This window comes from Sphingomonas sp. Leaf5 (genome assembly GCF_001421155.1).
GTDB lineage: Bacteria > Pseudomonadota > Alphaproteobacteria > Sphingomonadales > Sphingomonadaceae > Sphingomonas.
In genome coordinates this window covers 113,394-226,594 of the sequence record NZ_LMJZ01000012.1, presented here as the reverse complement: position 1 = coordinate 226,594, position 113,201 = coordinate 113,394, and the positions used below count along the sequence as shown (strand labels likewise).

The 113,201-nt window shown below is 66.3% G+C and carries 102 protein-coding genes, 3 tRNA genes and 1 riboswitch (1 of these 106 only partly in view); of the genes, 51 read left to right on the top strand and 54 right to left on the bottom strand.

Going from position 1 to position 113,201, the window contains the following annotated elements; genetic code table 11:
• On the top strand, positions 1–226 hold the 3' end of the coding sequence (locus ASE50_RS10115; protein ID WP_056399583.1) for a TraB/GumN family protein. The gene continues 725 nt to the left of window position 1, outside the view; the window shows 226 of its 951 coding nt (coding positions 726–951); its start codon lies beyond the left edge, outside the window; the stop codon is at positions 224–226.
• A gap of 136 nt (positions 227–362) precedes the next feature.
• Here the strand turns inward: ASE50_RS10115 and ASE50_RS10110 are convergent, their stop codons facing one another.
• The 4 genes from ASE50_RS10110 to ASE50_RS10095 form a co-directional block, all read right to left on the bottom strand.
• Positions 363–746 (bottom strand): hypothetical protein, encoded by a 384-nt coding sequence (locus ASE50_RS10110; RefSeq protein WP_056399448.1) that lies wholly within the window; start codon positions 744–746, stop codon positions 363–365.
• Between the two features lie 89 nt (positions 747–835).
• A complete protein-coding gene (locus ASE50_RS10105; RefSeq protein WP_056399443.1) occupies positions 836–1,888 on the bottom strand; it encodes an aldose epimerase family protein in 1,053 nt (350 codons plus the stop codon).
• A 136-nt stretch (positions 1,889–2,024) separates the two neighbouring features.
• A complete protein-coding gene (locus tag ASE50_RS10100; RefSeq protein ID WP_056399439.1) occupies positions 2,025–4,883 on the bottom strand; it encodes a TIM-barrel domain-containing protein in 2,859 nt (952 codons plus the stop codon).
• A complete protein-coding gene (locus ASE50_RS10095) occupies positions 4,883–6,508 on the bottom strand; it encodes a DUF5597 domain-containing protein (protein WP_056399435.1) in 1,626 nt (541 codons plus the stop codon). Before ASE50_RS10095 ends, ASE50_RS10100 begins: the two co-directional genes overlap by 1 nt.
• A gap of 216 nt (positions 6,509–6,724) precedes the next feature.
• Between ASE50_RS10095 and ASE50_RS10090 the strand changes: the two genes are divergently transcribed.
• Positions 6,725–11,338 carry an NAD-glutamate dehydrogenase domain-containing protein gene (locus ASE50_RS10090; RefSeq protein ID WP_056399432.1) on the top strand — a complete coding sequence of 1,538 codons (4,614 nt, stop codon included), beginning with the start codon at positions 6,725–6,727 and terminating at the stop codon, positions 11,336–11,338.
• Between the two features lie 115 nt (positions 11,339–11,453).
• Here the strand turns inward: ASE50_RS10090 and ASE50_RS10085 are convergent, their stop codons facing one another.
• Complete coding sequence (locus tag ASE50_RS10085) at positions 11,454–12,482, bottom strand: hypothetical protein (protein ID WP_156347389.1); 1,029 nt, start codon at positions 12,480–12,482, stop codon at positions 11,454–11,456.
• 252 nt (positions 12,483–12,734) lie between these two features.
• On the opposite strand from ASE50_RS10085, the gene ASE50_RS10080 reads away from it, so the two are divergent.
• Both ASE50_RS10080 and ASE50_RS10075 read left to right on the top strand, forming a co-directional pair.
• Positions 12,735–12,810 (top strand) — tRNA-Thr (locus ASE50_RS10080).
• A 178-nt stretch (positions 12,811–12,988) separates the two neighbouring features.
• A complete protein-coding gene (locus ASE50_RS10075) occupies positions 12,989–13,981 on the top strand; it encodes a DUF4238 domain-containing protein (RefSeq protein WP_056501217.1) in 993 nt (330 codons plus the stop codon).
• Here ASE50_RS10075 and ASE50_RS10070 read toward each other — a convergent pair.
• The 8 genes from ASE50_RS10070 to ASE50_RS10035 form a co-directional block, all read right to left on the bottom strand.
• Entirely contained in the window at positions 13,978–14,850 is an 873-nt protein-coding gene (locus ASE50_RS10070; protein ID WP_056399427.1) for a bacteriophage abortive infection AbiH family protein, read from the bottom strand. The two genes, ASE50_RS10075 and ASE50_RS10070, sit on opposite strands and share 4 nt — an antisense overlap.
• A 16-nt stretch (positions 14,851–14,866) precedes the next feature.
• Positions 14,867–16,768 (bottom strand): DUF4209 domain-containing protein, encoded by a 1,902-nt coding sequence (locus ASE50_RS10065; protein ID WP_056399424.1) that lies wholly within the window; start codon positions 16,766–16,768, stop codon positions 14,867–14,869.
• Between the two features lie 181 nt (positions 16,769–16,949).
• Positions 16,950–18,800, bottom strand: a complete 1,851-nt coding sequence (locus ASE50_RS10060; RefSeq protein WP_056399416.1) for a TniQ family protein — start codon at positions 18,798–18,800, stop codon at positions 16,950–16,952.
• A 4-nt stretch (positions 18,801–18,804) separates the two neighbouring features.
• Positions 18,805–20,013 carry an ATP-binding protein gene (locus ASE50_RS18280; protein WP_162235914.1) on the bottom strand — a complete coding sequence of 403 codons (1,209 nt, stop codon included), beginning with the start codon at positions 20,011–20,013 and terminating at the stop codon, positions 18,805–18,807.
• Between the two features lie 26 nt (positions 20,014–20,039).
• The gene (locus ASE50_RS19045) at positions 20,040–22,346 is read right to left on the bottom strand and encodes a hypothetical protein (RefSeq protein ID WP_056399402.1); all 2,307 of its coding nucleotides are present in this window, start codon (positions 22,344–22,346) and stop codon (positions 20,040–20,042) included.
• A 26-nt stretch (positions 22,347–22,372) separates the two neighbouring features.
• The gene (locus tag ASE50_RS10045; protein WP_056399398.1) at positions 22,373–23,185 is read right to left on the bottom strand and encodes a hypothetical protein; all 813 of its coding nucleotides are present in this window, start codon (positions 23,183–23,185) and stop codon (positions 22,373–22,375) included.
• Between the two features lie 151 nt (positions 23,186–23,336).
• Positions 23,337–23,609, bottom strand: coding sequence for a hypothetical protein (locus tag ASE50_RS10040; protein WP_056399395.1), 273 nt, complete (start codon positions 23,607–23,609; stop codon positions 23,337–23,339).
• Between the two features lie 113 nt (positions 23,610–23,722).
• Entirely contained in the window at positions 23,723–24,514 is a 792-nt protein-coding gene (locus ASE50_RS10035) for a hypothetical protein (protein WP_156347387.1), read from the bottom strand.
• A gap of 147 nt (positions 24,515–24,661) precedes the next feature.
• Between ASE50_RS10035 and ASE50_RS10030 the strand changes: the two genes are divergently transcribed.
• The gene (locus ASE50_RS10030; RefSeq protein WP_056399389.1) at positions 24,662–25,807 is read left to right on the top strand and encodes a hypothetical protein; all 1,146 of its coding nucleotides are present in this window, start codon (positions 24,662–24,664) and stop codon (positions 25,805–25,807) included.
• Between the two features lie 342 nt (positions 25,808–26,149).
• Here ASE50_RS10030 and copD read toward each other — a convergent pair whose 3' ends face one another.
• Together copD and copC are read right to left on the bottom strand one after the other, a co-directional pair.
• On the bottom strand, positions 26,150–27,055 hold the full coding sequence (gene copD / locus ASE50_RS10025; protein ID WP_056399581.1) for a copper homeostasis membrane protein CopD: 906 nt from the start codon (positions 27,053–27,055) through the stop codon (positions 26,150–26,152).
• Between the two features lie 19 nt (positions 27,056–27,074).
• Entirely contained in the window at positions 27,075–27,446 is a 372-nt protein-coding gene (copC, locus tag ASE50_RS10020) for a copper homeostasis periplasmic binding protein CopC (protein ID WP_056399385.1), read from the bottom strand.
• A gap of 126 nt (positions 27,447–27,572) precedes the next feature.
• Here copC and ASE50_RS10015 point away from each other — a divergent pair, with 126 nt between their 5' ends.
• The 8 genes from ASE50_RS10015 to ASE50_RS09980 all read left to right on the top strand — a co-directional run bounded on the left by ASE50_RS10015 (position 27,573) and on the right by ASE50_RS09980 (position 33,716).
• The gene (locus ASE50_RS10015) at positions 27,573–27,839 is read left to right on the top strand and encodes a hypothetical protein (RefSeq protein WP_056399576.1); all 267 of its coding nucleotides are present in this window, start codon (positions 27,573–27,575) and stop codon (positions 27,837–27,839) included.
• Positions 27,836–28,276: a periplasmic heavy metal sensor gene (locus ASE50_RS10010; RefSeq protein ID WP_056399383.1), complete on the top strand. Its 441-nt coding sequence runs from the start codon at positions 27,836–27,838 to the stop codon at positions 28,274–28,276. Before ASE50_RS10015 ends, ASE50_RS10010 begins: the two co-directional genes overlap by 4 nt.
• A gap of 10 nt (positions 28,277–28,286) precedes the next feature.
• Positions 28,287–28,856 carry an RNA polymerase sigma factor gene (locus ASE50_RS10005; protein WP_056399380.1) on the top strand — a complete coding sequence of 190 codons (570 nt, stop codon included), beginning with the start codon at positions 28,287–28,289 and terminating at the stop codon, positions 28,854–28,856.
• Positions 28,857–28,922: 66 nt separating this feature from the next.
• Positions 28,923–30,872, top strand: coding sequence for a copper resistance system multicopper oxidase (locus tag ASE50_RS10000; RefSeq protein ID WP_056399377.1), 1,950 nt, complete (start codon positions 28,923–28,925; stop codon positions 30,870–30,872).
• Positions 30,869–32,023: a copper resistance protein B gene (locus ASE50_RS09995; RefSeq protein WP_056399372.1), complete on the top strand. Its 1,155-nt coding sequence runs from the start codon at positions 30,869–30,871 to the stop codon at positions 32,021–32,023. The genes ASE50_RS10000 and ASE50_RS09995 overlap by 4 nt, the downstream gene beginning before the upstream one ends.
• Positions 32,014–32,748: a PepSY domain-containing protein gene (locus ASE50_RS09990; protein ID WP_055818797.1), complete on the top strand. Its 735-nt coding sequence runs from the start codon at positions 32,014–32,016 to the stop codon at positions 32,746–32,748. The genes ASE50_RS09995 and ASE50_RS09990 overlap by 10 nt, the downstream gene beginning before the upstream one ends.
• A 93-nt stretch (positions 32,749–32,841) precedes the next feature.
• Positions 32,842–33,225, top strand: coding sequence for a DUF305 domain-containing protein (locus tag ASE50_RS09985; RefSeq protein ID WP_055818800.1), 384 nt, complete (start codon positions 32,842–32,844; stop codon positions 33,223–33,225).
• Positions 33,226–33,284: 59 nt separating this feature from the next.
• The gene (locus ASE50_RS09980) at positions 33,285–33,716 is read left to right on the top strand and encodes a DUF411 domain-containing protein (protein ID WP_055819568.1); all 432 of its coding nucleotides are present in this window, start codon (positions 33,285–33,287) and stop codon (positions 33,714–33,716) included.
• A gap of 36 nt (positions 33,717–33,752) precedes the next feature.
• On the opposite strand, the gene ASE50_RS09975 is transcribed toward ASE50_RS09980, so the two are convergent.
• Positions 33,753–33,956, bottom strand: a complete 204-nt coding sequence (locus ASE50_RS09975; RefSeq protein ID WP_055818803.1) for a hypothetical protein — start codon at positions 33,954–33,956, stop codon at positions 33,753–33,755.
• A 425-nt stretch (positions 33,957–34,381) separates the two neighbouring features.
• Entirely contained in the window at positions 34,382–35,149 is a 768-nt protein-coding gene (locus ASE50_RS09970) for a MauE/DoxX family redox-associated membrane protein (protein WP_055818807.1), read from the bottom strand.
• Between the two features lie 63 nt (positions 35,150–35,212).
• Between ASE50_RS09970 and ASE50_RS09965 the strand changes: the two genes are divergently transcribed.
• Positions 35,213–35,620 carry a MerR family transcriptional regulator gene (locus ASE50_RS09965; protein WP_056399364.1) on the top strand — a complete coding sequence of 136 codons (408 nt, stop codon included), beginning with the start codon at positions 35,213–35,215 and terminating at the stop codon, positions 35,618–35,620.
• Positions 35,621–35,834: 214 nt separating this feature from the next.
• Here the strand turns inward: ASE50_RS09965 and ASE50_RS09960 are convergent, their stop codons facing one another.
• Together ASE50_RS09960 and ASE50_RS09955 are read right to left on the bottom strand one after the other, a co-directional pair.
• Positions 35,835–36,446: a cation diffusion facilitator family transporter gene (locus tag ASE50_RS09960; protein WP_056399361.1), complete on the bottom strand. Its 612-nt coding sequence runs from the start codon at positions 36,444–36,446 to the stop codon at positions 35,835–35,837.
• Positions 36,443–36,877 (bottom strand): MerR family transcriptional regulator, encoded by a 435-nt coding sequence (locus ASE50_RS09955; RefSeq protein ID WP_055818817.1) that lies wholly within the window; start codon positions 36,875–36,877, stop codon positions 36,443–36,445. The genes ASE50_RS09960 and ASE50_RS09955 overlap by 4 nt, the downstream gene beginning before the upstream one ends.
• A gap of 120 nt (positions 36,878–36,997) precedes the next feature.
• Between ASE50_RS09955 and ASE50_RS09950 the strand changes: the two genes are divergently transcribed.
• The gene (locus ASE50_RS09950) at positions 36,998–39,004 is read left to right on the top strand and encodes a TonB-dependent receptor plug domain-containing protein (protein ID WP_055818822.1); all 2,007 of its coding nucleotides are present in this window, start codon (positions 36,998–37,000) and stop codon (positions 39,002–39,004) included.
• A 225-nt stretch (positions 39,005–39,229) separates the two neighbouring features.
• Positions 39,230–39,862, top strand: a complete 633-nt coding sequence (locus ASE50_RS09945) for a tyrosine-type recombinase/integrase (protein WP_056399358.1) — start codon at positions 39,230–39,232, stop codon at positions 39,860–39,862.
• A 229-nt stretch (positions 39,863–40,091) separates the two neighbouring features.
• Here the strand turns inward: ASE50_RS09945 and ASE50_RS09940 are convergent, their stop codons facing one another.
• The 4 genes from ASE50_RS09940 to ASE50_RS09925 form a co-directional block, all read right to left on the bottom strand.
• Positions 40,092–40,574: a c-type cytochrome gene (locus ASE50_RS09940; protein WP_055998767.1), complete on the bottom strand. Its 483-nt coding sequence runs from the start codon at positions 40,572–40,574 to the stop codon at positions 40,092–40,094.
• Between the two features lie 14 nt (positions 40,575–40,588).
• Positions 40,589–41,824, bottom strand: coding sequence for a molybdopterin-dependent oxidoreductase (locus ASE50_RS09935; RefSeq protein ID WP_056399355.1), 1,236 nt, complete (start codon positions 41,822–41,824; stop codon positions 40,589–40,591).
• A gap of 89 nt (positions 41,825–41,913) precedes the next feature.
• Complete coding sequence (locus tag ASE50_RS09930; RefSeq protein ID WP_055982116.1) at positions 41,914–43,065, bottom strand: TDT family transporter; 1,152 nt, start codon at positions 43,063–43,065, stop codon at positions 41,914–41,916.
• On the bottom strand, positions 43,062–43,934 hold the full coding sequence (locus ASE50_RS09925) for a LysR family transcriptional regulator (protein WP_055982119.1): 873 nt from the start codon (positions 43,932–43,934) through the stop codon (positions 43,062–43,064). Before ASE50_RS09925 ends, ASE50_RS09930 begins: the two co-directional genes overlap by 4 nt.
• Before the next feature lie 146 nt (positions 43,935–44,080).
• Between ASE50_RS09925 and ASE50_RS09920 the strand changes: the two genes are divergently transcribed.
• Positions 44,081–45,148, top strand: coding sequence for a sulfite oxidase (locus ASE50_RS09920; protein WP_055998759.1), 1,068 nt, complete (start codon positions 44,081–44,083; stop codon positions 45,146–45,148).
• Positions 45,145–45,657, top strand: a complete 513-nt coding sequence (locus ASE50_RS09915; RefSeq protein ID WP_055998757.1) for an MgtC/SapB family protein — start codon at positions 45,145–45,147, stop codon at positions 45,655–45,657. The genes ASE50_RS09920 and ASE50_RS09915 overlap by 4 nt, the downstream gene beginning before the upstream one ends.
• A gap of 51 nt (positions 45,658–45,708) precedes the next feature.
• Here the strand turns inward: ASE50_RS09915 and ASE50_RS09910 are convergent, their stop codons facing one another.
• The 4 genes from ASE50_RS09910 to ASE50_RS09895 are packed head-to-tail and all read right to left on the bottom strand — an operon-like array spanning position 45,709 to position 48,793.
• Positions 45,709–46,479 carry an anti-sigma factor family protein gene (locus ASE50_RS09910; protein WP_055998755.1) on the bottom strand — a complete coding sequence of 257 codons (771 nt, stop codon included), beginning with the start codon at positions 46,477–46,479 and terminating at the stop codon, positions 45,709–45,711.
• Positions 46,476–46,985 (bottom strand): RNA polymerase sigma factor, encoded by a 510-nt coding sequence (locus ASE50_RS09905; RefSeq protein WP_055998753.1) that lies wholly within the window; start codon positions 46,983–46,985, stop codon positions 46,476–46,478. The genes ASE50_RS09910 and ASE50_RS09905 overlap by 4 nt, the downstream gene beginning before the upstream one ends.
• A gap of 1 nt (position 46,986) precedes the next feature.
• Positions 46,987–48,426, bottom strand: coding sequence for a beta-propeller fold lactonase family protein (locus tag ASE50_RS09900; protein WP_056399353.1), 1,440 nt, complete (start codon positions 48,424–48,426; stop codon positions 46,987–46,989).
• 1 nt (position 48,427) lies between these two features.
• Complete coding sequence (locus ASE50_RS09895; protein ID WP_200909505.1) at positions 48,428–48,793, bottom strand: DUF305 domain-containing protein; 366 nt, start codon at positions 48,791–48,793, stop codon at positions 48,428–48,430.
• A gap of 164 nt (positions 48,794–48,957) precedes the next feature.
• Positions 48,958–49,034, top strand: a riboswitch (Fluoride riboswitch).
• Between the two features lie 23 nt (positions 49,035–49,057).
• Here ASE50_RS09895 and ASE50_RS09890 point away from each other — a divergent pair.
• Both ASE50_RS09890 and ASE50_RS09885 read left to right on the top strand, forming a co-directional pair.
• Positions 49,058–50,416 (top strand): voltage-gated chloride channel family protein, encoded by a 1,359-nt coding sequence (locus ASE50_RS09890; RefSeq protein ID WP_056399351.1) that lies wholly within the window; start codon positions 49,058–49,060, stop codon positions 50,414–50,416.
• A 26-nt stretch (positions 50,417–50,442) separates the two neighbouring features.
• The gene (locus tag ASE50_RS09885) at positions 50,443–50,673 is read left to right on the top strand and encodes a DUF190 domain-containing protein (RefSeq protein WP_235512280.1); all 231 of its coding nucleotides are present in this window, start codon (positions 50,443–50,445) and stop codon (positions 50,671–50,673) included.
• A gap of 387 nt (positions 50,674–51,060) precedes the next feature.
• On the opposite strand, the gene ASE50_RS09880 is transcribed toward ASE50_RS09885, so the two are convergent.
• The gene (locus ASE50_RS09880; RefSeq protein WP_056399348.1) at positions 51,061–51,513 is read right to left on the bottom strand and encodes a nuclear transport factor 2 family protein; all 453 of its coding nucleotides are present in this window, start codon (positions 51,511–51,513) and stop codon (positions 51,061–51,063) included.
• A 77-nt stretch (positions 51,514–51,590) separates the two neighbouring features.
• Positions 51,591–52,592 carry a hypothetical protein gene (locus ASE50_RS09875; RefSeq protein ID WP_156347386.1) on the bottom strand — a complete coding sequence of 334 codons (1,002 nt, stop codon included), beginning with the start codon at positions 52,590–52,592 and terminating at the stop codon, positions 51,591–51,593.
• Between the two features lie 511 nt (positions 52,593–53,103).
• On the opposite strand from ASE50_RS09875, the gene ASE50_RS09870 reads away from it, so the two are divergent.
• The 6 genes from ASE50_RS09870 (at position 53,104) to ASE50_RS09850 (ending at position 56,364) form a co-directional block, all read left to right on the top strand.
• Complete coding sequence (locus tag ASE50_RS09870) at positions 53,104–53,766, top strand: hypothetical protein (RefSeq protein WP_056399340.1); 663 nt, start codon at positions 53,104–53,106, stop codon at positions 53,764–53,766.
• Between the two features lie 230 nt (positions 53,767–53,996).
• Complete coding sequence (locus ASE50_RS09865) at positions 53,997–54,356, top strand: hypothetical protein (RefSeq protein WP_156347385.1); 360 nt, start codon at positions 53,997–53,999, stop codon at positions 54,354–54,356.
• Positions 54,353–54,571, top strand: coding sequence for a hypothetical protein (locus ASE50_RS09860; protein WP_056399325.1), 219 nt, complete (start codon positions 54,353–54,355; stop codon positions 54,569–54,571). Before ASE50_RS09865 ends, ASE50_RS09860 begins: the two co-directional genes overlap by 4 nt.
• Positions 54,571–54,978: a hypothetical protein gene (locus tag ASE50_RS09855; RefSeq protein ID WP_056399317.1), complete on the top strand. Its 408-nt coding sequence runs from the start codon at positions 54,571–54,573 to the stop codon at positions 54,976–54,978. Before ASE50_RS09860 ends, ASE50_RS09855 begins: the two co-directional genes overlap by 1 nt.
• A 150-nt stretch (positions 54,979–55,128) precedes the next feature.
• Entirely contained in the window at positions 55,129–55,239 is a 111-nt protein-coding gene (locus ASE50_RS19520; RefSeq protein WP_162235912.1) for an SOS response-associated peptidase, read from the top strand.
• Between the two features lie 267 nt (positions 55,240–55,506).
• Positions 55,507–56,364, top strand: coding sequence for a PDZ domain-containing protein (locus tag ASE50_RS09850; protein WP_235512279.1), 858 nt, complete (start codon positions 55,507–55,509; stop codon positions 56,362–56,364).
• A gap of 128 nt (positions 56,365–56,492) precedes the next feature.
• On the opposite strand, the gene ASE50_RS09845 is transcribed toward ASE50_RS09850, so the two are convergent.
• The 7 genes from ASE50_RS09845 to ASE50_RS09815 all read right to left on the bottom strand — a co-directional run bounded on the left by ASE50_RS09845 (position 56,493) and on the right by ASE50_RS09815 (position 64,742).
• A complete protein-coding gene (locus tag ASE50_RS09845) occupies positions 56,493–56,864 on the bottom strand; it encodes a hypothetical protein (protein WP_156347384.1) in 372 nt (123 codons plus the stop codon).
• Positions 56,861–57,712 carry a hypothetical protein gene (locus ASE50_RS09840; protein WP_056399297.1) on the bottom strand — a complete coding sequence of 284 codons (852 nt, stop codon included), beginning with the start codon at positions 57,710–57,712 and terminating at the stop codon, positions 56,861–56,863. The genes ASE50_RS09845 and ASE50_RS09840 overlap by 4 nt, the downstream gene beginning before the upstream one ends.
• Before the next feature lie 53 nt (positions 57,713–57,765).
• Positions 57,766–58,569, bottom strand: a complete 804-nt coding sequence (locus ASE50_RS09835; RefSeq protein ID WP_162235911.1) for a DNA/RNA non-specific endonuclease — start codon at positions 58,567–58,569, stop codon at positions 57,766–57,768.
• Positions 58,559–59,956: a DUF2235 domain-containing protein gene (locus ASE50_RS09830; protein WP_056399289.1), complete on the bottom strand. Its 1,398-nt coding sequence runs from the start codon at positions 59,954–59,956 to the stop codon at positions 58,559–58,561. Before ASE50_RS09830 ends, ASE50_RS09835 begins: the two co-directional genes overlap by 11 nt.
• Positions 59,957–60,096: 140 nt before the next feature.
• Positions 60,097–60,897, bottom strand: coding sequence for a DUF1883 domain-containing protein (locus tag ASE50_RS09825; RefSeq protein ID WP_056399286.1), 801 nt, complete (start codon positions 60,895–60,897; stop codon positions 60,097–60,099).
• 13 nt (positions 60,898–60,910) lie between these two features.
• A complete protein-coding gene (locus tag ASE50_RS09820) occupies positions 60,911–61,189 on the bottom strand; it encodes a hypothetical protein (protein ID WP_056399283.1) in 279 nt (92 codons plus the stop codon).
• Between the two features lie 217 nt (positions 61,190–61,406).
• Positions 61,407–64,742, bottom strand: coding sequence for a TM0106 family RecB-like putative nuclease (locus tag ASE50_RS09815; protein ID WP_056399274.1), 3,336 nt, complete (start codon positions 64,740–64,742; stop codon positions 61,407–61,409).
• A gap of 64 nt (positions 64,743–64,806) precedes the next feature.
• Between ASE50_RS09815 and ASE50_RS09810 the strand changes: the two genes are divergently transcribed.
• The gene (locus ASE50_RS09810) at positions 64,807–65,799 is read left to right on the top strand and encodes a helix-turn-helix transcriptional regulator (RefSeq protein WP_056399268.1); all 993 of its coding nucleotides are present in this window, start codon (positions 64,807–64,809) and stop codon (positions 65,797–65,799) included.
• Positions 65,800–65,980: 181 nt separating this feature from the next.
• A complete protein-coding gene (locus ASE50_RS09805; protein WP_056399265.1) occupies positions 65,981–67,798 on the top strand; it encodes a hypothetical protein in 1,818 nt (605 codons plus the stop codon).
• Positions 67,799–67,901: 103 nt separating this feature from the next.
• On the opposite strand, the gene ASE50_RS09800 is transcribed toward ASE50_RS09805, so the two are convergent.
• The gene (locus ASE50_RS09800; protein ID WP_056399262.1) at positions 67,902–70,643 is read right to left on the bottom strand and encodes a UvrD-helicase domain-containing protein; all 2,742 of its coding nucleotides are present in this window, start codon (positions 70,641–70,643) and stop codon (positions 67,902–67,904) included.
• A 9-nt stretch (positions 70,644–70,652) separates the two neighbouring features.
• The gene (locus tag ASE50_RS09795; protein WP_156347383.1) at positions 70,653–70,967 is read right to left on the bottom strand and encodes an ArsR/SmtB family transcription factor; all 315 of its coding nucleotides are present in this window, start codon (positions 70,965–70,967) and stop codon (positions 70,653–70,655) included.
• Positions 70,968–71,155: 188 nt separating this feature from the next.
• On the opposite strand from ASE50_RS09795, the gene ASE50_RS09790 reads away from it, so the two are divergent.
• The 5 genes from ASE50_RS09790 to ASE50_RS09770 all read left to right on the top strand — a co-directional run bounded on the left by ASE50_RS09790 (position 71,156) and on the right by ASE50_RS09770 (position 75,317).
• Positions 71,156–71,953, top strand: a complete 798-nt coding sequence (locus ASE50_RS09790; protein WP_056399257.1) for a hypothetical protein — start codon at positions 71,156–71,158, stop codon at positions 71,951–71,953.
• A gap of 112 nt (positions 71,954–72,065) precedes the next feature.
• On the top strand, positions 72,066–72,944 hold the full coding sequence (locus ASE50_RS09785) for a 3'-5' exonuclease (protein ID WP_056399254.1): 879 nt from the start codon (positions 72,066–72,068) through the stop codon (positions 72,942–72,944).
• Positions 72,945–72,988: 44 nt separating this feature from the next.
• Positions 72,989–73,816 (top strand): hypothetical protein, encoded by an 828-nt coding sequence (locus tag ASE50_RS09780; protein WP_056399251.1) that lies wholly within the window; start codon positions 72,989–72,991, stop codon positions 73,814–73,816.
• Positions 73,817–73,818: 2 nt separating this feature from the next.
• Positions 73,819–74,622: a hypothetical protein gene (locus ASE50_RS09775; RefSeq protein ID WP_056399246.1), complete on the top strand. Its 804-nt coding sequence runs from the start codon at positions 73,819–73,821 to the stop codon at positions 74,620–74,622.
• The gene (locus ASE50_RS09770) at positions 74,619–75,317 is read left to right on the top strand and encodes a hypothetical protein (protein WP_056399243.1); all 699 of its coding nucleotides are present in this window, start codon (positions 74,619–74,621) and stop codon (positions 75,315–75,317) included. The genes ASE50_RS09775 and ASE50_RS09770 overlap by 4 nt, the downstream gene beginning before the upstream one ends.
• 130 nt (positions 75,318–75,447) lie before the next feature.
• Here ASE50_RS09770 and ASE50_RS09765 read toward each other — a convergent pair whose 3' ends face one another.
• Positions 75,448–75,807: a hypothetical protein gene (locus ASE50_RS09765; RefSeq protein WP_056399240.1), complete on the bottom strand. Its 360-nt coding sequence runs from the start codon at positions 75,805–75,807 to the stop codon at positions 75,448–75,450.
• A 283-nt stretch (positions 75,808–76,090) separates the two neighbouring features.
• Between ASE50_RS09765 and ASE50_RS09760 the strand changes: the two genes are divergently transcribed.
• From ASE50_RS09760 to ASE50_RS09750, 3 genes are all read left to right on the top strand, one after another.
• The gene (locus tag ASE50_RS09760) at positions 76,091–78,049 is read left to right on the top strand and encodes an ATP-dependent nuclease (protein WP_200909504.1); all 1,959 of its coding nucleotides are present in this window, start codon (positions 76,091–76,093) and stop codon (positions 78,047–78,049) included.
• Between the two features lie 209 nt (positions 78,050–78,258).
• A complete protein-coding gene (locus ASE50_RS09755) occupies positions 78,259–79,179 on the top strand; it encodes a uracil-DNA glycosylase (RefSeq protein WP_082438941.1) in 921 nt (306 codons plus the stop codon).
• Between the two features lie 146 nt (positions 79,180–79,325).
• Entirely contained in the window at positions 79,326–80,345 is a 1,020-nt protein-coding gene (locus ASE50_RS09750) for a hypothetical protein (RefSeq protein ID WP_056399234.1), read from the top strand.
• Positions 80,346–80,884: 539 nt separating this feature from the next.
• On the opposite strand, the gene ASE50_RS09740 is transcribed toward ASE50_RS09750, so the two are convergent.
• The 4 genes from ASE50_RS09740 to ASE50_RS09725 form a co-directional block, all read right to left on the bottom strand.
• Entirely contained in the window at positions 80,885–82,012 is a 1,128-nt protein-coding gene (locus tag ASE50_RS09740) for a DUF3667 domain-containing protein (protein ID WP_056399225.1), read from the bottom strand.
• A 478-nt stretch (positions 82,013–82,490) separates the two neighbouring features.
• Positions 82,491–83,213 carry an acetoacetyl-CoA reductase gene (gene phbB, locus ASE50_RS09735; RefSeq protein ID WP_056399223.1) on the bottom strand — a complete coding sequence of 241 codons (723 nt, stop codon included), beginning with the start codon at positions 83,211–83,213 and terminating at the stop codon, positions 82,491–82,493.
• 30 nt (positions 83,214–83,243) lie between these two features.
• On the bottom strand, positions 83,244–84,251 hold the full coding sequence (gene hemH, locus ASE50_RS09730) for a ferrochelatase (RefSeq protein WP_056399221.1): 1,008 nt from the start codon (positions 84,249–84,251) through the stop codon (positions 83,244–83,246).
• Between the two features lie 231 nt (positions 84,252–84,482).
• Positions 84,483–86,714, bottom strand: coding sequence for a xanthine dehydrogenase family protein molybdopterin-binding subunit (locus ASE50_RS09725; RefSeq protein WP_056399219.1), 2,232 nt, complete (start codon positions 86,712–86,714; stop codon positions 84,483–84,485).
• Between the two features lie 216 nt (positions 86,715–86,930).
• Here ASE50_RS09725 and lgt point away from each other — a divergent pair, with 216 nt between their 5' ends.
• The 11 genes from lgt (at position 86,931) to ASE50_RS09670 (ending at position 99,397) form a co-directional block, all read left to right on the top strand.
• Positions 86,931–87,830, top strand: coding sequence for a prolipoprotein diacylglyceryl transferase (gene lgt / locus ASE50_RS09720; RefSeq protein ID WP_056399214.1), 900 nt, complete (start codon positions 86,931–86,933; stop codon positions 87,828–87,830).
• A 202-nt stretch (positions 87,831–88,032) separates the two neighbouring features.
• The gene (locus ASE50_RS09715; protein ID WP_056399208.1) at positions 88,033–89,079 is read left to right on the top strand and encodes a class I SAM-dependent methyltransferase; all 1,047 of its coding nucleotides are present in this window, start codon (positions 88,033–88,035) and stop codon (positions 89,077–89,079) included.
• A complete protein-coding gene (locus tag ASE50_RS09710) occupies positions 89,076–89,585 on the top strand; it encodes a GNAT family N-acetyltransferase (RefSeq protein WP_056399205.1) in 510 nt (169 codons plus the stop codon). Before ASE50_RS09715 ends, ASE50_RS09710 begins: the two co-directional genes overlap by 4 nt.
• A complete protein-coding gene (pgeF, locus tag ASE50_RS09705) occupies positions 89,582–90,367 on the top strand; it encodes a peptidoglycan editing factor PgeF (protein ID WP_414882041.1) in 786 nt (261 codons plus the stop codon). The genes ASE50_RS09710 and pgeF overlap by 4 nt, the downstream gene beginning before the upstream one ends.
• A 165-nt stretch (positions 90,368–90,532) precedes the next feature.
• Positions 90,533–91,852 carry a cystathionine gamma-synthase family protein gene (locus ASE50_RS09700; protein ID WP_056399203.1) on the top strand — a complete coding sequence of 440 codons (1,320 nt, stop codon included), beginning with the start codon at positions 90,533–90,535 and terminating at the stop codon, positions 91,850–91,852.
• A 370-nt stretch (positions 91,853–92,222) separates the two neighbouring features.
• On the top strand, positions 92,223–93,356 hold the full coding sequence (tgt, locus tag ASE50_RS09695; protein WP_056399201.1) for a tRNA guanosine(34) transglycosylase Tgt: 1,134 nt from the start codon (positions 92,223–92,225) through the stop codon (positions 93,354–93,356).
• 21 nt (positions 93,357–93,377) lie between these two features.
• Complete coding sequence (locus ASE50_RS09690; RefSeq protein ID WP_056399199.1) at positions 93,378–93,578, top strand: hypothetical protein; 201 nt, start codon at positions 93,378–93,380, stop codon at positions 93,576–93,578.
• A gap of 208 nt (positions 93,579–93,786) precedes the next feature.
• Positions 93,787–96,642 (top strand): M16 family metallopeptidase, encoded by a 2,856-nt coding sequence (locus tag ASE50_RS09685; protein ID WP_056399194.1) that lies wholly within the window; start codon positions 93,787–93,789, stop codon positions 96,640–96,642.
• Positions 96,643–96,815: 173 nt separating this feature from the next.
• Entirely contained in the window at positions 96,816–97,745 is a 930-nt protein-coding gene (locus ASE50_RS09680) for a cell wall hydrolase (protein WP_056399191.1), read from the top strand.
• A gap of 56 nt (positions 97,746–97,801) precedes the next feature.
• On the top strand, positions 97,802–98,755 hold the full coding sequence (gene gshB / locus ASE50_RS09675) for a glutathione synthase (RefSeq protein ID WP_056399190.1): 954 nt from the start codon (positions 97,802–97,804) through the stop codon (positions 98,753–98,755).
• A gap of 36 nt (positions 98,756–98,791) precedes the next feature.
• Positions 98,792–99,397: a DedA family protein gene (locus ASE50_RS09670; protein WP_056399188.1), complete on the top strand. Its 606-nt coding sequence runs from the start codon at positions 98,792–98,794 to the stop codon at positions 99,395–99,397.
• Positions 99,398–99,529: 132 nt separating this feature from the next.
• Here the strand turns inward: ASE50_RS09670 and ASE50_RS09665 are convergent, their stop codons facing one another.
• The 4 genes from ASE50_RS09665 to hisS all read right to left on the bottom strand — a co-directional run bounded on the left by ASE50_RS09665 (position 99,530) and on the right by hisS (position 104,187).
• Positions 99,530–100,513: a DUF4167 domain-containing protein gene (locus ASE50_RS09665; protein WP_056399185.1), complete on the bottom strand. Its 984-nt coding sequence runs from the start codon at positions 100,511–100,513 to the stop codon at positions 99,530–99,532.
• 243 nt (positions 100,514–100,756) lie between these two features.
• Positions 100,757–101,575, bottom strand: coding sequence for a peptide chain release factor N(5)-glutamine methyltransferase (prmC, locus tag ASE50_RS09660; RefSeq protein ID WP_056399181.1), 819 nt, complete (start codon positions 101,573–101,575; stop codon positions 100,757–100,759).
• 243 nt (positions 101,576–101,818) lie between these two features.
• Complete coding sequence (gene prfA / locus ASE50_RS09655) at positions 101,819–102,892, bottom strand: peptide chain release factor 1 (protein ID WP_056399178.1); 1,074 nt, start codon at positions 102,890–102,892, stop codon at positions 101,819–101,821.
• Positions 102,889–104,187 carry a histidine--tRNA ligase gene (gene hisS / locus ASE50_RS09650; RefSeq protein WP_082438939.1) on the bottom strand — a complete coding sequence of 433 codons (1,299 nt, stop codon included), beginning with the start codon at positions 104,185–104,187 and terminating at the stop codon, positions 102,889–102,891. Before hisS ends, prfA begins: the two co-directional genes overlap by 4 nt.
• Before the next feature lie 162 nt (positions 104,188–104,349).
• On the opposite strand from hisS, the gene ASE50_RS09645 reads away from it, so the two are divergent.
• Positions 104,350–104,423 (top strand) — tRNA-Gly (locus ASE50_RS09645).
• Positions 104,424–104,428: 5 nt separating this feature from the next.
• On the opposite strand, the gene ASE50_RS18275 is transcribed toward ASE50_RS09645, so the two are convergent.
• Together ASE50_RS18275 and ASE50_RS09640 are read right to left on the bottom strand one after the other, a co-directional pair.
• A complete protein-coding gene (locus tag ASE50_RS18275) occupies positions 104,429–104,737 on the bottom strand; it encodes a YnfA family protein (RefSeq protein WP_268794929.1) in 309 nt (102 codons plus the stop codon).
• Between the two features lie 54 nt (positions 104,738–104,791).
• A tRNA-Tyr gene (locus tag ASE50_RS09640) sits at positions 104,792–104,878 on the bottom strand.
• Positions 104,879–105,015: 137 nt separating this feature from the next.
• Between ASE50_RS09640 and ASE50_RS09635 the strand changes: the two genes are divergently transcribed.
• Together ASE50_RS09635 and rlmB are read left to right on the top strand one after the other, a co-directional pair.
• Positions 105,016–106,611 (top strand): M20/M25/M40 family metallo-hydrolase, encoded by a 1,596-nt coding sequence (locus ASE50_RS09635; RefSeq protein WP_056399173.1) that lies wholly within the window; start codon positions 105,016–105,018, stop codon positions 106,609–106,611.
• A gap of 1 nt (position 106,612) precedes the next feature.
• Positions 106,613–107,365: a 23S rRNA (guanosine(2251)-2'-O)-methyltransferase RlmB gene (gene rlmB / locus ASE50_RS09630; protein WP_056399170.1), complete on the top strand. Its 753-nt coding sequence runs from the start codon at positions 106,613–106,615 to the stop codon at positions 107,363–107,365.
• Positions 107,366–107,721: 356 nt separating this feature from the next.
• On the opposite strand, the gene ASE50_RS09625 is transcribed toward rlmB, so the two are convergent.
• Positions 107,722–108,039: a 2Fe-2S iron-sulfur cluster-binding protein gene (locus tag ASE50_RS09625; RefSeq protein WP_056399167.1), complete on the bottom strand. Its 318-nt coding sequence runs from the start codon at positions 108,037–108,039 to the stop codon at positions 107,722–107,724.
• Positions 108,040–108,098: 59 nt separating this feature from the next.
• Here ASE50_RS09625 and ASE50_RS09620 point away from each other — a divergent pair, with 59 nt between their 5' ends.
• Positions 108,099–108,743, top strand: coding sequence for a DNA-3-methyladenine glycosylase family protein (locus tag ASE50_RS09620; protein ID WP_056399162.1), 645 nt, complete (start codon positions 108,099–108,101; stop codon positions 108,741–108,743).
• 260 nt (positions 108,744–109,003) lie between these two features.
• On the opposite strand, the gene ASE50_RS09615 is transcribed toward ASE50_RS09620, so the two are convergent.
• The 4 genes from ASE50_RS09615 to ASE50_RS09600 form a co-directional block, all read right to left on the bottom strand.
• The gene (locus tag ASE50_RS09615) at positions 109,004–109,495 is read right to left on the bottom strand and encodes a hypothetical protein (RefSeq protein ID WP_056399561.1); all 492 of its coding nucleotides are present in this window, start codon (positions 109,493–109,495) and stop codon (positions 109,004–109,006) included.
• 282 nt (positions 109,496–109,777) lie between these two features.
• Positions 109,778–110,092, bottom strand: coding sequence for a hypothetical protein (locus ASE50_RS09610; protein WP_056399159.1), 315 nt, complete (start codon positions 110,090–110,092; stop codon positions 109,778–109,780).
• A complete protein-coding gene (gene recN / locus ASE50_RS09605) occupies positions 110,089–111,753 on the bottom strand; it encodes a DNA repair protein RecN (protein ID WP_056399152.1) in 1,665 nt (554 codons plus the stop codon). Before recN ends, ASE50_RS09610 begins: the two co-directional genes overlap by 4 nt.
• Before the next feature lie 388 nt (positions 111,754–112,141).
• Positions 112,142–113,140, bottom strand: coding sequence for an outer membrane protein assembly factor BamD (locus tag ASE50_RS09600; protein WP_082438937.1), 999 nt, complete (start codon positions 113,138–113,140; stop codon positions 112,142–112,144).
• Positions 113,141–113,201: the final 61 nt, after the last annotated feature.

The following is a 113,201-nucleotide window of genomic DNA, read 5'->3' as shown; positions in this document are numbered from 1 at the left end:
CGCCGCGCTCGCCGCGACGATGAACGAGGACATGACCGTCTCCCCCGAACTGCGCCGCGTCCTGCTGACCGACCGCAATGCCCGCTGGGCGAAGTGGATCGAGGAACGGATGAAGCGCCCCGGCACGGTCTTCGTCGCGGTCGGCGCGGGCCATCTGGCCGGCACCGGCAGCGTGCAGGACGCCCTCAAGCGCTACAAGCTGCGCGCAACGCGGGTGAAGTATTGAGCGACTGACTACCCTCCCTGACAGGGAGGGGGGGGTTAAAGGCCCCCAACAAGAAAACGGCCGGCGGATCGCTCCGCCGGCCGTCAGGCACGGTTTCCGAGTTGCGGCCCGGAAGGTGGCCGCACCGGCAATCATATCACGCGTTGCAAGCCTGCGCCGCCTTGCCCGGCTGGGTCAGGGTGATCGACTTCGGGGTACCGGTCAGGCTGTAGCCGCCCTCGGCGGTCAGCGGCTTGCCCTTTTCCTCGGCCTTCAGGCGGACGGGCATATCACCCTGCTTGCTGCGGAAATTCGCCTGCGTGTCGCCTTCGAAGAAATCGACATAGACGAGCGTGTTGTCCTTGCAGCGGAACGTCACGCTCGCCTTGACGGGCGGCGGCAGTTCCACGGGTGCGCGGTTGGCGACTTCGGCGGCCAGCGGGTCGGCTGCGCGGGTGTCGAGCTGTTCCGGCTGCGACTGACCGCAGGCCGAAAGGGCGAAGGCCGCGGCAGTGGCGGCGAGGAGAAGGGGGTGCTTCATAGGATTTAAGCCGTTCGCAAACGCAAACGTTTTCGTCAAGCAGGGTTGTGCACCGCGCAACGGCCGCGCGTCGCGGTGTGGCACGTCCGTCAGTCGGCGGCGAAGGCGAACCGCAGGACGCTGCGCCACCGCGCACCCGGGTCCAGCCGTGCCGACGGAAATTCCGGCCGGTTCGGGGTGTCCGGCCATGCCTGCGGCTCCAGACACACCGCATCGCCCTGCCGGTACAGCCGCCCGCCCTTGCCCGGCTCCGCCCCGCCCAGGAAATTGCCCGAATAGAGTTGCAGCCCCGGCGCGGTGATCGACAGCGTCATGACCCGCCCCGATTCCGGATCGGCCAGCACGGCGGCGGCGCGCAACGCGCCTACGTCCCCGCGCACGATGAAATTATGGTCGTAGCCGCGCCCGATCGCAATCTGCTCGTCCTGCCCGTCACGCACCCGATCGCCGATCGCATGGGGGGTGCGGAAATCGAACGGCGTGCCCGCGACGGCGCGCTGCTCGCCGGTCGGGATCGATGTCGCATCGACCGGCAGAAACGCATCCGCCTCGATCGTCAGCAAATGGCGCAGCGCCTCACCCCGCCCGCCCAGGTCGAAGAACGCGTGGTTGGTTAGGTTGACGACCGTCGGCGCATCGGTCGTCGCCTCATAATCGATGGTCAGCGCCTGCGACGTCAGGCGATAGGTCGCGCCCGCCCGCAACGTCCCTGGATAGCCGGCATCGCCATCGGGGCTGGTCAGCGTCAGCCGCACCCACGCCGCATCGGCGTCGCTGTCGATCTCGGCCACGTCCCACAGCCGCTGGTCGAACCCGTCCGACCCGCCGTGCAGATGGTTGGGCGCGTTGTTGGTTTCGAGTTCATAGCGCCGCCCGTCGAGGCTGAACCGCCCGTCCGCGATCCGGTTGGCATAGCGCCCGACCGTCACCCCGAACCATGACGGCCGGTCGCGATAGGATCGCACGTCGTCGAACCCCAGCACGACATCGGCCACCGCCCCGTCACGATCGGGCACGCACAGCGATTGCAGAGTCGCCCCGAACGGCAGGATGCGTGCGGACAGCGGCCCTGCGCGAAGCTCGATCGCCTCGGCGGGGGTGCCGTCCAGCGTGCCGAAGGCCACCCGTTCTGCGTCCGCCATGCTACCTCTCCACCGCTTTAACTCGTCTCGACCGGCCGCCAAACCCGTCATCCCAGCGCAGGCTGGGATCTCCCCGTAAGGGCAGCGCGCGCCTCGCCGCAGGAGACCCCGGCCTGCGCCGGGGTGACGTCCTGTATTACCGGCCTGCCAAGGGCACCTTCTTCTCACGCCCGTCATAGGTAAACCCCGTCGCCGCATTGTCGGCAAAGTCCGGCGCGACCGCCTTGCCCGGCGTGTGGAAGCGCACCGACATCGACCGCTTCGCCGCCATCCCCGCAAAGCTGCCTGTGCGCGCGCCGATCGTCAGCGTCTTCGTCGCCTCGTTCCACGTCAGCGGGATCTGCGACGACTGCCCCTTGCGATAGCCCTCGCTCAGGCCGTCATCCTCGAACAGCGTGTACGCCCCGTCCTTGCCGGTGAACACGTGCAGCACATAGGGCGCGTCGAGCTTTTCGGCGGTCGACTGCACCGCCGCGCCCGTCGGCACGATCGATCCGGCACGGACATAGAGCGGCAGCACCGCGATCGGGGCGGCGGCGGTGATCGTCTGCCCGCCCTTCACATAGGCGCCGGTCGTGAAGTCGTACCAGTCGGCCCCGGCCGGCAGATACACCGACCGGCTGGTCGCGCGGAACTGCGTGACCGGCGCGACGAGGAACGCCGATCCGAACATATATTCGTCGTCGACGCCCCAACTCTTGCGGTCGGCAGTGAAGTCCATCGCCAGCCCGCGCATCATTGTCCCGTCGCGATGCCACGTCTCCGCCGCCAGCGACGTGATATAGGGCAGCAGGCGGTAGCGCAGCCGGTCATAGGTCGCGAGCGCGTCGTACAGCGCCGGATCGCTGGCCCCCAGTTCATAGATTTCGCGATACGGCGTCTCGCCATGGCTGCGGAACAGCGGGCTGAACGCGCCGAACTGGAACCAGCGCAGGTTCAGCTCCTTCCATTCAGCCAGATGCGCCGGGTCCTTCTTGGCATAGCGATCCTCGACCGCGAAGCCGCCGATATCGTGTGTCCAGTTGGGAATGCCCGACATCGACAGGTTCACGCCCGCCGAAATCTGGTCGCGCAGATCGTCCCAGCGCGATGCGACGTCGCCCGACCACAAGGCGGCACTGGCGCGCTGGATGCCGCCATAGCCCGACCGGGTCAGGATGAACGGCCGCACATCGGGCTTGGCGACGCGCAATCCGTCGGCGACCCCCTCGGCATGGACCAGCGGATAGCTGTTGAAGAACTCCTCGCCCGGCCCCTGCGCGGTCGGTCCCATCCGGTCGATGCGCTGTTCGATCGACAGGTTCGAATGGATATCCGGTTCGGTCGCGTCCATCCACCACGCGTCGAAGCCCTTGTCGACCAGCGCCTCCTTCATCTGCCGGAAATAGATCGCGCGCGCTTCGGGCGCATAGGGATCGTAATCGGTGTTCAGATAGCCCTTGCCGACCCAGTCGCGCTCCTTCGCGATCAGGTTACCCTGATACAGATAGCCCTTGGCGGCCAGTTCCTGCGCGTTCTTGGTGTTCGGATAGAATTTCGGCCACACCGAAATCATGATCCGCGCGTTCTGGCTATGGACGGTGTCGACCATCGCCTGCGGCCTGGGGAAACGCTTGGTGTCGAAACAGTGGCAGCCCCACTGGTCCTCGGGCCAGTAGAACCAGTCCTGCACGATATTGTCGAGCGGCAGGCCGCGCTTGCGATATTCGGCGACGACACCCTCGACCTCGGCCTGGGTATTGTAGCGTTGGCGGCTCTGCCAGAAACCATAGGCCCAGCGCGGCATCAGCGCCGCCTTGCCGGTCAGCGCGCGGTATCCGGCGATGACGCCGTCCATGTTCTTGCCCGCGACATAATAATAATCGAGCGCATGGGCGACGTCCGACGACCACCAGAGCGAATGGCGGTCGGCCTGCGGCAACGGATCGTTCTGGAACAGCGCGATATAGCCGGCGTTCGGCTCCCACTCGATCCGCACTTCGGCGGCTTTTCCGGCGGTCATCGGCAAATCGAAATTATGGAACCACGGGTTCCAGTTCTGCCGCCAGCGGTTGAGCACTTCCTTGCCGTCGACGAACACCTTCACATAGCTCGACGAATAGAGCCGGAATTTCTGCATGCCCGTCGCGGTCGGCATCAAGGTGCCGGTCCACACGACCTTTTGCGTCTGCACCGCATTGCCGGCGGTATTCTGTCCAGTGGTCGCCGCGACGGTCTGTGCCTTCGCCTCCGCCGGCCAGTTCGCCTGATCCTTGATGAACTGATAGTTGATGGTCGGCTCGCGGCGCGTCACCGCCAGCCGGTCGCCCAGATAATATTGCGTCTGCCACCCGGCCTGCCCGCCCGACATGACCTTCATCCCTTCGCCGACCAGCTTGTAGGGCTGCGGATTGCCGAAGCGGGTGATGCCGTTATTGTCCCACAGCACCCCATAGTTCTTGGTCGACACGACGAACGGGATGCCGATGTCCATGTTATGCTGGGCGAGTTCGACGTCCTCGCCATTGTAATTCATCTGCCGGTTCTGATGCTGGCCCAGACCGTAGAAGCCTTCGTCGGTGGCGCGGTTGAACTGCTGGCGGATCGAGACGAACTGCTCGCCCCCGGCACTGCGCGGCACGAACGCGGCGCGCGGCGCTTCCTCCAGCGTCAGCTTGCCCGCGGCATCGCGAAAGCGAACCTGCCCGTTATCGGTGTCGATCTCGGCCGATCCACCAGCGGTCTTGACCACGACCATCTTTGGCGTCTCGCGCACCGTGAAGGCACCGGCGGGTTTGGCGGTCACCATCAGGCTGTCGGGCGTGTCGAGGCTGGCATCGGGCACCGCCGTCACCCGGAACCGGTCGGGACCATAGACCAGCACCCGCACCCGCTTGGCCGGGCCGGCATCGGGCGTTACGACCACCCCGCCCGGCACCTTCGCCACATCGGCGGCGAGCGCCGGCATGGATACCGACAGGGCAAGCGACAATAGCGTCCAGCGAAGCGTCTTCATCAGCGATACGTCCCCATCGTCACGCGCAGCAGCATCGGCTGCGCGGTAAAGTTCAATCCATAATCGGTCTGGTCGCCGTTCATCACCCGGCGGGCGACGAAGCGGCCGTCATCGGCCAGCGTCCCCTCCTCGACCTTCATGAACATCGCGGTGTCGCCCTTGCCCTTGTCGGCCAGGTCGACGTTCACGCGCACATCGGTCCCGGTGACGAGGAACTGGTCGGGCGCGACCTGCAATACCGCCATGCCGCCGACCGGCTGCGTGGCGGTGGCGGGCGGTGCGGCCTTCAGCCATGGTGAATCCATCGACCCGAACTGCCACTCGCCATATTTGGCCGATACGCGCCACCGGCCCATGACCGTCGCCTGTTCGGCGTCGGGCGCGCCCTTGGCAGTACCCCAGCCGGGATGCGCCAGCGCCATTGCCGCCCAGCCACGCGCCATCGGTTTCAGGAACCGGTATTTACTCGCGAATGCCTCGATCGTGGCATCGTCCAGCGTCACCGCGCCCAGCGGATAGTTGTAATATCCGGTGCCATCCATGCCGAACGGTGCCCAGCCGATGCCGCCGCGCCCAATGGTCGGCCACAGGAAGCGCGCGAAATCGACGGCATTGCCGGTTTCGGGCACCATCAGCGGGTTGTCCGGCCGCGCATAATGGTCGAGGAACTTCAGATAGTCCCTGGCATCGCGGGTATAGAGGTCGGGTGCGACCGCATCGAGGTTCGGTGCCGCCGCCTTCCACACATCGATCACCTGCCAGTCGGGACCGCCGCTGGCCCCTCCCGACTTGCCCGGCGGCGCGAACGGACCGCCGACCGCCGCGTTGACGTACATCGGCAGATTCCACACCGCCTTCCCCGCCGCGGCGATCCGGTCGATATAGCGCGCGGTGTACCATGCGTTGAACGCTGGTTCGGCATTGTCGCCATAGACCTGCGTCCAGTTGCCGCGCTTGCCGGTCTGCTTTGCCAGTGCGGCGGGCACGTCGCCGGCGAACAGGCGGTTGGCCTCGGGCGAATAGTCGCGTGCCTGCTGGTACACCCCGACTTCGTTCTCGGGTTGCACCATGATGACGCCATGATCGGGGTCGTGGTCCTTCAAATACCGCATCAGCGCGACGAACGCCTTGCGGTCGGCCTCGAACGTCGCTTCGCCATGCGGCGACAAGGCGTAATGCGTCTTGCCGTCCTTGGTCCGCATCCGCGGGAAGCGCGCATTGTCGCGCTTCACCCATGCCGGGACGTAGCCCGGCGAGGTGTTCTTCCACGTGCCGAACCATAGCAGCACCAGCTTGACGCCGTGTTCGCGCGCCTGTGGCAGCAAGGCGTCGAGATAGCTGAAATCGAACTGCCCCTCGACCGGTTCGATCTGTTCCCACGCGACCGGTATTTCCAGCGTATTGGCGTGGAGCCGTTCGATCATCGGCCATACCTGCGGCAGGATGGCGGGATAGTTGCTCGAATTATTCGCCTGCACGCCCAGCATCAGGAACGGCGCACCGTCGACCAGCAACGCATGGCGACCGTCCCGGCGCTCGATCCGCGGCACGTCGCCGGGGGCAGCCGACGCCGCCACCCCTGCGACCAGCGCCCATGAAGCCAGTGCCGCCGCCCATCCGCGCATCGCTGCTCTCCCCTGCTCCCGGCTTGGTGCCGACAACGTTGTCACGCCCTTACCGCGAGACGACATATCAGACAATTACCTTCTTTATTGCCGGGTTACCGTAGGTGCGCCGAAATCGTGACTTCGCGGCAAGTAATATAATTGCCGCATCGCGACATTTTGTTCGCAACTGCCACAAGGGTTGAGCCGGTCGGCAAGGCGTCGCATATCCCGGCCATGACACCAAAAGCCAAGCTCGCCCGCCCCCTGGAAACGCTGCTGGTCGACAGTGCGCTCCCCGGCGAAATCGAAGGTCTGGACGCCGCCGCCCGCGCCGATGCCGCGCAGTTCGTGGCGGCGGCCGCCGCCCACCGGTCGCCGGGCACGGTCAGCGTCGCGTTGGAGACGTTGAGCCGGGGCGAGGCGCGGCGGATGCGGCTGGCGGTCATCAACGACGACATGCCGTTCCTGGTCGATTCGATCGCCAGCACCATCGTCGCGCACGACATCGCCATCGACCGCATCCTGCACCCGGTCGCGCCGGTCACCCGCGACGCGGCGGGCACGCTGACCGATCTGGCGGGCGAGGGTCGCCGCGAATCGATGATCTATATCGAGATGGAGCGCGCCGATGCCCGCGTGCGCCACGCGCTGGTCGCCGAGATCGAACGCAATCTCGACCATGTCCGCGCCGCCGTCGCCGACTGGCGCGCGATGCAGGCGGCGATGCAGGCCGATGCCGCACGGCTGACCGCCCATGCCGACACGGCCGAGGATGCGGCGCTGCTGAACTGGTTCATCGCCGGCAACCTGACGCAGCTGGCGCATGAACGCTGGTCGCGCGACGGCGTGGTCGGCGAACGGCTGGGCCTGTCGCGCGCGCGGCTCGACGTGCCGCTGCTCGCCGACGCATCGCGCCAGCGCGCGATCGAGTGGTTCGACGCCGGCAACCGCCAGCCGCTGCTGCTGAAGTCCAACTGCATCTCGACCGTCCATCGCCGCGCCCCGATCGATCTGGTGCTGGTGCCGGTGGTCGACAGCGACACGGTGACCGGCCTGTCGATCCATGGCGGGCTGTGGACCAGCGCCGCGTTGCAGGCCGATCCGGCCGACGTGCCGGTGCTGCGCCGCAATCTGGCGGCGCTGCGCACCAAATTCGGCTTCGACCCGTCGGGCCATGCCGGCAAGGCGCTGAGCCACGCGCTCTCGACGCTGCCGCACGACCTGACCACCGCGTTCAGCCCCGACGCGCTCGAACAACTGGCGCTGACCGCCATGTCGGTCGCCGACCGGCCCCGTTCGCGCCTCGTGCTGATCCGCTCGGCGCTCGGCCGGCATCTGTTCGCCTTCGTCTGGCTCGGCCGCGACGACGTGACGACGCAACGACGTCTCGCGATCGGCGACATGCTGGCACAGGCGGCCAATGCGTCGATCCTCAACTGGTCGATCGCAATGGAGGATGGCGAGGCGGCGCTGATCCGCTACGTCCTCGACCTGCGACAGGACGGACGCATGCCCGAGGCGGGCGACCTCGACCGCCGGATCGAACGCATGGTGCGCGGCTGGCGGCCGGCGGTCGAAGGGGCGCTGACCGAACTGGCACCCGAAGGGGCGACGCGCATGGCGCTGCGCTTCGCCAACGCCTTTCCCGCCAACTACCGCAATTCGAACCTGCCCGACGAGGCGGCCCGCGACATCGTCCGCGTCGCCGGCCTGACCGACGCGACCTCGCGGTCGGTGCGCATCCTCACTGCCCCCGGCGAACGGATGCGGATCAAGGTCTATCGCCGCGGCGGCGCGCTGCCGCTGTCGGATGCGGTGCCGGTGTTCGAGAATTTCGGCTTCCGCGTGATCGAGGAACTGCCGACCCGGCTGGAGGATGACGAAAAGACCTTCATCCATGATTTCGAGGTCGAGCTGGCATCGGGCGTCGCGCCGAAATTCGATGTACCGGTGGTCGAACGCGCGATCGAGGCGGTGCTGGAAAACCGCGCCGAAAACGACGCGTTCAACCGCCTGACCGTCGAGGCGGGGATCGTCCCGTCCGCCGTCGTGCTGCTGCGCGCATGGTTCCGGTATCTGCGCCAGACGGGCCTCAGCTACAGCCTCGCCACCGCCGTCGACGCGCTGCGCCGCGCGCCGGGCGTCGCCACTGCCCTGATCGAGCGGTTCAACGCCGCGCACGACCCGTCGCGGTCCGACCGCGCGGGCGGCATCGCCGCCGCCGATGCCGCGATCGAAACCGGCCTCGACGCGGTGTCGGCGATCGACGACGACCGCATCCTGCGCAGCTATCGCGGCGTGGTCGCCGCCACGCTGCGCACCAACGCCTTCGCCCCGGCGTCGCAAGAGGCGCTGGCGTTCAAGCTCGACAGCGCGAAGGTGCCCGGCCTGCCCAAGCCGCTGCCGTGGCGCGAGGTGTTCGTGTACAGCCCCCGCGTGGAGGGCATCCACCTGCGCGCCGGACCGGTCGCGCGCGGCGGGCTGCGCTGGTCCGACCGGCGCGACGATTTCCGCACCGAAATCCTGGGTCTGATGAAGGCGCAGCGCGTCAAGAACGCGGTGATCGTGCCGACCGGTGCCAAGGGCGGCTTCTACCCCAAGCAACTGCCCGCACCGTCGAACCGCGATGCGTGGATCGCGGAGGGGACCGAAAGCTACCGCATCTTCATCCGCTCGCTGCTGTCGATCACCGACAATATCGTCGACGGCAAGGTCGTCCATCCGCAGGGCGTGACCATCCATGACGGCGAGGACCCCTATTTCGTCGTCGCGGCGGACAAGGGCACGGCGACGTTCAGCGACGTCGCCAACGCGCTGGCGCTGGAACGCAATTTCTGGCTGGGCGACGCCTTCGCCAGCGGCGGCAGCGTCGGCTACGATCACAAGGCGATGGGCATCACCGCCAAGGGCGCGTGGATTTCGGTGCAGCGCCATTTCCTCGAACTCGGCGTCGACGTGCAGACGCAGTCGATCGACGTGGTCGGCTGCGGCGACATGTCGGGCGACGTGTTCGGCAACGGCATGTTGCTGTCGAAGGCGATCCGGCTGAAGGCGGCGTTCGACCATCGCCACATCTTCCTCGACCCCGAACCCGATGCGGCGGCCAGCTGGACCGAACGCGACCGGCTGTTCGCCTTGCCGCGGTCGAGCTGGGCCGATTACGACCCGTCGCTGATTTCCGCGGGCGGCGGCGTGTTCCCGCGCACGGCCAAGACGATCCCGCTGACCGATGCGGTCCGCGCGATGCTGGGCGTCACCGACCGCGAGATGGAACCGAGCGCGCTGATCTCTGCCATTCTGAAGGCACCGGTCGACCTGATCTGGTTCGGCGGCATCGGCACCTATGTGAAGGATCGCGCCGAAAGCCATCTCGATGTCGGCGATCCCGCCAACGACCGGATTCGCGTCGATGCGCAGACCCTGCGTGCCAAAGCGATCGGCGAAGGCGCGAATCTGGGCGTGACGCAGGCGGCGCGCATCGCGTTCAGCGCCAATGGCGGGCGGATCAATACCGACTTCATCGACAATTCGGCTGGCGTCGATTGTTCGGACAATGAAGTGAACATCAAGATCGCGCTGAACCGCGAGGTGATCGAAGGACGCCTGACGCAGGACGATCGCAACGCGTTGCTGGTGCGGATGACCGACGACGTCGCGCATCTGGTGCTGGAGGACAACCGGCTGCAGACGCTGGCGCTGTCGGTCATGGAGAATGACGGGCCGGTCGCGGTGCCGAGCTATGTCCGCGTGATCGAAATGCTCGAAGCCGCCGGCAAGCTCGACCGGGTGGTCGAAGGGTTGAGCGGCAACGACGAATATGTCCGCCGCGCACAGGACGGCCGCGGGCTGACCCGCCCCGAACTGGCGGTACTGCTGGCCAGCGTGAAGCTGGCGTTGCAGGAAGCGATCGAACACTCGGCCGTCGCGACCGATGCCGATATGGCCGGCGACCTGCTCGCCGCCTTCCCGCGCGAGATGCAGGAACGCCACAAACAGGCGATCCTCGATCACCGGCTGCGCGGGGAAATCGTCGCGACGAAACTCGCCAACCGGATCGTCAACCGGCTGGGCGTGCTGCACGTCTTCGAACTGGCGGAGGAAGAGGGCGAGGCATTGGCCGACATCGCCGCGATGTTCGTCGCCGCCGAACGACTGTTCGATATCGACGCGCTGTACGACCGGATCGAGGCTGCCGACATTTCGGAGCGTGCCCGTATCGCGTTGCTCGACGAGGTCGCGGTGGGCGTCCGCTCGCAGATCGCCGACCTGCTGCGCGCCTTCCCGGCGGGCACCACCCCGGCGCATGCCGTGGCGCACCTGCAAAAGGGCGTGGCAAGCCTTGCCGGGCAGACCAGCTCGCTGCTGCGCGCCGAGGCGGCGCAACAACGCGACCGGATCGCTGGCATCCTGCAGGATGCGGGCGCACCGCAGGAACTGGCCGGACAAGTGGTACGCCTGTTCGAGCTAGACGGCGCGGTCGGCCTCGCCGATCTAGGTCAGCGGTTGAAGCTCGACGAAACGCGGCTGACGCTGGCCTTCACCCATCTCGGCTTCGCGCTCGGGCTGGACTGGGCACAGGCCGTGGCGGCGCGCATCCAGACCGGCGACCCGTGGGAACGGCTGCTGATCGCCGGCCTCGCTCGCGATTTCCAGCAGCTGCGCTTCGAATTCCTCAACCGCAATGCCGGCAAGGACCCGCAGGCGGCGGTCGAGAAATGGCTGGAGGCGAACCGCGACCGCGTCGCCCAGTTCGCCGCGCTGGTCCACCGCGCGCGGCAGGCCCCGGTGGCCAGCGCCGCGATGCTGGCCCAGATCGCCGGTCAGGCCCGGGTCCTGCTGGCCCGGTAGGACGGTCGCCCTCCCCCGTCGCCGCCTTCGGCGTCTTTTCCCTCTCCCGGCGGGAGAGGGAGGGAGCGGCGCAGCCGCCGAAGGGTGAGGGTGACAAAAGAGGGACGGACTCGCCTCAATATCCCAGACCGCGCACGGCGGCGTCGACGAACGCCGCATCAGCCGCGACCCGGCCGATGATCTCGACCGATCCGGCATCGACCGCGCGGGCCAGCAGCAAGACATAGGGTTCGTCGCCGGGGGCGACCGGGACGATCACGTTCGGCGCGGCGGCCGGGCGGGCCCCGGTCCGCTCGATCCATTCGGCGAACTCGCCTTCGCCCACTCCGGCGCGGTGGGCGCGGGCGAGCAGGCGGGCATTGCCTTCGTGCTGCGTGCCGAACAACAGCCGAACCAGCGCCTCGACCGGCGCGCGGGGATCGACCGTCAGCCCGGCCCCGGCGAGCATCGCGGCATAGCCGCCCGCGTCGCGTTCGCTGGCGATCAGGAAGTCATAGGCCCGAGCCAGCGCTTCGGGCGATGCCGGGCCGGCCTCGATCGTGCGCCGCGTCGCGACCAGTTGCTCGGACAGCGTCGGCGCGGTGGGGGCGGCCGGCATCGTCTCGATCGGGGCGCTCGGGCCGTCCGCCCATGCGGCGGCGGTGGCGATGACGGGGGTGCGGCGCGGGGTAGTGGTGCGGCGCGCTTCGCTCAGCTCGGCGGCCAGCTGCGACTGGACGCTCGCATCGACCACTTCCTTCCAGTTGATGACGCCGTACAGATAATCGATCGCCTCCCCGTCCGACGAGAACGGCATCAGGATCCCGCGGTACAGCATCGGAAAGCCGCGATGGCCGACGAACTCGGCCTCGAACCCGATCGGCGCGCGGTTGGCGATGATCTGCAGATAATGGTCGGTCAGCCGCGACAGCAGCGACCGCGACGGCACCTGCGACATGCGGACGATCGACGAATCGGTTCCGCTCTCCTCGCGCAGGGCATGGCCCAGGAACCGGATCTCGGCATCGTCGCGCCCTGCGGTGAAGTCGAGCAGGACGCTGTTCGGCCCGAAATCGGCGATGCCGGCGGGGTCCAGCGACTCGATCAGCGGGCACGGCCGCCCGTGCAGCAGCGACACCCAGTAATTGTACGCGCGGACATGCATGCGGCGTTCGTCGGTCCCGACGGAGACCACTTCGCTACCAACACCCTCCCGGTCCCCATCCCCCCGCTCCGAAGGCCCACCCACAATGTCCATATACAGGTCCCCATGGGCCTTCTGCCCGATCGCTCGCCTTTTGTACCACGCGTGGTAAACGTCAGGTAAAGTGCCGCGCGACACTTTCCCATGCAAATCCGCTTGCCACCCCCGCCCCCCGCTGCTAATCGCCCGCGTCCAGACGGCACACCGTCCCGGGCCGCTTTAGCTCAGTTGGTAGAGCATCGCATTCGTAATGCGGGGGTCACAGGTTCGAGTCCTGTAAGCGGCACCACTCCCAGTGACATTGCTACTTAGCGCCTTCGCTTTTGCTACTTAGGCGAAGTTTGCGGCGTCCAACCGGCGGCAGTTGCCCAGCCCGGTTGCTAGGCAGGTATGTCCCGTTGCCGTCGGGCGTCCTATCATGCTGACGATCCGCCGGCTTGCCGCTCCGGGGTGTGGGACCTGAGCCGATGACGAATGACACTGATGGAGGTGCGCGCAACCACCACTTCGTCCCGCAATTCTACCTGAAGGGCTTCGCCAAGCCGCGGTCCAAGGACGGCAAGCTTGTCGTCTTCGATCTGAAGGATCGGAAGAACTTCGTCACCCGCCCTCGGAACGTGGCCGCCAAGCGCGACTACAACCGGGTCGATATCGAAGGCCAGGACCCGAACGTCGTGGAAAGCCAGCTTGCGAAGTTCGAGGGGGATGCGGATCAGGCTTTCCGGCGCATCATCGCCTCACGCTCTATCGACGATCGCGAGGACTTCTCCTTTGTCCTAGTGCTTATCGCCCGCATCGCGCTTTCGAACCCGTCCTTCCGCGGTCAACGCGGGAGGCTGATCAGTGACATGGGCTCCATGATGATGCGCAACATGGTGGCGACTCCGGAGCGCTGGGAGGCGGTGACCCGTCAGGCGGGTGCCGAACTGATCGGCGATCCGGTCCCGTATGAGGAGATGCGGGCGATCGTGGAGAGCGGGGGCATTGTTGCGACGGCCGCTCGCGAGACGCTCATCGAGCAGGAGATCGCGCTCTGGCCCGAGATCCTGCCGGTGCTGGAGGCTCGGAAGTGGACGTTACTGATCGCGCCACCGGGTTCTGCCGGCTTCGTGACGTCCGATCGCCCGTTCTCGCTGCGCTGGAACGACGAGGCGATGAACCGTGGTCCCTACGGTGTCGGGCTGGGATGCAGCGAGACGACCCTCGTCTTCCCCATCAGCCACGACCTCGCCCTGATCGGCAGTTTCGAGGATGGCGCAGGATCGAGCGTGGTGGACGAGCGGATGGTCGCGGCCGTGAACTCGACCATGTTCTTCTCGGCCATGCGTCAGGTCTATGCCCAGGCCGACTTCTCGATCAACGATGCCGGTCGCGTCGTTCGATCCTTCTCAGGAAGCGAGTTGTGGCGTCGGGTGCGGGACCGTCCGGTTGACGATCGCGTGGACGACGCTGGCGCCTAGTCGAACTGGTCGAGCGGAAGGTATCGCACGAGGTCGGGCCGCAGCCCATACGCTCCGAAGCGGGCCATCCGTTCCTGCATATCGCCGTAGACGCTGATCGTCCAACGGGTGGTGGCTAGATCAACCCGCTCCATGATCGCCTCAATGTAGGCCTCATCGACCTCGGCAAGACCATGACCCATGATTATGATGTCGGTGATCGTCGAGAGGCTATCGAAGAATAGAGCATTCCGCTCGATCAGCTTGGCGGTAGGTTTGAAGGTGTCGGAAAAATAGCCATCCACGTATTCGATTCCATCGCGGACCCGCCAATCTTCGTCGGGGCCGACCGGAGCAAAGTTCAGACTGTCCTCGGGCCTACGTTCCCAACCGTGACCGAGGATCAACGAGTCTGTTGGGTCGCCAGCGTATCCGTGGATGTGGAGAATGTTCGAGCGGGGCACGTCATAGACCCGCTCCAGCGTCGTGGTGTAGTTGAAGCTGAGGAAGATCGCGGACCGATCGATGACGAGTGGTCGGTCGACCTCCAGCAGCGTCGGGATGTGGAGGCCGCGGATCCATTCTGCAAATCTTCCACGCAGGCCGGATGACAGGCCGGTGGCTATCTGCTCCAGTTCGTATTGGAAGTCGCCGTGCCCCTCGTCGTCGAGGAACTGCGAGGCGTAGTCGATGGCGTTGTCGGCATCAAACTCGGCCAATCGAGTCTCAAACTCTGCCCAGAAAGCAGCGTCGACTGAGAAGTGTTCGTCCACCAGTCTATAGACGGTGGGATCCGCGTCACGCAGATATTTGGCGAACTCGCCATAAGCGGATGGAATGCCGTGGTGGAGGTCGAAGCCGTTACCGATGATGTAAAGGCGACATGCCATATGGAGTCGCTCGCTTTCAAATCTGCGATGAAGATGACATCGATCTCAATGCTGGAGCAACATGAGTCTCCCAATGAGGCCTGATCGGTAAGATGACGAGAAGATAGATTAGCCAGCAGGCCATTATCGCCTCATCGCTGAAGAAGCGGTTCCAATGCATCTTGCCGTGGGCAAGCTCGTTTCGAAGCGCCGGTCCCGGCCGGAAGTTCAGGAGGCTGTCCATCTCCCAGACGAGCTTCTCGCCCAGTATTGCTTCCAGCTGGCGCCGGAAGGTCGTGAGCAGCACGCTGAGCGAACGATCTCCCTCGATGCCGTCCTCCTCGATCTTCGAAGAGTCGTGCCCGTGCAACTTGAGAAGATGGCGGAGCGAGTTCTCGACCTGGGGGAAGAGCAGATGTCCCGCCGTGACGTAATCACCCTGCCATAGCCGGGCGAACCCGATCGAGAATATGTGATGATGTCCCGCCGGGATGAGACCGCTCAGCTGGACGATGGGGAGCATGTGCTGCTCGTTGATGGAAAAGCGCTCCACTACGGAACGGCGGGCCGGCTCGATGTTCCCATGCACGCGGAAGCGGCGCACGATCTCGAGATGCCTGATGCCATGCTCCTTATACCAGGCTTCGGTCGGCTCGTCCGCGAAGTCGAGTGACGGGCCCCTGGCTATCTCGCGGCCTTCGCTATCGGCGTAGCTCGATGCGAACAGGTTGGAGAGGGGGAAGTCACGGGCCTGTTGCAGAACCGCGGACTTGAGCGCCCCCACGTCGTCCGGAGCCGAGAAGCCGGCGATGTCGCGGAGCGCATCCGATAGTCCGAGTGCGTTGAACTGCTCGTAGGTGCGATCGCGCACCTCCGCGATCCCGTCGAGCGGCATCTCGATGCCATGGACCTCATCCATGGCCTGGTCCTGCAGCTCGCGAAGACGCCTTCGTAATTTCGTGACGCGGTCCTTGGCGTCACCCAGTCCTCGGAACTCGCGGAGCGCCTCCTTGACCCAGTGCGCCTTCGCGGAGCTCTGCGAGACGGTATCCGCCATCGCGAGCGTCTGCTCGATCGCGTTGATCGATGCGTCGCGGCTGCCATCGACGTCACCGGCCTGTGAGAAGGCCTCGGCTGCCAGCGTCCAGCATTCCTTGACGGCCAGCTGGTAGTCCTCAGGTAGTGCGTTGCCGGCCAGATCGGCAACCGCTCCGGCGACCTCGTCGGCCGGGATCACCTTCGTGTGAAGCACCCGCCTGCCGATCTGCGCGAGGGGGAAGAAGGCACGTTCCTCGATCGCGTACCGGAACGCGAGGCGCAGCGTCTCCTCCATCGGTTCGACGTAGGTGAAGCGCTTGGCGATCCGGGAGTTGATCATGAAGCAGCGCTCGAGCGGTTTGACGCAGTCCATGGCGCGCGTGCCGATGTCGGGGAACTGGTGCTCGGCCGTGCCATCGGCGAGGCGGTGGACGATCTCGCAATAGGCCTCGATCGCCGTGCGGCCGGCGCGGCGGACGCCCGTTTCGTAGGCGATGTCGGCGAAGCGGGCGCGGAGCGTGGGATGCAGGATCCTGGGGGCGTATGTAGCTAGGACCTCGCTCTGGTCTCCACTGAAGTCGTGCGGGAGGGCGGTGCGCCGCGTCGCGCTCTGCCACTGCACGCCGAACGGATCGCCCTCCGCTTCGACCCGAAGGTGAAGCCCGACCAGGTTCGCCGTCAGTCGAAGAACTCGTTCGCGGACCGGATCTGCGTTCTCGAGGGTGGTCATCAACTCGGATCGGAACAGGTCTACCAGGACATGGCGATCGAGGCGCCTGACGTCAGCTGTGATCGCGTTGAGATCAACGGCTTCCAAGTCGTCGATCGACACCGGCTCGATGAGCGCCTGCTCCCGAACATCGGGAGAACCCTCGTTATCAAGCATTGTGTTGTCGTCCATTGGGGGCAGCCTGTTCTGGTTTATCGGACAGCAGTCTGCCCGACCCTCTGGCGCTGTGATAGGCCGCCGCGGCAGAGGCTCACTTCGCTCGGCCGCGGGTTGACGCTGTCAGATGCTGGCGCGTCGAGGCAAGAAGAGCGGCACGTGCGCATCGCGGCGTCGCTCTGTCCCGGAGCCTGAGCTAGATCGCGGCGAGCACCTCATCCCGCCACCACCCGAACCGATCAAGGCGCGGACAACCGTCCTCCTCCAGCCGCTTCTCCAACCTCACGCCATTCACCCCGGTGCGCGCGCACAGTTCGGTCAGGGTGATGCGCGTCGCCGCGAGCGTCAGCACCTTGTCCCAATCCATTTCCCAGCCGTCGTCGGCGTCGGCGAACTCTTTCAGAAGGTGGGCGTGCTTGCCGGGCAGGTTGAGGATCTCAAGGGCGTCGCGCTGCGAGCATGTCGGCGGCAGGATGGTAGGCGGGGCGGACGGCAGCGTGCGCAACGAACAAGCGTCCCTCGCACTTACCGCGATTCTGCCGATGCGATCCCCGGTGGCGGTGAACGGGATCGTGCCGACCAGGAGGCGATCTACGATGACGCCCCAAGGCTTGAAGCCGCCACCGATGGCGCGGGCGGCGCGGTGGAGCGCGATCGGGTCGGCGATTGGGCTGACGAGAGGCGTGCCGCCATCCGGCGCAGCGGCGGAGGCTTCTGGATCCACGACCATCGGGAGCGCCGCCGCCCGCAGTGCGGCCTTGAAGCGGGCGAACTCCGCCCGGTGCAGCTGCGGATCGACGTAGTGGGCGATGACGTAGGGGTGGTCAGCGACCGATATGCGGCGCGCGTCTGCGATCTGGGTGATGGCGTAGGCCGGCAGGTCGAGGCTATCCGAGACCTTCTCCGCACTGATGCGGTTGGCGGCGAAGTCGTGGATGTGGTCCACTTCCGCCCGATCGAGGGTCGGAAAGACGCGGTTGGCGCGGATGCAGATGCGGGTCTGCAGGTGACCGTCGCGCCGCGCGGGCGCGAGGACCTGGAGCGGCCGGCCCATCAGCGCCGCCGCGTCCATCATCCCGATCTGTCCGGCCGGCGTCCCGCCGGATTCCGCCGTGATTGGGGCCAACGCGTCCTCGATGGCGGTGCGGACGGTCGGCGGCAGGATGTCGCTGGCCAGCGCCGGGATGTAGTCCGCGGTGCCGGTATAACGGACATTGGCGCGCGACCTCGAGCGGGTCGCGACCGCCGCCTGGAGAGCCGGGACGAGGGAGTCCGGCCACCTGCGGACGAGGCCCGCCGCCTCTGCCACCGCGGTCGCGTACCGGCTGCGGTCACCGGACGGGATGGCCGCGCCGCGCTTCAGGCGATACCCCGTCGGGGACAGCGGCAGCAGCGCCAGCGCGAGCTCGAAGGCCATGCCGCCGTCCCATTCGGCGAGAGCGGGCGGCAGCATCGCGCGGGCGGCGTCGCGGCGGTCCCGGTCCGGATCGAGCAGGCCGATGAGGAAGCCAAGCCCATCGCGCAGCGGACCGTCCACCACATCGGCCGGCTGCCTGTCCAACCGGGTGTTGCAGCGGTCGCAGCGATGGAGGCTCCACGCCTGCCGCCAACCCTGCACCGTCCCGCAGGTGCATGCATCGACGAGGTATTCCCAGGTCTCCGTGCAGCACGGCACCATCATCAGCGACCAGAGCGCCCGGACGTGCGGGCTGATGCCGATGCTCGCCGGCGAGAAGCGGCGGCGCCGGAACGTCATCTCGTCGACGCGGACGGCGGCGCCGAAGAACTCGATGAAGCCCGGGTCGTTCGCGGACGGGTGATAGCGATCGACCACCTCCTCGAGTGGCACCCTGAGGATGTGCGCGAGCAGGCCCCTGTCCAGCGAAGGGGCGATTGCGGCGGTTGGGTTCTGCGCGTGCGGTGCCCCGACCTGCTCGAGGATGACGTGCGACGAGGGCAGGACGTTGCGGACCGCGGCGCGCGTGGCGAGGCTCATCAGGCTTTCGCCGGCGATCGGCGCGACGCGTAGGAGGACGGGGCCGGGCATCGCGTCAGCCGCCCACGCGCAGGCGGAGCGGGTTGTGGTCGATGGTGCCGTCCTGGATGCACCAGGCGTCGATGGCGGCCATGAGGCGGGCATGGCCGATGAACCGCTCCCCCGCGAGCAGCGTCGCCTCGAGCGCGGCTAGGACGATGTTGTGGAACTCGCCGATCAGGCCGTTGCTCGCCTCGCAGAGGTCCTTCGCCAGCGTGGGCTCACCCAGCCCGGACAGTTCCTTCATGACACCCCGACCGACCAGCTCCAGGTCGATCTGGTGGAGGAACTGCGTCCATACCTCGCGACTGCCCGCGTCGGTGTGGACGAACGGCTGCAGGACGACCTGCGGGAGGCAACGGTTCTTGAGCTCACGGTTGCGGGTGAAGAGCGTCTGCGCGTCCGTCGTGCCCATCAGGACGATCGGCACCCATCCCATGGTCAGGATGTTCTTGATGGTGTTCGCGGCGTCCTCGGCGAGGTGCTTCTGCTTGAAGTGGTTCAGCTCGTCGATGACGAGGAGCTCGACCTCGAGCTCGTTGAGCGCGGTCTTGACGCGCTCGAGCAGCAGTTCCGCCTCGCCGCGGGTGGAGTAGCCGTCACCGACCTCGTTGAGGATCGACGTGGCCAGGCTTTTCGGCGTTCCCGTGGTCGACAGCGTCACGTGGAGAATCGGCTTCTTCCGCGGATCCCTGCCAGGCTGGCCTTCGACGTGCCGCTTGAGCAGCTTGGCGCACGTGCTCTTCCCCGAGCCGGACTGGTTCAGGTAGCGGAACGCACGGCGCTGCTGGCCGGCGGGCTGCGACAGGCCCATGATGCGCAGCGTGTCCATCTGGCGGATGCACTCGACCTGTGCCGGCGTCGGCAGGACGATGTTCTCGAACGCCGCCATGCCCTCTCCTGCGATCTGGGCCAGGGATGATGGAGCGGTTACCGGGACCGCAGGAGTCGCGGGCAAGGCCGGTTGCGCCGGCGCCGCTTCCGTCGACACGGAGGTGAGATCCGACGACATGTTCGGCGTCGGCTCTTCGCCGGTGACGCAATCGTCGACGGCATTCTCGTCCGGCTCTACGCACCGCATGACCCCGGCACTCGACGCGCGACTCCTAGTGCCATGTTTTGATGGCATTGTGTTGGAGCGGGTGCGTCGACGGGGCGGCGGGGGTGCTGCGTCCGGCAGGGCTGCGTCGGATGCGGATTGACTCTTCTTCGAGGCGTCGGTCATCGTCGTCCTTCCCTTCACGTTGTCGTTCACTTGTAGCCCTGCCACTGGTGGCCGGCGTCCGACCCGCCCGGGTCCAGCCTGCGGGCGAGGTAGGCGGCGTCCTCCCGGTCCTGCCTCTCCTGCTGGGCCGGGGTGGTCTCGGGTTGGTCCTGGTTGGGTGCCGGGGTCCCGCGCCGATCGCGCTTTCCGCCAGCGTTGGCGCCACCACGGTTCGACGAGCGCGGCGCGATCCGGGTGGCGTCGCCGCGGGTGTTGGTCCGCAGGTCGTGCATGATCCTGCTCTCCATCCCCGAAACCGATCCGGCGACGCGCAGCACCTCGACGGAATCGCCCAGATAGGCGCGTCCCTCGGTGGAATCGGCGAGCCGGGCGGCCGCGTGGCGATCGGCCACCCCGGCGGCTGGAAGGACGGCATCGACCTCCTTGACGAACCTCTCGCGCACGGAGAGCATGTCGTTCTCCTCGGCGAACGCGAGGCCGCGCGCCTTGGCGAAGGCCTTGATCTTCAGATGCAGCCAGAGCGGCAGTCCATCGGAGTAACGGCGCATCGTGCAGGGGATCGGGACGTAGGTGACCAGATGCTCGTCGAAAAGCCATGCGCGACCGATGTCGTTCGGGTCGACCTTGATCTTGACGTTCTTGTAGGTCGGCTTCTTGGTCTGCGACGACGTACCCCGGGCTAGTGCCAGATGGTGCAGGATCTCGACGTTGGAATACGGGTAGCGCTCGTCGGTGTCGTCGCCGCCGCAGCTCAGGCCCTCGATCACCGCGCCCGCGCCGCGGAAGCTGGGGTAGTAGACGTTGCCGATGGCGCGCTCGAACTGATCGATGTCGTAGACCCAGTCGAGCCCGTGGGCGTTGCGCTGCTCAGTCCAGACGTCGAGCGGCGGGCGCTCGCCATGACCCGAGTGATCGTGGGTGTGGTATTTCGCCACGACCATGGCGAAGATCGACCGGAACTGCTCGATTGTCACGATCGCCTGCTTTGACGGATCGTAATCGAACTCCCGCATCAGCGGAATGTCCCAGGTGCCACCCGGAAGCATCTCGCGCAGGATGTTCTCGAGCGTGCCGATGCAACTTTCGACGTGCGGCTTGTGGGTCGGCTCCTTGCTGCCGGCGGCCCTGACCGCCTGGCCGATGTCGCCGCCCGCATCCTGGGCAGAACGCGCGGTCTGGTGCTTTGCGTGGTCGAGGACGGCGTGACCGACGATCTTGCCGCCTACTTCGGCCAGGTCCGGAAAGGTTTCGAACCCCTCGGGAATCCGCTTCGGGGTGGCGATGCTGAGCAGCGTCCGCATGTACGTCGCGTGGCCGGGCGGATCGAACGAGATGTCCCATCCGACGATCGCCCGCGTGAAGACGTCGAGCGCGATGGTGACGGTCGGAACGCCCACGGGAAAGCGGCGCACCGCATCGATGACGAAGACCATCGGGAACGGGGTGTCGTCGATCTGGACGTATTCCAGGAAGCGCGTCGGCTCCTGGGCCACACCACCGCCGCCGTACCGCTGTCGAGCCGCCGCCTGGTTGTAGGCGATGCCCAGACCCTTGGCGCTCTTCGCCTTCCCGACCTCGTTGGTGAAGATGCGCCGCGTGCACATCTTCTTCTTCTTCGCCGGCTTGGCGAGCGCCTCCTGGAACTGGAACATCTCCAGCGGTTTGCCGAGCACGTAGCGCTCGACGTCGTCCTTGGCCTTGCGGAAGTAGGTGTTGACGAACTGCTTGGGCTTGGAGTGAAAGCTCAGCGCCCAGTGTCTGATGATCGCGAGGACGACGGGGTCGATCTTGCGGCGACGCGGACCAAGCCCGCTCTCCGACGCGAAGTCGGCGGGCCGGTAGTCGTTCGGAAGGCCGCGGGTGCGAACCCAGGTGCGAAAGGTCGTGTCGCTGGGCAGGCGGCCATATTCCGCCTTCAGCGCCGCGACGTCGTAATTGTCCTCGAACCAGGCATCGATGCCGCGTTTGCTGAGAGCGCATCCGTCGCCCGCGTGCCACTTCTTGATGGCGTCCTCGCGAAGCGTGAACCAACGGTCGCGCAGCCTCTTCGAACCGTCCTTCGTCTGTGCCTTGACGAGATCTTCCCGCGTCATCTCCTTGCGCCGGGCACGGTTGCGCACGGCGCTCTGGAGCGGGTCCGAGCGCAGGACGAGGCGCTTGGTCGCCATGGCGTCGATGAACTGGGCCGTCGTCGGCCACATCGGCATGCCGGTGACCGGATCGGGCATCTCGAACATCCAGCCCGCGCCGTCCCCGACCATGTGTCGGCCGTTGATCGCGGAACCGCGATAGACGCACTCGCGCCCATCCGCGACGAACAGCGAGCCGATCATCCTGGTCAGAGTGCTCACAGCGGGCCTCAGAAGCGGATCAGGGAGGTGAAGGCGGGTTCGGGCAGCAGCCGCACGCGCGATTTGCCATGGAGGTGGAGGTCGAGGTCGACGTCTACGCGGCCGCGGCAGATCAGGGCGTGCGCCATCGCCGTCCCTCGACGACGATCCGGGTCGAGCGCCTCGCGCAGCTCGCGGAAGGTCGTGTCCGGGGTGCGCAGGACCAATTCCTCGAAGGCGTCGAGGCGGTCTCCGGGCACTGTCGCGGTCTGATGGGCGTAGATGTGGCCGAAGTTGATCTGCCGCTCGCCGCCGCCCCGGATCTGGCGTTCGTACATGACGCGCGGACGCCAGCCGATCGCGGCGGCGACGCGGAATGCGGCCTCCAGCTTGGCGCGTTCCTCGGGGTCGGCGAGGTAGGAGACGTCGGGCTTGCACTCGATTGCCTCCACATGGTCTCCACCCGGACCGCGCACGTGGCGCAGGTGGTCAATGATCCACTCGGCCCGCCCGCCGCCATATGGGTAGCGGAGGCGCGCCCCTTGCGTCCGGTAGTCCAGGACCGAAGGACGCAGTTCACTGTCGACGATGAGGGCGTGCTCCGTGCCGCCTTCGTAGGGGTTGGAGAGCCCGGTCTTCGCCGAATGCTCTTCCCCGGTGTAGTGGCGGTGGGCGTCGCCCATGATTGTGCGGATCGGGCCGCCGTCGTCCGCCACGTAGATGCGCGCGCCGATCCGTGCCGCCGCCGCCGCGTCGGAGCCGTGCTCGACGAACGTGAGACGACGGCCGCCCTCGTCCTCATCGGGGAACGTCTTCGGGAAGACCTCGGACTGGTGTGGCACTGCGTTCTCCGTCTTGGCGGGGGTGTGCGGCGGTGGGTGTCTGCGGCGGCGGCCGTCCGCAGGGAGGTATGGCGCGGGGAACGCAGGTCCCGAGGGTGCGACATCCTTATCCAGGATGCCGGGCCGCCCCGTCTGGTGCGGCCCGAGCGGATCAGCCGACGTACCAGGCTGTGATCAGGCGGGTGTACGGGTCTACGTCGACCTTCAGGTTGACGGGCAGGTGACGGAGCGTGCCATCGTCCTCGAGCATGAAGGTGCCGATATGCGCTTTCCCCGACCGGTTTGCGCGACGCAGGCGCCGGCCGCTCACGATCTGCATTTCCTGGGGGATCCTCACCCCCCGGCCACGGTTGCCACCGAGGGCGGTGATCGCCTTGCGGGCGTTGCGGTTCTCGGTCGAAGCGGACATGCGGATGGTCTTCATGGTCGTGTTCCTTCGGGTTGGGCTGGGCTGGACCGCGCTTGGCTGGGCTGGGCGATCGATCTCGTGCTCGGCGCGGAAGGTCGATTGCAGGCGGGCGGAGCGGTGGCGTTCGCTCAGGTTTCCGTTGGGGAACCTGCCGTGCGGACCGGGCCACTCACGCCGCGGTTCCACCGGCGTCGCGCCCGCGTGACTTCGCGGAGATAAAGCGCCTCGCGCACTGTCATGAGCCTGCGGGCGGTCGGGCGGCGGCCCAACACCGCGTCATGCCCCGCCGTCCACACGGCGTCGATATATCGATCGTTGTCGCGGAGGGTGTTCGGCACGCGCATTGCCTGCGCCAGGAGGCAAACCATCTCGTACGGCTTGGCGGCGCAGATGTTCAGTTCTTCTAGGCGCGCCTCGCGGACGCGATCGATCACATATGTCTTCATCTCCTCGAAATGGTGCGGAGCCTCCCATCCGCCTGTCCTGCGCCGACGGTGGCCGTCCCCGCGATCCAGGCGGATCGAACCGTTGGCGATGCGTTCCGCGAGATCTCCGACGAGCATCGCGGTCATCGGCCCGGATGGCTTCCCGCCCATTCCGGTGAGGATGTTGAAGATCGCCACGTCGCGCAGCGGGTCGGTGCCGGACGGAATGCGCTCGATGAGCTTCAGGATGACGGGGACGTTCTCCGCGACCGCGGCGGGTACGGTCTCAAGCAACTTCTTCGCGGGCGACTTCTTCGCGGGAAGCCTTCGCGGCATCGGGTCTACCGCTTCAGGGACGGGGCGAACGACATCGTTCCAATCGACCGGACCTGGCTTGTGCGACGGCAGGCGGGTCGCCGACTCTTGAATGCGTCGGCGCCGACGCCACGTTGAGGCTCGGGCGACGTCGGCTTCTTTCTGGAGATGGCGAATCATTTTTGCACAATCCTCGACTGGGTGGAGGCCGCCAACTAGGTGGGCCGTCCAGGAGTGTCAATCGGTACTTGTGCAAAAACGTCTGCCGAAAGTCGAAAAATGTGCAGAAAGGTGGCGCGACCTCTCGTGAGCGGCTAGAACGCGGTCATGAATGACGATCTGCGCGACGATGACGACGGCTCGGCCGGACCGGGGACGGGCTCCGCCGAATCGGGTGACGATGCGGGCCACACGGTGCTCATCCCCTTCCTCGGCGATCCGCCGCCCCCGGCCGAGGTTGCCATGTGGGCGGCGATGTCGATGGAACGCCGGGCCAAAGCGATGCAGCGCCTGAAGACGCTCGCGCGATGGCAGGACGGCGAGGGGGACATCCCGCCCGCCCAGGCCGCGGCCGATGCCGGCGTGTCGCTGAACCGCTTCTTCGAGATGGCCAAAGCCTGGCGTGAAGCCAGGTCGCTCAGTTCGCTCGGAACCTTCGCCAAGTCATCCCGCCGCACCGATCCCCGCGAGGTTGCCCTCCAGCGGATCGTGGCTCGGGTGATCGGCAAGTGGCCGACCGGGAGCGTGAGGCAGATGGCGATGGACCTGGGTCAGGCGTTCGAGGAGGCGGGCGGGGGCAAGGTCGGTACGAGCATGCTGCGTCGCGTGGTCGAGGACGAGCTCCGCCGCCGCGAGGTCGAGGGTCAGCTGGGCAACGAGATCCAGTTCGACTGCGGTGCGTGCTCGCTGCTGCGTCCGGACGATTCGCCCTACACGCTGTTCGCCGTGCTCGACCGTGGCAGCCAGCTGCTGCTGGGGGCGGCGCTCGGCGACGTCTCGGACAGTCGGGCCGGCTATGCGGCCGCGGCGGGGGACGCGCTGCGCCGGATCGACGCCGGCCTCTTCGACGGACTGCCGTGGGTCGAGGCCGTGGCGCGCATGGCGCTGGTCGCGGGGCTGGACGCCGACCACTGGGTGGCGCTTCAGGCCCGGATGGCGTCCGCCGGAGTGAAGGCACCGGTGCAGCCGTCGACCAGCCCGAAGCGGTTCGGGCGTTACCTGAAACCGGCGGTGGGTGATCGCCTCGGCCGTCTGGACATGTGGTACGGGCGGACGGTTCCGGACGACGCGCGTGCGCCGAAGGTCGCCGATCGCAGCCTCCGCCTCGATCCGGCGGACGCGGACGCCTTCCTCGCGGTCCAGCTCGACGAGCACGACGCGGATCGTCGTGCGCTGCTTCCCCCGGCACCCGACGCGACCCTGCCCGACGATCTTCTCGTCGCGCTGAGGACGCTGGCGGGCGGTTCGAATTGACCTGACTCGCTATTCAACCGGAGGTGGCACATCGGCCCTGTCAGGCGGACCCGATCAGGGTCTCGATCATCACGTGTTCCGGGTAAGGTTGCGACGGTCGGATATCTCCCGCTTGCGTGCTCAATGTTGGCTCCAGTCGATATGACTCGCCACTTTATGCGCGAGTGACTCCTCATTGCGGCGTGCCGACCTCGACCAGCATTCTTGAAAACGATCGAATAACGGGACGGCTTCAGCCGTCCCAAATGGCATGAGGTGGGGACTTTCCTGCTAGTCAGCTTTCAGGATTGGAATGGTCGAAAGCCGCCGGCACGTGGTGTCACAACCGTTCGGTTGTGACACTTAGGGGGCGAGCGGTTCAAGGGTCCCAAGCCATGCTACCAGCGCAAGAATAGCAATTATGCATCCCGTCTCGGCACCCAAGCTTCGGCGCAACGCGCCAAGCGCGCCGCGATGATCGCTCGCGGCGATCGACGCCTCGAACCGCGGCATCAGGCGAAAGCGATTTAGCGCGGCAAGACCCAGCATGAGGGCGAACAGCGCCAGCTTGGCGAGTAGGAGCTGACCATAGAGCGTCGTCCCTAGCGCCCGGACGTTGCCGGGGCCAACCAGCAGCCAAGCGTTGATGAGGCCGGTGACGACCAGCGTGGTGACAACGATCGTCCCGACCGTGCCGAACCCGTGGAGAGCACGGTACGAGAGCGCGAGGTGCGTGGCATCGACCCGGCGCGCGGGCCGCGCCACCAGCAAGACCAATCCAAGCAGCGCACCAGTCCAGGCCCCCGCCGCGACCAGGTGGAGAATGTCGGCGGCCAGATGCACCCAGCCCACCGTTCCCTCATTCATCGCGCCATGCCCGGTCCAGGCGAGCGTCGCCAGCGACGCGCCCGAGGCGAGCGCGACCACCACCAGCCAAAGCCCGCGCCGAGCCGTGAATAGCGCCGCCAGCGCCGCCACGGCGAGCGCGGCCACCCGCAGCTTCCACGCCGTTCCGATCCCCGGCTGATCGAGCAGCATCCCGATCGCATCGCGATCGACCGGCCAGGGTGGCGTTCCCATCATCGCAGCAGCGAGCAGCGCGAGCGCGACGGCCGAGAGCAGGAGGCCGAGCACCGCACCCGCCACCAGCCAAGGGCGGAGCGCGAGCGCACTGACACGCTCGCCAGCGCGCAGACCATAGAGGCTGAATGCCGACAAGCCGAACAGGCCGCCCAGCACGCCGTAGAGCGCAAAGCGGACGCCGATCATCGGCCAGTCGGCACCCACCTTACTTCACCGCGAAAGCGTAGTTTCCGGCGATCCGGTGCGTATCGGCCGAGACGACGTGCCAGGCGACGCTATAGTTGCCGGCACCCAGCGGCGACTTCGACGCAATGACCAGCGTGCGGCCATCGGCCGCCACCGTGGCGGCGCTCGCGACCTTCATGGGCGCGTGCTTCATGCCGTTCATTCCTGTCATCATCAGGTCCGCGCCCGAGAACTTCGGCATCAGCTTCTCGCTGAATCGCAGCGTGACGCGAGCGGGCGCGGCAACCGTCGCGTTCGGTGCGGGGGTTGCGGAGACGAGCTTGGGATGCGCGTTCGCGGCACCCGCGACGACGAGAAGGGCAGCAGCGGCAGGAACAAACACACGACGCATGGAACACTCTCCAAAAAGGCGGCTACATCCATCTACGCGCCCAGGCCGCCCACCCCTCACCATGCGCCATGAGGGGTAGCGGGCGATCCCGCGTAACATGGAACAAGGGGAGCGGAGGTGAACGACATGAACGATCTTGACGAGGCGCTGACCAGGCTCGCGCGAGCGCCGGTGCCCGAACTGGACGGACTGGAGGCGCGGGTTCTCGCGCAGATCGCGACGCCTCGCGCCACCCAGGCTGGACTTGGCATAGGCGCGATCATGGTCGCGGCGCTCGCGATCGGCGTGATCGGGGCGGGCTTCCCGGCATCACCCAGCGCCGCGGCCTCGATATCCCCGTTAGGGGCAAACTCCCCGTTCGCGCCCTCGACCTTGCTTGTCGGGGCGCAATGAGCGCGCGCGCGCGGCTGATTTTGTGCGTGATCGCGGCGTTCGTCGCCGCGATCGGCGGCGTGTTCGTCGGGCGCGCGCTTTTGCCCGCCCCGGCTCAGCCAGGCGCGGAGCTGCACGACGTGCTGCATCATCGGCTCGCGCTCGACACGAACCAGGAGGCTCGACTGAAAGAGCTGGAGCAGCGGTTCGCGGTCGAACGCCGTGCGCTGGAGCTGGAATTGCGGGCCGACAATGCGCGGCTCGCCGAGGCGATCGAGGCCGAGCATGGCAACGGCCCCCGTGTCGCCGCAGCGGTCGATCGGAGCCACGCCGCGATGGGCGAGCTGCAAAAGGCGACGCTCGCGCATATTTTCGCGATGCGGCAGCTCTTGCGACCCGACCAGACCGCGCAGTTCGACCGGGCGGTGGTGAAGGCGCTCACCGACGACGCCCGTTGAGATCGAGGCGATGAGCCTCGACTGGACGGCGCTTTCCGATGGAGAGCTGGCGACGCTCAGCCTTGCGGGGCGGCAGGCCGCGTTCGCCGAGATCATGCGCCGCCACGGGCAGGCGATCTTTCGGCTGTCCCGAGGGTGCATCGGCGATGCCGACGAGGCGCTGGACTTGTCCCAGGAGACGTTCGTCGCCGCGTATAGAGCGATCGGCCGCTATGACGGCGCGCGTCCGATGCGGACGTGGTTATCGGCGATCGCGCTCAATAAATGCCGCGACTGGACCCGCAAACGAAAGGTGCGGCGGTTCCTGTCGTTCGCGGTCCCGATCGGGGCGGACGCCGAGGCTGTCGTCGATACCGGCGTGGCGGTCGATGACGCCGCGGGCGACCGGCAGGAGCTGGACCGGGTTCGCCGCGCCATTGCCGAGCTGCCGGCGACGTTGAAGGAACCCTTGGTGCTCCACACCATCGAGGGGCTTAGCCAGGCTGACACTGCGGCCGTCCTGTCCATCAGCGAAAAGGCAGTAGAAACCCGGCTTTACCGCGCCCGCGCGAAGCTGCGGGAAAAGCTGGACGCGAGGTAAGGGGTAGCGACCAGGCCCGCGTATCATCGTTGACCACACCAACGCGTCCAATCGACCAGGAAGCCCATGACCCGGACCATCGACCGCCGCCAGCTTTTGCGCGGCGCAACCCTCGCAGGGGGCGGACTCGCTTTATCGGCCTACATGCCGGCATGGGCGCAGACGACTTCCGGCGGCGTCGTCAAGCCGATGCCGACCGTCTCGGGTGACGACATCACCCTTCGCGTCGCGCACCAGATGATGATGATCGACGGGCGTGAGAGTCACGCGATCGGCATCAACGGCACCGCGCCCGCACCGCTGATCCGGTTGCGCGAAGGGCAGAATGCCCGGCTGACCCTCACCAACGCGCTGCCCGACGAGCAGACCTCGATCCACTGGCATGGACTGATCCTGCCTTTCCAGATGGACGGCGTCCCCGGCATCAGCTTCCCCGGCGTCGATCCGGGCAAGAGCTTCACCTACGAGTTTCCGGTCAAGCAGGCCGGCACCTACTGGTATCATAGCCATTCCGGCTTGCAGGAGCAGATGGGGCATTACGGCCCGCTGGTGATCGACCCGGCGGGCGAAGACCCGATCGCGCCCGACCGCGAGCACGTCATCATGCTGTCCGACCACAGCCAGCTTCACCCGCACGTCATCTTCCGCAAGCTCAAGATGCAGGGCGGCTATTTCAACTATCAGAAGCAGACGATCGCCGGGCTGCTACGCGGCGAGGGCCAGTCGGCGAAGGAGCGCGCCGACTGGGGCAAGATGCGGATGGACCCGACCGACGTCGCCGACGTGACCGGCTCGACCTATACCTATCTCGTCAACGGCCACGGCCCCTTGGACAACTGGACCGGGCTGTTCCGCCCCGGCGAGCGGGTGCGGCTTCGCGTCATCAACGCTTCCGCCATGACCACCTTCAATGTCCGCATCCCCGGCCTGAAAATGACCGTGGTGGCGTGCGACGGCCTGAATGTCCGGCCAGTGACGTTCGACGAGTTCCAGATCGGCGTCGCCGAGACCTACGACGTGATCGTCACCCCGACCGACGATCGCGCCTACACGCTCGTCGGCGAGAGCGTAGATCGCTCCGGCATGGCGCGCGCCACGCTCGCGCCCCGCGAGGGCATGGCCGCGGCGGTCCCGCCGCTTCGCAAGCGCCCGCTCGCCAGCATGAAGGACATGGGCATGGGCGGCATGGACATGAGCGGCGGTTCAATGGCCGGCATGGATCATGCCGCGATGGGCCATGCCATGCCCGCGACGGGTGCGGCGACTGGCGCGATGGCGGGCATGAACCAGGGTGGCGCTCCCCAGGCGGGTGCGGCCGTCGATCACGCCGCTATGGGGCATACGATGCCCGCCGAGGGAGCAGCCGCAAGCGGCATGGCCGGAATGGACCACGGGGCCATGCAGGGCGGCGCTAGCGGGCAGATGGCAGGTATGGATCACGGCGCGGGCGGCATGAATCACTCGATGCGCGACTTCTCGAATGCGCCGGGGGTCAAGAAGACTCCGACCGTGCAGACCATATCCCCGATGCCGATGGATCGTATGGGCGAGCCGGGCCAGGGGCTGGAAAATGTCGGACACAAGGTGCTGGTCTATCGCGACCTGATGGCCGTCGACCGCAACCCCGACGTGCGCGCGCCTGATCGCGCGATGCAAATCCACCTCACCGGCAACATGGAACGCTATATGTGGGCGTTCGACGGCGAGAAGCTGTCGGAGGTCAAAGACCCGATCCCATTCCTTGAGGGCGAGCGGGTGCGGGTGACGCTCGTCAACGACACGATGATGGGTCACCCGATCCATCTTCACGGCCACTTTTTCGAGCTGGTGACGGGGCATGGCGAGTTCGCACCGCGCAAGCACACCGTCATGGTTCAGCCGGGCGGGACCGCGACGTTCGACCTTACCGCCGATGCCGTCGGTGATTGGGCGTTCCACTGCCACATGCTTTACCACATGCACGCCGGCATGATGCAGGTCGTGACCGTCCGGCCACGCGGGGGAGACGCGGCATGAAGGCGCTTTCCCTACTCGTCGCCGCGGCCCCGATCGCGCTTGCGACCCCCGTCACCGCGCAGGATCACTCGATGCACAACATGCCGGGGATGACCATGCCGGCGAAGCCGGCAGCGAAGCCCCAGGCGAAGCCAACCGCCAAGCCGCGCCCCCCCGCTCGCACGAAAGCAAAGCCCGCACCAAAAAAGCCGTCGCCAGCTCCGGCCGCGGCGGCCGACCCGCACGCGGGCCACACCATGCCCGGAATGACGATGCCTGACGCCCCGACCCAGGCAGATCCCCATGCCGGGCACGTCATGCCCGATAGCGCGGCGGTAGCGACGCCGGCCAATCCTCACGCGGGCCATGACATGAGCGGCATGGCGGGCGGGATGAGCCACGATATGGGAACGGGGGGAACCGCCCTTCCCCCCGGCAACGCACCCGCCCCGGCCGCGCCCAAGCCGAATTATGCCGATCGCGTTTATTCGCCGCAGAAGATGGCCGATGCTCGTGCCATTCTTCGCGGCGAGCATGGTGGGAGCACTTTCTGGCAGGTCAATTTCAACTTGGCCGAGGTGCAGATACGCGACGGGAGCGATAGTTTCCGCTGGGATGGCGAAGCGTGGTTCGGGGGCGACATCAACCGGCTGACCGTCAAGACCGAGGGCGAAGGCGAGTTCGGGCGAAGCGTTGACGATGCCGAGGTGCAGGCGCTCTACAGCCGCGCGATCGGCCCCTACTTCAATCTCCAGGCCGGCATCCGCTATGACTTCAAGCCGAACCCCTCGCGCACCTACGCCACGCTCGGATTCGAGGGACTGGCACCCTATTGGTTCGACGTGGAGGGCGCGCTGTTTCTGTCCGACAAGGGCGACGTGCTGGGGCGGCTTGAGGGCTATTACGACCAGCGCATCACCCAGCGACTTGTCCTGCAACCGCGCGCCGAGCTTAATTTCGCGGCGCAGGACGTGCCGGAGAACGGTATCGGTTCGGGCCTGAGCGACATCGAGCTGGGGCTTCGCCTTCGTTACGAGATCAAGCGCGAGTTCGCGCCCTATATCGGCGTCTCCTACGATCGCCGTCTAGGCGACAGCGCCCGCTTCGCGCGCGCCGATGGCGAGGGCGTTGGCGGACCCAGCTTTGTTGTCGGCGTTCGGACGTGGTTCTGAGGGGCCGGCGCGCGAGGCTTCACCAGCTAGCGAGCAAGACGCATAAGTGGCTCGCGATCATTATCGGCATCCAGCTCCTCCTCTGGTTCACCAGTGGGACGGTGATGAGCTTCCTGCCGATCGACAAGGTGCATGGCGATCACCTCGTTGATCGGAAGACCGTCGCCCCTATACCGGCGGGCATGGCCTTGGCGTCGCCAGCGGACCTGACGAGAAGCGTCGGAACGCCCGTCACATCGCTCACCTATCGCATGTTGCTCGGGCGTCCCGTCGCCGAGCTGTCAACGGCCAAGGGCACCCGGCTTGCCGATGCGACCACGGGGGTGCTCCTGCCGGCTGCTAGCGCCGCCCAGGCCGAGGCCGTGGCACGCGCTGCTTGGCGAGGGGAAGGTCGACTGGTTGCTCGCGTGGAGCGGATCGAGCGTGCCGCACCCGAATATCGTGGCGCGCTCCCCGCATGGCGGATCGCGTTTGACGACCCCAACAACACCCGCGTCTTTGTCGCCAGTGACACAGGACGGATCACCGCTGTCAGGACAGGCACCTGGCGGCTTTACGATTTTTTCTGGGGTCTCCACATCATGGACTGGAAGAACCACGAGGACTTTAACACGCCTTGGCTGCTCGCTTTCGCGATCGGGGGGCTGGCGTTGTGGATAGGCGGCGCGGTTCTCCTGTGGATGCGCTGGCCCGTACGGCGACGCCGCAGATCGCCGGGAAGCTGACCCAGCAGCCAATCGCGTCCGACATGAGGGGTAGGTGCTCGCGCCGCGTAATTGACGTGAGAGGCATTTAACACCTCGCACCCCAGGAGATTGATGATGAAACTCGCACCCCTTTTCCTCGTCGCCGCGCTGGCGACCCCGGCTCTTGCACAGCAGGCGAACCACCAGGGCATGAACCACGGCAACATGGCCGGCATGAACCATGCGATGCCAGCGACCGCAGCCAACCCCTACGGTCCGGCCGAGATGAAAATGCACGAGAAGATGATGGCGGCGATGGGGGCCGACGCCGGCGAAACGTGGACGCGCAAGATGATCGAGCATCATCGTGGCGCGGTGGAAATGTCGCAGATCGCGCTTCGTAGCACACAGAATGCCGAGGTTCGCCGCGAGGCGCAGAAGGCCATCGCCAGCCAGAATCGCGAGATCGCCATGTTGAACGCTATGCTTCGCAAGATGGGCAAGCCCGCTCAATAAATGCATGGCCCCGCTCCCAACCGGGCGGGGCCGCCAACCAGGCATCGACCATGACCAATATGCGCTACCTGTTTGCCGCCCTCGCGCTGGGCGTCCCCTCCGTCGCCGTCGCGGCCGATGCGATCCTCGTGCATCGCGACCCCGGATGCGGGTGTTGCGGCGAATGGGCGAAGATCGTGAAGGCGCAGTTCGGCCGCACGGTGCGGATTGTTGACGATGCGAACCGTCCCGCAATGATGAAGGCACGCAGCGTCCCCGCCGACCTTGCATCCTGTCACACCGCGATAATCGACGGGATGACCTTCGAGGGTCATGTCCCGATCGCCGATATGAAGCGCGCGCTCGCGCAGCGTCCAAAGGGTGTCAGCGGTCTAGCGGTCGCCGGAATGCCGCTTGGATCACCCGGAATGGAAGTGCCGGGACGAGCGGCGCAGTCTTTCGAGGTCGTCGCGTTCGGGCCGAACGGGCGCAGGGTTTTCGCGCGCCATTGAGACGAAGGGGAGGCGCGAACGCCTCCCCCCGCCGACTTACTTCTTGGGCGCGCCCGGCATGTCGTGGCCGGCGTGGTCGCCGCCCTTCTTCATGTCCGCGCAGCAGTCCCCTTTGCCGTCCTTGCAGCAGTCCGCCCCCTCCTTGCAGCACGCCATGTCGGCGCAGCAGGAGCCGGCCGCGAACGCCGCGGTTGGGAGGGCGAGCGCCAGTGCGGCACCGATCAGTTTCAGCTTGGTCATCAGAAAATCTCCATCGATCAAATATGTGAGGTTGTTGAAGCGTCACACGGTTCGAGGAGGCGGTGTCGCCGGCGGGATCGGAGAACCGGCCAGCCCGGTCAGTAGAGCAGGCCAAGGCGCGACCGGATGGTTGGCGATCGGCTCGACCCGCACCAGGGCTTCGCCGGGAACGGCCGTGCAAGGCGTGGCGCAGCTCGATAGCGGAGCCTTTTTAACGGGCGCTGGCGTGCCATCGCCATCGCACCCGACCATCGCCGACGCGATCGGTGCGGCTTGCGCCGCCGTTTCGCAAAACGGGCCGAGACGCACTAGCAGCAGCGCCGCGAGCACGACCAGGACGGTCGCGCGAAGCGCTCGGGCTAAGGCTGGTGCTCCCTTCGTCATCCCGGCTATCGGCACTCTCTCCGATCCAATGTCAACGAGCGTCAGTGCGCCCCGGCGATGCCGATCGCGGCGGCGGCCATCCACAGCGCCATCGCCACCATCATCACGTTTTCGGTGAGCGAGATGAAGCCTAGGGGCACGTTGCTGTCCCCGCCCACGCACGCGCACTTCAGCTCACGCTTGTCGATATAGACGGCCTTGAACACCGACACCGCCCCGATCGAGCCGATGAACAGCGCGACCGGCACCGACAGCCAGGTAAGCGCGCCCGCGATCATCAGCACGCCCGCTCCGCCTTCCGCGAACGGGTAGATATAGGAGTAGGGCACCCAGCGCTTGGCGAGCAGATCGTAGTTGAGGAACATGCTCGAAAAGCTCTCGATGTTCTGGAGCTTGAGCAGCGCCAGCACACACATCGAGAAGGCGATGAACCATTCGATCGCGCGAATTGTGAACGGCGTGCCCAGCACCGCGTAGCTGGCGGCGAGCGCCATCAGCGCCGTCATCGTGAACAGCGCGATCACCGGTCGATAGGTAAGCGCCTTGGGGTCGCGGACGGTCTTGCCGAAAAAGCGGCGCAGATCGTCATAGCCGCCTACCCGCTCGCCACCGATGAAGGTTTGCGGCGTGGTCTTGACCCCGTGCTTTGCTTTGAAGGCATCCGTTTCGTCGCGCGTCGTCAGCCAGTGGTCATCGACCGCATAGCCTTGGCGACGCAGAAGGTCTTTCGCCTTCAGTCCATAGGGGCAGGTGTGTTCAGACATCACCATCCGGTAGATCGTCGCCTGTTTGACGGGGGCGGTCGCCATGTCGCTTCTCCAGCTTGCTCGCCCCACCTATATAGGGTCCGTACCATAGTCCGGAGTCAAGACATGGCGAGCATCACGATTGCGGGGCTGGCGCGAGAGGGCGGCGTGGGCGTCGAGACGGTACGTTACTACCAGCGCCGCGGCTTGCTCGACACGCCCGACCGGCCGAACGGGGCCGGGATCGCGGGTGGCGTCCGGCGCTATGGGGTGCAGGACGTGCGCCGGCTCCGCTTCATTCGATCAGCTCAGGCAGCCGGATTCACGCTTGAACAGATCGGCGAGCTGCTAGCGCTGGACGCGACCGACGATCGCGCCCGCGCCCGCGAGCTTGCGACCGAACGCATTGCGGCATTGGATGAGAAGATCGTGGACCTTAAGCGGGTGCGCGCCTCGCTTCTCCGGCTCGCGCAGGAGTGCGGGTCCAGCTCGACAGGTCCATGCCCTATACTGACCGCGTTCGAGCAGGGCTGACCTTGTTGAACATAGGTGTCAAAACCGGTCGAGACTGTTGAAAAACTCGGCGAGCAGGCAGTGCGGCCACCTCGCGCGTAATATGATTGCTTGCAGGTCGCCTCTTTTGCACAAGAGGTTGCGACGGTCGGGGCGATACAAGAAGAATATTGCTCGGACCAACGCCTCTTCCGCGCCGGAGCTACTTTTTCAACAGCCTCGTTCGGTTTTGACACTACCGTTCTCGTCGCGCGTCGCGCACGATCTCCCAGGCCGATTGTAGAAATACGACCGCGATGACGCCGGCGACCACGAGGTCCGGCCAGCCACTGCCGGTCCACGCCACTAGGCCGGCCGCGACGATCACGGCCACGTTGTTGAGGGCGTCGTTGCGCGAGAATAGCCAGATGGCGCGCCCCTGAGCGTCGCCAGCTTTGCGAAACCGCGCCAGGACGAGCGCCGCGGCCACGTTGACGACCAGTGCCGCCACGCCGATGCCGCCCATGAACAACGCTTCCGGCGGTTCGGCGTCGAGCGCGCGGACGATCGCCGTTCCGATCACGCCTAGCCCGAGCGCCCCTAGGAACAGCCCCTGGACGAGCGCGACGCGCGAGCGCGCCCGCGCGCTCCATCCTAGTGCCAGCAGGCCGACGAACGTGATGGAGCCGTCGCCGAGAAAATCGAGCGAGTCCGCCTTGAGCGCCTGCGAGCCCGTCCAGAAGCCGCCGACGAGTTCGGCGAAGCCGAAGCCGACATTAAGGATGACGACGATCCATAGTGCGCGGCGGTAGGCTGGATCGACCTTGGCACGGTCCTGATCGCCCGTGCAGCCGCAATCGTCGCTCACGTCACCGCTCCGGCGGGCGCGGATCGGATTGATGCCGGGCTGAACGCTTCAAGGATGCTGCACTCGGACATGGTGCCGCCCCGGCACGAGGTCAGAAGCGCCGCCAACTCGCGCCGCAACGCGGACAGGTCTGCGATCTTGCGGTCGATCGCGGCCAGGTGCCCGGTGGCGAGTTCGTCTATCGAACCGCAGTCGCGGCCGGGATCGCTCGCCAAGTCGAGTAGGGCGCGCACTTGGTCGAGCGAGAACCCTAGGTCTCGCGCGCGCCGGATGAAGGTGAGCCGGGAAAGGTCGCGCGGCGTGTAGGAGCGATAGTTGCCCTCCGTCCGCGCGGGCGCGTCGATGAGTCCTTCCTTCTCATACCAGCGCACGGTTTCGACCTTGGTGTCGGCCGCCTTGGCGAGCTTTCCGATAGTGAGCGCCTGTTCCATGCCTTGACCCTGTAGCGGCTACAGGCTGCATATAGGTCGTTATCCCGATTCGGTCGAGCCGATGGTCGCGGCATCCGCAGCGAACAATGAGCCCGCCAGAGTGAGCAACGACGAACCTGCATGACCTTCAAGAACAACGCGCCAAGCCGACCGGCTTCAACTCACCTGTTCCTTGCCAGCGCCGCAGCGGTGCTGGCGATCGGCATCGCGAGCCCGACGCGCGCCCAGGAGACGCAGCTGGCTCAGATCGAGGCCGAAGCGCCCGAGGAGGAGGAAGGCGAGGAGATTATTGTTCAGGGGACTCGTTCCGGCCGCCGCGTGCAGGACGAGGCGATCCGGGTGGAGGTGATCGACCGGGAGGAGATCGAGGAGAAGAACCTCATGGTCCCCGGTAACATCAGCATGATCGTCGCTGAAACCGGCGGCTTGAGGGTGCAGGTCACTTCTCCCGGGCTTGGCGCGGCGAATGTCCGGGTACGGGGGCTGGAGGGTCGCTACACGCAAATCCTATCGGACGGGCTTCCGCTCTACGGCGGCCAGGCCGCCGGCATCGGCCTGTTGCAGATACCGCCGACCGACTTGGGTCAGGTGGAGGTCATTAAGGGCGCGGCGTCAGCCCTTTACGGCCCGTCCGCGCTAGGCGGCGTCATCAATCTCGTCTCGCGTCGCCCGAGTGATGAGCCGGTGGCCGAGGCGCTGTTGAACGCCACCACCCGCAACGGCCAAGACGCGACCGGCTACGCGTCAACGCCGCTGGGAGGCGGGTTCGGGGCGTCGATCACCGGCGGTGCGCATCGCCAGCGCGCCCAAGACTTGGACGGCGACGGTTGGGCGGACATGCCCGGCTTCGAGCGGTTCACGGTGCGCCCGCGCCTGTTTTTCAAAGGGGCGGACGGCACGAGTGCGCTGCTCACGATCGGCGCGATGAGGGAGAACCGCGACGGCGGCACCCTACCCGGGCGCACCGTGCCGGACGGGCGACCGTTCCAGCAGGACCAGGACAGCACGAGACTGGACGCCGGGCTTGTCGCCGAGAAGCCGATCGACGGCCTTGGCATCTTGCGGGTGCGCGCGTCCGGCGTGACGCAGGATCACCGGCACAGGTTCGGCGATGTGGTGGAGGACGACCGGCACCGCACCGCGTTCGGCGAAGCGTCGATTGGCGATCGGGCAGGGGCGACGAGCTGGGTGGCGGGCGTCGCCTTCCAGGTCGATGATTACCGCAACGAGACGTTTGCCGCGTTCGACTACACCTACACCGCGCCCGGTGTGTTCGGGCAGGTGGAGCATGACCTTCGCCCCGACGTGACGATTGCCGGCAGCGCACGGGCCGACTTCCACAGCGATTACGGCACCCGGCTTTCCCCGCGCGTGTCGCTGCTCTGGCGGCCCGACCGTTGGACGGTGCGCGCGTCAGTCGGGCGCGGCTTCTTCGCGCCTACGCCGTTCGTGGACGAGATCGAGGACGCCGGGCTGTCGCGGCTGGAGCCGCTGGCAGGTTTGAAGGCCGAGGTGGCGGACACCGCCTCGCTCGACATAGGCTATGTGCGCGGCCGGACCGAGGTGAACGCTTCGCTGTTCGCGTCGCGTGTCGACAACGCCTTGCGGCTTGACTCGACCGGGCCGGCAAGCGTCCGGCTCGTCTCCGTGAACGGCATCACGCGCACTAGCGGCGTCGAGCTGCTGGTGCGGCAGCGCTGGGATGCGTTCAGCATCACCGGCAGCTACGTCCACATCGACGCGACCGAGCCAAGCTCGGTGGGAGGACGGCAGCGGATTGAGCGCACCCCGCGCGACACCGCGGGCGTGACCGCGATATGGGAAGCGGAGGGCAAGGGCCGACTCGGCTTCGAGGCTTACTATACCGGACGGCAGCGGTTGGAGGACAATCCCTACCGCGACCGCAGCCGTCCCTATGTGGAGCTAGGCGTGTTGGGCGAGATCATCCTTGGCCGCGCCAGCCTGTTCCTCAATGCCGAAAACATCCTTGGCGTCCGACAGACCAAATACGACCCGATCCTACGTCCGACCCGGGGGTCGGATGGGCGCTGGACCGTGGACGTGTGGGCTCCGACCGAGGGATTCGTGTTGAACGGCGGCGTCCGGCTCCGCTTTGGCCGGAACTGACCCGAGCTACCGGTGTCAAAACCGGTCGGTTTTGACGCTGCAGACTCGACCACGGTATTCCGAGGGTTTGCGTGTGTCAGAACCCCGGTTCAGAATGTCAGTTTCCAAAACCGGCAACATGCCGCGGCTACGTCTGCCTTTGGGTCGGTTGCTGACAGGGCCGCCCGCAATCCCATCGGGTGACCACGTTGATTCCACGGCCAATCACGGCCGTGGAGACGAACAATGGGACATGCACAATATGATCCTGCCACGCACCGCCGCCCTGTGTGGAATGCGGGCAAGACGGTCGGCACGAAGCGACCGCTGACGCAGAAGCAAATCTGGGCGGTTCGCTTCTTCCTGGATCGGGAAGGCCGCCTCCGCGACAGAGCGCTTTTCGACCTAGCGATCGACAGCAAGTTGCGAGGCTGCGATCTCGTGAAGATCAGGATCGGCGACCTCGTCTCCGGGCCTGATATCAGAACTCGAGCGATCGTCGTGCAGCAGAAGACCGGACGCCCTGTCCAGTTCGAGCTTACGGCCGATGTCAGGGCAAGCCTCCTCGCGTGGCTCGAACGCCGCGGCGGCACTGTCCACGACTACGCTTTTCCGAGCCGCGTCGATCATGCGGGGCATCTCAGCACGAGGCAGTATGCCCGGCTCGTAGACGAGTGGGTCGATGCGGTCGGACTTCGCCGGGCCGAGTACGGGACGCACTCGCTTCGCCGCACAAAAGCATCAATGATCTACAAGGCCACCGGGAACCTTCGGGCGATCCAGATCCTGCTGGGCCACACGAAGATCGAGAACACTGTCAGGTACCTCGGCGTGGACATCGAAGATGCCCTCGTCCTGGCTGAACGGACCGAAATCTGACCCTGGGGCGGCCCATCTCAACGAGCGGTGGGTCGCTTCCATGCCAGACCGCTGCCGACCCAAAGTCGGTCGTAGCCGAGGCACGTTGCCGATCTCCGGAGCGGACATTCTGAACCACGGTTCTGACACACGCAAACCCTTGAGAGGCCGTGGTAGGTTCCACAGCGTCACAACCGACCGGTTATGACGACTTTCCCGATTGAGATGGTATTTTGGGATCATGGCTCGGTTAGCCGGTGCCACCTGAGACATCGGGAGCGACCTTGGGGTCGGGCTCCTGCGCCTTGCCGGTTGCGGGTGCCGCCTTCTGATGCGGCATGGCGGTGAGATAGGCGACGATTGCGTCGACATCCTTCTCGGCCACCGGCGCCTTGTACACCTCGCGCATCTTGGTGACGGTCGCCTTCCACTGATCCGCCGATAGCGCAGGCTGGGTCAGCGCCATACTGGCCGAGTGGCACGAGGTGCAGTTGGCGTTGATAACGTCGGCGTGCGGACCATCGGGATAGGTCGCGTCGTCGACCGGCAGGTCGACGCTGGTCGAGGCAAGCGAGAAGCCGCGGGCCGACACGCTGACGGGGGGCGCCGGTTCGGACGTCTCGGAGATCGGGGCAGACGCCTTGCGGCTGCTCGGCGCCCCTATCGAGACGAGGATGATACCGGTCAGGCCAATCAAGCCAGCGGCCATTACGCCGGGAGACGGGGTCTTCATGGATTGCTCGCTCCTCAGGCCGCAATGATGGTGGTGGTTTCGATGTTGCCGCGCATGAACCCGCCGGGGTTCCAGATCGGCTTCATCGGCTGAGCGACACCGTTGGCGTTCCAGCAGCGCACCATGATGGGGTTGGGACCGCGCCTAAGCGGCACGCGACCATCCCAGCGCCGGAAGCTATACTTGCCTTCGTCCGCTCCGAGCGTCGTCCTGTACCAAGTGCGGCCACCGTCGGATGAGACATCGACCTTGGCGACGCCGCAGTCGCCGCCCATCGCGATCCCGCCAACCGGGATGGACGCTTCATAGGCGATCGCCTGGCCATCCGGCAGGCTGGTCATCCAGCTACGCGGGATCATGCGGTTAATCGGGACGGTCGGGAAGTCTTTCTGTCCCGGCATCACGTTGGCGCCCGGCGTCGCCGGAATCTTGTAAGCCTTGGCCATCCAATATTGGTCGTCAGGGCCGGGCAGCACCTCGATCCCGTTCAGCATCTTGACCCAATAGGTCGAGTACCAGCCCGGCACGATCAACCGGCAGGGAAAGCCGTTGAGGAGCGGCAGCTGCTCGCCGTTCATGCCGAAGGCGATCATCACCTCGCCGTCGCGGGCATGGTCGAGCCCAAGCGCCTTCTCGAAGTCGGGGGCGCCAGCGACGACCGGCTGATCGAGAGCGCCGAAGCGCACCTGTACCGCGCCTGCCTTGACCCCGGCGAGATCAAGCACGTCGCGCAGGCGCACGCCGAGCCATTTGGCATTGCCCATCGCGCCGTTGCCCCATTGCGCGCCGGCGACACGCGGCTGGAACAGCCCACGGCTGTTGCCCGAACACTGGTTGACGGCGGCCATCTCGACCCGCGGCAGGCGCAGCAGTTGGGCGAGGCTGATCGACAGCGGTCTGTTGACGTGGCCGAAGACCTTGAGGCGAAAGCTCTCGACGTCGATCGAGGTCGGGATGTCGGCCCAGTGCCAGCGGACGAAGAACTGGTCGTTGGGCGTGAACACCGACTTGTCGAACACGTCCATCGGCGTCTCCAACAGCGGAGGATGGATGCGTTGGAGGATCATGCTGCCCTTGCCAGGAAAGGCGCTGGTCATCGGCCGCTCGGCATTGCCGCCAGGCAGCTTCAGGTCGACGAGCTGCTGCGCCAGCGCAGGTGCTGCGGCAAGGCCGGCGGTGCCGAGCGCCGTACGCCTGAGAAAGCGGCGACGGCTGGTTTCAATCGCCAGCGCGGCGTCAAAATTGTCCATGAAAAGGCTCTCCTGTGGCCAGCCACGCTGGCGGATCGAAGGGGCGTTCTGCAAGTGATCGGACCGACTGATCCGATCATCAGGGTGGATCAGTTCGGGGTAGCGATGCAGGGCGAGACGAACAGGTTGCCGCGCCATGCTCCGGCGAGCGTCTTGGCACCGACCAGCAGCCACATCGCCGCGAGCGCGATCGTCAGCACCGTGCCGACGATACCGAAGAAACCGAGGTTCAGCGTCGTGCCGAGCCGGAAAGTGGCGACGGTGTAGACGCCGAGCGGGAAGGTATAGCCCCACCAGCCCAGGTTGAACGGCACGCCGGCGCGCCAGTAGCGGATGGTGATGAGCGTCGCGAGCGCCAGCCACCACAGGCCGAAACCCCACAGGCAGAGCCCGGCGACGACGCCGATCCCTTGCGCGACGGTACCGACACCGACCAGCCCGTGCGCCGCGAGGATCGCCGGCGCATCCGCACCAAGCACCAGCATACCCAGCGCCCCGGTGCCGATCGGCCCCAGCGCGAGCCAGGAGGATGCCGCCATGCTCTCGTGCGGGAGCTTGTGGAGCGCCATGCGCAGGATCAGAATAGCGAGGATGCCAAACGCGACCGGCACCGAATAGGCCCACAGCACATACGAGGTCGCGAGCGTCACGATCTGCGCGTGGGGATCGGTCAGATGCGGAGCGAGCAGCCCGCCGCTGGCACCCGCCACTTCCGCTGCGACGACCGGCAGCAGCCATACCGCGGTCATGCCGTCCAGGCTGTGCTCGTGGCGGGTAAACATCAGGTAGGGGATCAACACGCCGCAGGCGAGCGACATGGCGACGTCGATCCACCACAGGACGTGTGCGACCGGCACGATGCCGTTACCGAATCGCGCGATCCCGAAGGCGAGACATCCGTTGATGATCGTCGCCAGGCCCATCGGGATGGTCCCGATGAACATCGACACGGTGTTGTGGCCGAAGATGCGCCGTGCCTCATGCCCGAACATCGCCCAGCGCGCGCCATAGAGACCGGCGAACAGGATGAAGAGCGCGATGTTGAAGAACCACAACACCTCGCCAATCGGTTTGAGCGCGGGGCCGATGCCGGGCACCTGCGGCAGCGCGAGAGCGAGGATGCCGGTGCCCATGGTCGCGGCAAACCAGTTGGGTGTGAACTGGCGGATCATCTCGCGCGGGTGATCGAGCCTGCTTAGCGGCTTGAGGCCGGTCAGGGCCGAAGGTGCGTCGGCAGTCATGCGACCTGCTCCTTGATGAGGTCCGTCAGCGCGTCGGCCGCGCGGGTGCGATAGCGTTCCTTGTGGCGCAGCGCGTGGAAGGCGCGATCGGGTAACTCAAGCGCCAGCTCGACCAGATCGCCGGCCTTGAGCGCGCGTGCGACGACCAATCGCGACAACACAGCGACGCCGGCACCGGCCTCGACCGCGGTACGCACCGCCTCGTTGGACGGCAGCGTCATCGCTACCGTCAGCTGGGCCGGATCAAACCCGCGCGTTCGCAGCACGTCCTCGAAGGTCGAGCGCGTGCCCGAACCCTGCTCGCGGACGATCCAGCGTGCAGCGCGAAGCCAGTCCTCGTCGACACGCTCGGCGTCCCTGCGTCCGACCAGCACCATCGGATCGCGTCCGACTTCCCAATGCGCCAGCGCTGGTTCGTCCACTTCGCCTTCAACGAAACCGAGTTCCGCCGCTCCGCTAAGGACCTGCGCTGCCGCGCCTTCGGTGTTGTCGATCGCCAGCTCGACCGCGATCTGCGGGTGGCGCTCGTGGAAGGCGGCAAGCCTTGCGGGCAACCAGTAGCTTGCGATCGTCTGGCTGGCGACGATCCGCAACGAACCACGGGCAAGCCCGGCATAGTCCGCCAGCATCGTCTCGGCATGCGCTGCCCGCCCCAGCACCGCGCGCGCTTCCTCCAGAAAGCCGCGGCCCGCTTCGGTCAGCTGGATGCCACGCCCGACGCGGTGAAACAGAGGAACCCCGTAGCGCGCTTCGAGGGCCGCGACCGCGCCGGAGGCAGCGGACTGCGTGACGTTCAGCACCTCTGCTGCCTTGGTGACGTGTTCGCGCTCGGCGACACCGACGAAGATTCTGAGCTGCTCCAGGGTCATGCAGCTTGTATCGCGGAAACTGATCGATACGACCAACCGTTTGATCTGTTTATTTCAATCTGGATATCGGAACGATCGGTAATCCTTCGTCTGCGATAGTCTTGAAGACTTGAAGCGATCCGCGCGCTTGCGGCGTTGGTTCGTCCATGACTGATATGATCGAGCGCAAATCCGAGCCCTACAACGCCGAGCCGACGCCCGGCGCGCTGATCGAGCGGTTCCTGACGCCGCAGGCGCTGTTCTACGTGCGCAGCCATGGTGCGGTGCCTGATCTGCCTGCCGATCACCGGATCGAGGTCAGCGGGATGAGCATGGAAAGACGCTCCTTCTCGGTGGAGGAATTGAAGAGCGCGTTGGCCACGCGGACGGTGACGGCAGTTCTCCAGTGCGCCGGCAACCGGCGCACGGATCTTCAGCAGGTCGCAAAAACGTCCGGCGACCCGTGGGACGTGGGCGCGATCGGCAATGCGGAGTGGACCGGCGTACGACTGTCCGACGTACTGGATGCCGTCGGTGCGCCGGATGCGTCCGACCTGTTTGTGGCGTTCACCGGCGCGGACGAGGTGGACGTCGAAGGCGAGGAAGCATCGTTCGGGGTCTCGATCGCCATGGACAAGGCGCGGCAACCCGACGTCCTCATTGCCTGGGCGATGAACGGCGAGCCGCTGACGCCCGAACACGGCGCACCGCTCCGCATGGTGGTGCCGGGCTATGCCGGGGTGCGGAGCGCCAAATGGCTGACACGGATCGAGGTGCGTGACACGCCATCCGACGCACCGATCCAGGCGCACGACTACAAGCTCTTTCCTGCCGATGTGACGAGCGACACCGCCGACTGGAGCCAGGGTCTGACCATCAATGCCATGCCGCTCAACGCCGCGATCTGCGCGCCCGGCTCTGGCGAAGCCCTGCCGGCCGGGGAGGTGCGGATCGAGGGCTATGCCATCGCCTATGATCGCCGCGTCTCTCGGGTCGAAGTGTCGGTGACCGGTGGTCGCGACTGGCAACAGGCGACGTTCGCCGATGATCCGGAGACGCACTGGGGTTGGCGGCGCTGGACCCTTGACGCCACGCTCGCCAAGGGGCGCCAGCACCTTGTCGTGCGCGCCTTTGACGGGGCTGGACAGGGACAGCCCGAACGGCCGGACACGATGTGGAACTTCGCCGGCTATCTGTGCACCGCCTGGCATCACGTCCACGTGCTGGTCGAATGATCGAAGCGTTAGCGGCATCGGACATCGGCTTCTGGATCGATGCGATCGGCCGGCTGGTGATTGCGACCGCGGCCGGGATGGTGCTCGGCTGGGAACGCTCGCGCGAGAACCGGCAGATCATGGGCTTGCGGACGCTGGGTCTGGTCGGCCTGGCGAGCTGCATCGCCGTGCAGGCGATCGTGCACAGTGGCTTGCCGAATGTGAACGCCGATGCCGCAGGACGGGCGATGCAGGGCATTCTGTCCGGCGTCGGCTTCATCGGTGCCGGCGCTGTGCTGCGGGTCGGCCAGGGTCAGGAAGTGCATGGGCTGGCGACCGCCGCGTGCATCTGGGTGACAGCCACGATCGGCGCGGCAGCAGGGTTGGCGGTGTGGCCGCTCATCATCGGCGGGTTGAGCCTTGCGATGCTCGTACTGTTCGTCGGCGCTCCGCTCGAACGTCGCATTCGCGAGCGGGCCAGGCTGACTCCGGCAGAGGCCGACCGGAAGGATGCCGAGCGCAAGCCGTGATCCCGCTGGTCCGCCCAGTGCCTGTCGGCGCTGAGAACCGGCCAGGCGCTATCAGGACACAAGCGCCGCATCGGCCTGGCGCCGGACCTCGTTGGCGATCGGATGCAGCTCGGCAGCGGGGCGCTCCCCCACCACACTATAGCCGATCCCGTCGACCGCCCATGTGACCCGGCCCATGGTCCCGCTGGACGTGCTGGTCATGCTTGCGCTCTTGTCGATTTGCATGGGCCTCGTCAGCACCGCGAGCTTCGACGCTTGCGGTCCATCATAAAGGAGCAGCGCCGCAGGGCCGTGGGGCGTCGCGACCAATCGCCCCCCGCCATAGCGGTAACCCGCTGTGCTGAGGTCCGGGATGGTCACGCGCTCACCCAATCGAGCGGAGGTCCATCGGATCAGCATGGCGCGCTGGTCGGGGCCGATCTCCGCTGGTCGTATCCGGTCGGCGGCATAGACACGGAAATTGTCACTCGCCTCGTTGGCCAGCGCCGCGATACCCGCGCGGGGTTCGCCACTCCAACGCGCGCTCGACCAGCCCCCGCCAAACCCGACCGTCAACAGAAGCGACGCGGCGATGGCGAGTTGCCAACGCGGTTGGCGTTGCCGTCCCCTGATGGCTGCAACGCGCATCGTCGCCGGGATAGGTTCATCCGCGATCGGGGCGAACAGGGATGCAAGGGCTCGCGCCTGCTCCGCCTGCTCCCGCAAACGGGCATGCATGTCCGGCTGGCCTTCAAGGTAGGCGTCGACCAGACGCTGCCGCTCGGGCGACAGCCTTCCATCGATCCACGCGGCCAGATCGTCTTCTCCGATCGGGCTGGTCATCGCACACTCCTCAATCGCGGCCGTTCACCCTCTCGGATGAGTGTCGCCAGACGGTCGCGCCCCCGCGATATTCGCGACATCACCGTTCCCAGCGGCACTCCTACGACGGCAGCGACTTCCCCATATGACAGACCTTCGACCGAGATGAGCAGCAGCACCGTCCGCTGCTCCTCGGGCAACGCATCAAGGGCGCGCAACAGGTCGCGGTGGTGCAGACCCGTGTCCTGATCGGCCGGGCGGCCGAGCGCAGCGTCGTCTACGAGGTGGAGCGGAACCGCCGTACCTCGCCGGATATGCTGCCGCCTTTGATCGATCAACAGGTTGTGCAGGATCGCATAAAGCCAGGGGCGAACCTCCGTGCCACGCCGCTGCCGCCAGCGCCCGACCGCGCGCTCAAGGCAATCCTGCACCACGTCATCCGCCATCGCCTGATCGCGCAACCACGACCGGGCATAGCGACGCAGACCAGGGATCAGTGATTCGATCGCGGCGGCAAGCGGGTCCATTTCAGTCGCGCTGCACCTGCACGATGCGGCCCGGCGCACCATTTACCACCTCAGCTACCGCCAGAAAACGCCGGGGTGCCGCGGTGCTGCCTTGAACGATCTGCCGGATCGGTCCCGACGCATTGACGATCGCCGCACCTGCCGGGTTGCTCATGAAGTTCGCAAGCGGCTCTACCGCACCGCTGCCGTCCGCATTGGCGGTCAGCACGAGCATGTAAGGCTTTTTGGGCTGTAAACCGGTAACGGCACTCTGCACCACCTGAATGATACCCTGGTCGAAGAGGGTAATGCTGCTTGCCGCGCGGCTGCCGCCAACCGGCCCCATATTCAGATGCAACGCCTTGCCGGCCGTGCCGAGCGGTTGAAGATTGTCGGTGCCGGGGCCTGTCGGAACAGCGTTGGGGACATAGGCGATCGCCTGCGGTGCCTGTCCGACCGGCACGGTGGCAACGACCTTGTTGCCGGCGGTGTCGATCGCGGCAAGTTCATCGGCATTCTCCAGCCCGATATAGATGCGCCGGCCGTCGCCCGATGGCCAGACGCCGTGCGGCATCTTGCCGACCGGGATGGTGGCGACAAGCGCGAAGTCGGACGTGCGGAACACCTTCACCGCGTTTTCCCCGCCCACCGTGACATAGGCGAACTGTCCCCTGACCGTGCGGGCGAAGTTGACGTGATTGGTGATCGGTCCGGTATCCAGCACCTTGAGGATCGCGAAAGGCGGCCTGGCATCGAATGCGACCGTCTTGCCGATGTCCTTCAGCGTGAACCACACCTGCTTGCCGTCCGGCGTCGCGGCGATGTTGGGACAGAACGGACTCGGCTGCGCCACCTGTCCGACCTGCGCGTGGGTTGCAACATCGAACACGGCCAGCACCGGATTGAACGAGGAACAGACATAGCCGTATCGGCCATCGGGAGAGAAGATCGTCATGCCCGGACCACCGGGCGTCTTGATACGCCCCGTCTCCTTGTACGTCGTGGGGTCGAGCACGGCGATGTAATCCTCGCCGCGTACCGTAACCCACACCTCCTTGCCGTCCGGTGTGAAGAACGCCTCATGCGGACTGCGCCCGACATACGTCGTGTGCTTGACGGTGTTGGTGGCGGTGTCGATCCACGACACGGCGTTGGATCCGATCGACACGACCGCCAGTGTTTTCCCGTCCGGCGAGAAGCCGAGGCCGTGAACCAGCACCTGCCCCTTGTAGAGCGGGGAAAAATTCATCGGCTGCGGATCGCCGAGCTTGATGACGCCGAGCAACCTGTTGTCGGCCGGGTCCGTCACCGACACCGTGTTGGAGAATTGTTCGGATGCATAGACGCGGTCGCGGTGGCTGACAGGCACGTCCTTGGCGTTCCACGGCGCCTGCTGGGCCATGGCAATGCCCGGTGCGGCGCTCATCAGCAAGGCGGCCGAGCGCAGGAAGGTCCGGATCATGTCAGTGCTCCATATGGCTGTGGTGGTCGCCGCCCTGCGTCGGGGCTGGCGTCGAACGGGGTAGCGGCTGACCGATCGCCAACTTCATGGCGGCGATCTCCTGCTGCTGATCGATGATGATCTCCTGCGCAATGCGCTTGAGCTGCTCGTTATGGCCGTAGCGCAGCTCTGCCACCGCCATATCAATGGCGCCCTGGTGATGCGGAAGCATCATCGCGACGAAGTCGCGGTCGACGTCGCCGGACGGCTTGACCATCATGCCCGCCATCATCCGGTCCATCGCGGCAGATATCATGCTGGCGTATCCATCGGCGGGGGCGGCCGCGACTGCGCCGGTGAGCAGAACCGAAGCGGTCAGACCCAGCATCCAATTTCGTCTACGCATAAGCCTCCGGCGCATCAGTCTCGAAAGCGTAGACGACGCCCGTCGGGGTTTATTCCATGGGTGAGCCAATTATTGATCCTCAGCAAAACAATGGTCTCATCGTGACCCTGCCGTTGGTTGACCAGGTCGCCGTCGGACAGCATATGCTCAGGCAAGGCGATGGATTTCCGCCGGGCCATTCGGCCGAACCGCCCTCGCAAGGGCCGATGATTCCTACCAGGCGCCGCAAGGCAGCAAGGAGGAATCGTGCGCGCGACATTTCGCAATCTCTACGACCAGTTCAACATGGCAGCGTTCATTCGCGATCGCCGCACCCATGCCATGTCGGTGCTGCGGTGGGCTTTGATCCTGATCCCGATGGCCGCAACGGTGGGAACGCTCTGCGCAGCCTTCCTGTGGAGCCTCGATGCCGTGACCCGGCTTCGCTTTGCCTTTCCCTGGCTGCTCTACCTGCTGCCGATCGGCGGGTTCATGGTCGGACTGCTCTACCATCTGACAGGGCGCTCGGTCGAAGGCGGTAACAACCTCATCGTCGAGCAAATCCATGAACCAGGGGGCGGTGTGCCGCTGCGCATGGCCCCGCTCATCTTCTTCGGCACGGTCGTGACGCACCTGTTCGGGGGATCGGCGGGGCGTGAAGGCACCGCCGTGCAATTGGGCGGCAGCCTTTCCAGCGGCTTCGGCCGCGCACTCAAGCTGGATGCGGAAGCGACACGCATCCTGCTGAAGACCGGAATCGCGGCGGGCTTCGGCGCGGTCTTCGGGACGCCGATCGCGGGCGCGGTCTTCGCGCTGGAGGTCCTGGCGATCGGCCGGGTCGAGTATCGTGCGCTAGTGCCATGCCTGGTCGCGGCACTGGTGGGTGACTGGACCTGTCTTTCCTGGGGCATTCATCACGGCGCCTACCTTGTCGATGCGACAGTGCCGGTCGACGCTCTAATTGTCATCAAGGCTGGCGTCGCGGGCGTCGTATTCGGGTTGGTCGGACTAGCTTTTGCGGAGGCCAATCATGCGCTTGGCGGATGGCTGAAGCGCATGGTGCCTTATGGCCCACTACGACCCGTCATCGGGGGCGTGGCCGTGATCGCACTGGTCGGGCTGTTCGGCACGCGGGACTATCTCGGTCTGGGCACGCTGGCGGCGACGCCGGACGGCCTGACCATCGCCAGCTTCTTTGGTCCCGACACCCATCCATGGAGCGGGGCGTTGAAGCTGCTCTTCACCGTCGTCACCCTGAGCACTGGCTTCAAGGGCGGAGAGGTGACACCGCTGTTCTTCATCGGCGCGGCGCTCGGCAATGCACTCGCGCCCATGTTCGGAGTCCCGACGGGGGTCTTCGCGGCGATCGGCTTCGTTGCGCTGTTCGCGGGTGCTGCCAACACGCCGCTTGCCTGCACGTTCATGGGGATCGAGTTGTTCGGGGCGGCCTATGCTGTGCCGATCGCGGTCGCATGCTTCGTCGCCTACCTTTGCTCGGGTCATAACGGCATTTATCTGTCGCAGCGCGTCGCAGTCCCCAAGGTGCCTGCTGCGCACCTCACACCCGATGCGACCCTGCGTGATGCCCGCACGCACGGTGCTTCCCGCCGACGCTCGCGCGTCTGATCCTGCTTCCTATCGAAAGGCCCGTTATGCCTGATCGTTTCAACGTCCAGCACCGCGAGGTTGGAATGCTGCGCATCTATTTGAAGCCGTCTGACAAGGTCGGCCCACGTCGCTTCTGGGGTGCGAAACCTTTTTATCGCGAGCTGATCCGCACCGCGAAGGCGGACGGCATCATCAACGCCGTCGCGCAGAACATGCATTACGGCTCCAGCAATCGCGGCCCAGCGGCTTTCAACCGTTCCGATCCTGAAAGCTGACTGGCAGGAAAGTCCCCAATGTCGGTCACCACGGTCCGCGCCGGAAGCGAGGTGAACAAATGGCCGCTTCCGGGAAAGCGCTCGGTCAAGCTGAACGTCGGGAACTGGTCGGCACCTGCCGTCCCGAATGGGAACGGCCAGTGAGACGACCATGTCGACGGCTCAGTCGATCCGCTCCCATTAGGCCCGTTTTCCCAAAACCCGTTCCCGAAACCGTTTTCCCAAAATGGCTTGGTCGACATGGAGTTAAGGGAATGGGGGAATGTCCGATCGAAGTCGGGCGCCCACCAAGACCTGGCGGGCAGTTACCGGAAGTCACGGGCAGGGAGCGGTCCTGCGAGTCACTCGTGCGTGGAACGGCGAGTCATATCGACTGGAGCCAACAGTTCAACGCGCAAAGGCGATCGTCGCCTGACGAGCGATAAGCTGCCAGCCCCCCGTACGCTTCGCCCAGATGTCCGTGAATGGCCGCGTGACCTGCTTGCCTGCACCTGGTCCATTGATCGGGATCATCGTGTCGTATCCCATGACGATCGTCACCTCGGGTTTCTCGCCGACGAAGGTGATGTGCTTTCGAAAGTCCCGGTAGTCGAGGAAATCACGCTCCATCACCGCGATGACCTCCTCACGTTGTAGGACCGTGTTGTTTGGCGAGTTCACCACGAAGTCATCAGCCCAGACCGTCCTGACGCCATTTGCATCGTGCGCCATCATCGCTTTGCCCAGCCGCCCGTAGGCTTGGCCGATCTCTGGCGGCATTTGAACGCCAGGAGCAAGCTGTGCGTACACAGGTGTTGCGGCAACAAGAGCCAAAAGCGGTGCGGCGATCCTGTACATCATGTCTTCTCCGATGCGCTTTTCCCATATTGGCTCTGCTAGGGGGGCATCGCAACAGAACTGAACACGCTGGCGGGCGGTTAGTCGATCCAGATGGCCCCACCCATGCTACGCTCTGCGTTGTGGGCGGCGATCGCGGCGCGGATGACGGCGGCGGCGTCCGCCTTCGATAGCGGCCGGTCTTTGCGCGAGCGCAGCAGGCGTTCGGGGCCCCTCTCCGCACCGGCCTTGTAGATGGGCTGCACCTTGCCGATGCGGTTGCCCAGGACGCGCGAGAGCCGGCGTCGGATCGTCGACGCAGGGGACGTTTGCCCGATCGCCCCCGCAGCGCCCGGATCGGAACCGATCATGCGCTCGTCGATCTCAAGGGTCTTCAGATCTGATCGACCGCGCGCGAGCGCGATCAGTGCGGCGTCAGTGGCGGCATCGGAACGCATCGAGGCCCCGACTATCGCGGCGTCGTAGGCGCGAACGACGAGCGCGACCGAGGGCGTGACGAGGTCGTCGCCGTCGAGCACGGGGAGCCGGATCCAGCAACGGCCGACGACGACCACGCCGCATCCGGCGGGATCGACCTGCATCTGCCGCGCCGCGATCATCATCTTCCAGACCGTCGTCGCCTTGGGCGCGGCCAGACCCCGCGCCTCACAGGCGGCTGCGACCGCCGCGGTCGCCTGGGCGATGGTCGCGGTCGGGCTCAGCCCTGCGATGGCGGCCTCGGCGGTCGCCTTCACCTCCGCGTCGAGCTGCCGCGGGCCGACCGGACGCGGCTTGCCCTTCGACCGTCCCGATTGGGCCACGCTGTCGGCGGACGGCTGGGACCGCCATGCGCGTACCAGCGCCTTGAATTGGTTGATGCTGAGGTCGAGCATCGCGGCGTGACGTCGCACATCGTTGTCGTCAGGTGCGGCGAGCGCGACGAACGACCTCACTACGGCGATCCGCCGACGGACCTCGACACGACGCATGGGGTCGACACCGGAGAGATCGATGTCGCCGTCGTCCGACGCGGGGGGCGGTGCGGCCGAATGGTCATCCGTTGCAGACACGGCGATGCCGCCCGCGATCTCGGGTTCTACCATCTTTTCCACTCCAATCGTGATGTCGGATGCGTCGTCGCATCGGCGCGGTAGGCCGCGGCCGCAGGTCCGGCCTGATGGCTCTCGGTCTCTCCGTCGGCTTGGCGGACTAGGCGGCGCCTATGCGGATGCCGGCATCCGCCGCATTCCGGCGTCGTGGACGCTCAGGTTGCGGATCGATCGCCCGCCGGTTGGCGGCCGTCGTGACGCCAAGCCGGGCACAGGCCCTAGACGGAGCCTGCCGGTAGCCGTTCGGGACGCTCAGCCAAGCGTGGTTCTTAAATCATGTGCCCATTCAACGAAGCATGGCCCGGCGGGTGGGAGACCGCGTCAGTCGTCCCGGTTACAGGCCGGGCACGATCAATGGATGTGGTCTGCACGGTCGAGATTCTGGTCGCACGTCGGGATCGCCCGATCAGCGAATGGTAGTGACCACAGGTCGGAGGCGCTCGGCAACGGATCGTCAACGGATGCGCTTTACGCCCGTCTCGATTCCACCACCGGGGACCAGCCCTTGAAGACCGATATCCACACCGCGCATGAGTTTCGCGGCGACCTCTATCGCGAAGGTGAAGAGAGGGCCGACCTGCTGAAGCGCATCAAGGCGCATCTGGCGGAGACGTTCCCGGGCATGAAGGCGACGATGCGCTTTGGCGGTGATTGGTATCACTCCAGCCTGACCGTCTCAATCTTGGGCTACTCCACAGCCGACCTGTCGGTTCGGGAGGAAGGCTCCGCCGCGCGGCGCCTCATCGATGCCGAACTCAAACGGTTCACGCGCCACGACTGGGAGCCGCATTACGGACTTCGCAACGTGTCGCTCTACACCAGCACCCAGATCGATCCGTCACTGCACGCGGCGGCGTTGCAGGATGCACCATCGCTGCAACCGCGGCTTAGTTTCGCAGAATTCACGCGGCAGGCTCGTCCAGGCGACGTGTTGGAACACATCGCCGGCGTTCTGCCCCATCAGGGCGCCCGTGTGGAGATCGTGGCGATCTCGTCGCGACGCCTGACCACACGCGCAGCTGACGGCGCCGAGAATGGTGATGCCCGGCGAACGCCGATCCAGGGCGGGGCATGCTTCCAAAGCGACGGGGAGACCGTCTGCTTCCGTCACAGCGGCTTCGCGTCGGTCGGCGGCTACAGCCACATGCGCTGGCTGCGGGCAGCCTGATCGACGGTAGGTCTTTCGCCATCGCACGGGAGACGGCGGCCGCCGACCTCACCGACGATGGTCGACAATGGGGTGACGGTGCGATGTGCAGGACGATCTTGACGGCGGGGCGGCTGGACATGCCGGAAGAGCTCGGTCCTCGCGGCGAAGTCCAGAGGTTCGTGAATCTAGGTGAGCGCAGCCGCGTCGTGGCGCGTCGCTGGGGCCGAGGCGGACTCGGGATCGAGTGGATGGACATGACGCTCGGCGTCACGTCGAAGTCGACCGATACCAGGATGACGTACGTGGCCATCGACCGGGCGGAGATGCTCCGTGGGTTCGCCGATGATCTGGCGACGCGGCTCTGCGCGATCCCGATGTTCGGCTGTCGCTGGCTGACGGGCGGTCCGTGGACGAAGGTCGCCCCGGGCTGGGCGCTCGGCTTCTTCGACGACGACCATGGGTTCCTCATCGCCGCGGCGGTGGACGCCGGGGGGCCGCGGCCCGTGGTCGCTGACTGGCCGAAGGCGCGCGAGTGGCTGATGTCGGAGAAATGGGAGCAGATGAGGTTGCTGCGCGCCGCAGGAGATCGGTCTATGATGGACGCATGATCTCCATTCCAGTCGATCCGGTCCTCGAGACGCAGGTTGCCGAGGTGCTCGGCCGGGCGGGCCTGACCACCGAGGCGGCCGTCCGCATGTTGTTCGTCCACTTGGCCAAGCATGGATCGATGCCGGCGGGGCTGATCCCCATGCGGGTCGTGCCATCGTCCACCGCCGCGGCTACCGACACGATGATGCGCACTGGACGCAACCGCGAAGACTGATGAGCGTCGCCGAATGTGAAGGTTTTGACACCTCGATCATGCGGCACCTGGATGGTGCCAACGTCGTCGTCCTTCTGGACGATGGTGGTCTTGAGGTATTCCACGGGCTCGACCTCGCAATCGAGGAAGGCCGTGAAGAGGCGTTGCCCGAGGTGGATGACGGACCGCGGGCGTCCGAGCTGCGCTACTACTGCATTGTCCGCCCCCGCGCGACGCCCGAACCCGACGTCTGGATCGGCTCAGGCGCGGTCGTCACGATCATCGGCATGGCTTCGGGCGGCGCCACGGTCACCATGGCAGGTCGAGGGATGTACGACCGAATTGGCGATGGCGCGTTTCAGATCGAGTTCGAATCGTCGCCTGCGATGACGACATGGAGAGCGTTGTGGTCGCCAGACGCCGAATAGGGTTGGGTGAGGAGACCGGCGGGCGTAGCGACGCACCGGGGTGTCAGACGCCATGCTAGTCGGAGGAGTGGAAGCCGTGACTGCGTGGTCCGAACTGCTGGACGGCCTTGTCGAGAACGTCGCGGCGGCGCGTGAACGGCTGCTGAGGTCATGCCGGTCATCCTGATGGCCCAGGATCAGGAGAAGTGGCTGCGCGGATCGATCGACGACGTCATGCAGCTGCAGTCCGGCTATCCGTCGCAGTTGATGTCGTTGGAATGATCAGCCGGCGTCACGTGAGCCCGACCAGCCATTTGCCGTTCGATTCCTCCGACAGATAGCCGAAGGGAGTTCGTTAAGGTGGTCACCGGAGACCACAAAGGAGGTTCGGGCGGCGGTCATAGCAGGATTCGTCTTGCGTCTTCGGCGATCCGCTTGTGTACTGCGGCATTGCGGGTGTGGGGACACCCGGCGCAGGGGGATGAATTACAAATGCGAGCAATGCATACGGTCGCTGTGGCGGTCGCCGTCCTGACGTCATCGCCAGCCATGGCAGACGAATTCTTCGCGGTGACCCCGACAGGTGCCACCGAGATGATCTTCGCCGAACCGCCAACCGAGGTGATCGGCAAGCTGTCGGCCAAGTGCATCGACGGCAGCTGGAGCGTGACTTCATCGACTAGCACGGAGGTCGTGTGCGAAGCGCCGATGAATTTTGGCCAGTCGTTGATGGGCACGCTGTTGATGGGCAACAGCTACTCGACGCCACCGCGACGTTTCTTCAAGTACACGGTGTCCACCGTCGGCGGCGTTTCTCGCGTGCAAGCATCGGGGTGGATGGAGCTCCAGATGGCCTTCGGCCAGATGAAGCGCACTGATTTCTCAGGACCTCAGTTCCACAACGGGGCGATGAACTTCATGAGCGCGGCGGGCGGCAAGCTACCGAAGGGCACCATGTTCCCCAACCACGCATTCCTCGGCGTCGGTCTTGAGCCTGTTCGGAGCGGAAAGACGTCAAGCATGCGGATCACCTCGCTGCAGGATGGTTCAGCCGCTGCACAGGCAGGCGTGCAGGTCGGCGACCAGATCACCTCGATAGCGGGCAAGCGCTTCAAGGACGGCGACGACTTCCAGGATTCGTTGGCGAAGGCGGCGAAGACGCCCACTTACGGCATGGACGTGTTGCATGACGGCAAGCCCCTGAAACTGACCGTGACGCGGGCATACCGTCCGGCATACGCCGAGGAGGTGGTCGCGGTGGCCGCGACGCCGGTTGCAGTGACCATGGCCAATGCCTCTGAGCTATCCGTCGCCGATGAACTGACCAAGCTCGGCAAGCTGAAGGCTGACGGGCTCATCACCCAAGCCGAATTCGATCAGCAGAAGGTCAAATTGCTGGCACGCTGATGCGGTCTTCGACGGCGATTACGTGGCCCTCGGCGATCCGGGGGCTGTCGGGGGGGCTGACGACCTTCCCCGACATATTCGACGTGGCACCGTCGATAAAAACGGCTTCATCCGCGCATCGTGAGATCTCAGCGGCAGACCATGGTAGCCACACGGATCGCTTCGTCGGCTACGTCGAGGACGGTGGCGATGCTGCGAACCACGCGCTCGTATCTCCGCAGATCCTCGATCTCGTCCTCGATCCCGGGAATGGCGGCCGATACCGCACAAGCGTGCCGCGATATCTCCTCCGTCTGTGCCGCCAGCAACAAGCGTCCGGTCGCCGTCACGCGGGCGTTCACCTCGACGATCTGATCGGAGAGCGCCCCGATCGCCGCAGCGGTCGGGGCGGAGTCGACCGACTCCTCCAACCGCCTGACCAAGGCGATGAGGTCGCGGTGCATCGCCTTCAGGTCCGGGTTCTCCCCATCCATCGGGACTCCGCCGTAGCCATTCGTCATCGCGTCTCTCCCGCCTTCTCGACCGCCCGGTATGTGGCTTCCGTCCGCGCGACCCTATCATTCACGTCCTTCAGCACCTCGTCGAAGGGGCGCCGCGATCCCGCGGCGGCGGCGGTGTGCGCGTCAGCAAGGCCGAGAAGAGACGATCGAAGGCCTGCCAGCGCGGCGAGCTGCGCGTCGCGCCTGTCGATGCCGGTCAGATAGTCGGCGACGATCTGGCGCTGCCTCGCATCGGCCTTGTCGGTGGCAGCGACCGAGTAGGTGCGTTGGTATGCGGACAGTGCCGCGGTCCAGTTCGACGCCACCGTCCCGCGCAGACCTTGCGCATCGTCGGCACCAACGGCGTCGGCCATGGCAGCGAGGAGTTTGCGTACGTCCGGGTCCGTCCGCCGCAGGATGTCGCGTGCACTCGCCTGCGCCTTCATGTCCACCAGCGCGCCCGCCAGCGCCGCGAAGCCGGCGGTGATCCCCGGATCAAGGTCGGCTCCGGTCGAGCTGGCGTTCAGCTGCGCCCCCAGTTGCCTGAAGGCGTCGGTCTGCACGCCACCGCGACCAGCGTCCGTCAGCGTCGCCAGCAGGTTGCCGTAGCGCGCAAGATCCCCAAGCGCCGCCCGCCAGCGGGCGGCGACCTCGCGTGGAACGGCCGGAGGGAAGCGACGCTCCGACAGGCCGATGGCGCCTGACCGGACGAAGCGATCGACCTCGACCGAGCGTGCAATTCTGTTCGCCTCGGTGAACGTGGTGCCCACGTCCGCCTGCAGTCCCGTCGCCGCCCGGCCGAAACCGCTCAGGTCGGCGGACGGCGTGGTCGCGCACGACGCGGTCAATAGCGCCGGCAGCAGGATCATGGCCCGGAACCGCCGGGCGGACGGTCGACAAATGATACGCGGCGAGCCGGTTCTCATGCTGGGCACCCCAGATACGGCGACAAGTTGGAGAAGGATCGCTTATCCAGCCTCGGGAATAGACCGAGGCGAGAGCGCAGTTCGACTTCGTCGAGCGCCACCTGCGCGGCGCAATGGTCGAGCGCACGCGGTGCGGCCGTATCCATGATGAAGGCGGCCATTCGACCGTCCTGCGTTACCAGGACCTTCCAGTAACCAGACGGAACGCGGTGGCGCTCATCCGCCTTCGGCATCGGCGCGACAACGCGTTCGAACAGCGGCCCGGTCAGTACATAGACGGCGATGTTCTCCGCGCGGGCGAGATCGTTCTCCCGCGCCTCCAGTCGCTGCCACGCGCCTTGGTTCAACGCCGCACCCTGCGGCGTGATGTTGGACAGGATGTTGGTGTCGGCCGCGAAGGGCGTTCCCGACTGACCTGCGAGCGGCGCCTGATGACCGCGGTCGATACCCAGCGCTCTTGGTGCGCCCTCGTAGTCGTCGGGTTCGAGTGCCTCGTCGGGATCGAGCCACGGATCCGCGGCCCACTTGCGATCGCCCGAGGGGCCGATGGAGGCCGGCGTCACGCGGTAGGCGACCCAATCGGCCATCTTGGTCAGGTCGTTGGAGGCGAGGGTGTAGATCTCACGCACAACGATGTCGTCGATGTCAGCCGCCCCGATCGGACAGCCGTGAAGGCAGTGGAAGGTATGGAGTTCGCCGGTGTTCCGCGCTTGCGCCGGACGCGCAGGCAGGCACTGTCCGAGGACCAGTATCGTTGCGAACAGGATCGACCGGAATGATCCGATGGTGTCACTGGGCATGCGGAACATCCTTGACGGTGTAATGGCCCTTCGCCTTGTCGTGGGTGCGCAAGTTTTCCGGGCGATACGGCGCCGACAGCCCGGACTGATCCACTTCGGCAGCCGCCAGGCGGTCTAGAACGGATGAATGCAGCGGCGCGTTCGTCTTCAAGGTGCGCCGCTTCTTCCTTGCGAAGCGGAAGACGATGCCTCGCGTCTCGTCATGCTGCATGCCGAGCGCATCGGGATGGAGGCGCAGGACGGTGGGATCGTACTTCAGGCCCACCGCGCTGGCGGCTCCGAGCATCCAGTCGAGCGCCACGTCGGAGAGGCGCGACTCGTCCTCTGGATAGCTGCCACCGATGTCGGAATGGTTGCCAGCGAACCACAGCTGCTCGAACCACGCTGGGTCGCCACCCCGCCATTGACCAGGGATGCCCCACGGGACGCGGGCGAAGGATGCACGCGCCTCGTCGATCGACAAGGCGTGCCGCGCATACTGCACCTTCTCGTCCAGTTCGGTGTCGTACATCTTCATCCGTGCGCTGGCGAAATGGATCGTCCGCCACCACCGGATGCCCGGCAGCCCGAAGGCGACCTTGAAGCGGGAGGCGATGTTGAAGCCGAGACCGATGCCGGTGAGCGTGGCGGTGATGATGCCGAACCACCGCCAGTATTCGCCCGTGACCCAGTATGCGACGACGCTGCATGCGGCGACCATTACCAAGGCGATCATCGTCAGCATTGCGATGGCGACCGGGTTGGCCAAGGACGCGACGGTGTCGAACACGCCGAGGAACCAGGGACGGGCGTCTCCGCCCTCCGAACCGCCTGAGTTGTAGGTTTTGCGAAAGCGCGCCGCCAATAGCGCGCGGTGACCGAGCAGTTCCTTCTGCCGATCGGTCCGATCACTTTCCGGGCGCGAGTTCGTGTAGTTGTAGACGGCAACCGCCTCCTTCGCGATCCTCAGCGCGGAAGATGCATCGCGCTTGAGCGGCGCGCCCTTCTCTCCGGTCGTCGGCACTCCGCACAGCTTCAGGACGCCGCCCAGGCACCGCATCGTGTATGCGCCGCGGCTGAAGCCGAAGAGGAAGATGCGGTCGCCAGGTCGCCACAGGCGGACGAGTGCGGCGTAGCACTCTACGATGTTGCGCGTGATCCCCATGCCGGTCGCCTGGCTGGCTAGGTTGTACAGCGATCGCGCGAGCGCAGCCGGTGAGTCGATGCCGCCGGGCAGGGTTCCGAGGCCGGCATCGTAGAACGCGGTCTGGTCGGCGGGATTGACGCAACTGTCGGGCGCGACCCGGGTCGCGCGATACAGCTTGTAGATGTTGCTGCGACGCTCGTCGACGAGCACGCCGCCCCGTTGACCGGTGCCGTCCGAGAATATGACGATGTTTCGTGCCATGTCAGCCTTCTCCCACATCATCGTAGATCATCATGCCGCCGGACCCATAGTTCGGGCAACCAAGGCGCCGATCGATCCCGGTCGCCGCTCCGTTCCGTGAGTCCGGCGACGGAGGATCTCCGGATGTCGGCGGATCGCACTCACGCGGCCCCCGACGGTCCGACCACGTCGGCGATCTCGGCTGCGATCTCCTCGACGGTGTGGGTCGCCGTGCTACGCGCCAGTTTGTCCGCGAGAGACGGGGAGAAGCCGATCACCTGCTTCTTGGTCACGTCGTGCCAGATCGGCAGCAGCACCTGATCACCGGAGACGGCCTTCGTCACCAGGCCATCGAGTTCGTATTCCGGCCACCCCTTCCCGAAGAACGACTTGGAGAGCACCACCACACCGAAACGGCTGCTGCCGAGCCCACGATCGATCTTGCGCCGGAGGCTGTCGCCGATCCTGAGTTCGAACTCGTCGTACCAGACGGACAGGCCGGCATCACGGAGCGCGTTGGCGAGCGGCCGTACGATCTCGTCTTTGTCCTCCGAGGCGTGCGAGATGAAGACGTCGAATACACGCCCGTCCGGTGCCTCCGGCGTTGGTGCGAGTTCCTCCTCGGCGTCCCGGACGAGCGTGGGGATGCTGCGCAGCGGCGCCTCGTTGATGGTCGGCAGCGGGCGCAGAGCTGCTGCGGGGATCACGTTGATGCTGGACCTGACGGAGCCGCGCATTCCCTGCATGTCGACCGTGACATGCCATGTCCCGGAGTTGGGAATCTGCAGTCTGACGGGCGACTGCTTGGCCAGACCGCCGACGTAGCGGTGCTGCCGGCCGGCCTTGTAGTTGCTGAAGTTGGACCCATCCATCAGGCGCACATTGGCGGCACTGCCCTGCAGGGTGACGGCGACGACGCTGCCGCGCTCGACGTGGCCGAGATTGTAGTGGGTGAAGTTCATCCTCGTCGGTCCTTTATGCAGCCAGGCGGGTGGGCAAGGGCGACGCGGCGTATGCAAGAACCGTCGGCGCCGGCATCGTCTCGAAGAACAGAACCTCCTCCTCGTTGAGACGGATGTGCTGGTGCGGCATGACAGGGATCCGCTCGCCGGCGCGCAGCAGGAAGAGGCGCCGGTCGTGGCCACGGGCCGCCCGGCGAAGGAGACAGGACGCGTTGATCATCTCGGCGTCGATGCCGATCAGTTGTCCATCCACGTCCACGATGTGCCGAAGCTCGATGCCACCCAGGTTCACGACCGAATCTCCTATGCGATCCACGATCGTGACATTCGCATGCAAGGATGTCAGAACCTGTCACCCACTCGTGCGATGACACGAATGATCTCGCCTTTCGCCATGGACGTCATCTGCGCGTTCGGTCGGACGCTTCCCGGTTCAAGCCGCCATGGCAGAATTTGGAGGTTATCAATCATCGAGTCGGGAGGGGTGGTGCGGCGAACCGCGACCCGAGTCAGAACGCATTGCCCCCATGTTCGCGCAGCAGGCACAACGCGTTGACCAGCGTCATCTCTTGTACAGTCCGGCACGGCGTCTCGAGCAGCAGTGGGCTGGCGAAGACGACCGCCGATGCCTGCGCGCGAGAAACGGCGACATTGATGCGATTGAGCGAGAACAGGAAAGCGATGTCGCGCGGTAGTTCCTCGCCGCTCGAGGTGGTCATGGAGACGAGACACACCGGCGCCTCCTGACCTTGGAATCGATCGACCGTGCCGACGCGGACCGCGGGCGGCAGCGCCGCGCGTAATGCGTTGACCTGCGCGTTGTAGGGCGCGACGACCAGGATGTCGGAATGATGGACGATGCGGGATGCGCCGTCGCGACCGCGATAGGTCGCACCGAGGATCCGGGTGATCTGGTCACGAATGGCCTCGATCTCCTCGGGGCTGACCTGCGATCGTCCCGTATGGGTAATGGTTCTGACGCCGGCACCGATCATAGACATGCCGTCGAGGGCGCTCAGCGTCTGCATCCCCGCTGCCTCGTCGGACTGCAGCCTTTCCTCGTAGACCGCTGCGGAGATGTATCCGCACACCGCCGGATGCATGCGACGGCTGATCGGCATGAAGATGCCGCGATCGCCCGGGACGATGCGGTGCCCGTCGATGAGGTATTCCAGGCATGATTCGCCGCTGCGACCGGGATGCGTACCCTGGAGGGGTTGCGGCAGCTGCATGGGGTCACCGACGAGCACGATGTTCCGCGCGGCGCGAGACATGGCCATGATGTTGGCGAGCGAGACCTGCCCCGCCTCGTCGACGATGAGATGATCGAACTCGGGGGCGGGATATCGGGCGAAGTGCCACGCGGTGGCGCCGACGACGTGGGCGGCGGCGATCTCGGGCGCGTCGTTGTCCGAAACCATGACGATGCCCGGATGGGTGTCCTCGTCGCCATCACCGGTCGATTTCTGGGCGATCCGGCAGGGTATGCCTTCCGCTGCAGCACGTGCAGCGACCGCCTCCAGCAAGTTGCCGATCGCCTTGTGGCTGTTCGACGACACGGCGACGCGGCGACCGGATCGAACCAGGTTCACGATGGCAAGTGCGCTGACGTAGGTCTTGCCGGTGCCGGGCGGCCCCTGGATCGCCAGGATCGTTCCGTCCATCGCCGCGATCGCTGCTGCGGTCTGGGCTGGCAGATCGCCATCGGGATCGATCACGCCGCCAGGCCGGGGGCCATCGAGGAAGCGGGGCTGGGCCTGGGACAGCAGCTGCTCCACCGGTCGCGCCCGCACGTCGTTGGCGATGATGGCGTCGGTGACCGCGGCGATCGCGGTGCGCAGGGTGGCGTTCGCGATCGGTTTGGCCGGGATCAGGTCCAGGTGATCGGGCAAGGGCCCCTTGGAGGTCGAACGACGCAGCACCAGCGTGTTGGCGTCGGTATCGATCGAGCGCAGGTCGATGTCCTCGGGCATCGCCGCCGGCTTGATGCAAGGCTTCTTGCCCGAGCGCAGCTTCGTCTCCTGCGGCGGGAAGCGGTAGGTCCGCTCGAACGACTTGGCCGTGACCTTAACCGGCGGTGCGATCGCCTCCAGCCCCTGGATGCATTCGAGGTCGTCGATCAGTTCCTCGCTCTCCTGCGCCAGGCGATCGAAGATCGCCCACCATGCTGGCTTGTCCTCGCGCTTGTGGAAGAAGTTGAGGTCGAGCAGCAGATCGGCGACCGCGTCGCCGAGGCGCGCCCGCACGGGTTCGAGGCGGAAGCGCAGCGCCTCGATCTCGGCGTCCTCGGCATCGACGTTGGACAGCGCGCCGGCGTTGGGAACGTCACCCAGCTGCGGCCAGGGCATATCCGTCGGGCGGACGTCGCGGACGAGCCAGTCGCGCAGCAGCTGGGTCGAGATGCAGTCGGTGCGATTGTAGTCGTGGATCTTGGCGAGCAGGTCGTCGTCGCCGGTTTCCCGCCACTTCTCGTAGAAGACGACGCTGGCACCAGCGGTCGCGACGTCGGCGTCGCGCTTCTCCATGTAGAACGCTTCGAGGTCCTTGATCGAATAGCCCTTTTCCGAAGCGATCAGCGCGCCGGACACCACCTTGAACAGATCGACGAAGCGCCGCTCGCGCTGGAGCTGATCCATCGCCGCCTCCCCGACGCGGTGCTCGGCCGTGAGGCGGCGCAACGCCGCGATCTCATAGTTGGCGTAGTGGTAGATACGGGCCCGGGGGTGGCGGCGGAGATGGTCGACGAGGAAGTCGAGCAGTTCGGCGACGGCGCGCCCCTCCGCCTCGCGGTCGTGCGCCCAGAAGGCGCGGAAGGTCCACTCGCCTGCTTCGCGGTACCAGATGCCGTGAAGGTATTCGAGGCCGCCCTCGTGGTAGGGATCGCCCTCGATGTCGTAGAATATGTCGCCGTCATCCTGCTCGGGCAGCAGGCCGAAGCCCTTGCCTGGCACGAAGTCGCGCAGATGGAAGCCGGGCGGTCCGCCGGCGCGACGCTTCATCTGTAGATGTGCCTGGATGCGGAGGCGTTCCTGCGTCTCGGGCGCCAGCCTGGGTATCCTTTCGGCATGGCTGGCGAGTCCGGTCAGCGTCGTGATGCCCGCCGCCTCGATCTTCGCGCGCTGTATCTTTGTTATGCCGGCCACGAGCGCGAGGCTGTCGTTGCGGTCCCATTCTTCTCGGCAGTGGTTCTTCCATCTGCAGAGCGCGCATGCCGACACCGGTTCCGGCCGGGTGACGGGACGTTCGCGAAGGAATGTCTCGAACACGGTGCGGGCGTGCCGCGCGTAGGCGGACACCTCGGCGAGCCGCACCGTGAAGCGCGAGCCGTCGCCCAGCTGCAGATGCGCCGCCTCGGGTTGGGCGCCCTGCACGGCGGCGATCAGGTCCGAATAGAGGGCCAGCTGGAGGACGTGCTTGGGGTCGGGTTTGCGCTTCAGCTTCGTGTCGACGACCTCATATGAAAACGGGCCGAGGCCGGACGGGCGATCGACCCGTTCCAGGAAGTCCGAGTATCCCCCCCAGGCGCCACCGAGGAGCGCGCCCTGGAACACCACGTCTGGCCCGGCCAGCAGTGCCTCGCGCGTTAGTTCCACGGACCGTTCCAGCGGGATCCCGTCCTTCGGCACCTCGACCACCGAGCGGCCGGATCGCTTCAGCTCCGCGAGGAAGGCAAGCTCATGGTCATCGCCCTGACGCTGGAGCAGTTCCGCCTCGTCGCCATCGGCAGCGGGAGTGATGTCGCGGAACTCCATGTATCGGAGATCGAGCGTGGTCGCGTGGCGGCAACCCTTGAACCGCATGAGGTCCGAAGCCGAAAGCCTGATCTCGCCGTCCTGCAGTCGCATCGGTCGTTCCCCTTCGAGCCTATTCAGCGCACATAGGGGTGACAGAAGCTGTCGTGGAGTCGCCATGTCGTTCGCGAAGGGTCAGGATCTGCTGCGTCTGGCTATGATGGCGACGCGGCGGCGGGGTGTGTCGCTGATGGAGATCGAGGAGGAGTTCGCCTGCTCGGAACGAACCGCTCAGCGGATGACGGACGCCTTGCAGGCCGCGTTCCCGCAAACCGAGCGCCGCGTCGATGAGGATCGTCGCGCACGATGGCTTATCCCGGCGCGCGCCATCGCGCCGCTGCTGACGCCGTCGGCCGACGAACTTGTCGCCCTCGCGGAGGCGATCGCCCAGCTCGATATGGCCGGGCTCAGGAAGGAGGCGGCGCATGCGCGCGGTCTCGAACGCAAGGTCCGCGCGTTGATCCCCCCGGAGCAGGGGACGCGGCTGGACGTCGATACGGAGGCGGTTCTCGAAGCGCTCGGCCATGCGGCGCGTCCCGGTCCGCGGCCCGCCGCGGATGAAGGGGTGGTCGAGGCGATCTACGAGGCGCTGAAGGGGCCGAACCTGCTACGGATCATGTATCGGCGACGGGACGAGGACGAACCGCACGAGAGGGTGGTCGCGCCTCACGGTCTCCTTCTCGGGGTGCGCCGCTACCTCGTCGCCCGCGACACCGCCAAGGGTCCGCAGGCTAACCTGCGGCACTACCGGGTGGAGGAGATCCAGCGTGCGGACCTGCTCGATGGCATGTGCGAGATCGATCCCGGGTTCAGCCTGAAGCGCCACGCCGAGAAGGGCTTCGGCTCCTACGAGAGCGCGGACGAGTTCGGCGAGGTGGTCTGGCGGTTCACATCCGACGCGGCCGCGCATGCCAGGCGGTTCGTCTTCCATCCGACGCAGACGACTGAGGAGATGGCCGATGGCTCGCTGATAGTGCGGTTCATGGCATCGGGTCATCTGGAGATGACATGGCACCTATACGCATGGGGTGATGCGGTCGAGGTGATCGCCCCTTTGGCCTTGCGGGAGATGGTGGAGGGACACCGGCGGCGGTTCCCAGCGCTACCATGACCGTTCACCGCTGTACTCGATGCGCCGAGATATAAAGGACATCAGCTCATCGGCGTTGATCGCAGTGCCGACCCGTCCGCCGGGCCGAAGGTCAGTGACGCCGCAGATCCACGATCTTCGCGTCTGACCGTTGGCCATAATTTCCGTTCCATTCCTCGATGGCACAGACAGACTATAGGTCATGATCGACCAGCTCCGTTCGGCGCGTGGCGCCTACTTCTCCCGCCGTGTGAAGCGGATCACCAAGAAGGCGGTTCGTGCGATGTTCGATGAGTTGCTTGCGGATGCCGTAAACGCTGCGCGGCCGGTGTTTCGCATTGAGCGGAACCTGGACGGTGACGCTCGCTATTCGGCGCTCTGCTTCGCCCACGACCGCCCGGTGCCATTCCTGGATGAGGGCAGCGGCAAGGCCGACCGGGTGCACGGGTTCCTTCTCATGGTCGAGATCGGCACCACCGTGGCGATCCTCAGGTCGGGGCTCGATGCGACGGCGGCGTTCCGGAAGGCATGCCTCGCTCCCATCGGGCGTCGGCGCGTCGAGACGGCCATCGCGCGGCACGATGCGGTATTCGAGCGCCTGAGTCTCCGCAATATGACGACGTCGAGGCTGGCGTTGCGATCGAAGACGCTCGAGTCGCAAGACCTCGAGAACGCGATAGCCTCGGCCAGCACCGGCCGATTCATCCCGCAGAACTACCGTGTGCGGCGCGATGGGGGGAGCTACACCGCGACACCCAGTACCGGCCGGATCGCGATGCGTGCCGAGAAGGCGGATCTCGTCGGCGCGATCGCCTGGGTTCGTGACATCGTCGACCTCCTAGCGGACGGCGCCGACGCATCGGCCTTCATCACCCGGTTCGCGCGCCCCGCGGACCTCGACGGCATCGCGACGGGTGTGCTGCCGACCTACTTCGCGGTGGACACCATGGCTCTGGCCGATGCGATATGGGAGGGCGACGAGCGCATCCGCCTCGTACGTGAGAACGGAGGTCTATGGCACGAACTGGGCAGGGCCGATGTGGACGCGATCATCGCAGACCTCGCTGGCAGTTTTGAAGTGCGGCCGGCGGCATCGCCAGGTCATCACGACTTGCTCGATGAGGCTGGCGTGGTTGCGGGCGCCTTGAGGTTCAACAAGGCGAGGATCGCGCTCAGGGGGCTGGAGCGTCCGCTTCTGGCAGGTGTCTTCGTGGAGGATGCGTCGTTCGGCGTCGGCCAGGATCCGAAGCGGGTCCCCATCGTCCGCCACATCGATGCCGAGGACATGTTCGTGGTACTCTTCAGCGATCACGCGCTGGCCTACGTCCAGGGATCGTTGTTCCGGGACGAGGACATCGTCGGTGGAGGTACCACGTTTATGCGCCACTTGATCGCCGAGCCCGCACTCGCCGCGACGACCAGCGAGAAGGGAGGATTTGCGGTCGGACAGACGCAATTCTCGCCGGGGTCGGTGTTCCGGACCGTCGTGGATACGATCGCGCGGGAGGACGTCCTCGTCTGCGACGACCTGGGCGACGAGTGGGCGGACTTCATCGGGGTGGCGACCGCGACCACCCCGGTGACGATCAGCTTCTACCACGCCAAGCATGGCGCGCCGTCCCTGAGCGCATCCGCCTTCCACGATGCCGTCGGGCAAGGGATCAAGAACCTCGGACGGCTGGGCATGGCGGGCGACAGGATGACGTCGAAGCATGACGGTTGGGACGCGGCATATGCGAACGGCGGCGTCGTCACGGACATCCGGAAGCGGATTCGCGGCGGCACGCGCGACGAGGTGGCCGCCAAGATCGCCGACGCGACTGGGGCACCGGACGTCCAGCGGCGAGTGCTCATCGTGACATCGTCTCTCAGCCGGATGGATGTGGAGGCTGCGTTCGCGGCGGTAAGAGCGGGCGGAGCGCCGAGGCCGCACTTCGTGCAGCTGTACTGGCTTCTTGCAGGTTTCTTCTCGTCGTGTGCCGAGATTGGTGCCGTCGGGTTCGTTGTTTGCCGGCCCTGATTGGCGCTGCATTCGGAGTGTCCGGGAGCATGATGTCCTGCCGGAACTAGCGCAATGTCGATCGGTGGCATTTCGAACCACACGGTTTGGAGCGCTATCGCGACTATCCCAGCCTGGCCGGTGTGCCTGGTCGGTCGTAGTGGCATCGTGGGTGCGCGCTGCAGCCGATCACGGTCGCACCCCCTTCGTCTATCCGGTCCGCCAGTTCGCCTGTTATGCAGACCGGGCATTGCCACAGCCTTGTTCCATCGACGCTCTCGAACCGGACGTCGTCACCTGCGAGATCGCATAGTTCCGCGATGTAGCGGGACGGCTGATCGCGATCGTAGAGCAGGAACGTGCCGCGGCTGGCCCGGGTCAGCGCGACGTAGAACAGTCGTCGCTCTTCCGCGTACTCGAACGTCTCCGGGCGTGGGATCACGAGGTTCAGCAGCTCGTCGTCCTCGATGCGGCTTGGTACCCCGTAGTCGCCCTCGCTAACGTCGAGCAGGATCGTGTAGTCCGCTTCCAGGCCCTTCGAACTGTGGAAAGATTTGCCGGTCACGACGATGTTAGCGAACTCTGGAGAATTACCGTGAAACGGGTTGAGCAGGTTGTAGCGCCACAGCACTAGCACCTTCAGCTTCTCCCCATCGTGGCGCCGCCACTGTTCGGCGTTCCCCGACAGGAAGGTGTCCAGGCGGTCGAGAACCCTATGGCAGGCATCGGCGAATGCTGACTTGTTCTTACCCGCCTTGACCGGGATCGCACGGATCGAGCGCGGAATCGCCTGACGCGAGGACCGCACCGTCTTCTTCAGCTGCGCCGGGTTCCGCTGGATGAAGGACGCGGCCGCGTCGGCCAGCATCTGGTTGCAGCGGTACGTGCGCTCGAGCCGCCCCTGCCACGACGCCCCGAAGTTCGTCTCGAACTGGGTGAAGATCGTGAGGTCGGAGCCGGTGAAGCGGTAGATCGACTGCCAGTCGTCGCCGACGGCGAACAGCTTCGTGAACGGTTTCTGATGCTTCAGCGCCTTGATCAGCTTGGCGCGGGGATCCGATATGTCCTGGAACTCGTCGACGAGAATGAGCGAGAACGGGCTGCGGTAGCGACCGGTCTCGACCATTTTGACGGCATCTCCGATCATTGAGTCGAAGTCGATGCGACGCTGCTGGTCCAGCCTGCGCGTGTAGGCGTCCGTGATCTTCGTAACGACCCTGGCGAAGCGCTCGGCGCGGTTGCGGTCGTGCAGCGACTTCGCCTTCTCCAGCAGCATGTCCAGGGTGAGGTCGCTTGCGCGGATGTGCTTGATGCAGACACCGATGATCTTACGGTAGTGGGCCAGCACGAGCGGGGCCGCCGCCCTCAGCGTATCGTCGGCCGACCTTTCGGCCAACTGGATCCCCCGATCGACGAGTTCGTCGCGCAACCGGTCCAGCAGGGAGCCGTCACTTGCCTGCGCCGAAGTGGTTTCGAAGAGATCGGCACCGATCCTGGCGTATCCGGCGCGCTTCAGGTTCGCATGCTCGACGTAGTTCTCGAACGGCGACGTACCGTTGGCGTTGATGGCGAAGTGCTCGTGGAGGGTGCCCGTCGCCGGGTAGTAGAAATCCGGTTTCAGCCAGCGTGGGCTTCCATCCTCGTCCATGGTCTGGGTCTGGCGCTCATACTGGAAATCGACGGTGTGCATCCATAGCCAGTTGGCGATGCGCATTTCCTCCAGCGATTGCACGTAATCGCCCGAAAGGGTCGCGATCGCCTTTGGGCGCTTGCCGTTGTTGTCCGCCATGTAGTCGCGGTATTCCTCGGGCGTCTTGAATTCCGCCGGCGGTATGTGCGCTTTCGGGTACAATAGGAGGATCTCGACCCAAAGCCTGCGGAACTCCTCATCGTTCTCGACTAGATCCTTGATGATGCCATCGACGAAGCGCGCCTCGCCAGTCGCGCTCTCGACCCAGTTCACCATCTGCGGGGGCCGTCCTTCGACTTCCTTTATGATGCTCAGCCCGAGCGCGTGAAAGGTGGTGACCCGGCATTTCAGATCGCCCGACTCCAGTCCAAGTTGCTTGGCGATCCGCACCTTGAGTTCCTCGGCCGCCGGCTTGCCGAATGCCATGACGAGTATCTCGCCTGGTTCGTGCAACTGCTTTTCCAGCACGTAGGCGACCTTGCCCACCATCGTGGCCGATTTTCCTGAACCGGCTGACGCGACGAGGAGATTGCTATCCTCAAGCCGAATGCACGCCTCGCGTTGCTCGTCCGAAAGAGGGAATTCGCCGAGACCATCGAAGAAAGGCCGGAAGGCGTTTAGCTCATGGGTGACGAACGCTTCGTTGTACTTCGTGCGCGCATCGGGATCGGTGAGCAGGCCGATCGCATTCGGCAGATGGCGCCGTACCGTGGCGGGGATCAGCGCAGCATCAAACAGGGGATGGGACAAGGCCCGCGCGGCGTTTCCCGGCACGGCGGCGATGGCGCGGCCGATGTCGGACTGCGCTAAATACTGCCGATGGGCGTCGACCATGCCGCCAACGATCCTGTCGACCTCGCGCAATTGCTCCTTGTCGTCATCGATCAGACTGCCAAGGTGACCATTCACGAATGCGAGCAGGTCGTCCCGAAGACGTCGAGCGGCATTGCCTGTCAGACCGGTCAGCGCCTCAATCCGTGACGACGTCCTGATTTCAACGGTATGCCAAAGCAGCGCCTTCGAAGTGTCGATGGCGGTGATGTCTAGGCACGCGATCTCGTCACCACCAAGCATCATGCGAGCGTCATGTCGGCTATCGAGAGCCAGTTTCCAGGCGCCGCCGCCGAACATGCGGGCCCAGATGCCCGGACGGTAGGTCTGGGCACGCCCCAGCATTTCTATCGCCTACCGCGGCTTGGTCACAGGATGGTCCCCGCGCGCAGTCCTGCCGCGTCGACACGCGTGGTCCAGGAATTCGCTGAGCCCCTCGGCCGGACCGGTCTCGGCACGGTAGATCACGCTTCGACCGATCTTCTCCGACGAGACGAGGCCCGCTCGTTCGAGGATGGCTAGGTGGGCGCTCATCGTGTTCGGCGTCGTCCCGATGGCGGTGGCGATGTCGCTCGACGCCATTCCCTGGGGCAGCGCATCGACGAGCGCGCTGAACGCCGCGAACCGGCTCGCCTGCGACAGCGCCGACATGACTTGAAGGGCATGCATCTTTTCCACTCCACGGTTCTATGCGGGCGCCGCCCCCATGCAAAGCACTCCCTCATATCGTTAGCACGGCGCTAACGCTACAATAATTCGCGAAGCGTTGTATTATTTTGTTTCGGTTCCATATTCGGTGGCGCCGGCGCCTGTCGCCTCCGCCGGCCCGACGGACATCGGCGACGATGGAGTGACATATGAACGCGATTGCCGCCGAGCGCATCGACGCCGGCCATGGACCCGAAGTAGGTATCGCCGCCCTCGAAAAGAAACCGATCGGACGCATCGGAGCGCTGTTCCCCGATCCGCTCGATGACGACGCCGACGACGACGAGGTGGTCGTGACCACGCGACGCGCCATCGGCCGCGTCGCCCTCGTGGCGACCGAGACCGCGAGCCGGTTCCAGCGCGAGGCGGTCGGGCACGATCCGATGAGCTGGATGTTCTCGCCGCGTCGCGTGTTCGACGGTGCCGCCGCCATCGACGCCTGTCGCGACCGCGACGCCTGCATGCGCGGCATCCTCGTCCACGGTCTCGGGCTCGGTCTGGATGTCGAGCGATCCGCGGTCGACGCGCTGCTCGCGAGCGACGGCGAGGACGACGACTTCGACGAGAGCGAGTTCGACTACCTTTACGGGGGCGGTGCCGGTGCCGGGGGATCGAGCCAGAGCGACCGCGACGCCGTCGCCCGCTCGACACGCCTGCGCCTGTTCACCGCGACCATCGCGGAGACGCGCGAGAATCGGATGCTGCAGGCGTTCCACGCCTCGGTGGCGCGGAGCGCGGCGGAGGTGCGCGCGCGTCTGGCCGGGCGCTTCGGCCCGGACCTCGCCGATGCGGCGGACATCCGCCTCGGCATCCATCCTTCGGCACCGCTCGTGATCGCTCTGGTGCCGAGCCCCGTGGCGGCGATGATCGTGCAGATGGGCGAGGACTGCGCGTCCTCGGCGGCGCGCACCTTCGCCGTCGACATCCAGCAGGTGATCCAGGCCTGACGGGTTGGCGATGACGGTGTGAGTGCAACTTCGGCCAAGATCGCCCGGCGATCGCTGACCGAGATCGCACCGTCCATCCAACCCCAGCGCTGTTCAGCACGGGGAGACTGACATGAATCTGCAAGTCGAGGTCGGCCGCCCCGCGGCCGGCAACGGGGACGCGCGCGTCCTCCATCCGCTCCGCCTGCACGAGGGTCCGACCGGTGACGGCGTCGGTCGCGGTCGTCACGTCGGCGTCGCGCTGGACGTTGAGACCACCGGGCTCGACCCGGCCACGGGCAAGATCATCGAGCTGGCGATCCGCCGGTTTCGGTACGACGCTGACGGCGTCATCACGGACATCGACGAGGCGTTCGAATGGCGGGAGGATCCGGGTGATCCGCTCCATCCCGACATCACCGCGCTCACCGGGCTTACCGACGCCGACGTGGCGGGTCGCGAGATCGACACCGACGACGCCACCCGGCTGCTGAGGTCGGCCAGCTTCGTCGTGGCGCACAATTCGGTCTTCGACCGCCGCTGGATCGAGAACCGCCTGCCGGACGCGCGCGGCCTTAGCTGGTGCTGCTCGATGCGCCAGGTCGACTGGCGCGCACGCGGGTTCGACGGCCGCGTCTTGGGGTATCTGCTACTGCAGTCGGGCTTCTACCACTGTGGCCACCGCGCCAGTTCGGACGTCGACGCGCTGATCCAGATGCTGCGCGGACGCGACGCCGAAGGGCGCACCGCGCTCGCTGAGATGATCGAGCGCGGTGGCAGGTCCAGCTGGCTGGTCCGTGCCCGCGGGGCCGCGTTCGACGTCAAGGATCAGTTGCGCGCCCGTGGCTATCGCTGGTTCGCCGACATCAAGATGTGGGCGAAGGAGGTCGATGACGACGACCTCGTCGGCGAACAGTTCTGGCTCGCCGCCAACGTCTACGCGGTCGAGGCCAACGCCAAGGCGCTCTGTCCCGAACTCGTCCGCATCACCCCGAGAACACGGTTCGCCTGAGCGAGCAGGATCGCACCCCCGGACCAAAATCGAAGGAGAACATCATGCCCGGCAAGAAGAAGAGCGCGTCACCCAAGTCCAACAGTTCGGCGCTGACACCGATAACCGGCACGTCACTGGCGCCCATCCTGGAGTCGCCCCGAGCCTTGGCGAAATTGCCGGGCGACGGCGGCAGCGTCGCCCGCGAGCACGGCGTCACCCTCGTGACCGACCGCCCATACGCGACCAGCGACATGACGATCCCGGCAGCCGAGATCTATTTCGTCGATGGCGCCAAACCGCGCGGGACCGGCCCGTGGCTTGGCGAGGCCGATAAGGTCGCCTGGCGGGATCCGGCCAGCGGGTACGAGTGCATCATGCTTCGCGACAGGAAGGAGGCGTACCTCAGCGGCTACGTCGGCGTTCCCGAAGGGCATCCGCTTTGGGGATGGGACCAGGACGCCGTCGCGCCGGACCTCGGCATCGAGGTGCACGGCGGACTGACCTATTCGCGCATCTGCGACGAGGACGGTCCGTCGCCGCAGCGCGGCCTCGTCATGGAGTCCCGCCGCATCTGCCACGTGCCGGTGACGCCGAAGATGTGGGAGCCGCTGAGGCACGGAAGCGAGTATCGCGTCGAGAGCGGCGGGCACGTCTGGTGGTTCGGCTTCGACTGCAACCACCTCTACGACCAGGTCCCGATCCCCGATGGTCGCCCCCGGTCGTTCCTGGCGGCCGAGACCGCGGCGGTCTATCGGGACGACGCCTACGTGGTGCGGGAGGTCACGAACCTCGCCGCCCAGTTGCGCGCCATCGCCGACGGGAAGCCGGTCCAGCCGCGCGAGGGTCCGCCGCTTCCGGCTATCGGCCTCGATCCGCGGAAAGGGGGCTGACCATGGTGGATCGCAACCGTGCCGGCGTGGACCTGCCGTGGGGCTGGTGGCTGCGCGCAAACGGCTCCAAGCTGGAGGATGAGCAGGGACGCACCTTCCGCAGCGTCCGCGATGCGTTCTGGAACGGGCGGATGGACTTCCCCGACATCCATTTCGCCCCGGAGCAGCACGAGCTGCTGTTGCGCGTACTGACCTCGATCGACGACCCGTGGACCGGAACCATCGAGCGCAGGCATGACCTGTTCGACGGCGATATGGCCATGTGGCGATTCTACATGTGCTGGCTTTCCAGCATCGGCCTGCTGGAGACCGCTGACAGATTTGGGCGTCCGGTCAGTTGCCTGGAGGCACCGCTCAGCACCGAGGGTCGATCGGTCATGCTGATGCTGCAGGCGACGCGCGAGCCGGAATGGGAGGATCTGCCCCTGCCGGAAGTCGTCGACGCGGTTGTGGCGCGAGGCCGAGGCTCGGCTCACGAGGATCGCGACCGCGCGCTTCGCTCCTTCGAGCAGGCCATCGGTCGCCGCCGCCATCTCTTCGCACGCGAACAGGTCGGGCGAACGCATCTCGTCACGCTGACCGGCATGGCGGCCGGCGCCGGCGTGCGAATGCCGACCCTTCGCGTCTCGTGGTCGACGTCGTTCACGGATGCCGAGGTCCGCGACGACTTCTTCGGCTGGTTGGCGACGCGCGTGCACCGTTGGGACGACTGGGGTGAACTCGCCCACTGCAGGGGATCGGACGTGCTCACGCAGCACCTCCTCGGCCTGATCGTGGCGTCGCATGCGCCGGGAGGTGAAGCATGATCGCCGATATGAGCATGGCCGAACTGACCATCGCCGACGAGCGGACGCTCGCCCGCGACGCGGCCGGAGCCCGGGCGCGCAAGGAGGGTCTGATGCTCGACCGTTTGGTCGAGACTATGCGCCTTGCGAGCTTCCGCTCCTACCTGGTCGCTACGGTCCACTCCATGTCGGCGATCGTGCCTGACGTGCTGGCCATGGCCGGGTCTGACGTCGGGTCCGCGCTGCAGCGGATCCGGCCCGGCCACCGGTGGCCGGGGAGCACGATGGTGCGCAAGGTGCGGCGCCGTCCGCAGTCCCCGCCATTGTTTCGCCGGGTCGCCCCGTCCCCGTCGTTCGCCAACCCCGGCACGTCTACCTATCCCCTGACGCCGCTGGTCGGTGACGCGATCATCTCGGAAGGAGCACCGGGAGAGTGGATCGAAGCGTCCATCCTGGGTGACTCCCTCGAGATCGTCCTGCGCAGCGATGGCTACGAACTGTCGACCCATGCGGGTGCTGCGCATCTGAAGCTGGCGGGGTCGTTGCCCGCCACCGTCACGGCCGCATGCGTCGGGCGTCCGCTCGTCGAGGTCGTGGATCATCCGCTTCTGCGCGCGGGTGGTTTCGTGATCGAGCGGGCGGCGCAGGTCGCGGGTTCGACGCGGCTTTCATTCGACGTCGGCCGGGTCGACATCGAGATGCCGTGGCGACCCTGACCAGCGACCCGGAGGGGGGCACGGTGGTTCGGCACGATCGGTCCGGCCAATGACCGTGCGGAAACTAGCCGGCCAAGTGCAGGATACCTTTGATTTGCTGCAGGTGGGCGGCTCGGCTCGTTGCCGAGCATCATTGTCGATCCACGGTGAGTTCGATCGATGTTTCGTCACAACCCGCATCCCTATTGGGATCGACGACGAACGATGCCGTCTCGCCTCTCGACAGTCGCTTCGTGAACGAGAACGGCAGATCCCCGTCGACAAGCGGCGCGCGTATCCCATTTGCTTCCGCAATGATCCCATTGCCGCACCTTGCTGTGATCTGGAACTTCCCGACGAACCGATAGTCGCCGTCCCGAGGCGCGATGAAGGTGACACCGGCAGTCTCGCCGTTCGGTCCGGGGTGAAAAAGGGTCTGCCCGTTGACGAATCTCATGCCCAAGTAGGTGAATCCCGGGACGATCCACTTGGTCGCGGTTGAGCGGGTCATACGGCCGCCCAGTCCACCTGAGCTGATATATACGAAGTTCAGCGGATCGGCTGCCTGACCCCTGAGCGAATACGTTGGCGGCCTCGATCAGTCCATTAAGGCCGCTGGCTCGCGGACCCGGACGGGCGGCGGGCTTCAAACGGAGTTGCGGGGGGTTGCTGTCCGAGCGGATCCATGTCGCAGATCTCTCTTCTTCGGAAGGCCGGCGGTCCGAGCTTCTACGGATATCCTATTGGCGGTGTTGACTTCCGATCCTACAACCTCGGCGAGAGGGGGCAATGACTTGAACGATGACGAGCAAACCGTGTCGGCGTCTGAACTCGAAATCAACGAGGTCGAGCCGGTTGTCGATCAGGCCGCGGCCACGGCTATCTCAACCGGGGATGAGATTCAGATTCTCAAAGATGCAGGCGATCTCACAAGCACGGTGGCCTTCGTCAGCGACATACCTGAGCCCGCCTATGATGCAGCTATGGGTGATGGGCAGCCGGCAACCGGAGTGACCGACACCCGCTCCACCCGGGCGAGACGTTGGACTCGGCTGGAGTCGATCACCGTCCGGAACTTCAAGGCGACGCAGGACGCCGTCATACCGCTCGGGCAGGTGACAATCCTTGTCGGCCCGAACGGCTCGGGCAAATCCTCCGTTCTGCAGGCGGTTCACTGGGCCGCACGCTCGGCGAGCTACATCGCCCACCGGAACACCACGGAGATGATCTCGTTCGAGCGGCTCGACTACCTGCCGAGTAGCGAGCCACTGCGCACCGCCCACAAAAGCGAACTCAAGACGGACAAGACTTCGACCCCGGTGGAGGTGATCTTCGGTCACGTTCCGATCGGCGAGGAGCGTTCGCAGGCGACGGTCAGGATCCGGGCGGCTCGCAACCGTGGCGGCATCACCGCCTACATGGAGGGCGGCGCGGCGGTGACGCCATACAAGCAACGCGTCCAGTTCATAACCGCCTACATACCCGGCCTGGCCGGACTGTCCGAACGCGAGAGCATCCTGGCGCAGCCGTCCCTCCGCAGGCAGGCGGCTAGCGGCGACGCCGGCGGCGTGCTGAGGAACATCCTGCTCAGCCTGCGCAGCCGACGCGTTACCGAGACCGACGGAAACGGTGGCGTGGCGCGGCTCGATCAGCTGAACGCCTACATCGGCACCGTGCATCCCGGCATTCAGGTCGACGTGTCGTTCGACGAGCGCGAAGACTATCACATCTCGGCCACGTACACGTCTCCGGGCCTCGGCAATCAGAACCGGCCGCTGGAGACCGCGGCCACCGGCCTGCTGCAGGTCATCCAGATCTTCGCGTATCTGATTCTCTTCGAGCCGAAGATCATGCTCATCGACGAGCCTGATGCCCATCTGCATCCCGACAAGCAGGAGAGGCTCATTGAGGCGCTTGAGCTCGCGGCGGCGGATACGGACACCCAGATCATTTTGACCACGCACAGCCCCCACATCGCGCGGAGCGCAAGCCCGGCGGTCAAGCTGGTATGGATGAACGACGGCCGGATCGAGACGGACGACGGCGAGGCGATCCGTCGCCTCCTAGGTTGGGGAGGCCTCGACAAGTCCGCGTTGTTCTTCGTCGAGGATGAGGACGACACGGCGCTTCGTGCGATCCTGCGTCAATGGCCCGAACTGTCCCGGCAGCTCGCGGTGTGCCGCTGCTTCGGCATCGAGAACCTGCCGAAGGACAAGCTGCTGAACGGCTTGCTCGTGGACGGACAGCTCAAGATCAAGGCGATCATTCACCGGGACGGCGACTTCATGTCGCCGGACGAGGCAACTACGTGGGCCGAACGCTTCAAGACGGACGGCGCGTTTGCATGGGTTACGGCCGGATGCGACGTCGAGGCCTACTTCTGCGCTGCCGCCCACCTCGTGGCCATCTATGGTGTAGATGAGGCTGTCGCCGAAGGCTGGCGTGTCGCAGCGGCCGCCAAGGTCGGGCAGGCAAAGGACACGTTCTTCGCCAAGCGGAAGGTGGTCAACTGGGAACTCTTCCCCAACGGCGGTTCACCGAGTTCGGACGCGCTGTGGGATGCGGCCGGCGGCGCCCGGCCGGAAACCGTCAAGGGTAAGAAGCTCTTGGCGGCCTTGAAGGTCGTCGTGAAGGCCGATGGTCACGACGACAAGCTGCTGAACTCCTATCGCATCGTGCCTGGTCACGAAGTAGCGCCTGATCTTCGGCAACTGCTGGAAGCGTGTCTGGCGCCAATGCCGGTCACCGCCTAATCGGAGCGTCGGCATCGCTGCTATGTAAAGCGAAGTTCTGCGCTCCGGTGGAGTCGGAAACGGCGTCACCGAGGCGGCTTCCGAGCATCATGGCGACGATCGCTACGGGGCAGCTGATATCGAGCCTGAAATCAGCGCCCCGGAGCGAGATGCTTATCGTCTGCTAGTCCAGCTACGTCGTCCCGGGAACTCCCGTGAATCGGCCAGGCATGAAGACATGTTCAATGTCGTCGTTGATGGCATACCGGTCCATGTTTGGCCCTCCATGGAATGGAGGGCTTGATCGTACGCCTGCGTCCGCGCACCTCGGCGCCATGACTACGCCATCTTCCACGGACCAGCTGTTCTCTTTGCTAGTGGAGCCGTCGTGGCGTGACGCCCTGAGGGCTGAATTCGATCAGCCATACATGGCAGAGATAGCCAACGCCCTGGAGGCGGCTGAACTGTCTGCGGAGAGTGGCGACGCGAGGGTGGCGCCTTGCCGGTCCGACATCTTCAGGGCGCTGAACCTCGTATCGGTGGATAAGGTGAGTGCCGTCATAGTCGGGCAGGACCCGTATCCTAACCCCGGTGACGCCGATGGCTTGGCCTTCAGCGTGCGTCGCGACGCCAAGCTGCCGAGCGCTCTCTCCAAGATCCTGGCCGAGGCTCGGCGAGACCTTGGGTGGAACGGGAGGAAAAGTGGAAACCTGAAGCCGTGGGCGAAGTCGGGCGTGTTACTTCTCAACGCGGCGCTGACCAACCTCGTCGGCTACACGTGGGCGCATGGCGACCTCGACTGGCCGAGGTTCACTCGGGCCGTGCTTGGCGTCATGGCGCGGCGGGAACGCAAGACCGTGATCCTTCTATGGGGAGGCAAGGCTGGCGAGTTCAAGTCGGTCTTCGACGGCACCGACCACAAGGTGCTACTCTCGGACCACCCCTGCGCCAGCCGGAAGTTGGTCGAAGGCTCGACGGACGTTCCGTTCAACGGAAGCAAGCCGTTCAGCGCAGCCAACGCTTTCCTGAGGGATGAACGCCTTCCCGAGATCGACTGGTCCTTGCCGCCGGCTGGCCCACGTCCGGCCCGCGGGCGCCGTGACGCCTCGTCCGGGCAACGAGCGTCGACGAGGCGGCGGCGATCCTCCTAGCGCTTTCGAGAGCTGGGAGGAGACGACCCCGGGCGGGTCCAGGGGCTGACGGATAGGTCTTCGAAGCGCTCCGTTCTGAGGAGACCCTTGCTGACCGAGTAGGTCGTCGGGCACGATCCACTTCGATCATGCGGAGGAGCGGTTCGATGTTGACGATGAGTTCGGACCCGAAGGTCGTCGGTCATGGATTCGAGACATGGCGTCGAGCGCTCATAGAGACTGGCGTAAGGGACGGCCTACTATGGCGCCTGCCCGAGCAACGCATCGTCTTCCGCAACCAAGCTGACAACCGTAGCGAAAGTTTGGGCGAGCGGACGGCGCTTGGGACCGACCCGACGGGCGGTTACTGGGCCGTGCAGATCAACGAGGCCGACACACCAGGCAACGCTAACGTGACCACGGGAATCGCCGTCAACGAGCAGGGAGCGCCCTTCTTGATAAGGCAGGGGCGGCTCAATTCGCCCATCGCGGGTAATCCGCACATCCTGGAGGTTGACTTTCGTCGTCTCACAAACCTTGAACCGACCCCCGTCCTGAACGGCGATACCAGCGGGAAGAAGCGGGAGTGGCACATTGTCACGCGGCTGGACGTCGATGCGGAGGACATCAGGGATGCGACCGGCCGCTTCGTCGATCGCTGCGCCTTGGCGCGACTGCGCGACGCCGAGGTCGATGGCGATCTGCCGGACACCGCGCCTGTGGAGGGACTTGGGCGTGACGAGCAGGCTGAAGGCTACACCGTCGGGCCAAGGATCGCGGTCGATGCAAAGGAGGTGCGGCGGCTGCAGGGCGAGGTGTGGCAGCAGCTCGCCCTTCTCCTTCGTTCGGCTGGCATCCTGATCGACAAGCCGAGGCACGCTGCAGGCTACGAAGTAGACGCGGTCATTGCCGCGCCCGCCGGTGCCCTCCTAGTCGAGATCAAGACGGGTAATTCGGCCGCGGATGTCTACGGTGGGATGGGCCAGCTTCAGCTCTATCCAAGGCTTCTGCCGAGGCTTGGGGACCATCGACTCGTCCTGCTGCTCCCGGGCCTGCCTCAGCCGGCGCTCGTTCGCGCGATCGATGAATGTGGCGTTCTCCTCCACACCTACCGACGCCAGTCCCCAGATGCGTATGCCAAGGTGGAGTTCGACGATGCCTTCCTGGGTCTGTGTGGACTGGACTGATGAGATCCGACCATACGACGTAGAGCAGACCGATCATCGCCGATCTGCCCGTAATGGCCACGGTGGCGTCGCCCTGTGGCGCAGTCGGGTCGGGGCAGCGAAGGTGCCAAGTAGCACTTTTTCCGCTAACCGCTTTTCATAAGTAGCAATTTTCCGGCTAAGCCGCTATAAACGCTCGTGTCACTTGCGAAGTCCTTAAGTAGCAGTGTCACCCAGTCAAACATTGGCACCATGCCCATGATGACCAGCTCCGTTCTCCCTATCGAGCCAAGACGAACTAAAAATTCGAGTCGTTTCCTGATCGTCCGCACTTCGTAGATTAAACGGACCAAACAGCATTTGCGGAGCGTAGGATCGTCCCCGCTCAAGCTCTCACGCATCAACGCGCTGAACGCATCCATCATCTCCCGGCGTTACGCGTTTGGTGGTCTCGCGCTTCACAGCCGGCTTCAGCCCTACGAACATGCCGCTAGAATCAGAACCGCCGACCCAAACCGGTTCGTCCTTAATCCGATCCTCCAGATGCCGGGACTAACCCCCTAGTCGGCGACGCCAAGGTAGAGAAGCAGCAGGAAGAACAGCGTGGAGGTGATCGATACCACATGCAGCAGCGCGACCGTCCGCCATACGGCACTCAATCGGCGCAATTCGTAGCCGTAGCGGAGTTGCTTGTAAATATGGACTGGCGGCACCGCGAGCAGCGCGATCCAGGCAAAGGTCCGCCCCGCCCCGCCGAACGCATAGCCGAGCAGAGTCAGCACCACGACCAGCAGCGACATGAAGGCGATCGAATACGTCGCGAAGACGGTGTGGTCGTACAGCCCGAACCTTCGCCGCCACGCGAACATCAGCCACAGAAACGGAAGCGTCAGCGGGATCAGCGCCCAGCTGTACTTATAGCCGGCGCTCTTCATCTTGTAGATGAGCAGCTTGGGATTCTCGCGGGCATGTTCGACCTTGACGAACAGCCAGTCCAGCAAGTCCTGATCGACCGGTTCGCCCAGCGAGCGGGCGATGAGCCGTGGGCTGGCCGTGTTGAGGTCGGGCAGCATCCGCGCGGCGGTGGTCAGCTTCGCCAGATCCTTGCGAAACCGGGTCAACTGCGTGTCGATCGATGCGACCGGCCGGCCGGCGGCCACGGCCGCGGTGCGATCACGCTCGAGCATGGCGATCGTCTCGGTCTTGTCGCGGACCGCCTGCCCGATGCCCCGGTGGACGCTACCCAGCGACGGCGTCGCCTCGCCCACCGCCGGAACCATCCCGCCATCCGTCCAGCCGGGCACGTTGGACACGATGGCAAACATCAGGAACACCGAAAACAGGAACATCGCCATCGGCGTGACGAACTTCGTCCGCTCGCCATCGATATATCGTCGCGTCAACTGACCGGGACGAAAAGCGAGGAGCGGCAGCGTCGACCAGAACTTGCCGTCGAAATGGAAGACGCCGTGCAGCACGTCATGTGCGAAGCCGATCAGGTCGCTGTGGAGATGCGAGGATTGCCCGCATTCCTTACAAAAGGCCCCAATCCGCGCCGAGCCGCAGTTGAGGCAACGCCCGGCATGGAGATGGTGCCGGTCGTCGGCCGGGGCGTGCGAGCCGCCCTCGATCTCCCGTGCGATCAATCCCCCGGTCGCCAGCGCGCCCGCATCGTCTAGCCCCTGCATGTTTCACCCCCGCTGAGCGGCCATGCTAGATCACCTGTTGCACTGCGGCAATCAGTCGAATTCGCATTCGACCATGACCCATCAAAAGCAGCGTACCGGTGCTGATACCCGGCTTACGGCTTACCGTCGTGAGCAGAGCTTGCGAGAAGCTGGGACGAGGTGTGTGTGGTCGTGGCGCGACGCTGACGGGGCTGTTCCATAGGCATCCCTTCCATTCCAATGGAAGGATCGCACCATCAAACCGTGGGAACATCCGACGAGGCAGCAGGGGGAGACGCTTCGCTCGATCTGTGTCTCTGCGGCCGCCCTAGCCCTGCATCAACGCCAACCAAGTGCGGCTTCTTGCGGACGAATGCCGCTCCGCAGATGCCGTCGACACGGGGAACCAATTCTGCTCCCTGACCAAAAAACGCCCCGGCTTTCACCGGGGCGCTTCCAGTTCATCAAACCGGCAGGGTCCCGCCCCGCCGACCCGCGATCAATACATGTGCTGGCCGCCGTTGATGCTGAGCGTCGAGCCGGTCACGAAGCCGCCTTCTTCCGAACACAGGAACGCGACGCCGCGCGCGATTTCGCTCGCCTGACCCAGCCGGCCGACCGGAATTTTCGCCACGATCTTTTCGAGCACGTCGGCAGGTACCGCCGCAACCATGTCGGTATCGATATAGCCCGGAGCGATCGCGTTCACGGTCACGCCGAACCGCGCACCTTCCTGCGCCAGCGCCTTGGTGAAACCGTGGATGCCCGACTTGGCGGCGGCATAGTTGACCTGACCATATTGGCCGGCCTGACCGTTAATCGAACCGATGTTGACGATCCGGCCCCATTTGCGGTCCCGCATGCCGGGGAAGGTCGCTTTGGCAAGGTTGAAGCAACCGCCGAGGTTCGTGCGGATCACGTCGTCCCACATGTCGTAGGTCATCTTGAGCAAGGTGCCGTCGCGGGTGATGCCCGCATTGTTCACGACGATGTCGGCCGGACCGATCGCTTCCTCGATCGCCTTCACGCCCGCCTGCGTCGCTTCGAAATCGCCCACGTCGAACTTGAAGGCGGCAATGCCGGTGCGATCACTGAACGCCTTCGCCTTTTCGTCGTTGCCCGCGTAGTTGGCGGCAACCGTGACGCCCATATCCTTGAGCGCGAGGCTGATCGCCTCGCCAATACCGCGCGTGCCGCCGGTGACGATCGCTACCCGTGCCATGCATTCTCTCCTACGACTGTTTCGTCCCTGCTAGGCGGGGTCGACCCAGCCCGCAAGTTCGCGCGCGATAATGTTGCGCAACATTTTATTGCCTGTGGGCTCGGCGTTCAGGCAAGGAAGATAGGCAAAATCGGTGCCGCCCGCTGTTTCGAAGCTTTCGCGGCCACGGATCGCCAGTTCCTCCAGCGTCTCCAGACAGTCCGCCGAAAACCCCGGCGCAAAGATCGCGACGCGGCGCTTGCCCGCCTTCGCCAGTTCGACCAGCGTTTCGTCGGTGGCCGGGCCAAGCCACTTCGCCGGGCCGAAGCGCGACTGGAAGGCGATGGTCAGCGGCCGGTCGAGCGCTTCGGACACCAGCCGCGCCGTCTTCTGGCAATGACAGTGATACGGATCGCCGAGTGCCAGCGTGCGCTTGGGCATGCCATGGAAGCTGGCGACGATCGCATCGGGTTCGAAGGCGAGCTTGGCCAGATCCTCGCGCAGGGTCGTCGCGAGTGCATCGATATACAACGGATCGTCGTAATAGGGCGGCAGGGTGCGGATCGCCGGCTGCCAGCGCAACGTCGCGAGATGGGCAAACGCCTTGTCATTGGCGGTGGCGGTCGTTGCTGCGCAATATTGCGGGTATAGCGGTGCCAGCAGGACGCGGTCGCAGCCCTGTTGCCGGAGCGCGTCGATCCGGCTGGCGATTGAGGGATTGCCGTAGCGCATCGCCCAGTCGATCACGACGCCGTCGCCGAACGCGCCCTGCATCGCGTCGGACTGGGCGCGGGTGATCGCGGCAAGCGGCGAGCCGCGCTCGCTCCACACCTGTTGATAGGCGTGCGCCGATTTCTTCGGACGGGTGTTGAGGATGATGCCGCGCAGGATCGGCTGCCACGCGATCGGCGGGATTTCGACGACACGGCGGTCGGACAGGAATTCGGCCAGATAGCGCTTCACCGATCGCGGCGACGGATCGTCGGGCGTGCCGAGGTTCATCAGCAGTACGCCGACGCGGCGCTGGGGAATGGCGGGGTGATTCGACGGCAGGTCCATGATGCCGTGTAACGCTCTAGCTCCGGCTTTGGTGCAAGGGGATTTGGTTCACGCGGATGCGCGGAGGACGCAGAGGGGTTGCGTTATTGGCTGGCGTTTCGCGACCGGGAGACCTCTTCGTCCGCTGCAACCGAATATCGAAGGCGCTTACGCGCGAAGCGTTTCCAAGAGCACCTCTTCTCCGCGTCCTTTGCGCCTTTGCGCGAACATCCGCTTCTGCGTTCTTCCCGATCACCCGAGCAGCGGCAGCGTCCGATACCGCCGCCCCGTCGCGGCGTGCAGCGCGTTGGCGATGGCGGGGGCGACGACCGGCACCGCCAGTTCGCTGACGCCGCCGGGATCGCCGTCCGATTCGATCAGTTCGATCATGATGTCCGGCACATCGGCCAGCCGGGGCAGATGCAACCCGCCAAAGCCCCGCACATCGGGCAGGTTCGCATCGAAGCCGGTGGCGGCACCGGTCGCCTGCGCCATGCCGAAGATCAGACCGCCCTCAATCTGTTGGCGCACCAGATCGGGGTTGATGATCCGCCCGCAATCGACCGCGACGACCAGCCGGTCGACCTTCACCCGCTGGTCATCACCGATATGCGCCTCCGCCATGCAGGCGATCGCCGATCCGCGCATCCGGTGGCAGGCGATGCCCTGCGCGCTGCCCGGCACCCCGCCCTGCCAGCCGCCCATCGTCGCGACCGTCGACAGGCAGCGGGCGAGCGCCACGTCGCCGCCCAGCATCGCGATCCGGAACGAATGCGCCTCCATCCCGGCGAACCCCGCCAGTTCGTCGAGGAAGCATTCGGTGAAAAAGGCGGTGTAGCTATGCGCGCCCGAGCGCCACCAGCCGGCGGGCAGGCCAAGATCGGCGGGATGGTGATCGACCGCGACGTTGGCGACGCCGTAAGCCGGCACCGCGCCCTCGGTGGCCAGCGCATCGCCCCGGTCGCCGGGCAATGCCATGCCGAGCGACGCGGCGACATCGCCGCCCAGCAGCAATCGCGCCAGATCGCGCCCGGTGCGCGGCGCGGCAATCTGCGCGCGCCAGCCATGGATGCGACCGCCCCGGCCCAGCCGGGCGGTCATCCGCGCGGCGGCGGGCGTACGATAGCGATCGGCCAGACAATCCTCGCCGCGCGACCACGTCAGTTGCACCGGCCGTTCCAGCCGGCGCGCCAGCACCGCCACCTGTTCGGCGGCGCGGTGGTCGAGATTGGCCCCGAACGACCCGCCGGCGATGGTCGGGTGCAGGACGACGCGGTCCTCGCCGATACCGATAGCGCGCGCGGCGGCGGCGCGGGCCAGCGTCGGAGCTTGCGTGGGCATCCACAGCGTCAGCGTGCCGTCATTCCATTCGGCGGTCGCGCAGGTCGGTTCGATCGCGGCATGGAGCGCGGCGCGGACGCGATAGGTCGCGGTCTGGGTCCGCCCGCCGGTGAACGCCGCATCGATATCGCCAGCATCATGCACCCGCGCGCCCTCCCCCGCGAGCGCGGCGTCGAGGGCGGCCGCGATCGAGCGGTCGTCGATCAGCCCATGCGTTTCGAAGCGCGGGGCCATCGCGTCGACCGCGCGATTGGCTGCCCACCAAGTCGTCGCGGCGGCGGCGACCCAGCGATCGGTTTCGATCACGCTGACCACGCCGGGCACCGCCTCCGCTGCCGGTTTGTCGGCGCTCAGCAGCTTCGCATCGCCGATCGGCCCCTGCCGGATCGAGGCGAAGACCATGCCCGGCTTGCGCACGTCGCCGGCGAACGTCGCGCTGCCATCGACCTTGGCCGGGGCGTCGAGCCGGGGGGCCGGCGTGCCGGTCAGCCGTTTGTCGTCGCCGGTCCGCAAGGGGAGCTCGCCCCCCGGCAGGCTCTCGCGCGCCGCGCGTTCGGCCAGCACGCCGAAGCGTTCGCGGCGGTCGCCCATCACGACGAATCCATCGGCGGTGCCGCAACTGCGCCAGTCGCCGTCCCAGCCCCGCGCCGCCGCCTTGCAGAGCAACACCCGCGCCGCCGCCCCCGCCGCGCGCAGCGGCGCTTCGAACCGGCGGACCGAGGTCGACCCGGCCGTCAGCATCAAGGCGGCCCGCTCGGCATGGGTCGCGCGCGTCGCTTCGGGAAGCAGCGCCAGCGCGTCGCCGAACAGGATGCCGGCGGCCAGCGGATTGGCGTAGAGCGGGTTGATCGGTGCCGCCTCGACCGCGACCGTTCGCCAGTCGGCCCCCAGTTCGTCGGCCACGATCTGCGGCAATGCGGTATAGACGCCCTGCCCATGCTCGGTTTGCGGCACCGCGACCGTCACCTGTCCGTCGCTGCCGATCTTCAGATAGGCGCCGAACACGCTTTCGCCCTCGGCAGCCGCGAGATTGACGCCATAGCGGCGCGGCCACAGCCCCCATGCGACGATCAGTCCGACGCCCGCCCCGCCGCCGATCAGCAGGTTGCGGCGGGTGATGGTCGGACGTTCGGAAGCTGCCATAGGAAAGGCCGTAGCAAATCCTCCCCGGCACGGGGAGGGGGACCATGCGTAGCATGGTGGAGGGGGTTGGCCTGCTCCACGACGGCTGCTCCTGCGGACGTCCCCCTCCACCATCCGCTACGCGGACGGTCCCCCTCCCCGTGCCGGGGAGGATCTTGTGTTCCCCTCCACGCGCTTCCCCGATATTACCCGCCGCCACACAGCCGGAGCCTTCCCTTGATCCTTTCCACCCTCGCCGCTGCGACCGGCGATATCGGCATGGCCGCCGGCCATATCCGCTACAGCGATCTGGGGCTGGACCCGGTCGCGCTGAACCTCGGCTTCTTTCAGCTCAAATGGTATTCGCTGGCCTATATCACCGGCATCCTCGCCGGCTGGTGGTATATGCTCAAGCTGCTCGACCAGCCCGGCGCACCGATGGCACGGCGGCATGCCGACGACCTCGTCTTCTATGCGACGCTCGGCATCATCCTCGGCGGGCGGATCGGCTACGTCCTGTTCTATGCGCCGGAAATGATTACCGATCCGATCAAGATCCTGCGCCTGTGGGACGGCGGCATGTCGTTCCACGGCGGCATGGTCGGCCTGATCCTCGGCATCTGGTGGCTGTCGCGCAAACACAGCCTGCGCGCGCTCCGGGTCACCGACTATGTCACCTGCGTCGCGCCGATCGGCCAGTTCCTCGGCCGGCTCGCGAATTTCGTGAACGGCGAGCTGTGGGGCAAGCCCAGCGACGCGCCATGGGCGATCGTGTTCCCGCGCACCGTCGCCGGTGGTCTCGATCCGGCGCGTCACCCCAGCCAGCTGTATGAGGCGATGGGCGAAGGGTTGATCCTGTTCCTGATCCTCGCCTTCCTCTTCTGGCGGACCGATGCGCGGTACAAGCCGGGCTTCCTGCTCGGCACCGGCATGGCCGGGTTCGGCGTGGCGCGGTTCGTCATCGAATTCTGGCGCGAACCCGATGCCCAGCTGGTCGAATTCGCACAGGCGACCGGGCTGCATATGGGCCAGTGGCTGACCCTGCCGATGATCGCGGTCGGCGCGTATCTGATGGCGACCGCCAAGAAGCGCCGCGTCCGCGTGGAGCCGATTGCGGGCACGGAGAGCGTGGCATGAAGCTCCTCCCCGGCACGGAGCATCGGGTCGGCCATGCCCCGCATGGCCGAGGATCGTCCGGGGGACGATCCGACCCGATGCTGGGGACCATGCGCAGCATGGTGGAGGGGGTTCGCCTGCTCCACCACGGTTGCGTCTGCGGATACCCCCTTCCACCGTCCTGCGGACGGTCCCCCTCCCCGCGCAGCGGGGAGGATTTCGCGTGACCGACGCCGCCCTGCCCGAACGCCTCGCCCGCGCGATCACGCTGGCCGGGCCGATCAGCCTCGCCCAGTTCATGGGAGCGGCCAACGCGCACTATTACGCCACACGCGACCCGCTCGGTGCGAAGGGCGATTTCACGACCGCGCCCGAGATCAGCCAGATGTTCGGCGAGCTGATCGGCCTGTCGCTGGCCGACGGGTGGGATCGCGCCGGGCGACCGGCGGCGCGCTATGTCGAATTCGGTCCGGGTCGCGGCACCCTCGCCGCCGACGCGCTCCGCGCGATGGCATCGGTAGGCTGTACCCCCGGCGTCCATTTCGTCGAGACCTCGCCGACGCTGCGCGCCGAACAGGCGAAGCGCGTGCCGCAGGCCGAATGGGCGATGGACGGGGTCGGCCTGCCCGACGACGGCGCGCTGCTGGTCGTCGCCAACGAATTTTTCGACGCGTTGCCGATCCGGCAACTGGTGAAGACGGCGGAGGGCTGGCGCGAGCGGCTGGTCGCGTGTCAGGATACGCTGTTCCTGCCGATCGTCGGCACGCGCGGTTTCGACCCGATCATCCCCCCGCATCTGCAGGGGGCGCCGCTCGGCTCGGTCCTCGAAACCGCCCCGGCCGCCGTCGCCATCCTGCGCCAGCTGGCCAGGCGGATCGTCGCGCAGGGCGGCTGCGCGCTCATCATCGACTATGGCTATAGCGGCCCAGCGATCGGCGACACGTTGCAGGCGGTGCGCGGGCACGGCTTCGTCAACCCGTATGAAAACCCAGGCGAGCAGGACCTGACCGCGCATGTCGACTTCGCGACGCTCGCCGAAGCCGCGCGGGCGGAAGATGCCGTGGCCTATGGCCCGATCGAACAGGGCGCGCTGCTGAAGGCGCTTGGCATCGATGCGCGGGTACAGGCATTATCGGCGCGGTCGCCCGACCGCGCCGCCGAGTTGCGCGCCGATCGCGACCGGTTGGTGGAGGACGAACAGATGGGCAGCCTGTTCAAGGCGATCGCGATCACCAGCCCCGGCTGGCCGGTTCCGGCGGGGTTCGCATGACCCCGGTGCTGCGCGCCGCGACCGCCACCGATGCCGCGCTGCTTGCAAGGATCGGGGCGGAAACCTTTACCGAAACGTTCGGCACGCTCTACGACCCGACCGATCTCGCCGCCTTCCTGACCAACCACACACCCGACAAGTGGACCGGGGAACTGACCGATCCGCGCTTCCATGTCGTGCTGGCAATGGCTGATGACGACGCGGCCGGTTACGCCAAGCTCGGACCGCCGTCGCTGCCGTTCGAACCGCGCGGACGGCCGATCGAGTTGCGCCAATTCTATGTGCGAACCGCATGGCAGGGCAGCGGCCTCGCCGCGCGAATGATGGAGCATATGCTGGCGACGGCGCGCGCGACCGGTGCCGACGAACTCTATCTGTCGGTGTTCGTCGACAATCATCGCGCCCGGCGGTTTTACGAACGCTATGGCTTCGAACGGGTCGGCAGCTACGATTTCATGGTCGGCAATCATCGCGATGTGGACGACGTGATGCGGGTGGCGCTGTGACGGACGAGCAAGTGAACGGCGTCGACGTGGTCCGCGCCGCCGCGCTGGATGGCGTGGCGCACGGCTTTCTCGGGCGGCGCGGCGGCGCGTCGACCGGGGTCGTCGCGGGCCTCAATGTCGGCCTCGGATCGGCCGACGATCCGGCGGCGGTCGCGGAAAATCGCGCGCGTGCCGTGGCGGCGGTGCTGCCCGGCGCGGCGCTGTGCGGGCTGTATCAGACGCATTCAGCCTCGGTCCTGCGGGTGCTGACCGCCTTTCCCGATGCCGACCGGCCGCAGGGGGACGCGATGGTCACCGAACGGCCCGACATCCTGCTCGGCATCGTCACCGCCGATTGCGCGCCGGTGTTGCTCGCCGATCCGGAGGCCGGCGTGGTCGGTGCGGCCCATGCCGGGTGGAAGGGCGCGCTGGCGGGCATTACCGACGCGACGATCGCGCAGATGGAAAAGCTCGGCGCGCGCAGCGGCCGGATTGCCGCGGCGATCGGCCCGTGCATCGCGCGGGCAAGCTATGAGGTCGATATGGGCTTCGTCGAACGCTTCTGTTCGACCGATCCGGCCAATGAGCGCTTCTTCGCCGAAAACCGCCCCGGCCATGCCCGGTTCGATCTCGAAGCCTATGTGGTGCACCGGCTGGCGGCAGCGGGCGTGCGGCGGATCGAGGCGCTGGGGCTCGACACCTATGCGCAGGCGGACCGCTTCTTCAGCTTCCGCCGCGCGACACACCGCGGCGAGGCGGATTATGGCCGGCAGCTGTCGGTGATCGGGCTGGCGCAACAATAGCCCCTCCCTGGCAGGGAGGGGTTGGGGTGGGTCGGCGCGCGAGGGAGCGTAACGCCCGCCCCCGGCCTACCCACCCCCGGCCCCTCCCTTGTCAGGGAGGGGAGCAATATTTGGTTTCCGTCGTAACTATCGCTACGCTCTTCCGAAAATGCAGGAGAGACTCAGATGCCCGACGAAACCGAAGCCGACCTGACCGGCGTTCGCCCGCGCCGTCGCCCCAAGCCCCCGGTCGACACCGTCGGCGGTCGCCGGCTGAAACCCGCGACGCTGATGATGGGCCATGGCTATGATCCGGTCCTGTCCGAAGGGTCGCTGAAACCGCCGATCTTCGCGACCTCGACCTATGTCTTTCCCAATGCGGCGGCGGGGAAGCGCCATTTCGAGGGCGTGACCGGCAAGCGGCCGGGCGGCGCGGAGGGGCTGGTCTATTCGCGCTTCAACGGCCCCAATCAGGAAATCCTCGAAGACCGGCTGGGCGTCTGGGAAGCGGCGGAGGATGCGCTGGTCTTCTCCAGCGGCATGTCGGCGATCGCGACGCTGTTTCTGGCGACGGTCCAGCCCGGCGACACGGTCATCCATTCGGGACCGCTCTATGCGGCAACCGAAACGCTGATCGGCCGCGTGCTCGGCCGCTTCGGGGTGAAGTATCTCGATTTCCCGGCCGGCGCGACCCGTGACGAGATCGAGGGCGTACTGCGGCAGGCCGACGGTCCGGTCCCGCTGATCTATCTCGAAAGTCCCGCCAACCCGACCAACGCGCTGGTCGATATCGAAGCGGTCGCGGCCGCCCGCGACGCGGTGTTCGGCGACGGGGCGGAAAAGCCGCCGATCGCGATCGACAACACGTTCCTGGGGCCGCTTTGGCAGCAACCGCTGCAACACGGTGCCGATCTGGTCGTCTATTCGCTGACCAAATATGCCGGCGGACACAGTGACCTGGTGGCCGGCGGCGTGCTGGGTTCGAAGGCTCACATCAACACGATACGGTCGATGCGCAACACCATCGGCACGATTTGCGACCCGAACACCGCGTGGATGCTGCTGCGCAGTCTCGAAACGCTCGAACTCCGCATGAGCCGGGCGGGCGAGAATGCCGAAAGGGTCTGCGCGTTCCTGCGCGATCATCCGAAGGTCGAGCGGGTCGGCTATCTGGGGTTCCTGAAGGATGCCGGAGGCATGGCGCGGCAGGCGGATATCTATGCCCGCCACTGCACCGGCGGGGGATCGACCTTTTCGCTGTATCTGAAGGGTGGCGAGCGCGAGGCCTTCGCGTTCCTCGACGCGCTGGTCATCGCCAAGCTGGCCGTCAGTCTCGGCGGGACCGAGACACTCGCCAGCCATCCGGCGGGGATGACGCATCTGTCGGTACCCGATGCGCGCAAGGCGGCGCTGGGGATCACCGACAATCTGGTGCGAATCTCGATCGGGGTCGAGGATGCCGACGACCTGATCGCCGATTTCGAACAGGCACTCGAAGCAATCTAACTCCTCCCCACTGCGTGGGCAGGGGGACCGCCGTGAAGCGGTGGTGGAGGGGGTTTGCCGCGCAACGCAACCGACGCGTACGCCGACCCCCCCTCCACCAGCTTCGCTGGTCCCCCTCCCCGCGGAGCGGGGAGGATTTAAGCTCCGCCTATACCTTCGATCACCTTGCCCGTCCCGCCGCAATTCTGGCACTCGCCCCCGTCGATCGTGCCAGTGCCTCCACAACGCGGGCATGCATCCTCACCCGTACCCGGCGTGCCGGGTGCGGCGTCGTCACCGGGGTTCAGCGGTTCGGCCATATCGTCTCTCCTCCACGAAGCCGCGACAACGGTCGACAGCGCGGGTAAGGTCCGGCATGACGCGACCCCTCATGCCGCCCCGTTTCGCCTTTACCGTCACCGCCACCTCCGGCCGCGCCCGCACCGGGACTATCGCCATGCAGCGTGGCGAAATCCGCACCCCCGCCTTCATGCCGGTCGGTACCGCCGCCACGGTCAAGGCGGTCAAGCCGCAGGACGTGCGCGCCGCCGGTGCCGACATCCTGCTCGGCAACACCTATCACCTGATGCTGCGGCCCAGCGCCGAGCGGGTGGCGCGGCTAGGCGGGCTGCACGCCTTCATGGGCTGGGACCGGCCGATCCTGACCGACAGCGGCGGATATCAGGTGATGAGCCTGTCCGAATTGACCAAACGGTCGGAGGATGGCGTCGAGTTCAAGAGCCATCTGGACGGCACCCGTCATCTGATGAGCCCCGAACGATCGATGGAAATCCAGCGGCTGCTGGGCAGCGACATCGTCATGGCGTTCGACGAACTGGTGCCGACGACGTCGACCCCCGACGTACAGGCCCGCGCGATGGAGCGGTCGATGCGCTGGGCGCGTCGCAGCCGCGCGGGCTTCGATTCGGGTGAGGAGCACGCCTCGCGCGCCGCGCTGTTCGGTATCCAGCAGGGTGCGCTCGACGAACAACTGCGCAAGTCGTCCGCCGACGCGCTGATCGATATCGGCTTCGATGGCTATGCGGTTGGTGGCCTTGCCGTGGGCGAAGGACAGGAAGCAATGTTCGGCGTGCTCGATTATGCACCGGGCCAGTTGCCGGTCGACAAACCCCGCTATCTGATGGGCGTCGGCAAGCCCGACGATATCGTCGGCGCGGTCGAACGCGGCATCGACATGTTCGACTGCGTGCTGCCGACCCGGTCGGGCCGCACCGGGCAAGCCTTTACCCGCTCCGGCCCGATCAACATCCGCAATGCCAAATTCGCGGAAGATGTAGGCCCGCTCGACCCTGAATGTGCCTGTCCCAGCTGCGGCAATTTCAGCCGCGCCTATCTCCACCATCTGGTCCGTGCCGGCGAGATCCTCGGCGCGATGCTGATGACCGAACATAATCTCTATTTCTATCAGGCGCTCATGGCCGATCTGCGCGCCGCCATCGCCAGCGACACGCTGCACGTTTTCGCCGACGATTTCCGGGCACGCTACACGGCCGGCAAGCGTTGAGCATAAAAGAGGGAGAGGATCATGACCGATAAGCCCGAACTGAACGAGGTCGCCGCCGCGGCCAAGGAAGCAAAGCGCCTCGCCGACGCCGCGGCCGATACCCGGCAGCCGTCCAAGGGACAGGCATGGCCGCTGGTGCCGATCGGCGTCGGCATCGGCATCGGATCGGCCGCGCTGGCCGCCGCGCTGCTCTATGCCAATGCAGGGCGCAAGAAGGGCTGAGGCCCCGTTCGTCATTCCCGCGAAGGCGGGAATCCATAGCCGCCAACGATGCTGCATGATCGGCGGCGCCAGCGTTTATGGACTCCCGCCTGCGCGGGAGTGACGAACCTTCGGCGGTCAATCCATATTTCGTAACCGACGATACGTTGACACTTCGGGGCGACGCGGCCCACACCTCTGGCATTCCATCCGCCCGGAGAGTTCCCCCATGCGTTTCGGCCTCGCACTGCTGATCTCGACCGCCCTGCTGTCCCCGGCATATGCGCAGCAACGCCCCGCCCCGGTGGACCCCGCCGGGGCCGCGGCGGCCGCGGCGGTCCCGCCGATCGCCTATACCGAACGCACCCTGCCCAACGGCCTGCGCGTCTATGCCGTCCGCGACACGTCGAGCGCGAACGTATCGGTGCAGGTGTGGTACGATGTCGGGTCGAAGGACGATCCCGCCGGGCGGTCGGGCTTTGCGCACATGTTCGAACATCTGATGTTCAAGGCGACGCGCAATCTGGTGCCCGAACAGCTCGACCGGCTGACCGAGGATGTCGGCGGGTACAACAACGCGTCGACCGCCGACGACTACACCAATTATTTCGAGGTGGTGCCGGCCAACCACCTGCAACGGCTGTTGTTCGCCGAGGCCGACCGGATGGCGACGCTGGTCGTCGATCCCAAGACCTTCGCGTCGGAACGCGAGGTCGTGAAGGAGGAGTTGCGCAGCCGCATCCTCGCACAGCCCTATGGCAAGCTGTTCGGCCTCTACGCGCCAATGGTGTCGTATAGCCGCCACCCCTATGCCCGGCCCGGCATTGGATCGATCGCCGATCTCGACGCGGCGACGATCGACGACATCCGCGCGTTCCATGCGACCTATTACCGGCCCGACAATGCCGTGCTGGTGGTCGCCGGCAATTTCGATCCCGCACAGTTGAACGGCTGGGTCGACCAGTATTTCGGCCCGATCGCCAAACCCGCCCGCCCGATCCCGCGCGTGACGATCGACGAGCCCGTTCGCCAGCAACCGGTGACGAAGACGGTGTACGAGGCGAACACGCCCTTGCCCGCCGTCCTGATCAGCTATCCCCTGCCGCCCGCCAATCATCCCGACCAGCCGGCGCTGAAGGTGCTCGACGCGATCCTGTCGGGCGGCGACAATTCGCGGCTGCACCAGTCGCTGGTCTATCGCGACCAGATCGCGCAGGACGTCGGCGTCCAGCTCGACGCCAAACAGGGGCCGGGCACGCTGTCGCTCTATGCGATCCTTGCCGGCGGCAAATCGGTGTCGGATGGCGAGGCCGCGCTCAAGCGCGAGGTCGCCGGCCTGATCGCGACCCCGCCGACGGCGGCCGAACTGGCCGAGGCGAAGAACGAGATCACCACCGCCGAACTGCTGTCGCGCGAAACGGCGGAGGGCAAGGCGTCGGCGTTGGCGCAGGGCGTCATCGTCGAGTGCGACCCGCAGGCGGCGGACAAGGGCCTTGCCGCGATCGGCCGCGTCACCGCCGCCGATGTGCAGCGTGTCGCCAGAACCTGGCTGGCCGCCAACCGCGCGGCGACCGTCCGCTATCTGCCCGACACCGCCAAACCGGCGAACGCGACCAGCGACCCGATCGCCATCGCCAGCAGCGTCGTCACCACGCCGCTGGCGGTGCCGCCCGGCATCGCGGTGTACACCCCCGCCCCCGAAGGCCAGCGCATCCTGCCCCCCGCCCCGGCCGCACCGGTGCAGGTCGCGATCCCCGTGCCGATCGAACGGCGCCTGCCCAACGGCATGCGGATCGTGCTGGTCGAAAAGCGCGGGGTACCGATCATCACCGCCGCGCTGGTCGGGGGCGGTGGCGCGGTGGCCGATCCGCAGGACCGCGCGGGCGTCGGCGAACTGACCGCGGGATTGCTGACCCAAGGCACCAAGACGCGCTCGGCGACCGAGATCGCCCGCGCGGTCGAATCGCTGGGCGGCAGCATCGGCAGCGGCGCGGGCTGGGATTCGCAGAGCGTGACGCTGACCGTCGGATCGGCACAGGCCGCGCCCGCGCTCGCCATCCTTGCCGATGTCGCGCGCAACCCGGCCTTTGCACAGGACGAGATCGAGCGGCTGCGGACCCGGACCATCGACGGCGTGTCGGTGGCGCTGACCGATCCGGGGCAGTTGGCGGGCCTGGTCGCCGATCGCGTCGTGTTCGGCGCATCGCCCTACGGCCATCCGGCAACCGGCACGCCGACATCGCTAAAGGCGATCACGCGCGATGACGTCGTCACCGCCTATCGTCGGGCATGGCAGCCGGCGGAGGCGACGCTGGTACTGGTCGGCGATCTGACGGCGGACGCCGGGATGGCGCTGGCCACGCGATTGTTCGGCGACTGGACGGCGCAACCCGGCTCTGCCGCCGCGCCCGCGCCGGTATATGCCGCGCCGCAACCCCGCGTGATCGTGGTCGACATGCCCGGTGCCGGACAGGCGGGGGTGGTCGTCGCCCGTCCCGGCATCGCGCGGGACGACAAGGATTATTTCCCCGCCGCCGTTGCCAATGCGACGCTCGGCGTCGGGTTCTCCTCGCGGCTCAATCAGGAAATCCGCATCAAGCGCGGCCTCGCCTATGGCGCACGATCCGAGCTGGACGCCCGGCGCCGGGGCGGTGTCATCGGCGCGTCGACCCAGACCAAGAACCCGTCGGCACCCGAGGTGGTCAAGATCATCACCGACGAGTTCCGCCGACTAGGCAGCGAACCGGCACTCGAGGCCGAACTGGCGACGCGCAAGGCGGTGCTGACCGGCAATTTCGGGCGGACGATCGAACGGACCAGCGGTATTGCCGGCACCATCGCCACCTATGTCGCCGATGGCGTGCCGCTGGCGCGCATCGCGACCTTCCTCCCCTCGGTCGAGGCGGTCGGGCCGGCGGCGGTCCAGTCGGTGGCGGCGCGGGTGATGGACCCGAAGGCGGCAAGCATCGTCGTGGTCGGCGACGCCAAGCAGTTCCTCGAACCGCTGCGGGAGGCCTATCCGCAGCTGGTGGTGATCCCCGCCGCGTCGGTCGATCTCGGAAGCGCGAATCTGGGCGCCAAATAATCCTCCCTGCTCCGCGGGGAGGGGGACCAGCCACAGGCTGGTGGAGGGGGATGTCCGCGAGCGGTGCGCTTGTGGCGATCCCCCTCCACCACCGCTTCGCGGCGGTCCCCCTCCCCGTGCCGGGGAGGATTTCTTCACGAGACGGGCAGATATTTCGGTTACAGGCCAGCACGATGGCGACGTTTGCGACCCTTGTCCGGAACCGGTGGATAGCAATCGGCATCGCCCTGTTCTTTGCCGGGACCGTGCTCGCGACCTTTTACCCGCGCGAACCGCAACCGGCACCCCCGCCCGCCCGATCGGGCTACGAAGCCGACGACCATTTTCCAGGCGCGGCCCTGCTGTTGCTCGACGCCCCTGTCGGCCACGGCGAGACGGGCACGACCGCCCTGCCCCCGCTACCCGTCCCGAACGACACCACCGACACCTCGATCCGCGCGGCCCAACCATTTGCTCTACGCGGCAGCCAGATCGACCGTGCCCGCGCGCTGCAGTGTTTGACGAGCGCGATCTATTACGAGGCCGGCAACGAACCCGATGCGGGGCAGCGTGCGGTGGCGCAGGTCGTCCTGAACCGCGTGCGGCACCCCGCCTTTCCGGCGACGGTGTGCGGCGTGGTGTTTCAGGGTTCGGATCACCCGCGTTGCCAATTCAGCTTCGCATGCGACGGCGCGATGGCGCGGACGCCGGCTCCGGCAGTCTGGCTGCGCGCCCGGCGGGTTGCGGCGCGGGCGCTGGCGGGCGAGGTGTTCGCGCCGGTCGGGCTGGCGACGCATTACCATACCTATGCCGTCACCCCGTCGTGGAACCGGACACTGGTGATGACCGGCGTGTTCGGCGCGCATTTTTTTCATCGGTGGAAGGGCGGATGGGGCACGCCCGCCGCCTTTCGCGACCGCTATGTCGGTGGCGAGCCGCTGCCGGGGCCGCCGCAGGCCGTGCCGCTGCCCGCGACGACGGTACCGACAGTCACGATACCACCCCCGATCGCGGCGCTGCCCCTGCCTGCGCCGGTCGCGACGGCGACAGCTGCGCCGGCCACGCCACCGGCGGATTCACAGATCCTCGACCGGTGGAAGGATTCGGGTCGGCCGCTGCGCTGACGTGACATTCGCGTGTCCCGCGCCTACCTGCACCGCGAACCATCGGAGAGTTTCCCATGTCGCTGACCGTCGCCGTCCAGATGGACCCCATATCGGGCATCAACATCGCGGGCGATTCGACCTTCGCGCTGATGCTGTCGGCGCAGGCGCGCGGGCATCGGCTGTTTCATTATGCCGCCGAAGACCTGAACCAGTCGGGCGATCGGGTATGGGCGCGGGCACAGCCGGTGACGGTGCAGCGGGTGACCGGCGATCACTTCACGCTCGGCGATCCGGTCTTACTCGACCTCGGCGAACAGGCCGATGTCGTGCTGATGCGGCAGGACCCGCCGTTCGACCTCGGCTATATCACAGCGACGCACCTGCTCGAGCGGATCAGCGACCGGACGCTGGTCGTCAACGATCCGGCATCGGTCCGCAATGCGCCGGAAAAGCTGTTCGTGCTCGACTATCAGCGGTTCATGCCGCCGACGCTGATCACCCGGTCGGTCGACGAAGCGCGCGCGTTCCTCGCCGAACATGGTTCGGTCGTGGTGAAGCCGCTGCACGGCAATGGCGGCAAGGCGATCTTCAAGATCGACAGCGATGCGCAGAATCTGTCGTCGCTGATCGAGGTGTTCAACACCGCCTACCGCGAACCGCACATGGTGCAGGCGTTCCTGCCCGCCGTGGCGCAGGGCGACAAGCGGATCGTGCTGGTCGATGGCGAGGTCGCGGGCGCGGTCAACCGCCTGCCGGGCGCGGGCGAGATCCGGTCGAACCTCGCGGTCGGCGGCACCGCTGCCAAGACCGAACTGACGGAGCGCGAGCGCGAAATCTGTGCGGCTCTCGGGCCGGAGCTCAAGCGGCGCGGGCTGATCTTCGTCGGGATCGACGTGATCGGCGGCGAATGGCTGACCGAAATCAACGTCACCTCCCCCACCGGCATCGTCGCGATCGAGAAATTCGACGGCACCGACGTTGCGGGCATGATCTGGGACGCGATCGAGGCACGGGTGGCGGCGCGGTAACGGCACGAAAGCCGCGTCCGCACGTTCCCAGACCCCATGACGACCTTCATCCTCGATGCCATCGCGCGCGGCGGCTATATCGGTATCTTCCTGTTGATGGCGCTGGAAAATGTCGTGCCGCCGATCCCGTCGGAGGTCATCATGGGCCTTGGCGGGATGGCGGTCGCGCGCGGCGACATGGCGATGGTGCCGTTGCTGCTATGGGGCACCGCCGGGACCACCGCCGGCAATTACTTCTGGTACGCGATCGGGCGGCGGTTCGGCTATCATGGGCTCAAGCCGTTCGTCGATCGCTGGGGCCGGTGGCTGACCGTCGAATGGGAAGATGTCGAGAAGTTGCACCGCTTTTTCCGCAAACATGGCGGCAAGACGGTGTTCGTCTTCCGGTTCATGCCGACGTTCCGCACGCTGATCTCGCTGCCCGCCGGCATGGCGTGCATGCCGCGCTGGCGCTTCTTCCTTGCGACCTTCACCGGCAGCATCGTGTGGAATGCGGTGCTCGCCTATGCCGGGCTGTGGCTGGGATCGAATTTCGAACAGCTCGACCATTATGTCGGCCCGGTCGCGATCGGCATGTCGGTCGCGATTGTGCTGTTCTACGTGTACCGCGTCGTCACGTGGAAGCCGCGGGCGCAACGCTGACGTCGATGGTGTGCTGTACCGGCCGATCAGAGCGCGCGCTGGCGCAGCGCGTTACGCGAACCAACGCAGCCCCACATGAAAATCGCCCCGGTGTGACCCGGGGCGATTTCGTTTCCGTACCTGCGCGCCCGATCAGGCGACGGGCGGGGCGGCCTCTTCTTCCGTACGCACGCGCCGGCGGCGGCGCGGACGGTCGGCAGCATCGTCGCCGGCCGACAGCGCCGGCGGCAGGCGATCGGCTTCGATCGACGGTGCCGCTTCCTCGACGGAGGCCGGCGCAGCTTCGGCGCGGGCGCGCGGCGTGCGGCGACGGACCGGCTTCGCTTCGGTCGCTTCGGCAGCGACCGGAACGGGTGCCGGTTCGGCCACCGGAGCCACGTCGATCTGCTGCTCGGCCTGCTGCGTGCCGACTTCGCCCTCGACACCGCGCCGTTCGCCGGAATCGGTGGCCGGCTGCTGCATCCGGCCACCGTCGCGGCGCAGGCGCTCGCGCGGCTGGCGTTCTTCCCGCGGCGCGCGCTCTTCGCGCGACTGACGCTCTTCGCGTGGCTGACGGTCGTCACGGGGGGCACGGTCGTCGCGAGCCTGACGTTCTTCACGCGGCTGGCGATCCTCACGCGGGGCGCGGTCGTCGCGGGCCTGACGCTCTTCGCGCTGGCCGCGGTCTTCGCGCGGCTGGCGATCGTCCCGGACGTAGCGATCGTCGCGCTGGGCGCGGGGCTGGCGGTCGTCGCGATTGCCACGATCTTCACGCGGGCGATCGTCACGCTGGTTGCCGCGATCGTTGCCGGCCTCGTTCTCGTCGAGATCGAAATCCTCGTCATCGGCACCGTCGAAATCGTCGCGGGCGCGACGCTGTTCCTCGACGCGCGAGCGACCGGCTTCGAGTACGCGGAAATAATGGTCGGCGAACTGAAGGTAATATTCGGTGTTCACCCGATCGCCGGCGCGTTGGGCGTCGGCGGCGAGGTTCTTGTACTTTTCCAGCAACTGCGCCGCATTGCCACGCGCGCGATTGTCGATGCGATTGCCGTTGTCGCGCGAATTGCCGCCGCCGGTTCCCGGCTGACGCTGAGTACCGCGACCGCGACGGCGGCCGGCCTGACGATTGTTCATCAAGGGTTGGTTGTCCTGTCCTTACCTGTCCGTCGATCTACCGATCGCGGATGCGAGCAAATCCGCAAGGCGATGCACGGGCACCGTCCGCCTGCCATGACCACCGGACGACAGTGGCGCACATGACGATGGAAGGAGCCACGCCCCGCAATCAACGACCTGGTCGATGGTGCCTGCCCCAAGCCGGTCTTAGCGGCTGCGCACGGCTTCTCCAAGGAAAATATGGCTTCGAAGCGCCGGATTTCAACCGGCAATCACACAGCGCGGCCGGTCGCCGAGGTCGCGTACCAGTCGCGCCGACAGGCCGGCGGCACGGACCAGCGCGAGGACGGCATCGCCCTGTTCATGCCCGATCTCGATCGCGGCGATCCCGCCGGGCGCGAGCAGGCGCGGCAATTCGGGAACGATGCGGCGATATTCGTCGAGGCCGTCCGCCCCGGCGAACAATGCCGCCGCGGGTTCGTGGCCGACCACCTCCTGCGGCAACGCCGCCGCCGTCCCGATATAGGGCGGATTGGCGAGGATCAGGTCGAAGCGTTCGTCGATCCTGGCGGTCCAGTCGCCCGGCCGGAGGACGACGCGATCCGCCAATCCCAGCGCGACGGCATTGCGGCGGGCATAATCGAGCGCCGTTTCCGACGCGTCGATGCCCAGCCCACTCGCCTGCGGCCATTCGGCGAGCGCCGCCAGCAGCAGCGTGCCGGGTCCGGTGCCGAGGTCGAGGATGCGGACGGGCGGGCGTGCCGCGAAATGGTCGACCGCCGCCTCGATCAGCGTCTCGCTATCGGCGCGGGGCACCAGCACGCCGGGACCGACCGCGAGATCGATCGTCCAGAAGGCGCGGCTGCCGGTAATATAGGCGACCGGTTCATGGGTCAGTCGGCGTTCGATCAGCGGCTCGAACGTCGTCGGCACCGGATCGTCGAGCCGGGCAAGCAGCATTGCCTCCCGCGTGCAGCCTAGCGCATGGGCAGCGAGGAGTTCGGCGTCGAGACGGGGGGAGTCGGAGACGGGGGCGACCCGCGCCGTTGCCTCGGTCAGCGCTTTGCGGAGCGTGGTCATGGGTTCACGCGAAGGCGCGAAGACGCGAAGGACAGAAGAGGGATTTCGCGCAGAGGCGCAGAGGCGCAGAGAGAGTGTGCTCCGGGCGATCTTCCGCGCCGTAAGGCGCCTTCCGACTGGATCGTGATGACGGTTGAGAGGGATCGCTGTGCAATCAGCCTTCGCAACCTCTCTGCGCCTCTGCGCCTCTGCGCGAAATCTAACCTTCTTCTTCGCGTCTTCGCGCCTTCGCGTGAACCAAAATCAAGCATCCAGCGTCGCCAGCCGCTCCGCCTCGTCCTGCGCGATCAGTGCGCCGATCAGTTCTTCCATCTCGCCTTCCAGTATTTCCGGCAGGCGATGCAGCGTCAGGTTGATGCGGTGATCGGTCACCCGTCCCTGCGGGAAATTATAGGTGCGGATGCGTTCGGACCGGTCGCCCGATCCGACCATCGACCGGCGCGTGCCGGCGCGTTCGTCGGCAAGGCGCGCGCGTTCGGCCTCGTACAGCCGGGTGCGCAGGACCTTCAGCGCCTTGGCCTTGTTCTTGTGCTGCGATTTTTCGTCCTGCTGGATCACGACCAGCCCGGTCGGCAAGTGGGTGATGCGTACCGCCGAATCGGTTGTGTTGACCGACTGCCCCCCCGGCCCCGACGAGCGATAGACGTCGATGCGCAGGTCACGCGCCTCGTCGATCTGGACGTCGACTTCCTCGGCTTCGGGCAGCACGGCGACGGTCGCGGCGCTGGTATGGATGCGCCCGCCGCTCTCGGTCGCGGGCACGCGCTGGACACGGTGGACGCCGCTTTCGAATTTCAGCCGCGCGAACACGCCCGCGCCGGTCACGCTGGCGACGACTTCCTTGTAACCGCCCGCGTCCGATACCGATGCCGAGATCAGTTCGACCCGCCAGCCGCGATTGTCGGCATAGCGTTGATACATGCGGAACAGGTCGCCCGCGAACAACGCGGCCTCGTCGCCGCCGGTGCCGGCACGGATTTCGAGCATCGCCGCGCGTTCGTCGGCGGCATCGCGCGGCAGCAGCGCCAGCGCCAGCGCACGTTCGGCCGCGTCGAGTTGCTGGCGGTTGGCATGCAGTTCCTCGAGCGCCATCGCGCGCAGGTCGTCATCGGCGTCCTGCGTCATATAGGCGAGGCTCTCGCTCTCGGCGCGCAGCCGCCGCACCTCGCCCGCCGCCTGTGCGACGGGTTCGAGCTCGGCATATTCCTTCGACACCGCGACGAAGCGGTCGCCGGGCAGGTCGCCCGTCGCCATCTGCGCCGCCAGTTCGTCGCGCCGCGCCTCGATTTGGGCGATGCGTTCGGGAGCGATGGTCATGGATTATTGAAACCCGCGCTAGCCATGTCCCAGCCGAAACGCTCCCCAAGTGCATTCCGAATTAAGTCGTTGATTCGGTCCTGCTCGTAGTTTGGGGCGTTCGATCGGAAATGGCTCATACTCAATACTGACTGAACAGAAGAGCCCTGCCGTATGAACAGTACCGATCCAGTCTTATCCTTCTTTGCAAGCTCAATTCGTCGCTTCGCGTTGCCTCGATACGCAAGGATACTTGAAATTCCTGCTCGGCGTAGAAGAGCGACAGCTTCGACAGCGTCTTTTTCGAGATCGGGCTTGTCGGGTATGACGGTGACAGTTGGATAGACGGCCTCAGGCTCCTGCAGCAGCATCGCCAGCCGCTCAATCCCCGCCGCCCAGCCGACGCCGGGCGTCGCGGGGCCACCGAGGCTTTCGATCAGCCCGTCATAGCGGCCACCGGCCAGCACCGTCCCTTGCGCGCCCAGCCGGTCGGTGACGAATTCGAACGCGGTGTGGCGGTAATAGTCGAGCCCGCGCACCAGCCGGTCGTTGCGGGTCCACTTGACCCCCGCCGCGTCGAGACCGCCGGTGACCGCCGCGAAGAAGTCGGCCGCCTCCGCCGTCAGAAACCCGTCGATGCCCGGTGCCGAATCGGCGATCGGGCGGTCGCGCGGGTCCTTCGAATCGAGGATGCGCATCGGATTCTTGTCGAGCCGCTTGAGGCTGTCCTCGGACAGATCGCCACGATGGCCCATGAAATGCTCGACCAGCGCGGCGCGCCATGCGTCGCGCGTCTCGGCATCGCCCAGCGTGTTGAGCTGCAGCGTCACGCCATCGGCGATGCCGAGTTCGTGGAGCAGCTGATCGGCCATCGCCAGCAATTCGACATCGGCCATCGGCTCGGCCGCGCCGATCACTTCGGCGTCGATCTGATGAAACTGGCGATAACGCCCCTTTTGCGGGCGTTCGTATCGGAACACCGCCCCATGCGTCGCGAGCTTGAGCGGCGCATATTGCTGCCAGCCTTCGGTCAGGTACGCACGGGCGATGCCGGCGGTGAATTCCGGACGCAGTGTCAGCGAATCGCCGCCGCGGTCCTCGAACGAATACATTTCCTTCGACACGACGTCGGTCGTCTCGCCCAGCGAGCGGGCAAACACCGCGGTCGATTCGAACACCGGCACCTCGACCCGCGAGAAGCAGTACAGGCGGCGGACGCGTTCGAACGTTTCGGCGACATGGGTGAAGCGCCGTTCGAAATCGCCGAATATGTCCTGGGTGCCCCGGACGGGGCGGGGGGTGGTGATCTTGGCCATTGGGCGGCGGTATTTATGGTCTTCGCCGTCCGAACGCCAGCGATTAGCGTGAGGGCACGACGTTCGCGCCTGCCCGGTCGGGCGGCGACGTCGCGAACGCGCACCATTGACCATGTCCGCCCGACTGTGGCAGTGGCATCGCCTCCATGCCGCAGCGTGCGGGCGGGTATAGTACAATGGTAGTACAGCAGCCTTCCAAGCTGAATACACGGGTTCGATTCCCGTTACCCGCTCCAATCCCCTATCGCGGACCGAACAGGATCACCGCGCAGCCGGCGACACATAGCGCGGCCCCGGTCAGGTCGAACCGGTCGGGCACCAGCCCTTCGACCGCCCAGCCCCACAGCACCGCGCTCAGGATATAGACGCCGCCATAGGCCGCATAGGCGCGCCCTGCCCCGGCGGCATCGCTTTGCGCCAAGACCCATGCGAATGCCGCCAGCGCCGCGACGCCCGGCAGCAGCCACCATGGCGAATGGTCGAGCCGCCACCATGCCCAGAAGGCGAAACAGCCGCCGATTTCGAGCAGCGCGGCGATAGCGAAGAGGATCGGGGTCGGGATGGGCTTTTCCCGGGAAACACCGCCGCGCCGAAGCGCGGGCGGTGGTGGACAGGGCTGGATTCGAACCAGCGTACGGGAAACCCGGGCAGATTTACAGTCTGCTGCCTTTAACCACTCGGCCACCTGTCCAGCCGCCACCTGAACGGGCGGGCCGTTCAAGCGAGCGCGCCCATTGCCGGTCCGCAGCGGCGCTGTCAACGCCTTGCGCCACTTTGTCGGGCAACTTAGCGTCGCAGCCCTGACTTTTTTGATGTGAGGGCACCCCATTGCGCGCAATCCTGCTGGCCACCACCCTGATCGCCGCTCCGCTGGCGGCACAGAGCGTCGATCGCGACGCCGTGAACCGGATCATCGACGAGGGCACCAGCCATACGCAGGTCATGCCGATCGCCCAGCACCTGACCGACCGGATCGGCCCGCGCCTGCCCAATTCGCCGGCGATGCGCGAGGCGGAACGCTGGACCGAGGCCAAGTTTCGCGAATGGGGTCTCACCGCGAGCAAGGAAGGGTTCGAGTTCGGGCGCGGCTGGACGATCGAACGCTCCAGCGTCCGCATGGTCACACCGCGACCGGTACAGCTGACCGCGATCCCGATCGCGTGGACGCCCGGCACCAACGGCCGCATCACCGCGCCGGTGATCGTCGCCCCGATCGCGGAAGAAAAGGACTTTGCCGACTGGCGCGGCAAGCTGTCGGGCAAGGTCGTGATGGTCAGCAAGCCCGGCACCGGATCGGAACCGGATGAAGCGCCGTTCCGCCGCCTGACCGGCGAGGATCTGGCCAAGGCTGATAGCTGGCGCGAGCCGGTGTTCGACCCCGCCGATACCGATCGCCGCGCCAAGCGGCTCGACTTCGCGCGCAAGCTCGATGCGTTCCTGAAAAGCGAGGGCGCGGTGGCGATGGCGACCATGTCGTCGCGCGACGGCAAGCTGCTGCACGGGTCGGGTTACCTCTTCACCCGCGAGGTCGCGCCCGCCTTGCCAGCAATCGAGATCGCGGCGGAGGATTATCGCCGGCTCGCGCGCCTGTCGGTCGACGGCGCGGCACCGACGATCGAAATCGACACGCAGGTTCGCTTCGACGACAGCGACGCCACTGCCTACAACATCATCGCCGACCTGCCCGGCACCGATCCCAAGGCCGGCTATGTCATGGCGGGCGCGCATTTCGACAGCTGGGTCGCGGGCGACGGGGCCGCCGACAATGCCGCGGGCACCGCGGTGGTGATGGAGGCGGCGCGCATCCTCTCGACGCTGAAGGTCCGGCCGAAGCGCACCATCCGTTTCGCGCTGTGGAATGCCGAGGAACAGGGGCTGCTCGGCAGCCTCGCCTATGTCGAACAGCATATCGCGGCGCGGCCCGAACCGGCGGGCGGCAAGGATGGCGGGCTGGCGCGCTTCTATGGCTGGACCAACCGCTTTCCGATCACGAAGAAGCCCGGCTATGATGCGATGACCGCGTATTTCAACATCGACAACGGATCGGGCAAGATCCGCGGGATCAATGCCGAGAACAATGTCGCCGCGGTGCCGACCCTGCGCGAATGGCTCAGCCCCTTCGCATCGATGGGCGCGACCACCGTCGCCAACCGGCGGACCGGATCGACCGATCACTATTTCTTCCAGTCGGTGGGCCTGCAGGGATACCAGTTCATTCAGGACCCGCTCGACTATGGCAGCCGCTTGCACCATACGAGCGTCGATACCTACGATCACCTCAAAGGCCCCGATATGCGGCAGAACGCGATCATCCTCGCGTCGATCCTGCTGAGCGCGGCCAATGCCGAACGGCCGCTGCCGCGTCCGCCCCTGCCCACCCAGCCGGTCGCCACCGACCCCTACGCAATCCCTGAGAAAGACTGACATGGCCCGCAAAGGACACCGCCCCAGCAAGGCTTCACCGCAGCGTCCACGCTTCTGGGGCCGGCATGCCGCCTTTGCCGCGCTCGACAATCCCGAGCGGGTGATCCGCAAGATCTGGTGCACGCATGAAATGGGCGCGCAACTGGTGCTGCCCGAGGGGGTGCCGGTGGTCTATGCCGAGGTCGCCGATCTGGCGCGGCTGGTCCCGGCCGATGCGCCGCACCAGGGCATCGTGATCGAGGCCGATCCGCTGGAGGATATCTGGCTGGCCGACCTGATCGAACAGGGGCGCGACGACGACCGGCCGATCCTGTTGCTCGATCAGGTGACCGACCCGCATAATGTCGGCGCGATCCTGCGGTCGGCGGCGGCGTTCGACGCGCTGGGCATCGTCACGCAGGACCGCCATGCCCCACCCGAATCAGGCACGGTCGCGCGATCGGCATCGGGGGCGCTGGAAAGCGTGCCGTGGGTGCGGGTGGTGAACCTGTCGCGGGCGCTGGTCGAACTGGGCGAGGCCGGATACTGGCGCGTCGGGCTGACCGGCAAGACCGATACGGCGCTGGCTCAGGCGCTGGGGCCGAAGCGGGTCGCGCTGGTGCTGGGGGCCGAGGGCGAGGGCATGCGGCAGAATACCGAGGCGCATTGCGACATCCTCGCCAAGCTGCCGATTTCGGACCGGGTGGAAAGTCTGAACGTGTCGAACGCGGCGGCGATCGCGTTGTATGCGGTGGCGATGGCGAAGGGAGACTGACGAAGCAGCGAAGCTGGTTCGCAGCCCTCCCAAGCCCGGCCGGCGGGGCAAAGCTCCCGACCGACGCCATGGGCTTTGCCCATGGCGGGTTGTTGTTTGGGGAGCCGGGTTCTCGACGGACGCTTCTCGACTTCGCTCGAAGCTGCTCGAACTGAACGGGGGGTGCTCCCCTACTCCCTACCCCCCAACGACCCCGTTTGGTTCGAGTAGGGATCGAGCATCGTCGAGAGCCCGTATCGAGAACGGGGTTCCGCATACGCAGCCCGACATGGGCGAAGCCCATGTCGTCGGTCGGGCCGATCGCCCGCCGACCGGGCGGGGCATGGTGCGACCGGGGCTATCGCTGTGCTGCGTCTCTAATCTTCATCTGCAATGGTCACGGTGAGGCCCTCCAGCCCCGCCTCGAACCTCACCTGACACGACAACCGCGACGTATCGCGCCGGTCATCGACCGCATCCAACAGATCGTCCTCATCCTCGCCCATCGGCGGCAAGCGGTCGATGAATGCCGGGTCGACATAGACATGACAGGTCGCGCACGAACAGCCGCCGCCGCACAGCGCCAGCAGTTCGTCGAAGCCGTTGATCTTCAGCACTTCCATGACCGACAGCCCGGCCTCGCCGTCCACGGTTCGTTCTTCCCCGGCGCGGGTGACGACGGTAAGCTTGGGCATCGTTCGTTCTCCTGTCGCCGCCCCATGCCGGGACGGTCGATGCTTTTCAAGGACCGGTCATGGGGCTTTCCGCCGAACAATTGCGCAGCTCACTCGACGCACTGGCACGGATCGAGCCGGCGTTCGCCGCGGCGCTGGCCCATGCCGGCTATCCCGAACCGCGCATCCGCGACCGGGGCTATGCGACGCTGCTGCGGACCATCGTCGGGCAGCAGGTCAGCTACAAGGCGGCGGATGCGGTGTGGGCGAAGCTGGAGGCGGTGCTGGTCGACGCTACCGATCCGGCGCGCATCGCAGCGACCAGCGACGAAGACCTGCGCGCCGCCGGGCTGTCGCGGCAGAAGACCGGCTATGCCCGCAGTCTTGCCGAGGAAGTGCTGAGCGGGCGGCTCGACCTCGCGCAACTGCCCGCCGACGACGAGGAGGCGATCGCGCAGCTGGTGCGGATCAAGGGGATTGGGCGGTGGTCGGCCGAAATCTATCTGCTGTTCGCCGAGGGGCGGACCGATGTCTGGCCGGCGGGCGATCTGGCGGTGCAGGTCGAGATCGGACGGATATTGGGCCTGCCCGAACGGCCGAGCGAAAAGGCGATCCGCGAACTGGCGGAGAAATGGCGGCCGCATCGCAGCGCCGCGACGGTGTTCGCGTGGCACCATTATATGTATGATCCGGCCACGCAGACGGCGAAGAACAGCGCGATTTAGGGCGCGCCGGGCAAGGTGCAGCAAGCTGCACCGCGCCGCCCGAGGCGCGCCCGGCCGGCGGCGCGAAAAGCGCCGTCCGACGACACGGGCTTTGCCCGTGGCGGGCCTCCCAAAACCGCGGATTTCCACCAAAGGTCACAAAAGTCACACTTGCGGACGTTTCGCCCAAAGTGTGTCGGTCAGGCATCGAAGATAGGACTGTCAAAGAACGGCGGCGACCATGGCAGGTCGGGCGACTGTAGGACAGCGCCCCGCGCCGGTCACGGCGTCGCGACGACCATCACGGTCAGCACCGCCGGTTCACTGCCGGCGATCTGCAGCAGGTGGCGGCCGGGCTGGAGGTCGAAATCGACCATCTTGCGGATCGTCGAGCAGGCCGGGCCATGGCCGTGCGCGACGGAAGCCACCGCCATCGTCCCGCGCAGCACATCGATCCATGCCCCCGCCCCGAGCGCGACACGGTAGCGCCCTGCCCTGGTCACGGTGAAGGCAAGGACGCCGCCATGGGTGCCGGGTTTTCCGGGCTTCGCCGGCGGTGCCGCGTAGGAGAGCCGCGACGCCGGGAGCAACGTCGCGGCAACCGCCGTGCCGATCGTCAGCGCGGCCGGCCGGGCCGCATCGGCGCTGGCGCTGACAGGTACCGGACGCCGCCAGCCGTCCATGCCGGCGGGCAGCGCCACCGGGGTCGCCGGGCAGTCCGTTGCAGGCGCCGCCTGTGGCGTGGCGAGCAGGAGTAGAGTGGCAAGCAACATGGTCGTCCCCTGAACCAACGCGGTTTTCGTAGGATAGCGACCTTCGGCAAGATCGCCCCCCGTTCCGACCAGCCTATATCGGTCGTGCTGTCGGGTCTATCATCGACCTGCAACAGCCGACCCGGCACCTGCTGGCAAGGAAATCCGGCCGGAAACTCGGTCGGGGTGCAGAACGGTCGCTCCGGAACAGGTCCAGGATGACGCGGACCATGGCAGTGGTTCGCTACCTTCGCGGCATCGGTCGGGTGCCGTAGCGCGGCGGTTGTCGGGTAGACTGCAAATCTACCGCCCCACCCACCAATCGGCATAGGGCGTGTTCTCCACCTTGCGCCGGTTATAGTCGGGTGCGCCATCGTCCCACCAGACCGGGCCACGCTCGCCCAACGCCACCTTCGCCGCATCGACCGCCCTGCGCGCCGTCGCCACCGCCGTGTCGTCGCCCGCGCGTTTGCCGGCCCCCACCGCTCGCCGCGCGTCCATCAGGTCGTGGACCAGCCGGTCCCGTTCCGCCTCAGGCAGATCCGGCCGGGTCGCGCGCCACACCACGCCGTCGACCACGATATAGCGGCCATCGGACGTGCGGGGCGGGTCGGTCATGCCGGTTCGATCAGTCGCCGGGCCTGTGCGCGGGCTTCGTCGGTGATTTCCGCACCCGAGAGCATCCGCGCGATTTCCTCGCGGCGTTCGTCGCTCGACAGCGGACGGACGCCGGTGCGAGTGACGACGCCGTCATGCGCCTTGGCGATCAGCAGATGGCGGTCGCCGCGCGCCGCGACCTGCGGGCTGTGGGTGACGACCAGCAACTGCGTCGCACGCGACAGGCGGTGGAGCCGGTCACCGATCGCCGAGGCGACCGCGCCGCCGACGCCACGGTCGATTTCGTCGAAGATCATCGTCGCCGCCCCGCCCTTTTCGGCCAAAGCGACCTTCAACGCGAGGATGAAGCGCGACAATTCGCCGCCGCTCGCGATCTTGGCGAGCGGAGCGAAGGGCGCGCCGGGGTTGGTCGAGATTTCGAATTCCACCCGGTCGCGGCCCGACGACGACCATTGCCCTTCGTCGAGATCGGCGACGACGGTACGAAACCGCGCGGCGTCGAGTTTCAGCGGGGCGAGTTCGCCGGCCACCGCTGCGTCGAGTCGCGTCGCCGCTTCGGCACGGGCGGCGTGAACGCGATCGGCCTGCGCCAGATAGGCCGCGCGTGCACTCGCAACCGCCGCCTCCAGCTTGCCGATGCCGGCCTCACCCGATTCGAGCAGCGCCAGCCGCGCGGCGAGGTCGTCGGCGAGCGTGGCGAGGTCGTCGGGCTGGACCCGGTGCTTGCGCGCCATCGCCCGCAGCGCGAACAGCCGCGCCTCGTCCTCCTCCAGCGCGCCGGCATCGAACGCCAGCGCGTCGGTCGCGTCGCGCAGCGCGGTTTCGGCGGCTTCGGCCTCGGCCAGCGCACGATCGACGGCGGCGAGCGATTCGGTCAGCGCCGGATGCGCTTCGGATATGCGTTCGAGCGCGCGCGCCGCCTGTCGCAGCACCGACAGCGCGCCATTCGGACCGTCGAGCCGTTCCTCGACCTGGGCCAGGTCGCCGGCGACCTTTTCGGCGCGCTGCATCGACCGGCGGCGTTCGGCGAGCGCCTCCTCCTCGCCCGTTTCGGGGGCGAGCGCGGTCAGTTCGCCGACGGCATGTTCGAGCCAGTCGCGGTCACGCTGCGCCACCTCGATCTCCGCCAGCGCGACGCAGCGCGCCGCCTCGGCATCGCGCCAGTCGCGATAGGTGCGGGTCAGTGGCGCGGTATCGATCCGGCCGAATCCGTCGAGCAGCGCGCGGTGGCCGCGCGGGTTGAGCAGGCCGCGGTCGTCGTGCTGGCCGTGAATCTCGACCAGATGCGGGGCGAGATCGCGCAGCAATCCGGCGGATGCGGGCTGATCATTGACGAAGCCGCGGCTGCCGCCATCGGCCTTGACGATGCGGCGGATGATGAGCGGTTCGCCGGGTTCGAGGTCGAGGCCGTTATCGTCGAACAGCCGCGCGACCGGGCCGTCCTGTGCCGGGGCGGCGAAGATCGCGGTCACCGCCGCCTGTTTCGCACCATGCCGGACCAGCGCGGTATCGCCGCGCGCGCCGAGCGCGAGGCCGAGCGCGTCGAGCAGGATCGATTTGCCCGCGCCGGTTTCCCCGGTCAGCACGCCGAGGCCGCCGACGAAGTCGAGGTCGAGTGCCTCGATCAGCACCACGTCACGAATGGAAAGCGCCGTCAGCATCGCGCCCTCCTTACCCGTGGAACAGCCGGAGAACAAACCCCTTCGTGAGGGTCGGTGCGGGTTTGGGGTCGGTGATAGGGGGACCGCCAAAATTATCTCGTCACCCCGGACGTGATCGATACCATTGCGAAAGTCCCGACCCCTCCCCCTGTCGTACCCCCGCGTCGGCGGTCGTCCAGGGTTTCAAACGCAAGCCGTTGTTCTGCTTGGCTCTGGCCCCCCGCCTGCGCGGGGGTACGGTTAGCTTGCGGCTATGATTACGACTTTCGCAGAGGTTTCGACTTGATCCGGGGTCCCGCTTATCCAGCAGTCGAAACAGCAGCGGGACCCCGGGGCAAGCCCGGGGTGCCGATCGCGTGCGGCTTCCCGAATGCCGCGAATCGCCCGGTCAGTTGCGCGGGGTGCCGGCCGGTCCGCCGGGGCTGCCCCCCGATGCGCCGGTGGTCGGGCCGGTCAGCGATCCGGTGACTGGCCCCGGCGTGGTAGCGGGCGGAGCCGGCGGGTTGATCTTCGCGTCCGGCGTATCCTCGGCCGGCTCGACGGTCACGGTGCCGACCGGCGGCGGGGCCGGGTCGGCATATTTGACCGGGATCGGCTTGGGCGGCGGCGGCGTCCGGTCGTTGATGAGGTCGTAGGCCCGCTTGTACCAGTCGGTGCCTGGATAGTTGGCACCGAGCACGGCGGCCGACTTCTTCGCCTCACCCGGCACGCCGAGCGCCAGATAGGTTTCGGTCAGGCGCATCAGCGCCTCGGGCGCGTGGGTCGTCGTCTGATACTGATCGACGACCGCGCGGAAGCGCATCGATGCGCCGAGCCACTGGCCGCGCTGCTGATAGAAGCGACCGATCTCCATCTCCTTGCCCGCAAGGTGATCGCGAACGAGGTCGAGCTTCAGCCGGGCATCGGCGGCATAGGCAGTATTGGGGTAGCGGCGCGACAATTCGCCCAGCGCGTCCATCGCCTGCATCGTGATCTTCTGATCGCGGGTCACGTCGCTGATCTGTTCGTAATAGGACAGCGCGATCAGATAATAGGCATAGGGCGCATCACGGTTGCCGGGATGGACCGACAGGAAACGCTGCGCGCCGGCGATCGACTTCGTATAGTCGCCTTCGAGATAATAGCTGAACGCCCCCATCAGCTGCGCACGGCGCGCCCAGATCGAATAGGGGTGCTGGCGCTCCACCTCGTCGAACAGGGCCGCCGCCACCTTATACTGCTGGCGGTCGAGCCGGCCCTTCGCAGCGGTGTACAGCGTGCCCACGTCGCGGGCGACATAGGGCAGGTCGCGGCCGGCACCGGCGCCGCCACGGGCACAGGCGGAAAGGCCGACGCCGGCGAAAGCGACGAGGATGAGCGCGGATGCGCGGGACGATACGGTACGCATGGGCGACGCTTCTACTGCGCAAGGGGTAGCGCGAACAGTCCCTTTCGCGCGTTGGCCGGGG

What these genes read in the sequence shown, in the direction of transcription:
- ASE50_RS09765 (WP_056399240.1), bottom strand. Translation starts at nt 75,807, where the DNA reads ATGACCCGCTCAACCGCGACCAAGTGGATCGTCCCGGGATTCACCTAC.
- hemH (WP_056399221.1), bottom strand. Translation starts at nt 84,251, where the DNA reads ATGGACCTGCCGTCGAATCACCCCGCCATTCCCCAGCGCCGCGTCGGC.
- ASE50_RS09750 (WP_056399234.1), top strand. Translation starts at nt 79,326, where the DNA reads ATGTTGACGATGAGTTCGGACCCGAAGGTCGTCGGTCATGGATTCGAG.
- ASE50_RS09855 (WP_056399317.1), top strand. Translation starts at nt 54,571, where the DNA reads ATGAGCGTCGCCGAATGTGAAGGTTTTGACACCTCGATCATGCGGCAC.
- prmC (WP_056399181.1), bottom strand. Translation starts at nt 101,575, where the DNA reads ATGACCACGCTCCGCAAAGCGCTGACCGAGGCAACGGCGCGGGTCGCC.
- ASE50_RS09825 (WP_056399286.1), bottom strand. Translation starts at nt 60,897, where the DNA reads ATGAACTTCACCCACTACAATCTCGGCCACGTCGAGCGCGGCAGCGTC.
- ASE50_RS09950 (WP_055818822.1), top strand. Translation starts at nt 36,998, where the DNA reads ATGACCTTCAAGAACAACGCGCCAAGCCGACCGGCTTCAACTCACCTG.
- ASE50_RS09835 (WP_162235911.1), bottom strand. Translation starts at nt 58,569, where the DNA reads ATGCCCAGTGACACCATCGGATCATTCCGGTCGATCCTGTTCGCAACG.
- ASE50_RS09790 (WP_056399257.1), top strand. Translation starts at nt 71,156, where the DNA reads ATGAACGCGATTGCCGCCGAGCGCATCGACGCCGGCCATGGACCCGAA.
- copD (WP_056399581.1), bottom strand. Translation starts at nt 27,055, where the DNA reads ATGATCGGCGTCCGCTTTGCGCTCTACGGCGTGCTGGGCGGCCTGTTC.
- phbB (WP_056399223.1), bottom strand. Translation starts at nt 83,213, where the DNA reads ATGGCACGGGTAGCGATCGTCACCGGCGGCACGCGCGGTATTGGCGAG.
- ASE50_RS09910 (WP_055998755.1), bottom strand. Translation starts at nt 46,479, where the DNA reads ATGACCAGCCCGATCGGAGAAGACGATCTGGCCGCGTGGATCGATGGA.
- ASE50_RS09740 (WP_056399225.1), bottom strand. Translation starts at nt 82,012, where the DNA reads ATGCAGGGGCTAGACGATGCGGGCGCGCTGGCGACCGGGGGATTGATC.
- ASE50_RS09965 (WP_056399364.1), top strand. Translation starts at nt 35,213, where the DNA reads ATGGCGAGCATCACGATTGCGGGGCTGGCGCGAGAGGGCGGCGTGGGC.
- ASE50_RS10095 (WP_056399435.1), bottom strand. Translation starts at nt 6,508, where the DNA reads ATGCGCGGATGGGCGGCGGCACTGGCTTCATGGGCGCTGGTCGCAGGG.
- ASE50_RS10110 (WP_056399448.1), bottom strand. Translation starts at nt 746, where the DNA reads ATGAAGCACCCCCTTCTCCTCGCCGCCACTGCCGCGGCCTTCGCCCTT.
- rlmB (WP_056399170.1), top strand. Translation starts at nt 106,613, where the DNA reads ATGGCCCGCAAAGGACACCGCCCCAGCAAGGCTTCACCGCAGCGTCCA.
- ASE50_RS10075 (WP_056501217.1), top strand. Translation starts at nt 12,989, where the DNA reads ATGACGAATGACACTGATGGAGGTGCGCGCAACCACCACTTCGTCCCG.
- ASE50_RS09940 (WP_055998767.1), bottom strand. Translation starts at nt 40,574, where the DNA reads ATGAAGACCCCGTCTCCCGGCGTAATGGCCGCTGGCTTGATTGGCCTG.
- ASE50_RS09865 (WP_156347385.1), top strand. Translation starts at nt 53,997, where the DNA reads ATGGACATGACGCTCGGCGTCACGTCGAAGTCGACCGATACCAGGATG.
- ASE50_RS09725 (WP_056399219.1), bottom strand. Translation starts at nt 86,714, where the DNA reads ATGGCAGCTTCCGAACGTCCGACCATCACCCGCCGCAACCTGCTGATC.
- ASE50_RS09785 (WP_056399254.1), top strand. Translation starts at nt 72,066, where the DNA reads ATGAATCTGCAAGTCGAGGTCGGCCGCCCCGCGGCCGGCAACGGGGAC.
- ASE50_RS10035 (WP_156347387.1), bottom strand. Translation starts at nt 24,514, where the DNA reads ATGATTCGCCATCTCCAGAAAGAAGCCGACGTCGCCCGAGCCTCAACG.
- ASE50_RS09620 (WP_056399162.1), top strand. Translation starts at nt 108,099, where the DNA reads ATGGGGCTTTCCGCCGAACAATTGCGCAGCTCACTCGACGCACTGGCA.
- ASE50_RS10030 (WP_056399389.1), top strand. Translation starts at nt 24,662, where the DNA reads ATGAATGACGATCTGCGCGACGATGACGACGGCTCGGCCGGACCGGGG.
- ASE50_RS09680 (WP_056399191.1), top strand. Translation starts at nt 96,816, where the DNA reads ATGGCGACGTTTGCGACCCTTGTCCGGAACCGGTGGATAGCAATCGGC.
- ASE50_RS10085 (WP_156347389.1), bottom strand. Translation starts at nt 12,482, where the DNA reads ATGCATGTCCGCGCGTACAATTACTGGGTGTCGCTGCTGCACGGGCGG.
- ASE50_RS10090 (WP_056399432.1), top strand. Translation starts at nt 6,725, where the DNA reads ATGACACCAAAAGCCAAGCTCGCCCGCCCCCTGGAAACGCTGCTGGTC.
- ASE50_RS09935 (WP_056399355.1), bottom strand. Translation starts at nt 41,824, where the DNA reads ATGGACAATTTTGACGCCGCGCTGGCGATTGAAACCAGCCGTCGCCGC.
- ASE50_RS10065 (WP_056399424.1), bottom strand. Translation starts at nt 16,768, where the DNA reads ATGGACGACAACACAATGCTTGATAACGAGGGTTCTCCCGATGTTCGG.
- ASE50_RS09810 (WP_056399268.1), top strand. Translation starts at nt 64,807, where the DNA reads ATGTCGTTCGCGAAGGGTCAGGATCTGCTGCGTCTGGCTATGATGGCG.
- ASE50_RS09770 (WP_056399243.1), top strand. Translation starts at nt 74,619, where the DNA reads ATGATCGCCGATATGAGCATGGCCGAACTGACCATCGCCGACGAGCGG.
- ASE50_RS09690 (WP_056399199.1), top strand. Translation starts at nt 93,378, where the DNA reads ATGACCGATAAGCCCGAACTGAACGAGGTCGCCGCCGCGGCCAAGGAA.
- ASE50_RS09955 (WP_055818817.1), bottom strand. Translation starts at nt 36,877, where the DNA reads ATGGAACAGGCGCTCACTATCGGAAAGCTCGCCAAGGCGGCCGACACC.
- ASE50_RS09880 (WP_056399348.1), bottom strand. Translation starts at nt 51,513, where the DNA reads ATGATGTACAGGATCGCCGCACCGCTTTTGGCTCTTGTTGCCGCAACA.
- ASE50_RS09930 (WP_055982116.1), bottom strand. Translation starts at nt 43,065, where the DNA reads ATGACTGCCGACGCACCTTCGGCCCTGACCGGCCTCAAGCCGCTAAGC.
- ASE50_RS10015 (WP_056399576.1), top strand. Translation starts at nt 27,573, where the DNA reads ATGAACGATCTTGACGAGGCGCTGACCAGGCTCGCGCGAGCGCCGGTG.
- ASE50_RS09970 (WP_055818807.1), bottom strand. Translation starts at nt 35,149, where the DNA reads ATGGCGACCGCCCCCGTCAAACAGGCGACGATCTACCGGATGGTGATG.
- ASE50_RS09985 (WP_055818800.1), top strand. Translation starts at nt 32,842, where the DNA reads ATGATGAAACTCGCACCCCTTTTCCTCGTCGCCGCGCTGGCGACCCCG.
- ASE50_RS09830 (WP_056399289.1), bottom strand. Translation starts at nt 59,956, where the DNA reads ATGGCACGAAACATCGTCATATTCTCGGACGGCACCGGTCAACGGGGC.
- prfA (WP_056399178.1), bottom strand. Translation starts at nt 102,892, where the DNA reads ATGACCATCGCTCCCGAACGCATCGCCCAAATCGAGGCGCGGCGCGAC.
- ASE50_RS09610 (WP_056399159.1), bottom strand. Translation starts at nt 110,092, where the DNA reads ATGACCGACCCGCCCCGCACGTCCGATGGCCGCTATATCGTGGTCGAC.
- ASE50_RS09925 (WP_055982119.1), bottom strand. Translation starts at nt 43,934, where the DNA reads ATGACCCTGGAGCAGCTCAGAATCTTCGTCGGTGTCGCCGAGCGCGAA.
- ASE50_RS09900 (WP_056399353.1), bottom strand. Translation starts at nt 48,426, where the DNA reads ATGATCCGGACCTTCCTGCGCTCGGCCGCCTTGCTGATGAGCGCCGCA.
- ASE50_RS10005 (WP_056399380.1), top strand. Translation starts at nt 28,287, where the DNA reads ATGAGCCTCGACTGGACGGCGCTTTCCGATGGAGAGCTGGCGACGCTC.
- ASE50_RS09920 (WP_055998759.1), top strand. Translation starts at nt 44,081, where the DNA reads ATGACTGATATGATCGAGCGCAAATCCGAGCCCTACAACGCCGAGCCG.
- ASE50_RS09840 (WP_056399297.1), bottom strand. Translation starts at nt 57,712, where the DNA reads ATGATCCTGCTGCCGGCGCTATTGACCGCGTCGTGCGCGACCACGCCG.
- ASE50_RS10010 (WP_056399383.1), top strand. Translation starts at nt 27,836, where the DNA reads ATGAGCGCGCGCGCGCGGCTGATTTTGTGCGTGATCGCGGCGTTCGTC.
- ASE50_RS09780 (WP_056399251.1), top strand. Translation starts at nt 72,989, where the DNA reads ATGCCCGGCAAGAAGAAGAGCGCGTCACCCAAGTCCAACAGTTCGGCG.
- ASE50_RS09895 (WP_200909505.1), bottom strand. Translation starts at nt 48,793, where the DNA reads ATGCTGGGTCTGACCGCTTCGGTTCTGCTCACCGGCGCAGTCGCGGCC.
- ASE50_RS09710 (WP_056399205.1), top strand. Translation starts at nt 89,076, where the DNA reads ATGACCCCGGTGCTGCGCGCCGCGACCGCCACCGATGCCGCGCTGCTT.
- ASE50_RS09885 (WP_235512280.1), top strand. Translation starts at nt 50,443, where the DNA reads ATGCCTGATCGTTTCAACGTCCAGCACCGCGAGGTTGGAATGCTGCGC.
- ASE50_RS09665 (WP_056399185.1), bottom strand. Translation starts at nt 100,513, where the DNA reads ATGAACAATCGTCAGGCCGGCCGCCGTCGCGGTCGCGGTACTCAGCGT.
- ASE50_RS09795 (WP_156347383.1), bottom strand. Translation starts at nt 70,967, where the DNA reads ATGCATGCCCTTCAAGTCATGTCGGCGCTGTCGCAGGCGAGCCGGTTC.
- ASE50_RS10060 (WP_056399416.1), bottom strand. Translation starts at nt 18,800, where the DNA reads ATGCCCGGCCCCGTCCTCCTACGCGTCGCGCCGATCGCCGGCGAAAGC.
- gshB (WP_056399190.1), top strand. Translation starts at nt 97,802, where the DNA reads ATGTCGCTGACCGTCGCCGTCCAGATGGACCCCATATCGGGCATCAAC.
- ASE50_RS09945 (WP_056399358.1), top strand. Translation starts at nt 39,230, where the DNA reads ATGGGACATGCACAATATGATCCTGCCACGCACCGCCGCCCTGTGTGG.
- hisS (WP_082438939.1), bottom strand. Translation starts at nt 104,187, where the DNA reads ATGGCCAAGATCACCACCCCCCGCCCCGTCCGGGGCACCCAGGACATA.
- ASE50_RS18280 (WP_162235914.1), bottom strand. Translation starts at nt 20,013, where the DNA reads ATGACCGACGCCTCGAAGAAGAGTCAATCCGCATCCGACGCAGCCCTG.
- ASE50_RS09980 (WP_055819568.1), top strand. Translation starts at nt 33,285, where the DNA reads ATGCGCTACCTGTTTGCCGCCCTCGCGCTGGGCGTCCCCTCCGTCGCC.
- ASE50_RS10000 (WP_056399377.1), top strand. Translation starts at nt 28,923, where the DNA reads ATGACCCGGACCATCGACCGCCGCCAGCTTTTGCGCGGCGCAACCCTC.
- ASE50_RS09845 (WP_156347384.1), bottom strand. Translation starts at nt 56,864, where the DNA reads ATGACGAATGGCTACGGCGGAGTCCCGATGGATGGGGAGAACCCGGAC.
- ASE50_RS09805 (WP_056399265.1), top strand. Translation starts at nt 65,981, where the DNA reads ATGATCGACCAGCTCCGTTCGGCGCGTGGCGCCTACTTCTCCCGCCGT.
- ASE50_RS09615 (WP_056399561.1), bottom strand. Translation starts at nt 109,495, where the DNA reads ATGTTGCTTGCCACTCTACTCCTGCTCGCCACGCCACAGGCGGCGCCT.
- copC (WP_056399385.1), bottom strand. Translation starts at nt 27,446, where the DNA reads ATGCGTCGTGTGTTTGTTCCTGCCGCTGCTGCCCTTCTCGTCGTCGCG.
- ASE50_RS09625 (WP_056399167.1), bottom strand. Translation starts at nt 108,039, where the DNA reads ATGCCCAAGCTTACCGTCGTCACCCGCGCCGGGGAAGAACGAACCGTG.
- ASE50_RS09800 (WP_056399262.1), bottom strand. Translation starts at nt 70,643, where the DNA reads ATGCTGGGGCGTGCCCAGACCTACCGTCCGGGCATCTGGGCCCGCATG.
- ASE50_RS09685 (WP_056399194.1), top strand. Translation starts at nt 93,787, where the DNA reads ATGCGTTTCGGCCTCGCACTGCTGATCTCGACCGCCCTGCTGTCCCCG.
- ASE50_RS09700 (WP_056399203.1), top strand. Translation starts at nt 90,533, where the DNA reads ATGCCCGACGAAACCGAAGCCGACCTGACCGGCGTTCGCCCGCGCCGT.
- ASE50_RS09775 (WP_056399246.1), top strand. Translation starts at nt 73,819, where the DNA reads ATGGTGGATCGCAACCGTGCCGGCGTGGACCTGCCGTGGGGCTGGTGG.
- ASE50_RS19520 (WP_162235912.1), top strand. Translation starts at nt 55,129, where the DNA reads ATGCCGGTCATCCTGATGGCCCAGGATCAGGAGAAGTGGCTGCGCGGA.
- ASE50_RS09670 (WP_056399188.1), top strand. Translation starts at nt 98,792, where the DNA reads ATGACGACCTTCATCCTCGATGCCATCGCGCGCGGCGGCTATATCGGT.
- ASE50_RS09995 (WP_056399372.1), top strand. Translation starts at nt 30,869, where the DNA reads ATGAAGGCGCTTTCCCTACTCGTCGCCGCGGCCCCGATCGCGCTTGCG.
- ASE50_RS10100 (WP_056399439.1), bottom strand. Translation starts at nt 4,883, where the DNA reads ATGAAGACGCTTCGCTGGACGCTATTGTCGCTTGCCCTGTCGGTATCC.
- ASE50_RS10040 (WP_056399395.1), bottom strand. Translation starts at nt 23,609, where the DNA reads ATGAAGACCATCCGCATGTCCGCTTCGACCGAGAACCGCAACGCCCGC.
- recN (WP_056399152.1), bottom strand. Translation starts at nt 111,753, where the DNA reads ATGCTGACGGCGCTTTCCATTCGTGACGTGGTGCTGATCGAGGCACTC.
- ASE50_RS10105 (WP_056399443.1), bottom strand. Translation starts at nt 1,888, where the DNA reads ATGGCGGACGCAGAACGGGTGGCCTTCGGCACGCTGGACGGCACCCCC.
- ASE50_RS09905 (WP_055998753.1), bottom strand. Translation starts at nt 46,985, where the DNA reads ATGGACCCGCTTGCCGCCGCGATCGAATCACTGATCCCTGGTCTGCGT.
- ASE50_RS09875 (WP_156347386.1), bottom strand. Translation starts at nt 52,592, where the DNA reads ATGGTAGAACCCGAGATCGCGGGCGGCATCGCCGTGTCTGCAACGGAT.
- ASE50_RS09850 (WP_235512279.1), top strand. Translation starts at nt 55,507, where the DNA reads ATGGCAGACGAATTCTTCGCGGTGACCCCGACAGGTGCCACCGAGATG.
- ASE50_RS09975 (WP_055818803.1), bottom strand. Translation starts at nt 33,956, where the DNA reads ATGACCAAGCTGAAACTGATCGGTGCCGCACTGGCGCTCGCCCTCCCA.
- ASE50_RS09755 (WP_082438941.1), top strand. Translation starts at nt 78,259, where the DNA reads ATGAAGACATGTTCAATGTCGTCGTTGATGGCATACCGGTCCATGTTT.
- ASE50_RS09860 (WP_056399325.1), top strand. Translation starts at nt 54,353, where the DNA reads ATGATCTCCATTCCAGTCGATCCGGTCCTCGAGACGCAGGTTGCCGAG.
- ASE50_RS09815 (WP_056399274.1), bottom strand. Translation starts at nt 64,742, where the DNA reads ATGCGACTGCAGGACGGCGAGATCAGGCTTTCGGCTTCGGACCTCATG.
- ASE50_RS19045 (WP_056399402.1), bottom strand. Translation starts at nt 22,346, where the DNA reads ATGATCGGCTCGCTGTTCGTCGCGGATGGGCGCGAGTGCGTCTATCGC.
- ASE50_RS09600 (WP_082438937.1), bottom strand. Translation starts at nt 113,140, where the DNA reads ATGCGTACCGTATCGTCCCGCGCATCCGCGCTCATCCTCGTCGCTTTC.
- ASE50_RS10070 (WP_056399427.1), bottom strand. Translation starts at nt 14,850, where the DNA reads ATGGCATGTCGCCTTTACATCATCGGTAACGGCTTCGACCTCCACCAC.
- tgt (WP_056399201.1), top strand. Translation starts at nt 92,223, where the DNA reads ATGCCGCCCCGTTTCGCCTTTACCGTCACCGCCACCTCCGGCCGCGCC.
- ASE50_RS09915 (WP_055998757.1), top strand. Translation starts at nt 45,145, where the DNA reads ATGATCGAAGCGTTAGCGGCATCGGACATCGGCTTCTGGATCGATGCG.